General features: G+C 71.2%; 112 protein-coding genes and 2 pseudogenes (2 of these 114 cut by a window edge). 53 read left to right on the forward strand and 61 right to left on the reverse strand.

What is annotated here, in order from left to right; translation table 11 throughout:
* From ACGFYV_RS15700 to ACGFYV_RS15805, 22 genes and pseudogenes are all read right to left on the reverse strand, one after another.
* Positions 1-425, reverse strand: partial view of a hypothetical protein gene (locus tag ACGFYV_RS15700; RefSeq protein ID WP_393878923.1) — the 5' portion only. 52 nt of this gene lie to the left of the window's left edge; only the first 425 of its 477 coding nucleotides appear in the window; its start codon is at positions 423-425; the stop codon falls past the left edge of the window.
* Entirely contained in the window at positions 422-1,201 is a 780-nt protein-coding gene (locus ACGFYV_RS15705) for a glycosyl hydrolase (protein ID WP_361219948.1), read from the reverse strand. The genes ACGFYV_RS15700 and ACGFYV_RS15705 overlap by 4 nt, the downstream gene beginning before the upstream one ends.
* Positions 1,198-1,797 (reverse strand): DUF4913 domain-containing protein, encoded by a 600-nt coding sequence (locus ACGFYV_RS15710; RefSeq protein WP_393878924.1) that lies wholly within the window; start codon positions 1,795-1,797, stop codon positions 1,198-1,200. The genes ACGFYV_RS15705 and ACGFYV_RS15710 overlap by 4 nt, the downstream gene beginning before the upstream one ends.
* A gap of 93 nt (positions 1,798-1,890) precedes the next feature.
* Complete coding sequence (locus tag ACGFYV_RS15715) at positions 1,891-2,865, reverse strand: DNA cytosine methyltransferase (protein ID WP_393879032.1); 975 nt, start codon at positions 2,863-2,865, stop codon at positions 1,891-1,893.
* A 43-nt stretch (positions 2,866-2,908) separates the two neighbouring features.
* A pseudogene (locus ACGFYV_RS15720) lies at positions 2,909-3,175 on the reverse strand (hypothetical protein); the annotation flags it as partial.
* On the reverse strand, positions 3,172-4,344 hold the full coding sequence (locus tag ACGFYV_RS15725; RefSeq protein WP_393878925.1) for a DnaB-like helicase N-terminal domain-containing protein: 1,173 nt from the start codon (positions 4,342-4,344) through the stop codon (positions 3,172-3,174). The gene ACGFYV_RS15725 and the pseudogene ACGFYV_RS15720, both read right to left, overlap by 4 nt.
* Entirely contained in the window at positions 4,341-4,571 is a 231-nt protein-coding gene (locus ACGFYV_RS15730; protein WP_393878926.1) for a hypothetical protein, read from the reverse strand. The genes ACGFYV_RS15725 and ACGFYV_RS15730 overlap by 4 nt, the downstream gene beginning before the upstream one ends.
* Positions 4,568-5,836, reverse strand: a complete 1,269-nt coding sequence (locus ACGFYV_RS15735) for a type IV secretory system conjugative DNA transfer family protein (RefSeq protein ID WP_393878927.1) — start codon at positions 5,834-5,836, stop codon at positions 4,568-4,570. Before ACGFYV_RS15735 ends, ACGFYV_RS15730 begins: the two co-directional genes overlap by 4 nt.
* Before the next feature lie 79 nt (positions 5,837-5,915).
* Entirely contained in the window at positions 5,916-6,356 is a 441-nt protein-coding gene (locus ACGFYV_RS15740) for a hypothetical protein (RefSeq protein WP_393878928.1), read from the reverse strand.
* 95 nt (positions 6,357-6,451) lie between these two features.
* Positions 6,452-7,117 (reverse strand): hypothetical protein, encoded by a 666-nt coding sequence (locus ACGFYV_RS15745; protein WP_393878929.1) that lies wholly within the window; start codon positions 7,115-7,117, stop codon positions 6,452-6,454.
* Positions 7,118-7,208: 91 nt separating this feature from the next.
* Positions 7,209-7,934: a hypothetical protein gene (locus tag ACGFYV_RS15750; RefSeq protein ID WP_393878930.1), complete on the reverse strand. Its 726-nt coding sequence runs from the start codon at positions 7,932-7,934 to the stop codon at positions 7,209-7,211.
* A gap of 158 nt (positions 7,935-8,092) precedes the next feature.
* Positions 8,093-8,590 carry a hypothetical protein gene (locus ACGFYV_RS15755; protein ID WP_200717982.1) on the reverse strand — a complete coding sequence of 166 codons (498 nt, stop codon included), beginning with the start codon at positions 8,588-8,590 and terminating at the stop codon, positions 8,093-8,095.
* Between the two features lie 25 nt (positions 8,591-8,615).
* Positions 8,616-9,380, reverse strand: a complete 765-nt coding sequence (locus ACGFYV_RS15760; protein ID WP_393878931.1) for a hypothetical protein — start codon at positions 9,378-9,380, stop codon at positions 8,616-8,618.
* Between the two features lie 97 nt (positions 9,381-9,477).
* Positions 9,478-10,041 (reverse strand): hypothetical protein, encoded by a 564-nt coding sequence (locus ACGFYV_RS15765; RefSeq protein ID WP_393878932.1) that lies wholly within the window; start codon positions 10,039-10,041, stop codon positions 9,478-9,480.
* A 129-nt stretch (positions 10,042-10,170) separates the two neighbouring features.
* Positions 10,171-10,866: a hypothetical protein gene (locus ACGFYV_RS15770; RefSeq protein ID WP_393878933.1), complete on the reverse strand. Its 696-nt coding sequence runs from the start codon at positions 10,864-10,866 to the stop codon at positions 10,171-10,173.
* 32 nt (positions 10,867-10,898) lie between these two features.
* Complete coding sequence (locus tag ACGFYV_RS15775; protein ID WP_393878934.1) at positions 10,899-12,404, reverse strand: ATP-binding protein; 1,506 nt, start codon at positions 12,402-12,404, stop codon at positions 10,899-10,901.
* Positions 12,405-12,430: 26 nt separating this feature from the next.
* Positions 12,431-12,883: a DUF6238 family protein gene (locus ACGFYV_RS15780; protein ID WP_030804523.1), complete on the reverse strand. Its 453-nt coding sequence runs from the start codon at positions 12,881-12,883 to the stop codon at positions 12,431-12,433.
* Between the two features lie 25 nt (positions 12,884-12,908).
* Entirely contained in the window at positions 12,909-14,375 is a 1,467-nt protein-coding gene (locus ACGFYV_RS15785) for an SCO6880 family protein (protein WP_393878935.1), read from the reverse strand.
* A 132-nt stretch (positions 14,376-14,507) separates the two neighbouring features.
* Positions 14,508-15,917, reverse strand: a complete 1,410-nt coding sequence (locus tag ACGFYV_RS15790; RefSeq protein ID WP_388189678.1) for an ATP-binding protein — start codon at positions 15,915-15,917, stop codon at positions 14,508-14,510.
* Between the two features lie 28 nt (positions 15,918-15,945).
* Positions 15,946-16,626 (reverse strand): hypothetical protein, encoded by a 681-nt coding sequence (locus tag ACGFYV_RS15795; protein WP_393878936.1) that lies wholly within the window; start codon positions 16,624-16,626, stop codon positions 15,946-15,948.
* Positions 16,626-16,934: a DUF6112 family protein gene (locus ACGFYV_RS15800; RefSeq protein ID WP_351283592.1), complete on the reverse strand. Its 309-nt coding sequence runs from the start codon at positions 16,932-16,934 to the stop codon at positions 16,626-16,628. Before ACGFYV_RS15800 ends, ACGFYV_RS15795 begins: the two co-directional genes overlap by 1 nt.
* 88 nt (positions 16,935-17,022) lie before the next feature.
* On the reverse strand, positions 17,023-18,168 hold the full coding sequence (locus ACGFYV_RS15805) for a C40 family peptidase (protein WP_393878937.1): 1,146 nt from the start codon (positions 18,166-18,168) through the stop codon (positions 17,023-17,025).
* 580 nt (positions 18,169-18,748) lie between these two features.
* Between ACGFYV_RS15805 and ACGFYV_RS15810 the strand changes: the two genes are divergently transcribed.
* Entirely contained in the window at positions 18,749-19,495 is a 747-nt protein-coding gene (locus ACGFYV_RS15810; RefSeq protein WP_047471334.1) for a site-specific DNA-methyltransferase, read from the forward strand.
* 99 nt (positions 19,496-19,594) lie between these two features.
* On the opposite strand, the gene ACGFYV_RS15815 is transcribed toward ACGFYV_RS15810, so the two are convergent.
* The gene (locus ACGFYV_RS15815) at positions 19,595-20,281 is read right to left on the reverse strand and encodes a DUF5655 domain-containing protein (protein ID WP_393878938.1); all 687 of its coding nucleotides are present in this window, start codon (positions 20,279-20,281) and stop codon (positions 19,595-19,597) included.
* A 426-nt stretch (positions 20,282-20,707) separates the two neighbouring features.
* Between ACGFYV_RS15815 and ACGFYV_RS15820 the strand changes: the two genes are divergently transcribed.
* The gene (locus tag ACGFYV_RS15820; RefSeq protein ID WP_393878939.1) at positions 20,708-22,051 is read left to right on the forward strand and encodes an endonuclease domain-containing protein; all 1,344 of its coding nucleotides are present in this window, start codon (positions 20,708-20,710) and stop codon (positions 22,049-22,051) included.
* A 258-nt stretch (positions 22,052-22,309) separates the two neighbouring features.
* Complete coding sequence (locus tag ACGFYV_RS15825) at positions 22,310-22,954, forward strand: hypothetical protein (RefSeq protein WP_393878940.1); 645 nt, start codon at positions 22,310-22,312, stop codon at positions 22,952-22,954.
* Between the two features lie 104 nt (positions 22,955-23,058).
* On the opposite strand, the gene ACGFYV_RS15830 is transcribed toward ACGFYV_RS15825, so the two are convergent.
* From ACGFYV_RS15830 to ACGFYV_RS15845, 4 genes are all read right to left on the reverse strand, one after another.
* On the reverse strand, positions 23,059-23,634 hold the full coding sequence (locus ACGFYV_RS15830) for a DUF6262 family protein (protein ID WP_393878941.1): 576 nt from the start codon (positions 23,632-23,634) through the stop codon (positions 23,059-23,061).
* A complete protein-coding gene (locus ACGFYV_RS15835) occupies positions 23,631-26,261 on the reverse strand; it encodes a tyrosine-type recombinase/integrase (RefSeq protein WP_393878942.1) in 2,631 nt (876 codons plus the stop codon). Before ACGFYV_RS15835 ends, ACGFYV_RS15830 begins: the two co-directional genes overlap by 4 nt.
* Positions 26,258-27,424 carry a tyrosine-type recombinase/integrase gene (locus ACGFYV_RS15840; RefSeq protein ID WP_393878943.1) on the reverse strand — a complete coding sequence of 389 codons (1,167 nt, stop codon included), beginning with the start codon at positions 27,422-27,424 and terminating at the stop codon, positions 26,258-26,260. The genes ACGFYV_RS15835 and ACGFYV_RS15840 overlap by 4 nt, the downstream gene beginning before the upstream one ends.
* 117 nt (positions 27,425-27,541) lie before the next feature.
* Entirely contained in the window at positions 27,542-27,784 is a 243-nt protein-coding gene (locus ACGFYV_RS15845; protein ID WP_393878944.1) for a hypothetical protein, read from the reverse strand.
* A 98-nt stretch (positions 27,785-27,882) separates the two neighbouring features.
* Here ACGFYV_RS15845 and ACGFYV_RS15850 point away from each other — a divergent pair, with 98 nt between their 5' ends.
* Positions 27,883-28,443, forward strand: a complete 561-nt coding sequence (locus tag ACGFYV_RS15850) for a hypothetical protein (RefSeq protein ID WP_393878945.1) — start codon at positions 27,883-27,885, stop codon at positions 28,441-28,443.
* 630 nt (positions 28,444-29,073) lie between these two features.
* On the opposite strand, the pseudogene ACGFYV_RS15855 reads toward ACGFYV_RS15850, so the two are convergent.
* Positions 29,074-29,214 (reverse strand): annotated as a pseudogene (locus ACGFYV_RS15855) (integrase); the annotation flags it as partial.
* Between the two features lie 294 nt (positions 29,215-29,508).
* On the opposite strand from ACGFYV_RS15855, the gene ACGFYV_RS15860 reads away from it, so the two are divergent.
* The 6 genes from ACGFYV_RS15860 (at position 29,509) to ACGFYV_RS15885 (ending at position 35,240) form a co-directional block, all read left to right on the forward strand.
* Positions 29,509-29,985 (forward strand): hypothetical protein, encoded by a 477-nt coding sequence (locus tag ACGFYV_RS15860; RefSeq protein WP_393878946.1) that lies wholly within the window; start codon positions 29,509-29,511, stop codon positions 29,983-29,985.
* Between the two features lie 164 nt (positions 29,986-30,149).
* Entirely contained in the window at positions 30,150-32,195 is a 2,046-nt protein-coding gene (locus ACGFYV_RS15865; protein WP_393878947.1) for a tetratricopeptide repeat protein, read from the forward strand.
* 469 nt (positions 32,196-32,664) lie between these two features.
* Positions 32,665-33,078, forward strand: a complete 414-nt coding sequence (locus ACGFYV_RS15870) for a GNAT family N-acetyltransferase (RefSeq protein WP_393879033.1) — start codon at positions 32,665-32,667, stop codon at positions 33,076-33,078.
* A 261-nt stretch (positions 33,079-33,339) separates the two neighbouring features.
* On the forward strand, positions 33,340-34,233 hold the full coding sequence (locus ACGFYV_RS15875; RefSeq protein WP_393878948.1) for a glycosyltransferase family 2 protein: 894 nt from the start codon (positions 33,340-33,342) through the stop codon (positions 34,231-34,233).
* A 24-nt stretch (positions 34,234-34,257) separates the two neighbouring features.
* A complete protein-coding gene (locus ACGFYV_RS15880; protein ID WP_393878949.1) occupies positions 34,258-34,641 on the forward strand; it encodes a hypothetical protein in 384 nt (127 codons plus the stop codon).
* An 11-nt stretch (positions 34,642-34,652) separates the two neighbouring features.
* Positions 34,653-35,240: a hypothetical protein gene (locus ACGFYV_RS15885; RefSeq protein ID WP_393878950.1), complete on the forward strand. Its 588-nt coding sequence runs from the start codon at positions 34,653-34,655 to the stop codon at positions 35,238-35,240.
* A gap of 96 nt (positions 35,241-35,336) precedes the next feature.
* Here ACGFYV_RS15885 and ACGFYV_RS15890 read toward each other — a convergent pair whose 3' ends face one another.
* Complete coding sequence (locus ACGFYV_RS15890; RefSeq protein WP_393878951.1) at positions 35,337-37,082, reverse strand: bifunctional 3'-5' exonuclease/DNA polymerase; 1,746 nt, start codon at positions 37,080-37,082, stop codon at positions 35,337-35,339.
* 218 nt (positions 37,083-37,300) lie between these two features.
* Positions 37,301-38,086 (reverse strand): Clp protease N-terminal domain-containing protein, encoded by a 786-nt coding sequence (locus ACGFYV_RS15895; protein ID WP_393878952.1) that lies wholly within the window; start codon positions 38,084-38,086, stop codon positions 37,301-37,303.
* Between the two features lie 163 nt (positions 38,087-38,249).
* On the opposite strand from ACGFYV_RS15895, the gene ACGFYV_RS15900 reads away from it, so the two are divergent.
* On the forward strand, positions 38,250-39,362 hold the full coding sequence (locus ACGFYV_RS15900; protein ID WP_393878953.1) for a DUF2786 domain-containing protein: 1,113 nt from the start codon (positions 38,250-38,252) through the stop codon (positions 39,360-39,362).
* 3 nt (positions 39,363-39,365) lie between these two features.
* On the opposite strand, the gene ACGFYV_RS15905 is transcribed toward ACGFYV_RS15900, so the two are convergent.
* The 4 genes from ACGFYV_RS15905 to rpmB form a co-directional block, all read right to left on the reverse strand.
* Positions 39,366-39,881: a DUF4232 domain-containing protein gene (locus ACGFYV_RS15905; RefSeq protein ID WP_393878954.1), complete on the reverse strand. Its 516-nt coding sequence runs from the start codon at positions 39,879-39,881 to the stop codon at positions 39,366-39,368.
* Positions 39,882-40,300: 419 nt separating this feature from the next.
* Positions 40,301-40,807: a hypothetical protein gene (locus ACGFYV_RS15910; protein ID WP_393878955.1), complete on the reverse strand. Its 507-nt coding sequence runs from the start codon at positions 40,805-40,807 to the stop codon at positions 40,301-40,303.
* A gap of 63 nt (positions 40,808-40,870) precedes the next feature.
* On the reverse strand, positions 40,871-41,176 hold the full coding sequence (gene rpsN, locus ACGFYV_RS15915; RefSeq protein WP_393878956.1) for a 30S ribosomal protein S14: 306 nt from the start codon (positions 41,174-41,176) through the stop codon (positions 40,871-40,873).
* Positions 41,176-41,412 carry a 50S ribosomal protein L28 gene (gene rpmB / locus ACGFYV_RS15920; protein ID WP_393878957.1) on the reverse strand — a complete coding sequence of 79 codons (237 nt, stop codon included), beginning with the start codon at positions 41,410-41,412 and terminating at the stop codon, positions 41,176-41,178. The genes rpsN and rpmB overlap by 1 nt, the downstream gene beginning before the upstream one ends.
* Before the next feature lie 61 nt (positions 41,413-41,473).
* Between rpmB and rpmG the strand changes: the two genes are divergently transcribed.
* The 8 genes from rpmG to ACGFYV_RS15960 all read left to right on the forward strand — a co-directional run bounded on the left by rpmG (position 41,474) and on the right by ACGFYV_RS15960 (position 45,183).
* Positions 41,474-41,638, forward strand: coding sequence for a 50S ribosomal protein L33 (gene rpmG / locus ACGFYV_RS15925; protein WP_393878958.1), 165 nt, complete (start codon positions 41,474-41,476; stop codon positions 41,636-41,638).
* Positions 41,639-41,647: 9 nt separating this feature from the next.
* Entirely contained in the window at positions 41,648-41,902 is a 255-nt protein-coding gene (locus ACGFYV_RS15930; protein ID WP_393878959.1) for a type B 50S ribosomal protein L31, read from the forward strand.
* A 2-nt stretch (positions 41,903-41,904) separates the two neighbouring features.
* Positions 41,905-43,206, forward strand: a complete 1,302-nt coding sequence (locus tag ACGFYV_RS15935) for a GTP-binding protein (protein ID WP_393879034.1) — start codon at positions 41,905-41,907, stop codon at positions 43,204-43,206.
* Entirely contained in the window at positions 43,206-43,487 is a 282-nt protein-coding gene (rpsR, locus tag ACGFYV_RS15940) for a 30S ribosomal protein S18 (RefSeq protein WP_393878960.1), read from the forward strand. Before ACGFYV_RS15935 ends, rpsR begins: the two co-directional genes overlap by 1 nt.
* A 64-nt stretch (positions 43,488-43,551) precedes the next feature.
* A complete protein-coding gene (locus ACGFYV_RS15945; protein WP_393878961.1) occupies positions 43,552-43,926 on the forward strand; it encodes a VOC family protein in 375 nt (124 codons plus the stop codon).
* A 7-nt stretch (positions 43,927-43,933) separates the two neighbouring features.
* Positions 43,934-44,293, forward strand: a complete 360-nt coding sequence (locus tag ACGFYV_RS15950; protein ID WP_393878962.1) for an ArsR/SmtB family transcription factor — start codon at positions 43,934-43,936, stop codon at positions 44,291-44,293.
* Positions 44,290-44,769 (forward strand): SRPBCC domain-containing protein, encoded by a 480-nt coding sequence (locus ACGFYV_RS15955; RefSeq protein WP_393878963.1) that lies wholly within the window; start codon positions 44,290-44,292, stop codon positions 44,767-44,769. Before ACGFYV_RS15950 ends, ACGFYV_RS15955 begins: the two co-directional genes overlap by 4 nt.
* Before the next feature lie 195 nt (positions 44,770-44,964).
* Positions 44,965-45,183: a DUF397 domain-containing protein gene (locus ACGFYV_RS15960; protein WP_225824967.1), complete on the forward strand. Its 219-nt coding sequence runs from the start codon at positions 44,965-44,967 to the stop codon at positions 45,181-45,183.
* A 108-nt stretch (positions 45,184-45,291) separates the two neighbouring features.
* Here the strand turns inward: ACGFYV_RS15960 and ACGFYV_RS15965 are convergent, their stop codons facing one another.
* The gene (locus tag ACGFYV_RS15965; RefSeq protein ID WP_393878964.1) at positions 45,292-45,789 is read right to left on the reverse strand and encodes an ATP-binding protein; all 498 of its coding nucleotides are present in this window, start codon (positions 45,787-45,789) and stop codon (positions 45,292-45,294) included.
* A 336-nt stretch (positions 45,790-46,125) separates the two neighbouring features.
* Between ACGFYV_RS15965 and ACGFYV_RS15970 the strand changes: the two genes are divergently transcribed.
* The 4 genes from ACGFYV_RS15970 to ACGFYV_RS15985 all read left to right on the forward strand — a co-directional run bounded on the left by ACGFYV_RS15970 (position 46,126) and on the right by ACGFYV_RS15985 (position 49,871).
* Positions 46,126-46,950, forward strand: a complete 825-nt coding sequence (locus ACGFYV_RS15970) for a helix-turn-helix domain-containing protein (protein ID WP_393879035.1) — start codon at positions 46,126-46,128, stop codon at positions 46,948-46,950.
* Positions 46,951-47,019: 69 nt separating this feature from the next.
* On the forward strand, positions 47,020-48,480 hold the full coding sequence (locus ACGFYV_RS15975; protein WP_393878965.1) for an aldehyde dehydrogenase family protein: 1,461 nt from the start codon (positions 47,020-47,022) through the stop codon (positions 48,478-48,480).
* A gap of 167 nt (positions 48,481-48,647) precedes the next feature.
* Entirely contained in the window at positions 48,648-49,205 is a 558-nt protein-coding gene (locus tag ACGFYV_RS15980) for a DinB family protein (protein WP_393878966.1), read from the forward strand.
* 24 nt (positions 49,206-49,229) lie between these two features.
* Positions 49,230-49,871 carry a PadR family transcriptional regulator gene (locus ACGFYV_RS15985; protein ID WP_393878967.1) on the forward strand — a complete coding sequence of 214 codons (642 nt, stop codon included), beginning with the start codon at positions 49,230-49,232 and terminating at the stop codon, positions 49,869-49,871.
* A 94-nt stretch (positions 49,872-49,965) separates the two neighbouring features.
* Here the strand turns inward: ACGFYV_RS15985 and ACGFYV_RS15990 are convergent, their stop codons facing one another.
* Both ACGFYV_RS15990 and ACGFYV_RS15995 read right to left on the reverse strand, forming a co-directional pair.
* Positions 49,966-51,372: a glutamate decarboxylase gene (locus tag ACGFYV_RS15990; protein ID WP_393878968.1), complete on the reverse strand. Its 1,407-nt coding sequence runs from the start codon at positions 51,370-51,372 to the stop codon at positions 49,966-49,968.
* 66 nt (positions 51,373-51,438) lie between these two features.
* On the reverse strand, positions 51,439-52,713 hold the full coding sequence (locus ACGFYV_RS15995; protein ID WP_393879036.1) for an ion channel protein: 1,275 nt from the start codon (positions 52,711-52,713) through the stop codon (positions 51,439-51,441).
* Between the two features lie 178 nt (positions 52,714-52,891).
* Between ACGFYV_RS15995 and ACGFYV_RS16000 the strand changes: the two genes are divergently transcribed.
* The gene (locus tag ACGFYV_RS16000; protein ID WP_393878969.1) at positions 52,892-53,662 is read left to right on the forward strand and encodes a MerR family transcriptional regulator; all 771 of its coding nucleotides are present in this window, start codon (positions 52,892-52,894) and stop codon (positions 53,660-53,662) included.
* A 168-nt stretch (positions 53,663-53,830) separates the two neighbouring features.
* Positions 53,831-54,775 (forward strand): DedA family protein, encoded by a 945-nt coding sequence (locus tag ACGFYV_RS16005; RefSeq protein ID WP_393878970.1) that lies wholly within the window; start codon positions 53,831-53,833, stop codon positions 54,773-54,775.
* Positions 54,776-54,817: 42 nt separating this feature from the next.
* Here the strand turns inward: ACGFYV_RS16005 and ACGFYV_RS16010 are convergent, their stop codons facing one another.
* The gene (locus ACGFYV_RS16010) at positions 54,818-56,473 is read right to left on the reverse strand and encodes a threonine/serine exporter ThrE family protein (RefSeq protein WP_393878971.1); all 1,656 of its coding nucleotides are present in this window, start codon (positions 56,471-56,473) and stop codon (positions 54,818-54,820) included.
* Between the two features lie 138 nt (positions 56,474-56,611).
* Positions 56,612-57,103: an inorganic diphosphatase gene (locus ACGFYV_RS16015; RefSeq protein ID WP_184975399.1), complete on the reverse strand. Its 492-nt coding sequence runs from the start codon at positions 57,101-57,103 to the stop codon at positions 56,612-56,614.
* Positions 57,104-57,230: 127 nt separating this feature from the next.
* Between ACGFYV_RS16015 and dacB the strand changes: the two genes are divergently transcribed.
* From dacB to folE, 6 genes are all read left to right on the forward strand, one after another.
* Entirely contained in the window at positions 57,231-58,826 is a 1,596-nt protein-coding gene (dacB, locus tag ACGFYV_RS16020; RefSeq protein ID WP_393879037.1) for a D-alanyl-D-alanine carboxypeptidase/D-alanyl-D-alanine-endopeptidase, read from the forward strand.
* 116 nt (positions 58,827-58,942) lie between these two features.
* Positions 58,943-60,091, forward strand: a complete 1,149-nt coding sequence (locus ACGFYV_RS16025) for a zinc-dependent metalloprotease (protein ID WP_393878972.1) — start codon at positions 58,943-58,945, stop codon at positions 60,089-60,091.
* 192 nt (positions 60,092-60,283) lie between these two features.
* Positions 60,284-61,351 (forward strand): tRNA lysidine(34) synthetase TilS, encoded by a 1,068-nt coding sequence (tilS, locus tag ACGFYV_RS16030; RefSeq protein ID WP_393878973.1) that lies wholly within the window; start codon positions 60,284-60,286, stop codon positions 61,349-61,351.
* A 77-nt stretch (positions 61,352-61,428) separates the two neighbouring features.
* Positions 61,429-61,989 carry a hypoxanthine phosphoribosyltransferase gene (gene hpt / locus ACGFYV_RS16035; protein ID WP_393878974.1) on the forward strand — a complete coding sequence of 187 codons (561 nt, stop codon included), beginning with the start codon at positions 61,429-61,431 and terminating at the stop codon, positions 61,987-61,989.
* 251 nt (positions 61,990-62,240) lie between these two features.
* Positions 62,241-64,280, forward strand: coding sequence for an ATP-dependent zinc metalloprotease FtsH (gene ftsH, locus ACGFYV_RS16040; protein WP_393878975.1), 2,040 nt, complete (start codon positions 62,241-62,243; stop codon positions 64,278-64,280).
* Positions 64,281-64,414: 134 nt separating this feature from the next.
* Entirely contained in the window at positions 64,415-65,020 is a 606-nt protein-coding gene (folE, locus tag ACGFYV_RS16045) for a GTP cyclohydrolase I FolE (RefSeq protein WP_393878976.1), read from the forward strand.
* Between the two features lie 22 nt (positions 65,021-65,042).
* On the opposite strand, the gene ACGFYV_RS16050 is transcribed toward folE, so the two are convergent.
* The 6 genes from ACGFYV_RS16050 to ACGFYV_RS16075 all read right to left on the reverse strand — a co-directional run bounded on the left by ACGFYV_RS16050 (position 65,043) and on the right by ACGFYV_RS16075 (position 70,325).
* Entirely contained in the window at positions 65,043-65,534 is a 492-nt protein-coding gene (locus ACGFYV_RS16050) for a DUF3180 domain-containing protein (RefSeq protein WP_393878977.1), read from the reverse strand.
* A 58-nt stretch (positions 65,535-65,592) separates the two neighbouring features.
* Positions 65,593-66,204 (reverse strand): 2-amino-4-hydroxy-6-hydroxymethyldihydropteridine diphosphokinase, encoded by a 612-nt coding sequence (gene folK / locus ACGFYV_RS16055; RefSeq protein WP_393878978.1) that lies wholly within the window; start codon positions 66,202-66,204, stop codon positions 65,593-65,595.
* Entirely contained in the window at positions 66,201-66,560 is a 360-nt protein-coding gene (folB, locus tag ACGFYV_RS16060) for a dihydroneopterin aldolase (RefSeq protein ID WP_393878979.1), read from the reverse strand. Before folB ends, folK begins: the two co-directional genes overlap by 4 nt.
* 315 nt (positions 66,561-66,875) lie before the next feature.
* Positions 66,876-67,430 carry a nuclear transport factor 2 family protein gene (locus ACGFYV_RS16065; RefSeq protein WP_393878980.1) on the reverse strand — a complete coding sequence of 185 codons (555 nt, stop codon included), beginning with the start codon at positions 67,428-67,430 and terminating at the stop codon, positions 66,876-66,878.
* Positions 67,427-68,332: a dihydropteroate synthase gene (folP, locus tag ACGFYV_RS16070; protein ID WP_393878981.1), complete on the reverse strand. Its 906-nt coding sequence runs from the start codon at positions 68,330-68,332 to the stop codon at positions 67,427-67,429. The genes ACGFYV_RS16065 and folP overlap by 4 nt, the downstream gene beginning before the upstream one ends.
* A 175-nt stretch (positions 68,333-68,507) precedes the next feature.
* Positions 68,508-70,325 (reverse strand): phosphatidylglycerol lysyltransferase domain-containing protein, encoded by a 1,818-nt coding sequence (locus tag ACGFYV_RS16075; RefSeq protein WP_393878982.1) that lies wholly within the window; start codon positions 70,323-70,325, stop codon positions 68,508-68,510.
* 229 nt (positions 70,326-70,554) lie between these two features.
* Between ACGFYV_RS16075 and ACGFYV_RS16080 the strand changes: the two genes are divergently transcribed.
* Both ACGFYV_RS16080 and ACGFYV_RS16085 read left to right on the forward strand, forming a co-directional pair.
* The gene (locus tag ACGFYV_RS16080) at positions 70,555-71,682 is read left to right on the forward strand and encodes an alpha/beta hydrolase (protein WP_393878983.1); all 1,128 of its coding nucleotides are present in this window, start codon (positions 70,555-70,557) and stop codon (positions 71,680-71,682) included.
* Between the two features lie 203 nt (positions 71,683-71,885).
* On the forward strand, positions 71,886-73,310 hold the full coding sequence (locus tag ACGFYV_RS16085) for a hypothetical protein (RefSeq protein ID WP_393878984.1): 1,425 nt from the start codon (positions 71,886-71,888) through the stop codon (positions 73,308-73,310).
* Between the two features lie 111 nt (positions 73,311-73,421).
* Here ACGFYV_RS16085 and ACGFYV_RS16090 read toward each other — a convergent pair whose 3' ends face one another.
* Together ACGFYV_RS16090 and ACGFYV_RS16095 are read right to left on the reverse strand one after the other, a co-directional pair.
* Entirely contained in the window at positions 73,422-74,696 is a 1,275-nt protein-coding gene (locus ACGFYV_RS16090) for a PH domain-containing protein (RefSeq protein WP_393879038.1), read from the reverse strand.
* A 143-nt stretch (positions 74,697-74,839) separates the two neighbouring features.
* Positions 74,840-75,343, reverse strand: coding sequence for a PH domain-containing protein (locus tag ACGFYV_RS16095; protein ID WP_393878985.1), 504 nt, complete (start codon positions 75,341-75,343; stop codon positions 74,840-74,842).
* Between the two features lie 31 nt (positions 75,344-75,374).
* Between ACGFYV_RS16095 and ACGFYV_RS16100 the strand changes: the two genes are divergently transcribed.
* Entirely contained in the window at positions 75,375-76,523 is a 1,149-nt protein-coding gene (locus ACGFYV_RS16100) for an NADH-quinone oxidoreductase subunit D (RefSeq protein ID WP_393878986.1), read from the forward strand.
* Between the two features lie 38 nt (positions 76,524-76,561).
* On the opposite strand, the gene ACGFYV_RS16105 is transcribed toward ACGFYV_RS16100, so the two are convergent.
* Positions 76,562-77,587 (reverse strand): SAM-dependent methyltransferase, encoded by a 1,026-nt coding sequence (locus tag ACGFYV_RS16105; RefSeq protein ID WP_393878987.1) that lies wholly within the window; start codon positions 77,585-77,587, stop codon positions 76,562-76,564.
* 118 nt (positions 77,588-77,705) lie between these two features.
* Here ACGFYV_RS16105 and ACGFYV_RS16110 point away from each other — a divergent pair, with 118 nt between their 5' ends.
* Both ACGFYV_RS16110 and ACGFYV_RS16115 read left to right on the forward strand, forming a co-directional pair.
* Positions 77,706-78,911 carry a sensor histidine kinase gene (locus ACGFYV_RS16110; protein ID WP_393878988.1) on the forward strand — a complete coding sequence of 402 codons (1,206 nt, stop codon included), beginning with the start codon at positions 77,706-77,708 and terminating at the stop codon, positions 78,909-78,911.
* Between the two features lie 109 nt (positions 78,912-79,020).
* Positions 79,021-79,692 (forward strand): response regulator, encoded by a 672-nt coding sequence (locus tag ACGFYV_RS16115; protein WP_393878989.1) that lies wholly within the window; start codon positions 79,021-79,023, stop codon positions 79,690-79,692.
* 63 nt (positions 79,693-79,755) lie between these two features.
* On the opposite strand, the gene ACGFYV_RS16120 is transcribed toward ACGFYV_RS16115, so the two are convergent.
* The gene (locus ACGFYV_RS16120) at positions 79,756-80,859 is read right to left on the reverse strand and encodes a DUF5937 family protein (RefSeq protein WP_393878990.1); all 1,104 of its coding nucleotides are present in this window, start codon (positions 80,857-80,859) and stop codon (positions 79,756-79,758) included.
* A 234-nt stretch (positions 80,860-81,093) separates the two neighbouring features.
* Here ACGFYV_RS16120 and ACGFYV_RS16125 point away from each other — a divergent pair, with 234 nt between their 5' ends.
* Positions 81,094-81,300 (forward strand): hypothetical protein, encoded by a 207-nt coding sequence (locus ACGFYV_RS16125; RefSeq protein ID WP_393878991.1) that lies wholly within the window; start codon positions 81,094-81,096, stop codon positions 81,298-81,300.
* 32 nt (positions 81,301-81,332) lie between these two features.
* On the opposite strand, the gene ACGFYV_RS16130 is transcribed toward ACGFYV_RS16125, so the two are convergent.
* Complete coding sequence (locus tag ACGFYV_RS16130) at positions 81,333-82,613, reverse strand: threonine aldolase family protein (protein ID WP_393878992.1); 1,281 nt, start codon at positions 82,611-82,613, stop codon at positions 81,333-81,335.
* 279 nt (positions 82,614-82,892) lie between these two features.
* Here ACGFYV_RS16130 and ACGFYV_RS16135 point away from each other — a divergent pair, with 279 nt between their 5' ends.
* From ACGFYV_RS16135 to ACGFYV_RS16180, 10 genes are all read left to right on the forward strand, one after another.
* Positions 82,893-83,885: a Rossmann-like and DUF2520 domain-containing protein gene (locus tag ACGFYV_RS16135; protein WP_393878993.1), complete on the forward strand. Its 993-nt coding sequence runs from the start codon at positions 82,893-82,895 to the stop codon at positions 83,883-83,885.
* Positions 83,882-84,883: a pantoate--beta-alanine ligase gene (gene panC / locus ACGFYV_RS16140; RefSeq protein ID WP_393878994.1), complete on the forward strand. Its 1,002-nt coding sequence runs from the start codon at positions 83,882-83,884 to the stop codon at positions 84,881-84,883. The genes ACGFYV_RS16135 and panC overlap by 4 nt, the downstream gene beginning before the upstream one ends.
* Positions 84,880-86,595 carry an L-aspartate oxidase gene (locus ACGFYV_RS16145; protein WP_393878995.1) on the forward strand — a complete coding sequence of 572 codons (1,716 nt, stop codon included), beginning with the start codon at positions 84,880-84,882 and terminating at the stop codon, positions 86,593-86,595. Before panC ends, ACGFYV_RS16145 begins: the two co-directional genes overlap by 4 nt.
* A 95-nt stretch (positions 86,596-86,690) precedes the next feature.
* Positions 86,691-87,668 carry a carboxylating nicotinate-nucleotide diphosphorylase gene (gene nadC, locus ACGFYV_RS16150; protein ID WP_393878996.1) on the forward strand — a complete coding sequence of 326 codons (978 nt, stop codon included), beginning with the start codon at positions 86,691-86,693 and terminating at the stop codon, positions 87,666-87,668.
* Positions 87,669-87,673: 5 nt separating this feature from the next.
* On the forward strand, positions 87,674-88,471 hold the full coding sequence (locus ACGFYV_RS16155) for a type III pantothenate kinase (RefSeq protein ID WP_393878997.1): 798 nt from the start codon (positions 87,674-87,676) through the stop codon (positions 88,469-88,471).
* Positions 88,472-88,691: 220 nt separating this feature from the next.
* Positions 88,692-89,342 (forward strand): hypothetical protein, encoded by a 651-nt coding sequence (locus ACGFYV_RS16160; RefSeq protein WP_393879039.1) that lies wholly within the window; start codon positions 88,692-88,694, stop codon positions 89,340-89,342.
* 723 nt (positions 89,343-90,065) lie between these two features.
* Complete coding sequence (locus ACGFYV_RS16165; protein ID WP_393878998.1) at positions 90,066-90,242, forward strand: hypothetical protein; 177 nt, start codon at positions 90,066-90,068, stop codon at positions 90,240-90,242.
* Between the two features lie 175 nt (positions 90,243-90,417).
* Positions 90,418-90,837, forward strand: coding sequence for a BlaI/MecI/CopY family transcriptional regulator (locus tag ACGFYV_RS16170; RefSeq protein ID WP_393878999.1), 420 nt, complete (start codon positions 90,418-90,420; stop codon positions 90,835-90,837).
* Between the two features lie 9 nt (positions 90,838-90,846).
* A complete protein-coding gene (locus tag ACGFYV_RS16175; RefSeq protein ID WP_393879000.1) occupies positions 90,847-91,380 on the forward strand; it encodes an amino-acid N-acetyltransferase in 534 nt (177 codons plus the stop codon).
* Between the two features lie 202 nt (positions 91,381-91,582).
* Positions 91,583-91,918, forward strand: coding sequence for an Lsr2 family protein (locus ACGFYV_RS16180; RefSeq protein WP_393879001.1), 336 nt, complete (start codon positions 91,583-91,585; stop codon positions 91,916-91,918).
* On the opposite strand, the gene ACGFYV_RS16185 is transcribed toward ACGFYV_RS16180, so the two are convergent.
* Positions 91,897-92,709, reverse strand: a complete 813-nt coding sequence (locus ACGFYV_RS16185) for an SCO3374 family protein (RefSeq protein WP_393879002.1) — start codon at positions 92,707-92,709, stop codon at positions 91,897-91,899. The genes ACGFYV_RS16180 and ACGFYV_RS16185 overlap by 22 nt on opposite strands.
* Positions 92,710-93,139: 430 nt before the next feature.
* Here ACGFYV_RS16185 and ACGFYV_RS16190 point away from each other — a divergent pair, with 430 nt between their 5' ends.
* Complete coding sequence (locus ACGFYV_RS16190; protein WP_393879003.1) at positions 93,140-95,665, forward strand: ATP-dependent Clp protease ATP-binding subunit; 2,526 nt, start codon at positions 93,140-93,142, stop codon at positions 95,663-95,665.
* Positions 95,666-95,826: 161 nt separating this feature from the next.
* Here ACGFYV_RS16190 and ACGFYV_RS16195 read toward each other — a convergent pair whose 3' ends face one another.
* Positions 95,827-96,453 (reverse strand): HAD family acid phosphatase, encoded by a 627-nt coding sequence (locus ACGFYV_RS16195; RefSeq protein WP_393879004.1) that lies wholly within the window; start codon positions 96,451-96,453, stop codon positions 95,827-95,829.
* Positions 96,454-96,912: 459 nt separating this feature from the next.
* On the opposite strand from ACGFYV_RS16195, the gene ACGFYV_RS16200 reads away from it, so the two are divergent.
* Positions 96,913-97,464, forward strand: coding sequence for a M23 family metallopeptidase (locus tag ACGFYV_RS16200; RefSeq protein WP_393879005.1), 552 nt, complete (start codon positions 96,913-96,915; stop codon positions 97,462-97,464).
* 11 nt (positions 97,465-97,475) lie between these two features.
* On the opposite strand, the gene ACGFYV_RS16205 is transcribed toward ACGFYV_RS16200, so the two are convergent.
* The gene (locus ACGFYV_RS16205) at positions 97,476-98,075 is read right to left on the reverse strand and encodes a TetR/AcrR family transcriptional regulator (protein WP_393879006.1); all 600 of its coding nucleotides are present in this window, start codon (positions 98,073-98,075) and stop codon (positions 97,476-97,478) included.
* 125 nt (positions 98,076-98,200) lie between these two features.
* On the opposite strand from ACGFYV_RS16205, the gene ACGFYV_RS16210 reads away from it, so the two are divergent.
* The gene (locus ACGFYV_RS16210; RefSeq protein ID WP_393879007.1) at positions 98,201-99,883 is read left to right on the forward strand and encodes an MDR family MFS transporter; all 1,683 of its coding nucleotides are present in this window, start codon (positions 98,201-98,203) and stop codon (positions 99,881-99,883) included.
* Between the two features lie 199 nt (positions 99,884-100,082).
* On the opposite strand, the gene cseC is transcribed toward ACGFYV_RS16210, so the two are convergent.
* From cseC to ACGFYV_RS16235, 5 genes are all read right to left on the reverse strand, one after another.
* A complete protein-coding gene (gene cseC, locus ACGFYV_RS16215; RefSeq protein ID WP_393879040.1) occupies positions 100,083-101,480 on the reverse strand; it encodes a two-component system sensor histidine kinase CseC in 1,398 nt (465 codons plus the stop codon).
* A 49-nt stretch (positions 101,481-101,529) separates the two neighbouring features.
* On the reverse strand, positions 101,530-102,234 hold the full coding sequence (cseB, locus tag ACGFYV_RS16220; RefSeq protein ID WP_393879008.1) for a two-component system response regulator CseB: 705 nt from the start codon (positions 102,232-102,234) through the stop codon (positions 101,530-101,532).
* A 135-nt stretch (positions 102,235-102,369) separates the two neighbouring features.
* Positions 102,370-102,978, reverse strand: coding sequence for a hypothetical protein (locus tag ACGFYV_RS16225; protein ID WP_393879009.1), 609 nt, complete (start codon positions 102,976-102,978; stop codon positions 102,370-102,372).
* Between the two features lie 41 nt (positions 102,979-103,019).
* On the reverse strand, positions 103,020-103,559 hold the full coding sequence (locus tag ACGFYV_RS16230) for a SigE family RNA polymerase sigma factor (protein WP_393879010.1): 540 nt from the start codon (positions 103,557-103,559) through the stop codon (positions 103,020-103,022).
* Positions 103,560-103,871: 312 nt separating this feature from the next.
* On the reverse strand, positions 103,872-104,747 hold the full coding sequence (locus ACGFYV_RS16235) for an A/G-specific adenine glycosylase (RefSeq protein WP_393879011.1): 876 nt from the start codon (positions 104,745-104,747) through the stop codon (positions 103,872-103,874).
* 218 nt (positions 104,748-104,965) lie between these two features.
* On the opposite strand from ACGFYV_RS16235, the gene ACGFYV_RS16240 reads away from it, so the two are divergent.
* The gene (locus tag ACGFYV_RS16240; RefSeq protein ID WP_393879012.1) at positions 104,966-105,817 is read left to right on the forward strand and encodes a hypothetical protein; all 852 of its coding nucleotides are present in this window, start codon (positions 104,966-104,968) and stop codon (positions 105,815-105,817) included.
* A gap of 304 nt (positions 105,818-106,121) precedes the next feature.
* On the opposite strand, the gene disA is transcribed toward ACGFYV_RS16240, so the two are convergent.
* Together disA and radA are read right to left on the reverse strand one after the other, a co-directional pair.
* Positions 106,122-107,246 (reverse strand): DNA integrity scanning diadenylate cyclase DisA, encoded by a 1,125-nt coding sequence (gene disA / locus ACGFYV_RS16245; protein WP_393879013.1) that lies wholly within the window; start codon positions 107,244-107,246, stop codon positions 106,122-106,124.
* A 79-nt stretch (positions 107,247-107,325) separates the two neighbouring features.
* On the reverse strand, positions 107,326-108,735 hold the full coding sequence (gene radA, locus ACGFYV_RS16250) for a DNA repair protein RadA (RefSeq protein ID WP_393879014.1): 1,410 nt from the start codon (positions 108,733-108,735) through the stop codon (positions 107,326-107,328).
* 207 nt (positions 108,736-108,942) lie between these two features.
* Between radA and ACGFYV_RS16255 the strand changes: the two genes are divergently transcribed.
* Positions 108,943-110,757, forward strand: a complete 1,815-nt coding sequence (locus tag ACGFYV_RS16255) for a hypothetical protein (protein WP_393879015.1) — start codon at positions 108,943-108,945, stop codon at positions 110,755-110,757.
* Positions 110,758-110,815: 58 nt separating this feature from the next.
* On the opposite strand, the gene ACGFYV_RS16260 is transcribed toward ACGFYV_RS16255, so the two are convergent.
* A complete protein-coding gene (locus ACGFYV_RS16260; RefSeq protein ID WP_393879016.1) occupies positions 110,816-111,766 on the reverse strand; it encodes a hypothetical protein in 951 nt (316 codons plus the stop codon).
* A 71-nt stretch (positions 111,767-111,837) separates the two neighbouring features.
* On the opposite strand from ACGFYV_RS16260, the gene ACGFYV_RS16265 reads away from it, so the two are divergent.
* Positions 111,838-112,611, forward strand: partial view of a Ppx/GppA family phosphatase gene (locus ACGFYV_RS16265; protein WP_393879017.1) — the 5' portion only. It continues 159 nt past the right edge of the window; only the first 774 of its 933 coding nucleotides appear in the window; its start codon is at positions 111,838-111,840; its stop codon lies beyond the right edge, outside the window.

A 112,611-nucleotide genomic window follows, 5' to 3' on the forward strand; every position in this document is an offset into this window, starting at 1 on the left:
GGGGCAGCCGCGCGGCCCGTTGTCGGCCGTTCGGTGGTGAGCGTCGAGCGAGACCGGGCGGCCTGCACGCGGGCCTCCGTGGCGGAGTCCGGGCCGACCCCTTGCTGGGGCTCGGTCCGCAGGTGGGCCGCGCGGTAGACCGCGTAGTCCTTCCGGCTGCCAGCCGCCACGAGGTAGACCTCGCGCTTGTGGGTCGAGGTCGGTGGCGCTTGGCGGAACTGGATGACCAGCCGGTAAGAGACCGCCGGGTCGACGTACACCTTGTGGAAGCCGGCGAGACGGCCCTTCAACGGCAAGCAGTCGTCGCTTCCGTGGACCAGGTTCTGCAGCTCCAGCAAGGCCAAATCGCGCATCTCAGACGGGAGTTCCCGCAGGTCGGCGATGGCGTCAGGGTGCGCGGCGAAGGCGAAGCGGGCGCGGCTCACAGCAGCCTCCCCTGGACCGCGCGCTGGACCGGTACCGCCGCTGACGCGCGGGGCGCGTCGAGCCCGGTCTGCGGTGTCGGAGAGGTTCCGGCGGACCGGGAAAGGGCGATCCGGGCGATGCGGGCCCGGACGACAGCACCGTTGTGGTCGCTGTACTCCGGAGGCTCGGGCAGCGGTTCACTGCGCTCGTCCAGCCAGGTCTGGGCGACGCCGACGTCGGGGAAGGCGCCCTCGCGCATCGTGTACGTGCCGGCACCGTGGTTCCACTCCTCGTAGAAGAGGCGAACCGGTGCCTGGGTGGCCTGGGAGTCGTTGACGAGTGTCCACGCCTCGCTGGGGTTGTCGTCAGAGGTGTAGGTGTCGAGGACCTCGTAGCGGGTGCCCGATTTCTGGATCTGCTGTTCCACCTGGAGGGTGAGGTCGTCGGCGGGCTTGATGTAGTCGCCACCGTGCAGTGCGATCCGTTCGAGCGGGCAGCCGCGTTCTGCCAGCCAGTTCTGTGCGAAGGACGCCGTGGCGTGGTGACTCGTTTCGAACGTGAACGTGGACTGCCGCAGATCCCGAGCGACCGCGATCGCAACGAGCTGTGGCTCGCCGGGTATCCCCCAGGTGACCGATCGGTCGTGGGCGAGGACGAAGCTGTGCGAACCGTTGGGTGTGGTGTGGTGCTGGGACAGCACCGTCAGGTCGCCAGCCCAGAGAGCCTCCATCGCCTCCTCGGAGTCGTCGTCGACCGGCGATAGATCGGCGAGGCCGAAGTCGAGAATGTCGTTCACGCCGCCACCCCCGCCTGCTCGGGCGCCGGGGTGGCCAGCACCCGGTGATTGGGGCGAGTTGCGCTGGTCGTGCAGGCCGCGAAGGGTCCGTCGGGCGCACGCAGGTGTGCCAGGGTCTGGTCCAGGTGGTCGCGGTGCCAGGTCGAGGGGCCGGACAGGCCGGCCTCCGTGTCGGTGAACTGCTGCCAGGCGAGCCAGAGTGCGTGGAGCCGGGCGACGGCCTCGGGGTGTTCGTGCCAGTGCGCGCACCAGGGACGGCTCGTGCTGATCTCCCGGCCGTACACCGGCAGGAAGAGGTAGTTCACCCAGTCGCTGAGGGCAGCGAGTTCGACGGCGTACTCCTTGCTGCCCAGGGCGAGGATGAACACCGAGGCGGGGCCGTCGGGCTTCTTCCCGTCAGCCGCCTCGGCTTCCGGAGCGCCGTCCGGCGGCTGGACGGCGCCGGGGTCGGGCTCGGAGCCGAGGCGGTCGAGGATGACGCCGTGCTGCCTGACCTCGGCCATGGTCTTGGCGAGGGTGCTGGCGAGGTCGTCGAGGTCTGCGTCGGGGACGCGGTACGGCTCGGGGCCGGGGGAGGTCGGGCTGGTGTCGGCCATGGGGGTGTGCTCCATCTGTGAGACGGCGACATGCCCGAGAGGATCCGGAGAATCAGCGGTTTGGTCCGGCCGGAAAAACGCGGTAGTGGAGCGCTATCGGTCGGCGCGGCGGGGACAGCAGGGGAAGGGTGGCGCCAGCAACTGCAAGGCGCGCGAAGCCTGTTGTGGGACGACGCCGTTGCCGAGCGCGGTGAGTTGCGCTGGACGGCCGAGCCCCGGAGTCGCGGTGACCCAGCCGGCGTCGAGGCCCTGCATCCACTCCACGAAGTCCGCGCGGAGCCGACCGGCGCCGTCCGTGGGGGCCGGGGCCGGGCGGGTGAGGCTCTCCCATCGGGTGATGGCGGATCCGTACGCTCCCCATCGCCGGTCCGCGCCCCCGCCTCCGGCGTCTCCTCCGCCCAGAGGGGCAGGACCACCGCCGACAAGGGAGGCCGCCATCCCTCCCCGGGGCGGCGGCCCGGGGTGCCCGTGTCGCTGGCCCTCGGCGTCGGCAACAGAGACGCAGCCGCACTGGGCAGGGTCATGTCGCCATTGCCGTGCCGCTGGTTCGGCGAACCCTTGATTCCGTCCGTCGCCTTCGGGGTCGGCAGCAGCAGCCACTCGACCTCGTCGGCCAGGTTCGGACCGTGCCCCCCGCTCTTCCGCTTCGATGGAGGCTGGCTGCCGCCGTTCTTCCCGATGTTGCTGGTCGGCGTCTTCAGCAGGGTGCCCGGCGGGCCATGCGGCGAGGAAGGTCCGCTCGCGGCGGTGCGGGGCCCCGACGTCGGAGGCGCGAAGCACGAGCCACTTCGCGTCGTACCGAAGGTCGGCCAGGGATCCGAGTACGGCACCGAGTGCCCGCAGAGCAGGCTGACCTGCGGTGTCTCCCAGACACCACGGGCAGGGTTCCACGTCGCCAGGGGAACCGGCGGGGGAGGTGAGGAGGCCGCGCACATTCTCGATCACAACCAGGCAGGGTCGGAGGGCTGCGACCGCACGGGCGACGTGCAGCCAGAGCCCGGAGCGGGTCTGGGCGTTGAGTCCGGCCCGGCGGCCGGCGACCGAGACGTCTTTGACAGGGGAAGCCAGCCGTCAGGACGCACACCCGGGGGACGGTGGACCAGTCGACGGCGGTGATATCGCCCAGGTTCGGGACGCCGGGCCAGTGGCGGGCCAGGATGCGTGAGGCGTTCGGGTCGACCTCGGCATGCCAGGCGAGCGTGCCGCCGAGCGCGGACTGCACACCCAGGTCGAGGCCGCCGTACCCCGAGCAGAGAGACCCGATCAACGGGGTGGCGAGGCTCGGGGTCGTGGCACGTAGGTCCGGCGCGGCTGCGGAGATGGGGTAGATCAAGGCGAGTTCCAGGGGCAGAAGAGGCTGGTGGGGAGGGGGCCTCACGGGTGGCCGCGCGAGGGTGGTCGGGCTGCTGACAGCGTGGGGAGACGGCTGGCCGGGGCTGGGGGTGACGCGCCTGGGCGGGGTGTGCTGCGGGCGCGGGCGGCCTTCACTCGGTCGGGCGGCGGCTCGGCCGCCGACGGAGCGGATGCCGTGGTCTTCGGAGCCGGACTGCTGTTCGCGGTGGCCCAGCGGGCACGTACCTCGTCGAGCGGACCCAGTTCGTGCAGGGCGTGGTTGATCAGCCGGCCGGGCCCCAGAGCCTCGTCCTGGGCCAGGGTCCGGATGGCTCGCGCGGAGGCGGCGGCGGTGCGGGTGACGGAGGAGCGCATCACCCGCTGTCCGAACCAGTCAGCGCTGCCGGGGACCATGCCTTCGCAGACGGCGGTCAGCTGCTCGCTCGACACAGTGCCGTCGGCCAGCAGACCGCGTCGCTGGGCCTCCCAGAGCAGGGTGATCCGGTCGATGGGTTCGCCTCGGTGGTGCAGCGCGCCAAGGCACCGGTAGAGCTGCCCATGGGTCGGGTCGGCGAAGTCTCCCGGCCGCAGCCAGGCCACCACCTCGCCCATGGCCCCCGGCTGTTCGGCGAGGACGGCCAAGAGGAACCGCTCGTCCTCGGCGACCTGGCCGCTCTGCGCCGGAGGCGGGATGTGCGTGGCGGCAGAGGGCCCAGCGGTGGGTGGGACCGGTCGAGGGTCGGTTCCCCAGCGTCGTGCAAGGTCGGTGAGTACGCCGGTCAGGACGTCCGCCGTGCGCAAGGCTCCCTCGACCTCGCCCTGGACGGCGTCGGCTCGAGCCGCCTGGTGGAGACGGATCGCGTGCTGGGCGACGGTGCGGTGAATCGCCCCCTCCAGCACCATGCGTCCGTACACGGGGGCGTGCTCTGTTCGGGGACACGCCTGGATCAGGGTGTGGGCGTACGCCGCGGTCAGCCCGCGCACGTGCTGTCCGGCCTCCTCGACCGCGTCGGTCACCCACGACAGCGGCAACGGACCATCGGCCGAGAGCGCGGGATGCCCGTCGTTGTGCAGCTTGCGGAGGGCGTCGAACAGCGCCTGGTGGACGGGCCGATAGAAGTGGTCCGCAGCGAGCCACTCCAGGTGCGTGAGCTGCTCGGGGTTGAGGAGTGCGGCACCGAGGACCGCCTGCTCGGCGCTCATCAGCGGGTTCACCGCCGGCCTCCGGGATCAACGCAGGGCGCCTCGTCCTGCCGGATGAGGAGGTTGGCGACTGCCTGGTCGGCAGCGGCCATCGACAGCGCGAGGTCGTCCAAGACGGCGGTGAAGGCGGGATCGGAGGCGGGAACCGAGCCTGCCCCGCCGTCAAGCCACCACCGGCCACCGCGCAGGACGACCGGAGCGTGGGCCAACCGCCCCTGCTGTGGTGTGGGCGCGCTCATGCCGACAGTCCAAGATCGTCCTGGCCGATGCTCTTCGCGAGGGCACGCTCGGTGATGGCCTTCGTGGCGCGAGCGGAAGCCGGGCCGACCACCTTGGCGGAGGGCTCCTTGTACCAGGGCTTGAGGTTGAGCATGGCGACCCGGATGCCGGTGGCCAGCAGCAGAACCTTGCCCTTGGGCAGGGCGCGGATGGCGTCCGGCGGAAGGATCCGTTCCGTGCGCATGCTCACCGAGGTGGACTTGCCGCCCTCGCTGGTCGACACCGAGGTGGTCTGGACGTCGTGATCGCCGACCTGACGGCTGAGCCGGTCGGCGAAGTCCGCGTCGTCGATGCCAGATCCGATGATCTTGATGGTGGCGGCGGAGTACAGGGCGTCCATACCGGCCTCGCCCCAGCACCGCTGGCCCTGACGGTAGGACTGCAGGATCGTCATCGGGATGACGCCTCGGCTGCCCAGGTGGCTGTAGAGATCAGGGAGGTCCGAGATGCGGCAGACGTTCGCTGCCTCGTCGAGGACGCACAGGGCGGGCGGGTCGAGTCGCCCGCCGGAGCGCTCGGCCACGATCACGGCCGCGCGCATCACGGCGTCGGCCGCTGCAGCGATGATCGCGGACGCGCTGCCGCCGCCGTCCTTGCTCAGCAGGTACAAGGTGTCGCGGGACGTGGCGAAGGCGAACGGCTGGAACTCGGGAAGGTCGTCGTTGGGGGTGACCCAGGCGGCGACGTCCGGGTCGAGCAGGCAGCTCGCGTACTGCCTCGCGGTCTCATAGATGCCGTCGCGCGTTTCGGTCGCGCCGGAGACGGTGCCTTGGAGCTGGGCGGCGACCGCATGGTGGCCGGCGTCGGTGAGCAGGTCCACCGGGGTGCGGTCGGCCGGCATCGCGAGCCAGGCCAGGACGTCGGTGATCGGCCGCCGGTGGGACGCGGCGGCGAGGAAGAGGGCACCGAGGGTGTTGCTCGCGGCGGTGGACCAGAAGTCGGAGCCGCTGGACTCGTCCACGCTCGCGGTCACGAAGTGCCCCGCCAACCTCTTAGCCCCGGCGAGATCGCGGGCGTCAGCGAGGATGTCCCACCACATCTCGCGCGGGTGGTGGGCGATCTGCTGCGGATCGAGGGTCCAGATCGTGCCGACCTCGGAACGGGCGTCCACCGTGGTGGTGAAGGCGTCGTTCGCGGCTTTGTTACTGGTGAGCAGGACCGGGCCCGGTGCCGAGAGGATCGCGGGGATCGCCAGCCCGGACGTCTTGCCGGAACGCGGGGCCATGATCGCGACAATCACGTCCTCCCAGGACGCGCGGACCTCCGCACGACCGGGATCGAGGGTGCCGAGCAGGATGCCGCGGTCAGCGGGCAGGACCTCTTTTACTCTCCCGGCCGCCCAGGCTCGGGCGCAGGCTCTTCGCCTTGGCGACGATCTCCTTGTCCAGCAGCGGCGCCAGGTCCGCCTTCCGGGCGAGGCCGGACTTGGACCCGGCACGCCACCGCATCCACAGCACGGCAGCGGTGACGACCAGGGCAACGGTGAACAGGGCGGGGACGACGCGGGCGCCGACCATCAGCATGCTGGTGCTCAGGGCTGGCCACAGCACCTCCGGGTGCAGCAGCGCGTCCGCTATGCGGAAGGGGGCCCATGTCCCGCTTCCGACGAAGGTGTTGGTGAGATTTCCGGTCAGCCAGGCCAGGGAGCCGAAGGCCATGGCGGCGCCGAGGATGCCGAACAGGAGGTAGAGGAGCGCGTCCGACCCGGTGGTGGTCGAGGGCGCGCTGGTGCGCGAGGAAGGCACGGCGGTTCCTTGGGTGTGCGAGCGGGCGGGGGCGGGGCGCGCTCGGCTCTCGTGCAGCTCATGGGGATACTCCTGGACGTCTGAGGCGGAACGTTTCAGCGGGATCGGCCTGCAGAACGAGGCGCGGGCGGAGGTGCTGCGGTGGCCGGCGGACTGCCGGTCGACGGCGATGTTCCGGCGCGCGGCGAGGAGGCGCGGGCCGCCCGCTGCCGGTCTGAATCGACGTTCCGGGCAGCGGACGGCACAGGAGCAGCCTCGGCACCGAGGACATCGTCGAGCAACTCCCGGCTGCGCAAGACGTTGACCATCTGGTGGTGCCGAGGGTCCGTGCGCTCTGCGGGACAGGCAGCGAGACCGTCTTCGGCGACTTCCAACTGCTCACGGACGTCCTGGAGCATCCCGTACGCGGCTGCCAGTCGGGTCCACGTCTCGAAAGTCGGATGGTGATGCGGGTCGTCGAAGTCGAGACGGGCGCGAGTCCAGTCGGCGGCAGAGGCGACGAGTTCGGTCAGCTCGGGCAGAGCCCCGACCAGTGCGCCGTTGACCTCCTCGATGATGCCCGCCACCTCATCGGGCGAGGCGTCCTCTTGGAGGCGAGAGATCATCCCGCGGACCGAGTACGGATCGGCGGAAGCGCTGGGCAGGTGCCTGGCCTGCAGCGGCTTGTCGGAGGCCGGTGCCGTGCTGCGGTGGGCGAGCCGGATGTTGTGCTGCATGGCCGCACCGACGGCCTCGCCAATGCTGGAGTAGTACTCGGGCACGTTTGCCTCTTCGGGTGAGTGGTCTTTGACAGGTGGGTCGAGCGGTGGCGCGCGACGTGCTGGTGGCCGACGGCGAAGAGAGCCGCCGGGGTCACCGTCGGGGCGTTGCGGCGCGCGGCGGGTGACCCGTCGGAGTGAGCGGCGCCGTCTGGGAACCGGACGCCGACGAGACCTTGGCCTGGTTCGCCGCAGGAGAAGTGGCGAGAGCGGCACCACGGTGATCACGGACGGTCCGTGCTGGGGAGTAGCTCGTCGAAGCGTCGCCGACGCGGCGTAGCTCGGCCTCGGAGTCGACGAGTTCGGACTGGGCCGAGCTGACGAACTCCGAGGCGAAGCCGAACCGGTCGGCGAGCGCATACGCGTCGTCGTCCAGGTCGTTGACCTGTTCTCCCGCTGCTTCCAGCGCCTCCCGGACACGCTCCAGCGCACCGTGCTCGGGGTGAAGGAGGTGGTCGACTGCCCGCTGAAGGCTGGCTCCGTCTTCGGCCGCACGGATCTGGTCCGTGATGCTGAGGAGTTCAGCTCCGGCGGCGTGGGGCCCCAGCGCATGCACCGGAGGGCTCATCCGGGCCGTGTCGAGGGACGGCGGAAGGGTGACGTCATAGCGAGCGGCTCGAAGCATCTCGGCCGCATGGCTGGCGATGGCGACCTGGTCGGCGAGCGGAGTGGTGGTGGGCAGGCGATGGCGTCGGCCGTGCCAGTCGTCGATCTGCTTGAAACCGGCGTGACGGAGGAGCTGCGCGGAGAGGTCATCAGTAGCGCCCTTGGCAACGACGCTGCCGCTGAACTCGGACGTGATGGTGATCGAGGTAGGCACGGAAGTCTCCGGGGCAGAGGGAGCGAAGGACCCGTTGGAGGTGGGCCAGTGGGCAGAGCGTCCGGCAAATCCGGGGTTTGGTCCGGCCGAGAATCGCTGGTAGAAGCCGCACAGTGGCGGCCAGCCGGGTGCCCCGCCGCAGTAGGGCACCCGGTCGGTCAAAAGAAGGGATTCTCCGTCGGCCGGTCGGCCCCGGTGGCGGCTCGGAGCAGTTCGGTGAGGTCTTCAGGCTCGGACGACCTCTGGTCTATCCACCACCCGGCACGGGTCACCGTACGAGCGTTCTCCTCGATCTCCGCCCACTCCGCTTCGCTGGTCGTGCCTTCGGTGACCAGTGCGGTGTAGGCGTTGGTCAGGATCTGGTGACGACAGCGCACGCCCCAGGGAACGGCCCGCTCGGTCCCCTCCAGGGGAGGCATCCGGTACTGCTCGGACCAGGCTTCGGACGCCGTCTGCTCCTCGGCGCGCTTCGCCTTGAGCCAGGCGGCCTTGTCCTGCTCGTCGCCCTCGTTCGAGGCGCGCCAGCAGTCCGTGCACTCCTGCCTGGCGAGCCACTCGGCGAAGCCGGCGCGGCGGTCGGCCGGTCGGTCGGACAAGTCGCGGTCGGCATGGTGACCGCAGGTGTGGTCGATAGGCCAGATCGTCTTCACGGCCATGGAAGGGCCTCCTTGAGGAGTTGGATCAGCGTTCGCGGGAGTACGCGATGCAAGGGTCAACCGGCCGGACCGCCGGTGTGGTGACGGCGGCGGCGGGTACCGGTGCCCTGCCCGGGATACCGGCACGGGCCGGGCTGGCGGCGAGCGCGGCGGCGCTCAACGGAGACGCGCGAGCGGGACCACGGCCGCGCTCACGTCCGGCGGTCGGCGTGGCAGCAGGGCGCGGCCGAGCCGGCACCTCTTGAGCGAGGCGGGGCTGCACTGCGACCTGGAGCCCCGAACGGTGCAGGGCCACCGTGGCGTCGGCGACTTTCCCCAACGCCTCGACGCGATTGGTGGTCGCGGGGAGCGTGTAGATGTCCAGGCTCGAGTTGTGCCGCCAGCCGTCCTCCACCAGCGCCAGCCCGCTGAGGCCGGAGACACGGTCATCGAGGGCTGCGACGATGCCGAGCTGCGGGTGATCGGCGAAGGCGACGTCTGGTTCACCGAGCGGACCGCGGTCGCGTCCCTGTGCCGTTTCGGACGCCAGCGCAGGGTCAAGTGCGGCGTCCACATCGACCTGGTAGCCGGCCTTGCGCAGCAGCTCGATGGCCCGGCTCGTACGGCCGTGCCCGTCACGGTTCTGGTCGGCCAGCGCGTACAACGTCGGCTGGTCGGGGACGGGATGGAAGTCGAATCCCTTGAGCATCCAGGTGCTGGCCGCGAGGTTCTTCGGGTTCGCGGCGACGATGCCGTGGACGGGGTGGTGGCCGAAGGCCAGGTCGGGCAGCACGTCGTAGTGGCTGGGCATGGCAGATCCATCCGAGGCGGGTGCGGTTGCAGGTGCGGGCGACGGGCGGATCAGTTCTGAGGGTGCGGTGCACGGAGAACTCCTGGATCGCGGTCGGTCAGAGCCGGGGAGCGGATGAGGAACTGGCCGACGGCGGCCCGGCCCGCGTGGAAGATTCCGGCGGCGGACCGGTCGGGAGCACGCGCTGGCCGACCGACGGCGAAGAGGCGAGAGCGACACTCGCCCGGGATGGAGCGGAGTTGGGCGGGAGCACGGTGGCGGCGCGCGCCTTGCCGGAACGTTCCTGCTCCTGGCGTGGTGGTACGCCAAGCTGGTCCAGGCGGGCGTCGACAGCGGAGAGGACGTCCGGCACGCTGCCGCCGTGGCGCGCATGCGGACCGTCCGGCTCGGAGTCGTAGATCACCTCGTAGACGGCGGGCTCGGCGGACCGGTGGCGGGTGACCATCCAGCTTTCCGGGGACTCGGGGTGCTCGGAGGGTGGCTCCTGCGGCGGCGAGATGATCAATGAACTGCCGTCGGGAAGCTCGGCGTGGACGATGTAGTCGCTGAGGCCGTACTCGACGGTGCCCTCCAGGCCGCGCTGACCGAGCGCGGAACAGAGAGCAGCCTGAAGGCGACGCGGATCGGACGTGGCGGTCGGGGGCGAGGTTTCGTGGTGCATGGAGTTCTCCGTTGCGAACACCCCGCCGCACGGCGGGAGCCGACGGGGTGTGGAGCTTGAAGGAGTGCGGTGGTCCATGAGGATCCGGTGATCGGGCAGTTTGGCGCTGCCGTGACTGCGTGCTAGGGATCACCGCGAGCGACCGGGAGCCGGCGGATGCGATGCCGGCGGGACCTGGGGCGAAGCAGGTGCTACGGCAGGAGCGTTGTGCGTCGAGCGGGTCAGCGCGACGCGAGCCCGCTCGGTCTGCGCCGGCCGTTCGGTGTCTGCCCGGTGAACTAGGTATTCACCGACACGCACCAACGCCGGTCCCTTGGAACCCAGTTCATGTGAGTAGTGCCAGCCCTCGGTGTTGCGGTGCTCCTCGGCACGCTCCTTGTAGAGGTGGAGCACGCTCGGCTGCGAACCGTCCATAAGCGCCATGACGCCGTCCCATTCGTGTCGCAGCTCCTCCGCCCGGAACAGGATGGTGTCGATCCCGCGTATCCGACGGAGGTCGTCACTGATCGGCCCCTCGACGTAGTCGGGGCCGTCGGCGGCGGCGCGGACCCCGGCCAGCACCTCGGGTCCGTGGTCGAGGAACACCTCGGCGTGCTTCCACGCTTCGGCGTCCCGCTTGACCTTCCCGTCCCCGTAGATCTTGTCGTCCAGCGGCCAGCCGTCCGCGTCGCAGAGCGAGTCCGAAACCGCGTCCCAGGCGTCGCACGCCTCGTTGATCCCGGCGGCGGCCGAGGCCAGTGCCGGGAGGTGCCGTCGCCACGCCAAAGGGTCGGTGGCCTGCGACGGCTGGTTGTCACCGGAGGAAGGAGTGGAAGAAGCAGACATGATCGATTCCCGTTGCTGTGCTGGTCGTTGGGCTAGGCGGCCATGCGGGCGTCTGTGTCGAACAGCTCCCGCTCAGCCGGGTGGAGGATGTGCTGGGTGATGAACGAGCGGCCGGCGACCTTCCACAGACCTCGGCCCTTAGTCAGGGCGGACACCGCCTGGGTCTCGACGCCGGTCAGGCCGAGCAGAGAGGCAGCGGCGGCGAGCTGGTCGGGCTCCTGGCGGTAGATGATGCGCGTGCTGCAGTCCGCGAGGAGCCCCTCGGCCAGGACTCGGCCGCGTGAACCGGCGTCGCCCGCCGAGAGCAAGTCGCTGAGCCGGTGGATCACCATGAGGTTCGCGATGCCCAGCCCTCGGGAGAGCTTCCACTGGCTCTGCATCCGCTCCAGCAGCCCGACGTGCCGCATCAGCCGCCACGCCTCGTCGTAGATCACCCAGCGCCGACCGCCATCGGGATCACTGAGGGCTGACTCCATCCACGCGCTCGCGCACGTCATCGCGAGCACCAGTGCCGTGTCGTCACCGGAGCCGCCGAGACGGGAGAGGTCGATGGACAGCATCGGTGTGGTCGGGTCGAACGACACGGTGCTCGGCGCGTCGAACATGCCGCTCAAGTCGCCGTGCACGAGACGTCGCAGGGCGTGGGCGAGGTCCTGGGCGGCCGAACCGAGGTGCCCCGCCTGGTGGCCGAGGGCGTGGTCGAGGCGTTCGGGGGAGCCGAGTACGTGCGCGATCTCGCCGAGCAGCGGCACCGTGCCCCGGGCGGCGGCGTCAGCGACGACCAGATCCAGGGCCAGGTCGAGGGCGGTGTGCTCCATCGGCAGCAGGTCGCGCTTCAGCACGGTGCGGGCGAGGCTGGCCAGCAGCAGCAGACGGCGCTTGCGAACCTCCGTAAACCAGTCCTCCTCGCTCACGGAGGCGGGCCGGGCCGGGGCGTCCAGCGGATTCAACCGTCCAGGGAGCCCCGGGCCCAGGGCGATGCTGTATCCGCCGAGGGCCTGCGAGACACCGGTCCACTCCCCCTTGGGATCGCAGGGAATGTAGATCCGGTAGCCGTGGGCGATCGACCGGGTGGCGATCGACTTCGCCAGCGCCGACTTGCCCATGCCGATGATCCCGGCCAGGACCGCGTTGGGGTTGGTGAAGCCCTCCACCCTGCCGCTGTTGTAGAGCGAGAACGGGTCGAAGCAGAAGGCCGCCTCCGCGTGCACATCGCGGCCGATGAACACCCCTTCGGCGCCCAGGCCGCCCTCGGCCACGAACGGGTAGGCGCCGCTGGCTGTCGCGGTGGTCATCCGATGGGCGGGAAGGGCGAGCTTGCCGCCGCGGGCGGAGGCCGGACCGGGGCGACCGGCGAGCGGGTAGGTGGGCCGCAGATCCGGGTCGAGGGTTTGCTCGGCCCGGTGCTTGGGCGGGTTTCCGGCGAGGCGCGCCTGGCGGCGGGCTTCGGTGAAACCGGCTCGGGCGGCCCGCTGTTCGGCGCGTGTCGTCTTACGGGGCACGAACAGAGGGGAGGCGCTGGCGCGGGTACGGGGCATGAGCGTTTCTCCAGATGAGGGGTGGGTCAGCGGCGGACGAGGCCGGTGAACGGGGCGTGCAGGTCGGCTGGGGTGGTGCGCCGCCGGACGAGATGAGCGGTGCGCTGGTGGCGCTGGCAGATGGTCAGTTCCGGTGCTCCCTCCGGAAGGCCGGCCTGGCACGCCTCCGGTGCGGGGATCTCGCCGGAGTCCGGCCGGGGCGCCGCGTGGTAGGCGGCGTGGAGGTGCTCGGCGGCCTGCCAGATGCGAGTGCGGGCGGTACGGAGCTGGTCGCCCTCGACCGCGACGAGCTGCCCGGTGCGACCGGTGTGGGCGTCGAGCAGCCCGTACAGCGAGACGAGGTGGGCGTGCAGGGCGTCCAGCTCGGCCCGGGTGGTGACCAGCGGGCCGCCCGGGATGTTGAGAGCCCGGTGGAAGTCGAGCGCGGCGGTGGCGAAGGGCACGAAGTCCTGCGCGGTCGGGCTGGCGGTGCGGGACATGAGGGTGCTCTTTCGAAGGGAAGGGTCAGGCAGCGAGCGCGAGCGGCAGGGCGGCGGCGGTGAACGCCTCGGCCTGCTGCCAGGTCAGCGGCCGGAGATCGAGCTGGGCGCCGACAGCGGCGGTCTCCACGACGGCGCAGGCGGTGCGCAGCTCGTCCTCGGTGTCGGCAGAGACGGTCAGCAGACCGGTCAGGGCGACGTCGGCGTGCCCGGCGATGAGCTGGCGTTCGCGGGACTTGATGTCCTGGTATTCGATCGAGTCCGCCTCGGAGTCGACCTGGCCGCGCCGGGCCCGTTCGGCGGCGTCGGCGATCACGCTGGACTTCTTGCGCTGCACGTCGCGCAGGGCGGCGTCGAGGTTCTTCGGCTCGTAGGAGAGCGACAGCGTGCGCCGGACGCCGCCGGTGAACAGGAGCTGGTGCAGGAAGCCGGCGCTGGTCTCGGTGCGCGGCCAGTTCTCCACCCAGTAGGTGGCGTGCACGGCGGAGTCGGTGGCGATGTGGTCCGCCTTCTCGACGACCACGACGGGGCCGGCAGCGGCGGGTTCGGCCTCGGGGCGACCGGCCGTGGACCAGCGGTCGAGTGTTGCCAGCGCCTTCGGGTCGTAGGAGGTGCGCACCACGGCGGCGATCTCGCGGGCGGTGAGCCAGCCCGTCGGGGTGAGACCGGCGGTCCGCGCCGCCTGGTCGAACGTGGAGGTGAGCTGGGCGAGGACGCTGAAGGCACCGGTGAGACCGCCGCCGGCCTGGTTGATCAGCCGACGGGCCGCCTTGGTGTCCAGGGACACCGCGACGTACGCCTCGTGCGGGGCGGCTGCGGGACCGGCGCTCTGGATCAGCTCGTTGTAGATCGCGCCGGCCATCGGGGTGTCGGGGCGGCCGTGCTCTTCCCAGTAGCGGCGCAGCGCGTCGCCGGAGTCGGGGATGGTGCGCTCGATCACCTGGATGCGGGCGATCTGCGCGGTACGGGCGAGAGCTGCCAGCGCGCGTCCCCAGCCGCCGACGTTGGCCTGCTGGGTGCCGGGGTCGAGCAGGGCGTAGGCGCGGGAGGAGACCTTGACCACCGCGGTCAGCGTCCCGGTGTGCGGGTTGTGGACGGCGCCGTACTTGCCGTCGGGAGCAGTGGTCACGCGCAGGCTGGCAGCGGTGCCGGGAAGGTGGAGCAGTCCCTCGCGGGTCGGCCGGCGGGAGGGCCGGGTGAGCCAGACGAGCTGGCCTCGCATCCGGCGCAGCGCGTACCGGACGACGATCGGGGCGCAGTCCGCCAGAGCACGGCCTCGGTGGCGGACGAAGACGAGCAGGGCGATCACGGCCCACAGCGGGATGAGCTGGAGGGCGCCGACCACACCGCGGGCGAGGATCACGGCGAGAAGGAGAAGGCCGGTGAGCCCGGCGACGACCAACTGCGGGACGGACAGGCCGAGCAGGACGCCGCGCCTGCTGCGGTGCGGGAACTTCACGGTGGGCGTAGAGGACTGGTGCTTGCCGGACATGGTGGTTCCAGACGGTGGGAGCGGGCGGAGGACGGGGCGCGCGGCGCTCTTCTGGACGTCATGGCGAAACCTTCCTGCTGTTGGGGAGGCGGGGGCGGGCCGTGGAGTGCGGCCCGCCCCCGGGGATGTGGGTCAGGAACCCGACGGCGGCTGGGTGGGATACACCCAGTTCGTCGGCGTCGCGGAGCCGGTGGCCGACGGACCGGACCCGGACGCCGGAGTGCCCGAGGCCGAGGGTCCGGGGTCGGCTGGCGGCATGGAGGTCATGTCGCCGCCCGGAGCCGATGCGGCTGCGAGGTGACCGGAGCCGCCCGCAACGCCTTGGGCAGTCGGCTCGGAACCTTCCGGTTCGTCCTCGCCAGGACGTGTGATCAGCGGCGGGATCCCGGGGCGCTGGATCAGAGCCCGGCCCTTGTCGCCGCTCGCGTCCTGGTCTTCGCCGTACCGGAAGCGGGTCTGCTGCTTGGGCGGCCCGGCGTCGATGCCCTCCTTGCTGAGGTTGCCGCCGGAGGGGTTGATGCCGGAGGCGACGCCATCGGTGCCCGCGCCCGGGACCTGGTTCGGACCCTGCGGAGCGGGGGCGCCGGTACCGGCCCGCAGCGCGAGGCTGCCTGCGGTCTTCGCGGCTCCTGCGGCGACCGCCATGCCGGCGACACCGGTGCGGTGCATGTCGTCGTGGCCGCCGCCGTCGCTGGCCCAGTGGACGAACTTGTACGTCGCGTAGGGGCAGAGCAACACCAAGACCATCACGACGATGCCGGCCATCGCGTCGGACAGGGCCGCCATTCCGTCGCTGGCGTCGGTCTTGCCCATGGCGGAGACGCCGATCAGGAAGACCACGGTCATCAACAGCTTGGAGACGATCAGGGTGCCGGTGGCCTCGATCCAGCCGCGCCGCCACCGTTTGGCGACTTCCCAGCCGCCGCCCGCCCCGGCGAACACCGCGAGCGCGACCATGATCAGGACGCCGACCTTGCGGGCCACCATCACGCCCCAGTAGAGGAAGGCACCGATCGCACAGCCGAAGGCCACCAGCGCGGGCACACCCCAGCCGAGGCCGTACATGGCCCCCATCTGATCAACCTTGATCACACGACGGATCGCGTCGTCGATCGAGGTGTTGGCGGCTTTGAAGAGGCCGTCGGACAGTGCGTCCACCACGGTGATGGCGACGGTCGTGAAAGCGATGGCGGAGAAGCTGAAGAGGACTCCGGTCATGGTGCCGAACGCCGCCTTGGCGAGGGCACGTTCGTCTCGGCGCCAGGCCGCGGTCATGAGCTGGATGCAGAAGATGCCGACGGTCAGGGCGAGGCCGATGGGCAGCAGCAGCTCGTAGTTGTCGCGGAACCATCCGGCGTTGAGGTCGATGGCCGTCGTCTTGTTGACGGCCTTGGCGGCCAGGTCGGCCGCGCTGGACGCCAGCTCGCCCGCCGACTTCGCGATCCACGCGCCGAGGCCGTCGGTGACGGTGCCGGCGGGGTTGGTGGCGAAGTCGACAGCGCCGCACACCTTGTCCATCAGCGGGAAGTCGCAGACTCCCATGGGTCGTACCTCCGTTCTGGGGCGAGGGTCAGGGCGCAACGGACGGCATGACGCCGACCAGGGCGCAGGGGTGGTTGGGTCGGCACTGGACCGCGAGGGTGGTGGAGCGGCTCTCCGCGCCGCCGGCGGCCGAGCCCTTCCAGCGAATCGACTGCTTGCCGGAGACCGTGACGGCGTAGACGTACGCCTGGGTGATCGCCCCGGGGTCGTCCTGGAGAGCCTGGGTGAAGGCGTGCGGGAAGTGCCCCTCGTTGATCTTGGCGGTGGCGACCTGCTTGTTGGCCGCCATCTCCTTCCACAGCACGGCCGAGGGGACCGCCTGGTCGACGGAGGCCGGGTCGGCGTACTTCGACTCCGTGGTCAGCCAGCCGCGCAGCGCCTTGCGCAGCTCGGGCTGCGAGTACGCACGGGTGTCGTACGACCACAGCGCTGCGGCGGCGGCCTTCCCGTACGTGATCGGGTCGTGGGTTTTCGGCGGAATGGGCAGAGCGCGGGGCCGGGTGTGCGGCCCGGACGGCGCCGCGGTCGACGAGGACGCGGTGGGCGAACTCGGCGGTGGGGAAGCAGGATCGGAGGGGCTTCGGCCCTCGCGGGTGAGGTAGGCGGCCAGGCCGGCGAGGGCGACGAGCACCGCCAGGACGGCGGTGCCGAGCAGCGCCCGGCGGCGCACGCGAGATGCGCCGCCGGGGTGGGTGGAGTGCTGAGCCATCAGTGGACCTGCGTCCCGAGCGTCGAGAAGAACGCCACTACACCGTTGGCCGCACCGAGAAGAAGGGCCGCGCCCGCGCTTACCAGCACGCCCTTCTTCCCGTTCGCCTCGGCCTGGTGACCACCGGAGTGGTGCCCCCAGGCCCACACGCCCGCACTGACGGCGAGGGCTCCGACCACGGCGATGAGTCCGAACAAGTTGATCGAGCCCATCACCTGCTTGAGGACGTTGAGGCCAGGGAGCCCGCCCTCGTTGGGCTTGATTCCGGGGTCGTAGGCGAGCTGTATGACCTTGTCGGCGAGATACACGGGAACTCCAGTTCGAATGAGTGCACGCCAAAGCCCGGTGGGGCGGACCAGCGGTGCGAGGGGAGGTGAGGAGGGGGAGGAGCGCCGGTCAGACGACTCGGCGGGCCGCGAGAATCCGCGATTTCCAGGACGCGACGGTGGTGATCCGTACAACGTCACCGGTGTGCGGGGCGTGGACGATCAGGCCCTGCCCGATCGCCATCCCGACGTGTTCCGGTACGGCGGCCGTCCCCTCGGTGAAGAGGAGGTCGCCCGGCTTGAGGGCATCGACCGAGACGGCCTTGCCGTCCTTGACCTGCGTATACGTGGTCCGCGTCAGGGTGACCCCGGCGGCCTTGTACGCGCCCTGCATCAGGGAGGAGCAGTCGCAGCGGCCCATCGGGTTTTTGCCGTGGGAGTCGGTGCACGTGCCGCCCCACTGATACGGGGTGCCGAGCTGGCCGAGCGCCCACCGGATTGCCGTCTGTACCTTCGGCGGCGCGGAGGCGGGAATCTTGTACTCCTTCGGCAGGGCGCCCGCCGGGATGGTGCCGAAGTCCGTTCCGTCGCCGTCCGCCGAACAACCCCCCGCGGAATCGGGAGAGGGGCTGCCGGTGTCGGCAGAGCCGGACGGCGACGGGCTCGGCGATGCGCCGCCGGCCTTCTGCAGCAGGGGCTCGATGGCCTTCTGCAGGGCGGTGGCCAGCGGCTCCCATTTGGCGTACGCCTCCGGGAAGCCCGACTTCTGTACCGCCTGGGCGGCCTGGGTGACAGAGAGGGACTGCCAGCCGGAGACCTTCTTGAGCCCCTCGTAGAACTTCGTCGAGGCGTGCACCGGGTCGAGGATCTGGCTGGCCGTACCCCAGCCCATCGACGGCCGCTGCTGGAAGAGACCCAGCGAATCGCGGTCGCCGTAGGTCAGGTTCCGCAGGCCGCTCTCCTGCAGCGCGGTCGCCAGGGCGACGACCTGCCCTCGGGCGGGGATGTTCATCGCGACGCCGGTGGCCTGGATCGTCTTGGCGTTGGGCACTTGGTCGGCAGGCGCGTCCAGCCCCGGCACGGAGACCGAGCCCTTGTCGCCGCCGTCCAGGATGGCCTTCACCTGCTTGGCGACGGCGGAGGCGTCCACACTCTGTGCACCGTCGGTCGAGCACGAAGCCGAGGCGGTCCCGGCCCCGATGCCAAGGATCGGCAGTGCCAGCAGGAGTGGTCCGGTGGCGCACAGACCGACGAGGGCTCCCGTCGTCTTCTTCACGGCCGCCGCCGTTCAGCGCGACGGCGGTGCGGACCGGTCGAGGGAGGTGGGTCGGGGCGCGGGTGTGTCAGGGCATGCTGCATCGCAGCGGCTCCTCGGTGTTCGAAGGAGACGCGGTGCCGACTTCTCGTGCAAAGCCGTCGGCACCGCGCCGATGTGCATCCGCCTCTCGGCGGGCCCGGGTCAGAGGAGTTGGTAGCTCCAGGACGCCGGTTTCAGGTCACGCGCGGCAGCCAGCCGCGCTCGTAATCTCAGGCAGTGCACAGGGGCCTCCTCACGGCGCTCGCGGGCAGATGGGCAACATGCCTCCGACGCTGCTCGATTGGACGAGACAGCACGGATAAGCACAGCTCAACGGGGGTGGAGCAGTGCTCCTTCCCGGTGGTACGGCGAGACAGTAGACCGGGATTCCGGCCGCGCCAAACGACTGCCATCCAGGGGCCCGAAGCAGGGAGCCACCTCGTTGGGCGCGGCCGGAATTCGCCGTTAACCTCCGCTGCAACCTCGCACCGGATGCACGCCGTTGAGCGCTGTCCGGAGCAGGTCCAGACTCCGCCGCGCCCGAAGAGAGGCCCTCCCCATGAGCTACACGCTGCACCGAGGCGACGCCCTGACCGTCCTGAAGTCCCTCCCGGACGAGAGCGTCCAGGCGGTGATCACCGATCCGCCGTACAACTCCGGGGGCCGCACCAGCTCCGACCGGACCGGCCGTACCGCACGTGCCAAGTACGTCACGAGCAACTCGGCGCACGACCTCGCCAACTTCCCGGGCGAGAACCGCGACCAGCGCTCCTACCGCTCCTGGCTCACCGAACTGCTCACCGAGGCGTACCGGGCCTCGACCGAGCACGCGGTCGCCATGGTCTTCACCGACTGGCGGCAGGAGCCGACCACCTCCGACGCCCTTCAGATGGCGGGATGGACCTGGAGCGGCACGATCCCGTGGATCAAGCCGTCCAGCCGCCCCCGCAAGGGCGGGCCGAAGCAGGACTCGGAGTTCATCATCTGGGGCGTCAAGGGCTCCCTCGACAACACCCGCGACCTCTACCTGCCGGGGCACTACATCGCCTCCCAGCCCCGCAAGGGCCGAGTTCACATCACCCAGAAGCCCGTCGAGGTCATGCAGCAGCTCGTCCAGGTCTGCCCCGAGGGCGGCACCGTCCTCGACCCGTTCACCGGCAGCGGCTCCACCGGGGTCGCGGCCCTGCGCGAGGGACGCCGCTTCGTAGGCGTCGAGCTGTCCGCGCACTACGCCGACGTCGCCGAGGAGCGGCTGCGGGCCGAACTGACGAAGGACGACTTCGAGCTGGCCGGACCGGAGGCATGATCGTGAGAGCGAAGAGAGACCAGGGCCGGCGGCCCACAGACGCCAGAGGGGCGGCTGGAGCATCGACTAACCGATGCACCAGCCGCCCTTCCTGTTACGTCAGGCCGCCTCGAACGCCCGCCGGATCAGCGGCGCCGCCTTCTCCAAGTCGGCTGCCGAGACGACGCGGACCTCCAGGTCGCCGGTCCCGAGGTGTCCGATACCGCGCATGTCCCGGGTGAAGCCCTCCTCCAGCTCGACCGTGTCCGGGTCGAGTCTGAGGTACACCAGGATCGCCTCGTGCTTCGGACGGAAGATCACCGACGCCACGTTCACCAACCGCCGGTAGGCGATGTAGTGCCGCAGGGACGCCACCTCCACCTCGCCCCATGCCGTGAGCGCCTCGTCCAGTTCCGCGTACAGGTCCCGCAGGCACTCCGGCACCACTCCTCCGCCCGCAGGCGGAGAGACCGCCGAAGCCGTCGGCACGCTGTCCGCCACGGGTGCCCGCTCCCGGCCCCGGCGAGACGAGGCAGCGCTCGGGAAGCCGGTCGCGGAGTCCACGAGCAGCAGCCCCAGCAGGCCACCGTCGAAGATCCGGTAGCGCACCAGGTCGATCCGCTCGGGCAACCTCTGCACCGCCACCCGGTCGTGGTGCGAGAAGCCCGCCGCGATGCAGATCATCCGCGGACGACGCCAGTCGACGGACTCGGCGGCCTCCGCCCCCAGCACCTTCCGCACGAGCGCCTCGAACTCGTGGTGCGCCGACTCCAGCCAGGACAGGTAGGAGACAGCCTGGGACATCACCCCGCTGTCCGAGCCCTTCTTGAACTCGACATTACCGACCGCAGGAGCTCGTGCACCGGCTCTGAACTGCGACTTCTCATAGACTACATGTCCGACGGGGAGTTGGGGGCATTGCTGTAACTCGTCGAGCGATCTCGGTGTTGGTGGTGGTCCTGCAAGTCTCCTGCAGTGTCCTTCGAGGATCTGCCGGTGACGCTGTCCTGCCACTTTGGCTCGCCGCGGGACTCTGTTGCTCAATTCGTCTGGGCTCGGAGACCGCTGATGTACGAGGGCGACTTGCCTGGTTCTTGACGTTCTGGTGGTAAGGCTACTGGCACGGGAGCTGCTGACGAACCAGATGCTCAGGAATACGGAGTTGCGGGCGGCGGCCCGGCTGACCGAAGCGCTTGGACCCGTTGCCGCGTTGCAGGCCGTTAGCCTGTCGGTATGTCAGAGCGTGTCATGCCCGGTCGCACGCACGGCCTGATCACCCTGGGTGCCGCGGACGCTCTGTGGGTCGATTTGACGGCCGACAGTGCTGTGCCGACGGCTTCTGGGGCATTCACCTGCTCTCCTGCCCGTGCCCGGGTGGGGTACGTCCTGCTCGGCGGCCATGTGGTGGCAACGGTGAGGGCGAGCGGCGGGCAGTGGAGTGTTCCGGAGGCTGAGGTGCGCCGGGCGGCCGCGGAACTGAACGCGGTTGGGATGGATCGGCAGGACCTGGTCCGTATCGGTCCGTTCCGTGGGGCGCCGAGGCAGGAGTGCAACGAGGAAACGCCGCTGCGTTGGCGCCGACGCATCACGGGGGAACTGCAGGAGCTGGGCGGCCGCGAGCCGGCAGCACGACGTGAAGTCGGCTGGCCGTACCATCTGGCGGGGATCGACTGGCGACAGATACTCGTGGAGCAGATCCGCAACGGGACGCAGCGCACTTGGTGGCTGCCGCGCGCTGCGGTCAGGCTGCTGGACGCGGCCGAGCACGCCGAAACGCATTGGGTGCAAGCCGCGCGAACCCGCCTGGCAAGCGCAGCCGTCACCGAGCCGCCCTCCCACCCCCGGCAGGCCCGAGACGCCGGCGGTCGGCAGGAGACGAGCCCTGAGGTTCCCACCGCCTCACTGCGTTCGTACGACAAAGAGCTGGAAGGCCAGCTGTATTCGGTGCTCAGCAGGAAGCCCGGTACCTCCCGCAGGGTGGCCGGGTGGGCGTGCGCCGTCTGCCGCACTGCGCCCGCCACCGTGCTCGACCACTGCCACGAACACGGCTACGTCCGCGCCCCCGTTTGTCAGTCCTGCAACACACAGGAACGCCCCGACCACCTGTACAGCAACGACATCCGCGTGGCGAACCGCTACACACGCCTCTTCCACACCGACACCGACGACTGGCTCCGCCACTGGCACCGCTGCCCCGGCTGCCGCGCACGCACCACCCTGCCCCTGCCGCACCTCGCCGCATGGACCGCCCACATAGCCTGCCGATCGCTGCGCCCGACCCACCGTGCCGCCCGCGGGCGCAGGCCCTGCGGTGTCCTGCGCGTGTCCTGGACGGGCAGTCAGAACGCGCCACGTTCCTGCCTGCTCACTGTCGCCGTCGACTTCTGCCCCTCCGGCGAGCACCGTGTCCTGGCGCGAGTCCCCTACCGCGAGGCCACCGAGCGGTTTCGTGCTTGGTTGGCCGAGACGGCCCCTGCCGTGGCCGCCGCGGCCGGTCCTGACCGCCTGGACGGCCTCCCTGCCGAGTTCCGGCCGGTCATCGCGGACACCAGCGGCAAGGACCTGGAACTGTTTTGAGCGGGCACGGGAGACCTGACACCCGACCGTCACCTCGCAGCTCCTGGCTCCCGACACGGTCACCTCGCACGCCCAGCGAAATGCGCGGCAGAGTTCCGCGGCGCAGTGTGCGTTACGAGATCGGCGCGCTGCTTGTCACCAAGGGTGCCGGGAACGGGTCACTGCAACGGACCGTCGCGTTCTGTCCGATCAGCCTTCGCTGTCGGTTTGTTGATCGATACGGTGAGAGGTGATTGTCGTCTCGGGGACGGGGAGCTGATGGATCTCGCAGACAGATATCAGGCTTTGGCGCGTGGTGCGCTGTTGGTTGCTGAGTCTGCCGAGGACGCCTACCGGCTGGTTGCCCTTGATCGCTTCCTCAAGCCATGGGTCCGGGGCAGACTGCACTCACTGGCCGGTCTGCTCGACAGTTGCGACACCAGACGTCAGCTGGCCGAGGACACAAGAGCGTTGGCCCAGACGGCCGCTGAGTACTCGGAGCTGCGGGACCAGCTCTTTTCGGACGTTCACCACACGCGCCCGGAGCCACCATGGCGGATCGTGGGACAGAAGACGATGGCAATCCGGGCGCAGTCCGGAGTACTGCTGCGACAGCCGACGTTCGTCCTGCGGCGCCTGGATGCTGGCTCGGACGTCCCCGGCGCAGCAACCTGGGACTTCACGGTGATCGCTAATCCATCTGACCCAGCAGACGAGGGCACGTCGTTCGTCGTCATGGTGTCGACCGGCGACCACACCGGCGGAGTACCCATTCAGGTGTCCAAGGAGCTTGAGAGCGAACGAGCGTGGTACCAGCAACTGGAGTACGGCTTCTATGCCCTGGGAATCACGCCGTTTCTCACCGCGATCTACGACCCTGATCGTCACCGGAAGCAGGCGACCGATGACGGCTACGGCGGCTGACCTGTCAGGCGTCACAAATGCGCGGAGTCTGCCATGATGTCCGGCCCGAGACCACGGTATCCCCGTGGCCACCGGGCCGGACGTAGTGGCCCTGCACCGGGTCGTCAGGTGCCCGTGATTTGGGCTTCGAGGTCGGCGACCCGCCGGTCCTGGAAGCGGAGGTTGGACCGGGCGGCCTTCAGCCGCTCGTCGAGGTTGCGGTTGTCGGCCGTGAGCTGGCGGACGCGCTGCTTGAGGGCGGTGTTCTCGGCGGTGATCCGTTGGATGGTCTCCTCGGTCCATTCGGCTTCCAAGCCACGGACCTGGCCGAGGAGTTCACCGATGCGGGTCCGCTGAGCGAGTATCTCGGTGTGCGCTGCCTTGAGGCCCTCCTCGGCGTTCAGCGCGCGTTCGCGCCAGGTTGCCTCGCGTTCGTCGTCCTGCTCGACGAGCATCCCCGTTCGTCGTTCGCCGGCCTCTGTCATCGCCGCAGCGATGGCCGCCCGGGCATCGGGGTTGTCATAGAGGAAGGTACGCGAGACGTCCGCGCGGCGGGCGACGGCGGCGACGCTGACCTGGGCCTTCTCACGCCGCAGTCGGGCGATGGCCTGGTGGACGCGCTGGAGGGCGGCTTCGGTCTTCTGACGGCGGGCCGCCAGGGCCGCGGCCGTGCGCGGTGCGGGAACCGTGGCGATGGTCATGCGACGTCCTGTTCCGGCTCGGTGTCGTCGGTTGTGCACGTATCGTTGTACTCGCCCTCCTCGTCGCTGCCCGCGTCGGCGAGGTCGGCGGCTCGGAAGGCGGTGGACCACACGCGGTGGAAGTAGTCCTGGGGTTTGCGCAGGTCCAGGGCGAGGGCGTCGTCGAGGAGGCCGAGGCCCGCCAGGGCCTTTTCCAGGCCGTCGATGGCACGGGCGGTGGGCTCGAAGTAGCGGTGGAGGTAGTCGGCGGTGGCGTCATCGGGGGCGCCTTCGGCCAGTAGCCGCCACTGCTCGCGCTTGCGCCGCCAATAGAGCAGGTCGGCGCCGGACAGGACGAACTTGTCGCAGTTGTGGCAGTCGAGGCTCCAGGGGCAGGCGCCGCCGTCGACGACGGGCTGGAAGGTGCAGAACCCGCCCTCGGCGGGGGTGCTGCGGCGTGACAGGTCGATGGCCAGGACCTGGGCCTGCTCGCGGGTGAGCGGGGTGGTGTCACTGGCGAGGAGGTCGCCGGGGTTGGCGGTGCCCGGTCCGGTGACCCACACGTGCTGGAGGACGTTCTCCAGGTCCGACTGGGTCAGGTGGACGTAGTGCTCGGCCATGCGGTCGGAGACCTGGCCGAGGTAGCGGCGGATGTGGGTCAGGGTCGCACCATGTCGCAGCAGCCGGGTGGCCAGCGTGTGCCGGGCCTGGTGGGCGACGTAGTGACCGCCGAGGTCGAGGTCGGTGAGCCAGCTGCGGAAGCCGGTGTGGAACCAAGTGTAGGACAGGGCGCGGCGGCCGTCGGGGTTGAGGATGTCGGTGGGGAAGAGCGCCAGGTGGGCGCGCTCGGCGGGAGTGGGCTGGCGGCCGGCGTGGCGGTCGGCGAAGTGGGCCAGGGTCTTGCGGCGGCGTTCTTCGAGCCGGTCCAGGAGCTGGTCGGGAATGCGGACGGCCGCGTTCAGGTTGCCGACCTTGGTCTGGTCGTGCCAGAGCAGGGGCAGCCCGCCGTAGCGGCCGATGCAGTCCAGGCGGAGCTGGATGACCTCGCTGGCGCGCCGGCCGGTGACGATGATGGTCTCCCACATATCCCTCAGGCCCCGGTCGTGCGGGTCGTAGCAGTCTGCGAGCTGCTGCAGGTTGGCCTCGTCCGCAAGCGCCCGGGCGACTTCGTCGGGGAAGGGGTTGCGGCTGCGGGGCGTGCCCGGGCCGCCGACCGGCATGGCGGCGATGAAGGTGCGGTCCAGGCCGATTCTCTCGGCGCTGCCCCTGTCCAGCGCGCCGCGCAGAAGGGCTCGGCCGTAGTTGAACACCATGCGGCGCGAGTTCTCGGTGACCTTCGCCCTTTTGCGGTCCAGGCGGGCCTGGCCGCGGAAGGCGAGGCCGAGGCGTTCGCGGTTGCGCAGGTCCGCGACGAAGCGGTGGACGTGCTCGCCGCGCAGCACGGTGGGGTCGTGGCCGCCGCCCGGCGCCTCCGCCTCCAAAAACGCGGACAGTTCGGCGCCGGCGCGGCGCACGAAGTCCACCGGCTGCGCGCTGCGCGGGCAGGTGGGCGAGCGCAGCACGTCGGCGATGTGATCCCACAGCATGTTGCGCAGCCACCGCTGGGAGACGCAGGTCAGGTCGACGTAGCTGGAGCGGCCCGGGAACCGCACCCCGAAGTGCTCGGTCTCGATGTAGCCGGCATCCCGGGTCTCGGAGGGGGTGAAGTAGATCTTCCGCAGGGCCTGTTGTATCTCCTGGACCATGCGCTGGTGGTAGGCGCGGCGGAAAGTGGACGGCTCCAGGCCGGCCAGGGACGCCACGTCGCGGCGCTGGCACTCGTCCGCGAGTGACTGCACCCACGTCAGGTGCCACACGGCGACGGGCTGCAGGCCGTGGACATACATGCCCCACTGGAACTCGGCCCTCAGCAGGGGCCGCAGTCCGCGCAGGTTAACCGTTCCGGTGCGGTGCACCGGCAGCTGTGCGCGGCACCAGGCACGGAAGGCTACTTCGTCCTCGCAGGTCACTGGGACAGGGCGATCACGGCGCTCGTAGGTAGCGAAGAAGTTCTTCGGCGGCTTCGCCCCGCCCGGCCGCCCGTCCCGGATGTAGCCGCGCTCGTGCGCGCCGCACAACCCCAGCGGCGAGGCGGCCAGTTCGTCGCACACGTCCGCGCGGCACTCACCGTAGCCCGGCAGCGACGGCTGGTCGGCCAGCCACCGCTCGAACTCCCCCTCGTTCACACGTCCTTCGGGGTGCCGCTTCAGGTGGCTCAGCCACCGGTTGCGGTGCCGGAAGCACAGCACCAGTTGCAGGCTGAACGCCGGACGCTCGGGGCAGATCCGGCACATCATCGCCTCCGGCATCTCCGTGGCCGGCAGCGGCTCCGCGGTCCGTAGGAACTGAGCCCGGCTCATGCCGCGCGCCTCCGCCTCCTGCCACTGCCCGGCGTGCACCGAGCACATCGCGTAGCGCCGCCAGCGGGGCCGCTCGCAGTCGACGACCGTGCAGCTCCACGGATAGACCGGGTGCGTCGGCGGGATCTTCAGCACCCCGCCGCGCAGCACCGGGTCGAACTCGGGCCCGTTGATCAGCGCGGTGAGCACCTCCAGCCGGTCCCGTCGCGTGCGCGCATCCTGCTGCGGCAGCAGCGACGGCGCTGTCACTTCGTCTCACCCCAGACCGTGCGCAGCGCGGCGTCGAAGACCGGGTCGTGGACATCGACGTGTCCGTAGACCTCATCCACCATCGCGGCCGAGGCCCAGCCGCCGGCGTCCCGGGCTATGAGCAGGTTGCCGTCGGCGGCGTCGAGAACCGCGGAGGTAAACGAGTGCCGGAAGGCATGGGGTTTCACGATCCCGAGTCCGGCTCGCTTCCCGGCCCGGCCGAGCATCCGACGGGCGCCGACCGGCGCCCACGGCTGTCCGGTAGCGGCGCCGTGCAGCTGGACCAGGAGCATGCCGTGCCCGGCGCCGCGCGGGTACTCGGTGGTGAGGTACTCGAAGTAGGTGTGCACCATCGCGGGGCTGACCCGTTTGATCAGCCCGCCGGTCACGATGCCGTGCTCGACCCGCCAGGGGTGCTTGCTCTTGGCCTCGGCGCGGTTCGGATTGCCGGGCCGGTGGCAGACGTGCAGGTGAGGGGTACGGCACTCGCCGCATGCAGCGTTCTCGCGAAGGTGCAGGTCGACCAGGTGAAGTCCGCAGAGCTCTCCGATGCGCAGCCCGCCGTCGGCGAGCCAGGTGACCACCAGCCGGTCCCGGGCGGCGTTCACCGTCTCCAGCAGCCTCTCCCGGGCGCCGTCCGGAAGCATCTTCGGGTGCCGGCGGTGCGGTCCCTTCGGCGCCAGCGGGTTTGTGGGCAGCGACGGCTTCACATGCCCGAGGAACGAACGGCGTCGGTCTACCCGCGACGGCAGCCGCGACCTATCGAGTTTCTTGCCGAGTTCGCCGTTGATGCCGAGGGAGTACTGATGCAGGTAGAAGCCCTTCAGACAAGCAGCCGCAGTCGACAGCGCGGAGCGGCCGTAGGGGCGTTTTCCGACCCGCCACGGCTCGCCGAGCGGCATACGGACCTCGGCACCGACCATGCCCATGTACCGTTCCAGATCCCGCAGTTGGACTGCGGCGAAGGCCAGGCACTCCCGCTCCAGCCACCGCAGATGGTCCACCAGCAGATACGCGTACGTCCTCTGCGTTCCCGAACCATCATGCAGACGCAGGAACCGGTCCGCCTCCGTGTGCACCGTCCCCTCGGGCCACACGATCGTCCACGACCGCCGCCCGTCCTTCCGCTCGATCTGCTGGACCCGCAAGTCCCCGACCACCACGTGCCGTACCACTCGTCCTCCGTACCGACTCCAGAACATGACAGACGTCCCGGACACGGTCGGTAAACAAGCCTGGGACGTGCTGGTCACAGTCCCAGACGGACATCACGGGCAGGACTACCTGCGGTCGGTAAACTCGATCACCACCGGGCTGCCGTTCTCATCGAGTCCCAGGGTGTCGATCCGCCCCCGGTGCCAAGGCCCGGTCGGATACTCCGAGGCCAGGAAACGGACGCCCAGCATCTGCTCCAGGCCGGCCTCGACCCGCCGCTGCAGCTCCACCTCCAGCGCAACCGTCGAGCCGGCCAGCTCGACGTCCCGTCCGTTCGCGTCCTGCCGGAACATCATCAGCTCGGCCACCAGCGCCCCCTCCCGCGATCTCTGCAAGGAAGCCAATCGAACGAACGCCCTGGTTATTCCTCGGTCATCGCGGCGACTCCTAGTCCATCATTGCCGTCATGGACCTAGCTGGAATCGCCGCGATCCTCGCCCTCGCGGGAATACCGGTGAGTGTGCTTCTGGGGCGATGGCAGATGCGTACAGCCCTGGCCCAGGCGAGAGAGAACCACCGCACAGCTATGGAAGTAGCGGAGGCGAACCACCGGAGCGCGTTGGAGCTGGCTCGCCGCGGGCTCGCGGTTGAACGCGATCGGTGGCTGCTGGAAGCCCGACGCGCTGAGTACCGGTATTTTCAGAACGCGTTGGGGCAACTTCGACGGGTCCTGGCCACGCAAGCCACGACCGAAGCGGAACTGCGGACGGCTTACGAGGACGTCCACGACAGCAGTCATCGCATCGCGGAGGTCGGTCCGGACGAGGTCCACTCCATCGCCACCGTCATTCGTGACCAGTGCTACACGATTCCAACCTCATGGCCGGCGTCGGTAGCGCAGCGGATGGATCTGTGGACCGAGACCATCACACCCCTGCGTGTCGAACTCGATACGGCCATACGCACCTCCGTGGGCAACCCGACCTTGCTGGTCCAGCGGGACAGCTTGCACCTACCTCGCTCTTGATCCGGGCGCGGAGCGTCTCGGCGGCGGGTGGCCGACGAGTCACGGTTCACCGCCGAGGCCGTGACGAGATCCTGTCCGCCCAACGGGCGCTGATTCGGTTGCGTACGAGGGCACCGTCGACGGGGGGCTCGCGTGCCACACCACCCCCACCGGCTGAGGCCCGTCATCGGGCGAGGTGGTCGCCGGGAGCGCGTGCAGCAGTTGTGAGACCTTGACAACGCGTCGGACGGAGGGCCCCATGTCGGTCCTGGTCGGCCCACGCGCACGACTGAATGGTCACTGGAAACCGCCCGGAAGGGCGCTCCGGTGGACAGCCGGTGGACAGACGCCTTTGGACGAGCCAGAACGAGGCCGCACGGGGAAGCCTGGCGCACGTGGTCTGATCTGGGAAAACGTCATCAGGAAGCATGGTGCGGCACCACCCGGCACGATCGCTCTCGGTCTCGTAATGCGTAGGTCTCGGGTTCGAATCCCGAAAGCGGCTCCACTGAAACCCAGCTCGGACAGCGTCTGAGCTGGGCTTTTTTGTGTCAGCGGGCGCGGCGACGGCGCTTGGCGCGGGCGGCGCGACTGTCGACGGTCTCAGTTCTGGTCTCAGTCGGGGGTTCCGGATCTTCTTGGCCTTGGGGCGGGTGAAGACGGCCCGAACCGGTGGAACTTCGCCCCGCACGTGTGGGGGGCCTTGCAGCCGTGCCGCCACGTGAGCCGTTGAAGCTGCCACCGGGGACGGAACAGCTCGTTGTCGAAGTCGACGTAGGGCCACCTCAGGCCAGAGCGCGTGGATGCCCTTGCCCTTCGGTATCCCGCTGCATGAGAGTCGGATCCCCTCGCTCCGTTGCCGCGGGGCTTCCGTTCGCCGCCCCTCTTTCGCCATTCTGCTGGCCAAGAGGTGGCGACTGAACAGCTTTCAGCGAGACCAAGGAGCAGGTTAGAGGCCAACTGCCCGACTGAATCCGACTGGTTTTGAAAAACGTTGTGGCTCACGTCGCCGGGGGTTTGAATGACGAGTTCGGTGCCTGCGGTGGTCTCTGTCTCGCTACGCTCGCTGTATACGGAGGGGGCGGTATGACGGGTGTGGAGATCGCGGTCGGGTATGTGTTCGCGTGGGCGGTGCGTAAGGCCCGCCGGGTGGCGGGGCGGGCGGATGCCGAGGTGGATCTGGCTCTCGACGGGGCGATGGACCGTGTGCATGGCGTGGTGGCCCGCCGGCTGGGCAATGATCCGGAGCTGGAGCGGCTGGAGGCTGAGGCGGAGGCCGGTCAGGATGAGCCGAGTCCTCTGACCCGGCAGCGTGTCGAGGCCGCTGTTTCCCAGGCTGTGGAAGAGGACGCTGGTTTCGCGCGGGAGCTGGATGAGGCGGTGTCCGCGGTGCAGGACGCGGCGCGGGCTGCCGGCGGTGCGGTGGCCGGGGCCTACGGGCTGGCTGTGAGCGGTGATCTGTCGGTGAAGGCGGAGGGGGGCTCCTTCGCGGCGGGTGTGGCCAACATCCGCGACGGGGTGCGGCTGGGAAACCCTCAGCAGCCGGGTACGGACCGGCCCTGACCGAACCCGGCGAACCAGACGCCTCCCAGCCGGGCGTACGGGCGAACAACGGATCACTCGCCGCGCGCGAATTTCGAGCTGCCAACGTCTACTTCGGCGCTGCCCTGCCTGCGCCTGTGCCTGCGCCTGCGCCTGCGCCTGTCGCGGTCACTGTGGCGCCGCCGTTGGGTCTGCGCGATCAACGGCGTCCCGTACGGGGCCGCGATGCGCTGTTCGGGCGGGTGGAGACGGCGCTGTCCGCTCCGGGAACCCGACTGGTGCAGGTGCTGTGCGGGCTGGGGGGCTCGGGGAAGACCACGGTCGCTCTGGAGCTGGTTTCCCGGCGCCTCGCCCACGCGGAGCAGGTGTGGTGGGTCGATGCACGGCATGAGACCACCCTTGAGGCGGGTCTGCGGGCCGTCGCCAGGCAGGCCGGTGCTCCCGAGGAACAGTTGCGGGGCGGGGACACGGCGGATGTGCTGTGGTCGTATCTGGCCCAGTACGAGCGGCCCTGGCTGTTGGTGGTGGACAACGCGGACGATCCAGCACTGCTGGACGGTCCTGGGAAGCTGAGCGAAGGTACCGGCTGGATCCGGCTCCCTGCCGACAGCCGTGGCGGCGTCCTGGTCACCACCCGCGACAGCGCCCCACAGACATGGGGTGGCGTCTGTGCCCTGCATCCGGTGCGACCCCTGACCGGCGACGACATCACGGACGCCGTACAGATCCTGCGCGACCATGCGGGCGAAATGGCAGGATCCTCGGACGACGCGCGGCTGCTGGCCCGACGCCTGGGCGGTCTTCCCCTGGCCCTGAGCCTTGCCGGCACCTACCTCGCTGACGCCAACACCGTGCCGGCCCCCTACCGCGAGCCGGACACGCCCGTGGATTTCCGCTCCTACCAGGCCGCGCTGGACCGAGGCCTTGAGCATGTGGACCGGGACAACGTCATCACCCAGACCTGGGCCATGTCCTTGAAGCTGCTGGATCAGCGAGGTCTGCCCCTTGCGCGGCCTCTGCTACGGCTGATCGCCACCTTCGCTGACGCGCCACTGCCGTACACCCTGCTCCTGACCCCCCACGCGCTGGCCGCCGCCGGGGAACTCGCTCATCTCGACGGGCCTGCCGTGTGGAGGTTGCTCACGGCCTTGGCCGGCCTCGGCCTGATCGACCTCCAACCTGCCGACTCTGGTGCGCTGCCCACATTGCGCGTCCATCCGCTGGTCCGCGACGCAAGCATCGACGAAGCGACACTCGGCACAGCCGTCAGCGCACTGCACAACGCGGCGTTCGCGGACGAAACAGGAGTGCCTGAAGAGCCGGACTACTGGGATCACTGGCGGCTCCTGCAGCCCCATGTCGTGGACCTCTTTCACCGCGCCGCAGCCTCTGAACTGCCCGTTCAAAGAATCGACGATGCCGCGAGCGCAGCCCATTTCGCAGCCCGGTATTTACGGGTCAAGGGCCTGTATGGGCAGGCCCGCAGCCTGTTCGAGGCGGTCCTCGCCCACGAACGTGCCCTCCTCGGCGACACCCACCCGGAGACTCTCGCCACCCGGCACACCCTCGCCCGGGTTGTGCACGACTTGGGGGAGTTGGAGCAGGCTCGCAGTGAGTTCGAGGCGGTCCTCGCCCACGAGCGTGCCATCTACGGCGACACCCACCCGGACACTCTCACCACCCGGCACCAACTCGCCCGGGTTGTGCACGACTTGGGGGAGTTGGAGCAGGCTCGCGGTGAGTTCGAGGCGGTCCTCGCCCACGAGCGTGCCCTCCTCGGTGAAACTCACCCGGAGACGCTCGCCACGCGGCATGAACTCGCCGGGGTTCTGCGCGACTTGGGGGAGTTGGAGCAGGCTCGCGGTGAGTACGAGGCGGTCCTCGCCCACGAGCGTGCCATCCTCGGCGACACCCACCCGGAGACCCTCGCCACGTGGCACAACCTTGCCGGTGTTGTGCGCGACTTGGGGGAGTTGGAGCAGGCTCGCGGTGAGTACGAGGCGGTCCTCGCCCACGAGCGTGCCATCCTCGGCGACACCCACCCGCACACCCTCGCCACGTGGCACAACCTTGCCGGTGTTGTGCGCGACTTGGGGGAGCTGGAGCAGGCTCGCGGTGAGTTCGAGGCGGTCCTCGCCCACGAGCGTGCCATCCTCGGCGACACTCACCCGTACACCCTCGCCACCCAGCACGAACTCGCCAACCTTCGACAGCCTCGTGCAGTCGACTGAAAGGGTCAGTTCGGCTGTCCGATCGAGGCTTGTGGTTAGGAGGGGGACGGGGATTCCGGCGAGTTGAGGAGGAGTCCCCATTCCCTCAGTGGCGTCGAGCGGGTAGAGAACCGCAGGCTATGGATGGTGGATGAAGCCCGCTGGGAATCTGCCGACTCACTCAAGGATCAGTCACGCCGGGCGGTGGCGCGCTGCGCTTCCGGCCGGTAGCCCGTGATCCTAGAATCGAACACATGGCCGAACTGTCTTCCGTTGACCGTCTGGCCAAGTTGCGTGTCCTTGAAGAGTGTCGGCTGCCTGCGGCGCCATGAGGCGCCGGACGATCTGCACCGGGCGAAGCTGGCCTTCGTGGAGGAGGCGTAGCGGGCCGCCCACAGCGGCACGGTGGCCGACTGACGGCCGGGCCGGCCGGTGGGAACCACGGCCGGGGAGCGAGCGGGGCTGAGCAGGATTGAGCGGGGCCGTCTTCATGCTGCGCGACGGCGACGCCACCGCCGCGACGATCACGCTGACCCCGGAAGCGGAGGACGGGCTGTGGTCCGAGCGGGAACTCGGCGAGCCGTCCCTCTTCGTCAACAAACTCACCGTGGCACGCACCCACGCCGGCCGGAACCTCGGCGGCCGGCTCCTGGACTGGGCCGGGGACCGGGCCTTCCACGGCGGCGCGAAGTGGCTCCGCCTGGACGCCTGGACGACCAACGAGGGTCTGCAGGAGTACTACCGGCGCCAGGGATTCGAGCATGTGCGGACCGTACGGGAGGGCACCGCGGTCAACGGCGGCCCGCGCGTCTCGGGGTGGCTCGCCCAGCGGGCGACACGGATGGCGTGGCCCGCCGAGCACGGCTTCATCGACGAGGCGCCGGCGCCACAGCCTGTTCTGTGAGGCGTGAGGCGTGAGGCGTCAGACGTGAATCGTCAGGTGTGAGGCGTGGTTCCCCATGAGCGCCGCGTCCTCCCCTGGCCTCCAGTAGTTCTGGACCTTTCCCGCGCCCCGCAAGGAATGGCGCGGACAAAACCTCAGCAAAGGGGCGCCCAAGTGAATGGGCGTCAGATGAATCGGCGCACTTGAGGCAACATCTTGGTGAACGGTGGGCGCCTCGCGGTCAGGGCGGGATGCCGCCGTCGGCCGGATGGGGTGAGGGGTGTGGCACAGCCGAGGATCGCCGTCGCCGTGGTGACCATGGGCAACCGTCCCGACGAGGTCGACGCCCTGCTGGAGTCCGTGGCCAAACAGGACGTGGCCCCCGCCCGGATCGTGATCGTCGGCAACGGCTGCCGCCTGCCCGAGTTCGCGCGGCGGCTCTCCCTGCCCGGCGAGGTCACCACCGTCGACGTCGAGGAGAACCTGGGCTGTCCCGGCGGCCGGAACGTCGCCCTGGCCCGGCTTCGCGCGTACGGCGACATCGACGTCGTCGTGGAACTGGACGACGACGGACTGCTCGTCGACGCCGACGTGCTGCGCCGGGTGGCCGAGCTGTACGCGGCCGATCCGCGCCTCGGCATCGTCGGCTTCCGCATCGCCGACGAGCACGGCGAGACCCAGCGGCGGCACGTGCCGAGGGTGGGCAGGTCCGACCCACTGCGCGGTGGCTACGTCACCGGGTTCCTCGGCGGCGGGCACGCCTTCCGCATGGAGATGCTGGCCGAGACCGGGGACTGGCCCGAGGCGTTCTTCTTCGCGCACGAGGAGACCGACCTCGCCTGGCGCGCCGCCGACGCCGGCTGGAAGATCCGCTACGCCCCCGAGCTGCTCCTCCAGCACCCCAAGACCTCGCCGGCCCGGCACGCCATCTACTACCGCGTCAACGCCCGCAACCGCGTCTGGCTCGTCCGGCGCCGGCTGCCTCTGCCGCTCGTCCCGGTCCACCTCGCGGTGTGGATCCTGCTCACCCTCGCCCGTACCCGGTCCGTGGCGGGGCTGCGCGCATGGTTCGGCGGATTCGCGGAAGGGCTGCGGGAACCGGCCGGCGAACGCCGCCCCATGCGCTGGCGGACGGTGTGGCACCTCACTCGCCTGGGACGCCCGCCTGTCATCTGACGGGCGAAGGGCGAAGGGCGAACGGTGAGGCGGGCATGGGACGGGGTGGAGTACGACGACCTGAGCGTCCGCCGCTCCCTCGCCGCCGCCCATGACGACCTCGCCGCCGCCGCACGCGAGGCCGACCGGGACGCCGCCCTCGCCCTGCGCCACATCGGCGCGCTCGACCTGCCGACCTACGGCGCACCGCTGGTCGCCCGCCTCACCGGCACCGACGACCGCCGCGCCGAGGCCGCCCTGGACCGCCTGGTCGACGTGGCCCTGCTGGAGGAAACGGCGTACGGCCGCTACACCCCCCCACGACCTGGTCCGCGACTTCGCCCGCGAACTGCCCGCCACCACCCCGAAACCCCCACCACCCCGAAACCCCCACCACCCCGAAGCCTCCCACCGCCACCTCCACCCTGACGCTCTCCACCATGGCAACCGCCATCAACTTGCCCACTACCTCACCCTCACCCACACCCACACCCACGTCCGACCCCGACCCCGACCCCGAACTGGCCGCCCTCCGCTGGTTCGCCGCCGTTGCCGAGCGCGCCCTGGTCGCCCTCCTGGAACCCGGCCTCGACCTGGACGACCGCCGCCGTCCCACCTCCGCCCAGTTGCCCGAGCCCGCCGTGGACGTGGCCGCCACCGAGCAGCACCGGCGTTCGCTGGCGATCGGGGACGTGATCGGCGCGGTCATCGTGCAGCACTCGGCGTGCCGCGACATCGGCTACGCCCACCTCACCCTCGGCGAACCGGCCGCCGCCGCCCGGCACTTCGAGGAGAGCCTGCGCATCCTCGGCGGCCACGGCGACTGGCACGGCGAGTCCCAGACCCGGCTCGGCCTGGTCCGCGCGCTGCGGCGGCTGGGCGAGGCGGAGCGGGCCGCCCGCGAGTGCGCCGAACCGCTGCGCCGGGCCGACGCCCGCGCCGACCGCTACATGGGCGGTCTCGCCCGCCACCAGCACGGTCTTCTGCTGTGCGAGCAGGGCCGCCGGACGGACGCGTGCGACGCCTGACGCGCGGCCCTCGCCGCGCTGGACGGCACGGACGAGCAGGCTTTCCAGGAGGAACTGCGCGCCCTCCTGGACAGCTGAACTCCACACGACCGAACCTCACTTGGCGTCTGCATAACACTCCACCACCGCCGTCGTGAACGGAAACCGCACCGGCGTCTCACCGAACGTCAGCCGCCCGGCGAGTTCGGCGGCCTCCTTTATGGCCCGTACGACCGTGTCGGCCTCCTCGGCCGGGCAGTGCACGATCACCTCGTCGTGCTGGAAGAAGACCAGCTCGGCCGCGAGATCCGCGCAGGCCCGGCGCAGCGCGGCGAGCACGAGCAGGGCCCAGTCGGCGGCGCTGCCCTGCACGACGAAGTTCCGCGTGAAGCGGCCCCGCGCGCGGGAGTTGGTGGACGCGTAACCCGGGACCCACGCCTGTCCGTCCCCTTGCCCGTCTCCCTGTCTCTCCCCTCCCTGCGCGTCCCCGTGTCCGGCCCGGCCGTCCGAGTCGTCCATGCCGACGGGGATGCCCGCCTCCTCCGCCGCGTCCTCGCCCGCCCCGGCGGCGGGCGGGCAGGTCCGGCCCAGCCAGGTGCGCACCAGCCGGCCCTCCTCGCCGGCGCGCGCGGCCTCGTCCACGTAGGCCACCGCTCTGGGGAAGCGGCGGCGCAGCGCGGCGAGGTTCTTCAGACCGTCGCCCGAGGTCTGGCCGTAGACCGCGCTGAGCACGGCGATCTTCGCCTGGTCGCGGTCGCCGGAGAAGGCGCGCTCGGAGACGGACTGGTAGAGGTCGCTCTCGCGGCCCGCGACCTCCATCAGACCGGGGTCGCGGGAGATCGCCGCCAGGACGCGCGGTTCCATCTGGTCCGCGTCGGCCACCACCAGCCGCCAGCCGGGGTCGGCGACCACGGCCCGCCGGATCACCTTGGGGATCTGCAGCGCGCCCCCGCCGTTGGTCACCCAGCGGCCGGTGACCGTGCCGCCGGCGAGGAACTCCGGCCGGAAGCGGCCGTCGCGCACCCAGTCCTGCAGCCAGGACCAGCCGTGCGCCACCCAGATGCGGTACAGCGTCTTGTACTCCAGCAGCGGTGCGACCGCCGGATGGTCGACCGACTGGATCTCCCAGCGGCGGGTGGACCTGACCTTGATCCCGGCCTGCGCGAAGGCCTTGATCACGTCGGCGGGCAGGTCGGGCCGCACGCGCCGGCCGAAGGCCGCCGAGACCTCGTCCGCCAGCTCGGCCAGGCGGCGCGGCTCGCCACCGCCCGCGTACCGCTCGCCGAGCAGGTCGCGCAGTACCTCGCGGTGGACCTCGGCGCTCCAGGGCAGTCCCGCGCGGTTCATCTCGGCGGCCACCAGCATGCCCGCCGACTCGGTCGCGGTGAGCAGCCGCATCCGGTCGGGGTGGGCCGTCTTCTCGTGCCGCCGCATCTGGTCGGCGTAGACCGCGAGGAGGTCCTCCAGGGGCAGGCGGGTGCCGGTCGGTTCGAACAGCGGGGACTGGGCGCCCGGTTCGGCCGAGCGCTGTGGCGGGTCGGGCGGTACGGGGCCGCCGCGGAGGCGGGCCAGGGCGGCGGCGGCCGAGCGCGGCTCGCCGTGCCGGCCCTCGTGGCCCAGCAGGAGTGTCTCGGCGTCCTCGATGTCGTAGCACCGCTCCACTCGCACCCCCGTGGCGAGCAGACGCGGGTAGACGTCGGCGGTCGACCGCCACACCCAGCGCGTCACCTCCGGACGGCTCCGCACCGCCCCGGCGAGATCGCTCTCCCGCCGCACCGGACCGGCGGGCAGCCCGTCCGGACCGAGGGGGGCGACGTCCACGCCACCGTCCTCGGCCGGAGCGAGTGCCCATCGGTCGGCCATGTCTGCGAGTGTCGCAGGCCCCACTGACAACGCATCCGACCTGCGGTTTCACCGCCCCGACCGCCCCGACCGCCCCGACCGCCCCGACCGCCCCGACCGCCCCGACCGCCCCGACCGCCCGACCGCCCCGACCGCCCGACCGCCCGTCCGCCCGTCCGCAACTCCCAACCGCGACCCGCGCCCCCCCCAAGCGCGACCCGCGACTCGGGACCTGCGCCCTACTTCGCCTCCCCTTCCCCTTCCTCGTCCCCCTCCGCATCCCCTTCCGCCCCCGCGCCCGCGTTCTTCTGCTCCAGCAGCAGCGCCAGCACCTTGCCGAGGTACTCCTCGGTCGCCGCCTTGGAGATGCCGAGGCCGTTGAGGACGCCCTCGCCGTTCTCGTGCTCCAGCAGGGCCAGCAGCAGGTGCTCGGTGCCGATGTAGTTGTGGCCGAGCCGGAGCGCCTCGCGGAAGGTGAGTTCCAGGACCTTCTTGGCCTCGGGCCCGTAAGGGACCAGTTCGGGGACGTCCTCGGCGGCCGGCGGAAGGGCGGCGGTCGCGGCCTGGCGTACGGAGTCCAGCGGGACGCCCTGCGCGGTGACCGCCTTCGCGGCCAGGCCCTCCGGCTCGGCGAGCAGTCCGAGGACCAGGTGCTCGGGGCGGCCCTCCGGGTTGCGGGCGGCCAGGGCCTCGTTGTGCGCGGCCATGACCACGTTCCGCGCGCGGGGGGTGTAGCGGCTGAAGCCCTGGCTGGGATCGAGGTCGGCCGACTCCTTCGGCACGAACCGCTTCTGCGCCGCCTGCCGGGTCACGCCCATGCTCTTGCCGATCTCGGTCCAGGACGCGCCCGAGCGACGGGCCTGGTCGACGAAGTGGCCGATCAGGTGGTCGGCCACGTCACCGAGGTGATCGCCGGCGATCACCGCGTCCTGGAGCTGTTCGAGGGGCTCGGAGTGGGCCTTCTTGATGGCCTCGATGAGGTCGTCGAGGCGTACGGATGCCGTGATGTTCGGGTTGGTCGCCATGTGTCAACCGTAAGTTGACACCCCGCTAGTGTCAACCCGTGGTTGACAGTCCAGTTCTCCCGCTTCAGCCCCGATCCCGCGCGCCCAGCCGCCCAGGCCCGTTATCCACAGCCTGTGGACACCGCCTCCGGGCTTGTCAGTACCCCATGGCACGATCGACGACGTGACCAGCACTGCCAGCACCGTCGCGCGCGCCTTCCGGGCCGCCCTCTACGACGACACCGACTCCGGACTCGACACCGGCGCGTCCCTGCTCGCCGCGGACCTTGGCACGGACGCCGAACTCACCCGGCGCGGCGAGGAGTTCGTGGCGACGGCGTGGCAGCGCGGCTGGCAGCCCGCCGATGTCGTGCGGCTGGTGCGGCGGGAGCTGGACGACGTCCACGTGGGTCTGTCCGCCGTGCTGATCCGCGCGCAGGCGGGCCGGGACCGTCCGCGTGGGCACCGCTGGGCCGCTCAGATCGAGGCCCTGGAGGAGTACGCGGCGCACGCACGCGTGGGCGACCGGTTCTCCTACGCCACCGCCGTCCTGGAGCTGTACCGCCTGCTGCTGCGCCTTCCCGGCCTCGAACCCCTGGAGGAGACCCGCAAGGCCCCCGGTGCCGGAGCCTCCCGCATGCTCACGCGCATCCGCGCGCTGCTCGCCAAGGCGGAGGCCACCGGTTACCCGGAGGAGGCCGAGGCTCTCACCGCCAAGGCGCAGGAACTGATGGCCCGGCACAGCGTGGACGAGGCGCTGCTCGCGGCGTCGGCCCCCGCACCGGACGCGCCCGGTGCCTGCCGGATCGGTGTCGAGCCGCCGTACGAGCAGGCCAAGGCCGTGCTGCTGGACGCGGTCGCCCGCGCCAACCACTGCCGCGCGGTGTGGAACGAACCGCTGGCCTTCTCCACGGTCGTCGGCTTCGAGGCCGACCTGGAGGCCGTCGAGCTGCTCTACACCTCACTGCTGGTGCAGGCCACGCACGCGATGACCAAGGCCGAGGCCGCCCAGAGAGCAGGCGGCCGCAAGCGCACCAAGACCTTCCGCCAGTCGTTCCTCGCGGCCTACGCCCACCGCGTCGGCGACCGGCTCGCAGTCGCCGCAGAGACCCAGGTGACCCAGGACCTGCTGCCGGTGCTGGCCACGCGCGAGATAGCCGTCACCGACCGGCTGGAGGAGATGTTCCCGCAGACCACCACGACCCGGCTGCGCGGTGTGAGCGACGCGGCCGGCTGGACCGAGGGGGCAAGGGCGGCGGACGAGGCCCAGGTCAGGGCCCGGCCCAGGCTGCCGTGAGGATCAGTCCCCGACCTGCTGGAAGGCGGTGACGGAGGCGTCCGGGGTCTGCCCGCCGCCCTTGGTGGCGACGGGTCCGTACGACCACGGGAAGCTGCGGGTGGCCGTGGAGCCCGGCAGGGCGATCTTCACGGACTTCGCCTCCAGGCTGCTCTTGTCACCCGCCTTGCCGCGCACGTAGCCGATGGTGAAGGTCGCCGAGTCGCCCTTGGCGAGCTTCAGCTTCTGGGCCTTCGCGCCCGGCAGTACGGGCACCTCGGCCTCGGTGCCGCCCGCGCCCAACCGTGCGCTCGGGAACTTGTCCAGGGTGCAGGGGGTGCTCTGGTTGGTGATGCTGACGGGCACCTCGCCCGTGTCGCCGGCGGCAGGGGCCACGCTCGCCGACCCGATCTGTACCGACACCCCGCCGATCTCGCAGGCGGAGTCGTTCTTTCCGTTCTTGGCACCGCCGCCGTCGTTGCAGGCGGTCAGCACCAGGGCGGCGGCAAGAGCGGTGACGGTGAGCGGAATGGCGCGCATGAGCAGGTCCCATCGAGGTCGTGACGATCTCCCCGCATCATGGCGCCTGCACCCGGGACCCGATCACGCGCCCCTCCCGAATCACCGGTTCGGATGTGCGGCGTCTCGGAGAGCTGACCGCCTCCGGCGCACCGGCACCCCACCGACCTCACCGGGCCGACCGCCCCCGGCGTACCGGCGCCTCACCGACCCGACCGCCCCACGCGCACCGGCACCTCACCGGCCCGACCGCTCCCGGCGCGCGCCGGCCCCACCGATTCACTGCTTCAGTTCGCTGCTGAGTTCACTGCGCGGGGGATCGTCCCCGCACTGCGCGGGGGATCGTCCCCGCACTGCGCGGGGGATCGTCGCCGCACTGCGCGGGGGACCGTCGCCTCACTGCGCCGGGATCGTCGCCGCACTGCACGGGGACCCTCCCCTCACTGCGCCGGGATCGTCGCCAGCCCGGACGGCAGCTTCCCGCCCTCCGCCTTCGTGTACGTCTCCTCGCCGAGCCCGCCCGACCAGATCACCTTCAGGTCCTTCGCGGTGACCGACTCGACCATGCCGCCGGCCCGGTCCTTGTTGCCGTCCGTGCAGTTCAGATGGATCATCCGCATGCCCGACTCCTCGCCCGCGGTACCGCTGCACACGGTCCCGCCGGTGGCGAAGAGCCCGGCCTGCTTCTCGGTGATCACCAGGGCGACGATCTTGCCGCCGCTGGTGGTGACCCAGCTGCCCTGGAGCTTGTCGGAGGCGCCCGTCACGGTGCCGGACGCGTCGCCCGGACCCGCGGTCGACGTCGGGGTCGCGGAGGGCGAGGAGCCCTTCTCGGCGTCACTGCCACTGCCACCGTCACCGCCACCACTGCACGCGGTCAGCGTCAGCACGCCCACCAGACCCGCGGCCGCGGCAGCGGTCCGCACCCTTGCAGTCGCCGTCGTCACGTCACGCTCCCAAGCTGTAGCCGTTCCCCCTGGGGCGGAGGATCCGCAGCAAGCTACCAGCCGTCACCAGGAGGACTTTCGAACTCCTGGCAGGAAACCGGCGTGAGCCTGTTCGCGCAGGTTCACCCGGGACAGCCCGAAGGTGCGCAGATAACCGCGCGGGCGGCCGTCGACCTGGTCGCGGTTGCGGACCCGCGTGGCGCTGGCGTCGCGCGGCTGCCTGCGCAACTCCCGCTGGGCGGCGAGCCGTTCGGCCTCCGTGGAGGAGGGGCGGCGGATGATCTCCTTCAGTTCGGCGCGGCGCTCGGCGTACCGGGCGACGATCTCCTTGCGCTGCTCGTTCTTCGCGATGCTGCTCTTCTTGGCCATCAGATCTTCACTCCTCGGGCGCGGATGCGCGCCACGGCCGCCTCGACGCCGATCGTGTCCACGGTCTTGATCGCCTTCGCGCTCAGCCGCAGCCGTACGTGCCGGCCCTCGCCGGGCAGCCAGTAGCGCCTGGTCTGGATGTTCGGGTCGAAGCGGCGGGACGTGCGCCGGTGGGAGTGGGAGATGCGGTTGCCGAAGCCGGGCCGGGCTCCGGTGAGCATGCAGTGGGCGGACATGGTGACGTACCTCTCGTACTCAGGGCTTGGTAATGGGATTCATTTTCAGTAAGATAGCAGCATGGCACGCAACGAACTCCGCCCGGTCACCAAGCTCCGGTCCACGGCCGGAACCGGCTTCACCTACGTGACCCGCAAGAACCGCCGTAACGACCCCGACCGCATGACCCTGCGCAAGTACGACCCGGTCGCCGGTCGGCACGTCGACTTCCGAGAGGAGCGCTGAGGTATCGCCATGCGCAACGCAATCCACCCCGAGTACCGGCCCGTCGTGTTCCGTGACCGTGCCGCGAACTACACCTTCCTCACCCGCTCCACCATGACGAGCGCCAAGACGATCGCGTGGGAGGACGGCAACACCTACCCCGTCGTGGACGTCGAGATCTCCGACGCGAGTCACCCCTTCTACACCGGCACCGCGCGCGTCCTGGACACGGCCGGGCGCGTGGAGCGCTTCGAGCGCCGGTACGGGAAGCGGGGCGCCGCGTGAGCATGGCCGTGGCCGTCGTCGGCGGGCTTCATGCCGAGGCCCGCGCGGCGGCCGTGGCACGGCTGCTCACCGACGTGCCCGGAAGCGTCGTACTCCACCACGACCTGGCGACGGCCGCCGACGGCACGGTCGTGCGCACGGTCCGGGACCGCCACGGTGTCCTGTCGACCGCGCGGACGCCCCTGGTCAACGACTGCGCGTGCTGCGCCCTGCGCGAGGACCTGGTGCCCGAGCTGCGCCGCCTCGCCGGTGACGGCACGACCCGGCTCGCGATCGTCGAGCTGTGGGACTCCGTCGAGCCCAAGGCCATGACCGAGGTGATCACGGCCGGCGGCCTCGCCGTCACGGGCGTGATCACCGCCGTCGACCCCGCTCTGGTGCTGCCGTACCTCGGCAACGGCGACGACCTCGCCGACGTCGGGCTCGCCGCGGCGGCCACCGACCAGCGCACGGTCGCCGACACCTTCGCCCGGCAGCTGGAGTACGCCCCCGTCCTCGCCGTCGCCGACTCCCCGGACGCCGACGACGAGGACCGCGAGCTGCTCGCGCAACTCCATCCGACAGCCCGCCGGGTCCCGATCGGCCACGGCGACCCGGCGGGCGCCACACCCGCACCCGCGCCCGGTGCCACACCCGCACCCGCGCCCGGTGCCACACCCGCGCCCGGTGCCACACCCGCACCCGGTGCCACACCCGCACCCGCGCCCCCGGCCGGTGCCGCACCCGCACCCGCACCCGAGGCGGGCGCCGCATCCGCACGCGCCCGCAGCCCCCTCGCCGCAGCCGCGCTCGCCGGCTTCGACGTGGAGGCCGCCGCGGCCGCCCAGCACCCGGCCTGCGCCCTGCTGCCCGCCGAGGCCGACGACCACGGCGTCACCACGCTGGTCTGGCACCGGCGCCGCCCCTTCCACCCGGAGCGGCTGTACGAGGCCCTGGAGAACCTGACCTGTGCCGCGGCCCGCAGCCGGGGGCGGTTCTGGCTCGCCGACAAGCCCGATGTGCTGCTCCACTGGGACGCGGCCGGCGGCGCGCTGTGCGTCGAGAGCGCCGGGCCCTGGCTCGCCGCCCTGCCCGACGCCGCCTGGGAGATGGTCCCGCCGGTCCGCCGGGCCGCCGCCGCGCTGGACTGGCACCCGGAGCACGGTGACCGCGGCACCCACCTCGTGTTCACCTCGCCGGGCCTGGACCGCGACGGACTCGCGCACCTGCTGGAGTCCTGCCTGCTCACCGACGCCGAGTACGCCGGCGGGCGCGACGCCTGGCAGAAGCTGCCGCCCGCCTTCGACACCCTCTTGGAGGTCTGATGCCCCGCAACAGCGATCGCAACAGTGACCGCGACAGCGACCGCACCAGAGGCCGCAAGGGCGACCGCAAGCCCGACCGGAACCGCCCCAACCCGCTCGACCAGGCAGGGGTGACCTTCATCGACTACAAGGACACCGACCTGCTGCGGAAGTTCATCTCCGACCGCGGCAAGATCCGCAGCCGCCGGGTCACCCGGGTCACCGCCCAGCAGCAGCGACTGCTGGCGCGGGCCGTCAAGAACGCGCGGGAGATGGCACTGCTGCCGTACTCCAGCAGGTGAACGCCTATGGGTAGGCGATCCCCTACGGTTGACTCGTAGGGGATCGCCTACCTATTTTTGGGGCATGACCATCACGCACGCCTCATTCGTCACGCTTCCCGTCTCCGACCAGGACCGCGCCCTGCGCTTCTACCGGGACGTCCTGGGCATGGAGGTCACCGCGGACCGGGACATGCCCCAGGGCCGCTGGCTCCAGGTGGCCCCGGCGGGGGCCCGGACCGTCTTCACGCTCTCCGGGCCCGGCATGGGGGATTTCGAGCCGGGTTCGGCTCGGGGGATCATGTTGGTGACGACCGATGTCGACGCGGACTGCGCGCGGCTCGCCGAGGCGGGCGCCGAGGTGCGCGGGCCGGACGACCTCCCCTGGGGGCGGATGGCCTCCTTCACGGACCCCGACGGCAACGGTCTGATGCTGCTGACCCAGAAGGAAGGCTTCTGACCGCTCCATGAACGGAACGGGTACGGGTACGGGTACCGCCGCCGAGGACCGCGTCTTCGCCGCGCTCGCCAACGCCACCCGGCGCGAGGTGCTGCGGTTGCTGCGCGAGCGCGGGCCGCAGCCCGTACAGGCACTCGCCGACCACTTCGACATACGCCGCCCGAGCCTCTCGGAACACCTCAAGGTGCTCCGGGAGGCCGCTCTCGTCTCCGAGCGGCGCTCCGGCCGGCAGCGGATCTACCAGCTGGAGGCGGCCCCGCTCGCCGAGGTGCAGGACTGGCTCCATCCGTACGAGCGGTTCTGGCGCGGCCGGCTGAAGGGGCTCGGCGCCCTGCTGGACGCCATGCCCGACGATGAAGGGCCATGAGCACACCACCGCGGCCCGGGGCGGACGGCGACGACCTGACCACCGTCCGCGTCGACCAGTTCTTCCCGCACCCTCCCGCCAAGGTCTGGCGCGCCCTGACCGAGCCCGGACTGCTCGCCCAATGGCAGATGCCCGGGTCCGAGGACTTCCGGCTCGAGGTCGGGCACACGTACCGGATGACCTCGCTCCCGCGCCCCAGCTCCCGCTTCTCGGGCGTCGTCGAGGTCCGCGTCCTCGCGTACGACACCGGGCGGATGCTGTCGCTGCGGTGGGCCGACGCCGATCCGGCCGGTCCCACGGAATGGACCATCACGTGGACGCTGGAACAGGAAGGGCGCGGAACGCGTCTCTTCCTGGTACACGAAGGATTCGATCCGGACGATCCGGCGCAGATGATGGCGCGGAAGATCATGAACGGGGGATGGCGGGGGCATGTGCTCCCTGCTCTGGGGCAGACGCTGGAAGGGCTCCGCTAGACGGCCGTCCCGGCTGTAACCGCAGGATAACCCCCCGTGCACGTGCATCTGCTCATGCATCTGCACATGAACAAGGTTATGATCCGCTTCAGTTGTCCAGAGCATCCATGGCCACATCAGCCAGTGCACACCGGGGAGCGACCTGTGAACCGCGACGTTGACAGCGTGTACGGGGGGTTCGACGTGTACAACGGCATGGCTGCCACGCAGCTGGACGGAGTGGCCTGGCAGAAGAGCCGGCACAGCAACTCGCAGGGCTCCTGCGTGGAGTTCGCGCGGCTGCCCGGCGGCGAGGTGGCCGTACGCAACTCGCGCTTCCCGGACGGACCCGCGCTCGTGTACACGCGCGCGGAGATCGAGGCCATGCTCCTCGGCGTCAAGGACGGCGAGTTCGACCACCTGATAGTGAGCTGACGCCCGCGAGCGAGCCGACGCCCGCGCGGCGGCGGTGACATCCACGTGACGGGTGGACCGACGGATCGACGCGCGTAGAAACAGCGCGTGCGCGTGTGCCGTACGTCCTCAGTCGGCCGGCCCGATCCGGAACAGCGCCCAGACGACCTTGCCGCTGAGGGTCCCCGCGAGCGGGTGCCAGCCCCAGCTGTCGGCGAAGGAGTCGACCAGGAACAGGCCGCGCCCGGACTCGGCGGAGAAGTCGTCGGAGTCGCGCGGTACCGGCGTCTCGTTGCTGGGGTCGCGCACCGCGCACACCAGCCGCCCGGTCCAGCGCATCAGATGCAGTCGCACGCGGGGCGGATCCTCGGCGCCGCGCGCCGTGCCGTCGGGCAGCGCGTGCCGCAGGGCGTTGGTGACGAGCTCGGAGACGACCAGGCATATGTCGTCGAAGTGGTCGCCGACGTCCCATCGTTCCAGGGTGTCCCGGGTGAAGCGCCGTGCGTCGCCCACCGCCTCGTAGCGGGCGGGCAGGGCGCAGGAGGCGGCATCGGAGACGGCCGAGGGGTCCAGCGGCGGAAGGCCCTGCCGTAACGGCTTGAGCATGGTCGATCCATTCGTTCCCATGCGAGGCACTCCCCCGGGAATTCGCGGTCGTTGCGATGCAGCGGTGGCGCCGGACCATGGTTTCGGATGCGCAGGGCAGATGCAAGGGCAGATGCACGTGCACGAGACCGAATTGGACCCTCCCGTACCGCTTGTTGGCCATTTTTTCCGCCATCTGCGGGGTGTTCCCCGTCAGTGGTCAGGACCTCTCGCAGGCAGAACCGGCCGTCCTCTTTCCGTTTCCGTAACCGGACGAGTACTGCTTGAAGTGTTTTAGTGGCAGACTTCGGGCCCTGAAGACGGTTGGGGAGGCTGGCGAACGTGAGCGCGGGAGAGCCCGGATCGGTGGTGCGGCGCATGCTGCTCGGCTCGCAACTCAGGCGACTGCGCGAGGCGCGCGGCATCACGCGTGAGGCGGCGGGGTACTCCATCCGCGCCTCGGAGTCGAAGATCAGCCGGATGGAGCTGGGCCGGGTGAGCTTCAAGACCAGGGATGTGGAAGACCTGCTGACGCTGTACGGCATCACCGACGAGGCCGAGCGCGAGTCCCTGCTCTCCCTCGCGCGCGAGGCCAACGTGGCGGGCTGGTGGCACAGTTACACGGACGTCCTGCCCAGCTGGTTCCCCACCTATGTGGGCCTGGAGGGCGCCGCCTCCCTGATCCGCGCCTACGAGGTGCAGTTCGTGCACGGCCTGCTCCAGACGGCGGACTACGCGCGCGCGGTGGTCAAGCGCGGCATGAAGGGCGCGAGCGCGGACGACGTGGAGCGGCGGGTGGCGCTGCGCATGGAGCGGCAGAAGCACCTGCTCGCCTCCGACGCGCCGGAGTTCCACATCGTCCTCGACGAGGCCGCCCTGCGCCGCCCCTACGGCGACCGCGAGGTGATGCGCGGTCAGCTCCAGCATCTGATCGACGTCTCCGAGCGGCCGAACGTACGGCTGCAGATCATGCCGTTCGGCTTCGGCGGGCACTCCGGCGAGAGCGGCGCCTTCACCCTCCTCAGCTTCCCCGAGTCCGACCTGTCCGACGTCGTCTACGTGGAACAACTGACGAGCGCGCTCTATCTGGACAAGCGCGAGGACGTCGCCCAGTACGAGCAGGCGCTGAAGGAGCTCCAGCAGGACAGCCCGGGGCCCGGCGAGAGCCGCGATCTCCTCCGGGGTCTCCTCCAACTCTCCTGAAACACAAGTACGATGACGCGTGATCAGCACTGGCGTGGATCTGGTGTCCGCTAGCGATTGAGGGATCACATGTCGTCCTACTTCAGCGACCTGGCCCAGCAGTACATCGACGGTGAGTGGCGTCCGGGCACCGGTTCCTGGGACGTCATCGACTTCAATCCGTACGACGACGAGAAGCTGGCCTCGATCACGGTCGCCACGGTCGACGAGGTCGACCAGGCCTACCGGGCAGCCGCCCGCGCGCAGAAGCAGTGGGCCGCGACCAACCCCTACGCCCGGCGCGCCGTCTTCGAGAAGGCCCTCAGGCTGATCGAGGACCGCGAGCAGGAGATAGCCGACCTGATCATCGCGGAGCTGGGCGGCACGCGCGTGAAGGCGGGCTTCGAGCTGCACCTCGCCAAGGAGTTCCTGCGTGAGGCGGTCCACCTGGCGCTGCGCCCCGAGGGCAGGATCCTGCCCTCCCCGATCGACGGCAAGGAGAACCGCGTCTACCGCCTGCCGGTCGGCGTCGTGGGCGTGATCAGCCCGTTCAACTTCCCGTTCCTGCTGTCGATCAAGTCGGTGGCCCCGGCGCTGGCCCTCGGCAACGCCGTGGTCCTCAAGCCGCACCAGAACACCCCCATCGCCGGCGGCACCCTGGTCGCGAAGATCTTCGAGGAGGCCGGCCTGCCCGGCGGCCTGCTCAACGTCGTCGTCACCGACATAGCCGAGATCGGTGACGCCTTCATCGAGCACCCGGTCCCCAAGGTCATCTCCTTCACCGGGTCCGACAAGGTCGGCCGACACGTGGCCACCGTGTGCGCCAGGAACTTCAAACGCTCGGTGCTGGAACTGGGCGGCAACAGCGCGCTGGTCGTCCTGGACGACGCCGACGTCGACTACGCGGTCGACGCGGCGGTCTTCAGCCGGTACGTCCACCAGGGCCAGGTGTGCATGGCCGCCAACCGGGTGCTCGTGGACCGCTCGGTCGCCGACGAGTTCACCGAGAAGTTCGTCGCCAAGGTCAGGTCCCTCAAGGTCGGCGACCCGCGCGACCCGGAGACCGTCATCGGCCCGGTGATCAACTCCCAGCAGGCGAACGCGATCTCGGGCACGGTCGAGCAGGCGCTCGCCGAGGGCGCCACGGCACTGCTGCGCGGCGCCACCGAGGGCAACCTGGTCGGGCCCAGCGTGCTCACCGGCATCCCCGCCGGCTCCCCCCTGCTCGAACAGGAGGTCTTCGGCCCGGTCGTCTTCCTCGTCCCGTTCGACGGCGAGGAGGAGGCGGTGCGGATCGTCAACGGCACCCCGTACGGCCTCAGCGGCGCCGTCCACACGGGCGACGTCGAGCGCGGCGTGGAGTTCGCCAAGCGGATCGAGACCGGCATGTTCCACGTGAACGACGGGACCGTGCACGACGAGCCGATCGTCCCCTTCGGCGGTGAGAAGCACTCCGGTCTCGGCCGCCTGAACGGCGAGACGACCATGGAGGCCTTCACCACGATCAAGTGGATCTCGGTGCAGCACGGCCGCAGCCGCTTCCCGTTCTAGGGGTTCCGGCCCGGAGTTCCGGGTTCCACGGACCATGTGTTCCAGGGACTCTTTCGGGGGTTCCTTCGCGTGCCGGGCCCATGCGGACAGAATCTGACCTCATGGGCTCGTAGCGTCGTCGAAGTCAGGGGAAAGCCCCTGGAAGATCCGACGAAAGGCGGCCGACCGTGGTGACGCACGTGGCGGCAGAGGAACAGCGCGAAGAATGTGAAGAACGCGAAGAACACGGAGCGCTGCTGGCGTTCCTGGAGGAGGAGCGGGGCGGCGTCCGCCGCGCGGTACTGGGTCTGACGGACGCGCAGGCGTCCGCCCGGACCACCGCGAGCGAGCTGTCCCTGGCAGGACTGATCAAGCACGTCGCGGAGGTCGAGCAGGGCTGGATCGCCCGCGCCCGGCACGAGCCGCCGGCGCACAAGCGCGACCCATCGAACTGGCACGAGTCGTTCGTCCTCGTCGGGGACGAGACCGTGGCCGGACAGCTCGCGTACTGGGAGCAGGTCGCCGCCGAGACGGAGAAGTTCATCCGCTCCGCGCCCGATCTGAATGAGACCTTCCCGCTGCCGCCCGACCCCTGGTTCCCGCCGGAGGGCCGCGCCTCCCTGCGCTGGCTGTGCCTGCACCTGATCCGCGAGACGGCCCGGCACGCCGGACACGCCGACATCATCCGCGAGTCCCTCGACGGGAAGAAGTCGTACGAGCTGATGGCCCTGGAACACGCGGGCTAGAAGCGCGGCCATAATCTGGACCGCATGTCAACCATCCGCCTCCTCGTGCTGGGCGCGGTCCGCCAGCACGGGAGGGCCCACGGTTACCAGGTCCGCGGCGACCTGGAGTACTGGGGCGCGCACGAGTGGTCCAACGCCAAGCCGGGCTCGATCTACCACGCCCTGAAGCAGATGGCGAAGCAGGGACTGCTCCACGCGCACGAGATCGCTCCGTCCACGGCCGGGGGGCCGCCGCGCACCGAGTACGAGATGACGGACCGGGGGACCGAGGAGTACTTCCGGCTGCTGCGCGAGGCCCTCGTCTCCTACGACCAGAAGACGGACGCGACGTCGGCCGCCATCGGCTTCATGGTCGACCTGCCGCGCGCCGAGGCGGTGACGCTCCTGAAGGAGCGGATCCGGCGGTCCGAGCGGTGGCGCTCCGCCGTCACCGAGCACTACGTGCCCGAGGACGGCCCGGAGCGGCTCGGACACATCGGCGAGATCATGAACCTCTGGGTCCACACGGCCGACGCCGAGGCCGAGTGGACCCAGAGTCTGATCGGGCGGATCGAGGGCGGGGCGTACACCTTCGCGGGCGAGGGCGAGCCGTTCGTCGGCGTGCTGCGCGAGGGCGAGGAGAACCCGTACGCGACGGGGGAGCGGCACCCGCAGGACGACCACTGACCGCGTTCGCCCCGGCACCCCTCACACGCCCCGGCACCCTCATGCGCCCCAGCACTCTCATGCGCCCCGGCACCCTCATACGACCGGGCACCCCTCAGTGGTGGAACCCGGTGGCCGCTTCCTTGTCGCGGGTCAGCGGGTGCGGCTGGCGGCGCAGTTCCGGCAGCAGCCGGGCGAGGTCCTCGACGAACAGGGCGGCCAGGTCGTGCGTGAAGCCGTTGCGGCACACCACACGCAGCACGGAGAGGTCCTCCCGGTTGGGCGGGAAGGTGTACGCCGGGATCAGCCAGCCGTGCTCGCGCATGCGCCGGGAGACGTCGAAGACGTCGTACGACGACACGTGGTCGGCCGTGGTGAAGGCGAACACGGGGAGTTCGTCGCCCCGGGTGAGCAGCTTGAAGTCGCCGAGCGCCTCGACCTGCCGCGCGAGGGACATCGCCACGTCCCGGGTCGACTGCTGCACCGCGCGGTAGCCCTCGCGGCCCAGGCGCAGGAACGTATAGTACTGGGCGACCACCTGCGCCCCGGGGCGGGAGAAGTTGAGCGCGAAGGTCGGCATGTCGCCGCCCAGGTAGTTGACCCGGAAGACCAGTTCCTCGGGCAGCGCCTCGGTGTTCCGCCACAGCGCCCAGCCCACGCCGGGGTAGACCAGCCCGTACTTGTGCCCCGAGGTGTTGATGGACGCGACCCTCGGCAGCCGGAAGTCCCACACCAGGTCCTCGTCCAGGAAGGGCGCGATCATCGCCCCGGAGGCGCCGTCGACGTGGACGGGGATGTCGAGGCCGGTGCGCTCCTGGAGGGCGTCCAGGGCCGCGCACAGCTCCGCTATCGGCTCGTAGGAGCCGTCGAAGGTGGAGCCCAGGATGCCGACGACCCCGATGGTGTTCTCGTCGCACAGCTCGGCGGCGGCCTGCGGGTCGAGGTGGTAGCGCTCGCCCTCCATCGGGACCAGCCGGGCCTCCACCTCCCAGAAGTTGCAGAACTTCTCCCAGCAGACCTGGACGTTGACGCCCATGACCAGGTTCGGGCGGGCCCCCGGGTAGCGGTCGGCGTTGCGCTTGGTCCAGCGCCGCTTGAGCGCCATGCCGGCGAGCATGCAGGCCTCGCTCGACCCGGTCGTCGAACAGCCCACCGTGGTGGCGGGATCGGGCGCGTTCCACAGGTCGGCGAGCATCGCCACACAGCGCCGCTCCAGCTCGGCGGTGCGCGGGTACTCGTCCTTGTCGATCATGTTCTTGTCGCGGCACTCCGACAGCAGCACCCCGGCCTGCGGTTCCATCCAGGTGGTGACGAAGGTGGCGAGGTTCAGCCGCGCGTTGCCGTCCAGCATCAGCTCGTCGTGCACCAGCTGGTACGCCGTCGACGGCGGCAGCGGCGCGTCCGGGAGCCGGTGGGTGGGCGGGGCCTCGGTCATCCCGCCGACCGGGTTCGCCTCACCGAAGAACGGGTTGACGGACATCGTTCGCTCGTCGGTCTTCGAGGGGCCTTTGTGCAATGCCATGTACGTGCCTCCAGAGAGATGTCAGTTGACAGGATGTCAGCGGACAGGGTGTCAGCGGACAGGGTGTCAGCGGACCGGGGTGCCGTCCGCGCGCAACTGCATCTGAGGCCGCCCGGTCACCAGCAGCCAGGCCGGCAGCGAGCCGATGCACAGCAGTGCCAGGACGGCGGGCGAGGAGACCAGGACGGCGGCGGTGAACAGACTCACCCAGCCCTGCCGGGTGATCGCCAGGAGCATGCCCAGGACTCCTGTCGACACGCCCACCGCGGGGTGGACGCCGGGCACCAGCGCGTGGGCGCACAGGCCCAGCGCGGCACCGACGAACACGGCCGGGAAGATACGCCCGCCCCGGAAGCCGCAGGAGGCCGCGACGAGCAGTGCCGCGAGCTTCACCACCGCCAGCGCGGCGAAGCCGCCCGCCGACCGGCCCTCGGGGGCACGGGCCAGCTCCGCGACCTCGTCCAGCCCCTTGAACAGCGTCAGCTGACCGCCGGCAGCCGCCAGCGCGCCGAGGACGACCCCGCCCGCCGGAAGCATCAGCATCGGGTGCCGCAGCCGCCGGAAGGCCGCGTGGACGTACGGGAAGCCGTACACGGCGCACATGCCGAGCAGCGCGGACGCCGGGGCGATCACCAGGGCCGCCGCCACGTCGCCCCAGCGGGGGTGGCCGAAGGGCGGCAGGCCCAGGTCGAACGACGGTCGGGAGACCAGGGTGGTCGTGAGGGCGCCGCACGCGCCGGCCGTCAGCGAGGCGAACAGGTTGTCCCACAGCCGTCCCCGCATCGGCCGCCCGGCCAGCGCCTCGGAGATGACCAGCGCCGCCGCCACCGGCGTCCCGAACATCGCCCCGATCGTGCCCGCCTCGGCCAGCGCGGGCCACATGCCGTCCTCCGCGCGGGGAACCAGCCGCCCGCCCAGCCAGGCCGCGAGGGCGATGTTCACGGCGATGATCGGGTTCTCCGGGCCCAGGCTCGGCCCGCCGGCCAGCATCAGCCCGACCGCCAGCACCAGACCCGGCAGCACGAACGGCGCCAGGACCGGCGCGTCGAGCCCGAGGGTGGCCGGTTCGGGTCCGGCGTGCCCCGGCGCTTTCCAGACCACCAGGCCGACGGCCAGGCCGGTCGCGGTCAGCATCACGAACATCCACGGCACGGAGTACCGGCCGACGCCCAGCGCGTCCGGCAGGGGCCCCCACAGCACGTGCTGGAGTTGTTCCGCGGCCCGGCTCACCCCGACGAAGACCAGGGCGGCAGCCACCCCCACGACGGCGGCGGGCAGGATCAGCGGGAGCAGCGCCCGCGCCGGGGCCGGGGGAGCGGTCGGGGGCGGCTGCCGCACCATGTCGTGGGCCACGGGCTCACCATAAGCGGACAAAAGGATCTCAACATCCGGGACGAAACGACCGTCCGGCCGGGAAAGCCGCTTGCACCTCACGTGACGTGAGGCTGCAGCGTGGAGCCCGTACGGACGACGAATCCGCATGGACGACGAAACCTGACGGACGACGAAGGAGCGGGAAGTGAGCTACTCCGTGGGACAGGTCGCGGGGTTCGCCGGGGTCACGGTGCGCACCCTGCACCACTACGACGAGATCGGGCTGCTCGTGCCCAGCGAGCGCACCCGCGCCGGCCACCGGCGCTACGCCGACGCCGACCTCGACAGGCTCCAGCAGATCCTGTTCTACCGGGAGCTCGGCTTTCCGCTCGACGAGGTCGCGGCCCTGCTCGACGACCAGGCCACCGGAAAGGCGGACGCGCGCGTACACCTGCGCCGCCAGCACGAACTGCTGACCGCCCGGATCGAGAAGCTGCAGAAGATGGCCGCGGCCGTGGAGCACGCCATGGAGGCACGCACGATGGGTATCAACCTCACCCCCGAGGAGCGGTTCGAGGTCTTCGGGGACAAGGATCCCGAGCAGTACGCCGAGGAGGCGGAGCAGCGCTGGGGCGGCACCGAGGCCTACGCGGAGTCGCAGCGCCGGGCCGCCCGCTACACCAAGGAGGACTGGAAGCGCCTCCAGGCCGAGGTCGACGACTGGACCGAGCGCTACGTCGCCCTCATGGACGAGGGCGGGGAGCCGACCGGCGAGGCGGCCATGGCCCTGGCCGAGGAGCACCGCCTGCACATCAGCACGTGGTTCTACGAGTGCCCGCACGGCATGCACCGCTGCCTGGGTGCGATGTACGTGGCCGACGAGCGCTTCAAGGCGTTCTACGACTCCATGCGGCCCGGTCTCGCCGACCACCTGAGCGAGGCGATCACCGCGAACGCCGACCGGCACACCGCCTGAGCCCCGGCCCCCGGGAGCAGTCCCGGGGCTCACCGGTGCGCCCCGGTTGTCGCGCGGTGCATCCTGGAGCCACCGGTGGAACCCGGAGCGGTCACCTGGCGTTGATAGCTTTGTGCGCCCGCACATGCGCGCGACACCGCCGCCCTCGTCCCTCAGGAGCCCGGACCCGTGATGACACTCGCCCTCGGCCCGAGCTGGCTGGATCCCAACTACCTGCTCGACACGTACAGCATCTGGGGTCTGCTGCTCATAGTCTTCGCCGAGTCCGGCCTGCTCATCGGGTTCTTCCTGCCGGGCGACTCGCTGCTGTTCACGTGCGGCCTGCTGATCACGTCCCACCAGCTCGACTTCCCGCTCTGGGGCGCGATCGGCCTGATCTGCCTCGCCGCGGTCCTCGGCGACCAGGCGGGCTACATGTTCGGCAAGAAGGTCGGCCCGTCGCTCTTCAACCGCCCGGACTCCCGCCTCTTCAAGCAGGAGAACGTCACCAAGGCGCACGAGTTCTTCGAGAAGTACGGCCCGAAGTCCCTGATCCTGGCCCGCTTCGTGCCGGTCGTGCGCACGTTCACGCCGATCATCGCGGGCGTCAGCGGCATGAAGTACCGCTCGTTCCTGATCTTCAACGTCATCGGCGGCTGCCTGTGGGGCGCGGGCGTCACCCTGCTCGGCTCCTGGCTCGGCAACATCGAGTTCGTCACGAAGAACATCGAGGCGATCCTCATCCTGATCGTCCTCGTCTCGGTGATCCCGATCGCCATCGAGTTCCTCCGCGCGCGCGGCAAGAACAAGCGGGCTGCCCAGGAGGCGCCCCTGCCCGCCGACCCGGAGCCCACCTACCAGCGGCTGGACGACCCGACGACCCAGCTGCGCCGCTTCGACCTGGACCAGCAGCAGCACCAGAACCAGCCCCAGCCCCAGCAGTACGACCCGTCGGGCCGGCAGCAGCACCGGCACCAGCCGCAGCCGTACCAGCAGGAGGAGCAGCACTGGAACCAGGGGAACCAGGGCTCCGCCAACCAGTACTACGACCACCCGCAGAACCCGCAGCACCCGCAGAGCCCGCAGCACCCGCAGCAGCCGTACGACCAGGGCGGGTACCCCCAGGGTTACTGAGAGGCGGCGCAGTCCGGGAGCTTTCCGGGAGCGCCGGCCGGCTCAGAAGCCCCTGGTCCGCTTGGCGGCCCGGCGCTTGCCGGCGGAGCCGACCCGCAGGAACAGCCGGGAGATCTCCGACCCCAGGTTCACCCCGATGGCGATGGCCATGGCCAGTGACGCGGCCTTGGCCAGCGACACCAGCCCCTTGTCCACGTCGTTCTGGGCGATGGACAGCAGCCCGAAGTACGTCGCCGAACCGGGCAGCAGCGGCCCGATCGCGGCGGTCGTGTACGGCAGCGCCGACGCGAACCGGTACCGCGACAGCAGCTGCCCGAACAGCCCCACCAGCCCCGCGGCCACCGCCGTGGACGCCACCGGCGAGAAGTCGGCCGCGTAGTGCATCGCGCCGTACACCGACCAGGCGACGCCGCCGTTGAGCGTCACCCACAGCACGGTCGACCGCTCCTGCTGCAGCAGCACCGCGAAGGTCAGCGACAGCACCATGGAGGCCGCGATCTGCACCAGTGGCCGCTCGTTGATGACCATCGAGGCGTCCGGGTTCAGCTGGCCGCCGATCTGCACGCCGAAGTACAGGACGACCAGCACGCCGATGACGATGCCGACGAAGAAGTACATGACCTCCAGCAGGCGCGCCGCCGCGGTGATGTAGAACCCCGTCAGCCCGTCCTGCACGCCCGCCACCAGCGCCCGTCCGGGCAGCAGCGCGAACAGCCCACCGGTGATCACGGCGGACGCCTTCACGTCGACCTGGGCCAGCGCGAACGCCACGCCGATCGCCGCGGGCGGCATCGCGGCCACCGTGAACTGGTAGAACTCCGGCAGCCCCCGCCCCGCGCACAGCCACGCCAGCCGGTCGCCGAGCATCGCGCCCAACGCCGCCGCCACGAACACCACCAGGTCACCGCCGACCAGCACCGAGGCGGCACCGGCCAGCAGGCCGTTCGCCAGGGTCAGGGCCCAGCCGGGGTAGGGGTGCCGGTTTCGCCGCATCTCCGCGAGGCGCCGGTAGGCCTCCTCCAAGGAGACGTGCGTCTCGGGGTCCGTCAGGTCGTCCACCAGCCGGAACACGGCCGCCAGACGCGTGTAGTCGGTGCCGCGCCGGCGCACCGTGCGCGAGGCCGTCACCGGGTCGTCCACCAGCGACGGCTGGTAGGAGATCGACAGCAGCGTGAACGTGGCGGTCGGCTCGCAGCGGTCCAGGCCGTAGGAGCGGCACACCGCGAACATCGCGGCCTCCACGTCCTCGGCACCCTCACCGCCCGCCAGCAGCAGTTCCCCGATACGCAGCGTCAGGTCGAGGACGCGCGGGACCGCCGGGCCGCCCTCCTCCGCGCGCTGTGCGGGCTCCACCGTCGGCCGCTCGGACACCGGCATGCGCAGCATCGTGCGCATCCGGTCCTGCCAGGGCGCGTCCTTGACCAGGCTGACCGCGGGCACACCCAGCGCCGGGGTGAACCCGGGCAGGGTGTCATGGGCGCTGTAGGCGCTCGGCACGCTGAACGCCGAGCCCTCGGGCTCGGCGGTCGTCGGCTGCGGCGCCGCGAGACCGTCCGGAACGGCGAACTCGGACGTGGTCTCCGGCTCGGCGCCGCTCTCGGGGACCTCGATGCCCTCGGGGATCGCGAACTCGGAGGTGATCTCCGGGTCGTAGCGCGCCTCGTCCGACCGGGGCTTCTTGTCCGCCGCCTCCGCCACTTCGTACCGCTCCCTGAACGCGACCTTCCGTAAGCCTCAGTATGCGCACAGACAGCCGAACGGCCGCACAGTCTCCGCGGAGACCGCACGGCCGTTCACGTTCCAGGCGCGAGAAGAGGCTCAGTGACCGCCCTGTGCTCAGTGGCCGCCCTGCTCCTTGAAGCGCTTGTAGGACCGCTCGATCTCCACCTCGGCGTCCTGGCGGCCCACCCAGTTGGCGCCCTCGACCGACTTGCCGGGCTCCAGGTCCTTGTACACCTCGAAGAAGTGCTGGATCTCCAGGCGGTCGAACTCGGACACGTGGTGGATGTCGCGCAGGTGCTCGACACGCGGGTCGGTGGCCGGAACGCACAGCAGCTTGTCGTCGCCGCCCGCCTCGTCCGTCATCCGGAACATGCCGATCGCGCGGCACTTGATCAGGCAACCCGGGAAGGTCGGCTCGTCAAGAATGACCAGCGCGTCCAGCGGGTCGCCGTCCTCGCCGAGAGTGTTCTCGACGAAGCCGTAGTCGGTCGGGTAGGCGGTCGAGGTGAAGAGACGACGGTCCAGGCGGATCCGACCGGTCTCGTGGTCCACCTCGTACTTGTTCCGCGAACCCTTCGGGATCTCGATCGTGACGTCGAACTCCACCGGTGGCTCCTCCATGATCAACACATAGTTCTGGTGGTTAAGTGTCCCTCACGCAGGTGTGTGATCGCGAAAGGGGCTGGTGGTCGTGCCGGAGCTGAGGCCTTGGCGGGCCGCGAGACCGCTGGTGATGCGGGTCGCGAGCGCCGTACGACCGCGTCTGGCGCGTGCCGCGGCGGTCGTGGGACCGCAGCTCGCACGGGTTCCCAGGACCCCGGCCGCCCGGACCTGGCAGTACGCCGCGGGCGCCGCCACCGCCGGGCTGGCACTGGCCGCCGGCGTGGTGACCGTCGCCGGTCCCTGGGACGCCACCGGTCAGCGTACGGCCGAGCGGGAGCGGGCGGTCGCCCTGGAGCGGCCAGGTGGCGCAGATCACGGCGGCACTGGTGGCTCCGGTGACTCCGATGGCTCTGGTGACTTGGGCGGCTCGGGCGGCTCAGGCACAGAGGCCGGGGCGCCCCGCCCGGCCCCGAGCGCCCCGTCCGTCCTGGCGGGCCTGGGGGGCACCACGGACACGGTGAGCGCCGGCAAGACCCCGCCCGGCGGACAGGCCCTCGCGGACGTCCTGGAGCCCCTCCTGGGCGCCCCCGCGCTCGGCGGGACCCGCACCGCGGCCGTCGTCGACATGAGCACCGGCAAGCGGCTCTACGGCACCGGGACCGGCAAGGCCCTCACCCCCGCCTCCACCACCAAGATCGCCACCGCGGTCGCCGCGCTGTCCGCCCTCGGCGCCGACCACCGCCTCACCACCCGCGCCGCGCTCGAAGCGGACACCGGCGAACTGATCCTGGTCGGCGGCGGCGACCCGACCCTCACCGCGCGCCCCGAGTTCGGTGGCGACTGGGCGAGCCTGCGCGTGCTGGCCGACGACACCGCCGCCGCCCTGAAGAAGCGCGGCATCGACAAGATCATCCTCTCCTACGACAACACGCTCTTCGCCGGTCCCGCCCTGCACCCCGTCGGCGTCAACGAGAACCTCGCCCCCGTCAGCGCCCTCAGCGCCGACGAGGGCCGCACCGACAAGTCCGTCAGCGGGCCCGCCACGCGCGTCGGCGACCCGGCGGCGGCCGCGGCCCGCACGTTCGCGGACCTCCTCAAGAAGGCCGGCATCAGGACCACGGCCCCCGGCCCCTCCAAGGCCACCAGCCGCGCCGAGACCCTCGCCACGGTCACCTCGCCCCCGCTGTCCGCCCTGGTCGAGCGCATGCTCACCAACAGCGACAACGACATCGCCGAGGCCCTGGCCCGCCAGACCGCCCTCGCCTCCGGCCGGCCGGCGAGCTTCGACGGCGGCGCCAAGGCCATCGCCGCCCAGCTGACCAGGCTCGGGCTGCCGATGTCCGGCGCCTCCTTCCACGACGGCAGCGGCCTCGACCGCAACGACCGGCTCACCGCGAACCTCCTCACGGCCCTCCTGGTCAAGGCCGCCGACCCCGCCAGGCCCGGCCTGCGCCCCGTCCTCACCGGCCTCCCGGTGGCCGGTTTCACCGGCACCCTCGCCACCCGCTACACCGACGGCGGCGGCGGAGCCGACAGCGCCGCCGGTGTCGTCCGGGCCAAGACCGGCACCCTGACCGGCGTCAACACCCTCGCCGGCACCGTCGTGGACGCCGACGGCCACCTCCTGGCCTTCGCCTTCCTGGCCTCGGGCACGACGGACCCCCTCCAGGCCCAGGCGGCCCTGGACAGAACGGCGACGGCCCTGGCGGGGTGCGGCTGCGGGTAGGCACCCCCCGCTGACCGCTGACCGCTGACCGCTGACCGCTGACCGCTGACCGCTGACCGCTGACCGCCGATCCCCACAGCCTGCCCCGCAGGGCCCAGCTCACGTACCGTTGACGCATGACGAGCTTCGGTGGCACCGCATCTCCCGGGATGGTCGACTGGAACCTCGCGGTGGCGACCGCGACTCGGCTCGTGCGACCGGGCCCCGAAGTCAGCCGCGACGAGGCGAGGGCCGTCGTCACGGAGCTGCGCCGGCACGCGAAAGCCTCGGAGGAACACGTCCGGGGCTTCACTCGTATGGCCACCGAACAGACCCACGACACCCCTGTCCTGGTCGTCGACCGCCCCGGCTGGGTCCGCGCGAACGTCGCGGGCTTCCGCGAGATCCTCAAGCCCCTCCTGGAGAAGATGCAGGAACGCCGGGCCGGCAGTCCGGGCAGCACCGTCCTCGGCGCCGTCGGCGGCAAGGTGACCGGCGTCGAACTCGGCATGCTGCTGTCGTTCCTGTCCTCCCGCGTTCTCGGCCAGTACGAGACCTTCGCCCCCGCCACCCGCGACCTGCCGGCCGGCGGCGCGCCCGACGCGCCGTCAGGCGGCGGCCGGCTGCTGCTCGTCGCGCCCAACATCGTCCACGTGGAGCGCGAACTCGACGTCCAGCCGCACGACTTCCGGATGTGGGTGTGCCTGCACGAGGAGACGCACCGCACCCAGTTCACCGCCGTCCCCTGGCTGCGTGACCACCTTGAGGGCGAAATCCAGTCGTTCTTGGCGGAGACCGACGTGGACCCGATGACCTTCCTGGAGCGCATCAGGGAAGCCGCCCAGTCCCTCGCCGGGGGCCGCCCCGAGGGCGAGGAGGACGACGGGGGACGCTCGTTCGTCGAACTCGTGCAGAGCCCGGCCCAGCGCGAGATCCTCGGCCGCCTCACCGCCGTCATGTCCCTGCTGGAGGGGCACGCCGACTACGTCATGGACGGGGTGGGCCCGGAGGTCGTACCGACCGTCGCCGAGATCCGCGAGAAGTTCCAGCAGCGCCGCGCCAAGGGCGCTTCCCGGCTCGACCTCGCCCTGCGCAAGCTGCTGGGTCTGGACGCCAAACTGAAGCAGTACCGGGACGGCGAACGCTTCGTGCGCGCCGTCGTCGAGCAGGTCGGCATGGACGGCTTCAACCGTGTGTGGACCTCCCCCAACACCCTGCCCACCAAGGCGGAGATCGCCAAACCGGCGGACTGGGTCGCGCGGGTGCACCGCAGGACCGATTCGTGAACACCGCGGCGAAGTCGTGAACCGGATCCGGCCGACGGCAGGCGAACGCCCCTTCAATCACCCGTCCGAGGGACCGTGAGCCAAGGGTAGGCGTGCAATGCTCGGGGAACGGCCCGCTTCTGTCACCATCGTCACACTCTGAGTGACCGACCTCGGGCTCACCCCCCGAAAACTTCATGAAGGGAACCGGACATGGGTCCCCATCCTGCGGTCGCGGCGATACGCCTGGCGGTCCGCCACGTCCTCCACGACATCATCAGCGAACACAGCCGCGGTGCCGAAGCGATGGCCGCCGCCGCGGCGCCCGTGGGCAACGCCCGCGCACACGGCCGGACCGAGCGCCCGCCGGCCCCGCTCGTGCTCGTCGCGTGCTCCGGCGGCGCCGACTCCATGGCGCTCGCCTCCGCCCTCGCCTTCGAGGCCCCCCGGCTCGGCGTCCGCGCCGGCGGCATCACCGTCGACCACGGCCTCCAGCCCGGCTCGGGCCTGCGCGCCGACGAGGTCGTCCTCAGGCTGCGCGAACTCGGCCTCACCCCCGCCGAGTCCATCGCCGTGACCGTCGGCCGCGAGGGAGGGCCCGAGGCCGCCGCCCGCGACGCCCGCTACGCCGCCCTCGACGCCGCCGCCGTGCGCCACGGCGCCGCCGCGATCCTGCTCGGACACACCCGCGACGACCAGGCCGAAACCGTCCTGCTCGGCCTCGCCCGCGGCTCCGGCATCCGCTCCCTGTCCGGAATGGCCGCGGTCTCGGGGGCCGACGGCCGTTACCGGCGCCCGTTCCTGCGCCTGGACCGGCAGACCGCCCGCAAGGCCTGCATGGTCCAGTCGCTGCCCGTCTGGGACGACCCGCACAACGCCGACCCCGCCTACACCCGCTCCCGGCTGCGTCACGAAGGCCTGCCCGCCCTGGAGAAGGCCCTCGGCAAGGGCGTCGTGGAGGCCCTCGCCCGCACGGCCCAGCTCTCCCGCGACGACGCCGACGCCCTCGACGCGTGGGCCAGCCAGGCCGAGGCCTCCGTGCGCGACGCCACAGGACTGCTGGAGTGCGCCAAGCTCTACGCCCTGCCGCCCGCCGTGCGCCGCCGCATCCTGCGCCGCGCCGCCATCGAGGCCGGCGCCCCGGCCGGTTCCCTCTTCGCCCGCCACATCGAGGAGGTCGACCGGCTGATCACCGGCTGGCGCGGCCAGGGGGCCATCAATCTCCCGGGCAAAGTCGTCGCCCAGCGCCAGGGTGGCAGACTGGTGATTCGGCAAGGCTGAAACCCGACGCCCGGAGCGACCCTCCGGCAGCGCCGGGAGGCCGGCCGCAGGCCGTAAGTGCGGGACGACCGAAAGTGATGCGGGTGGACGCGAAAGACATGGGTGCCGACCTCCAGCAGGTGCTCATCACCAAGGAAGAGATCGACGCCAAGCTCGTGGAGCTGGCCTCGAAGATCGATGCCGAGTACGCGGGCAAGGACCTGCTGATCGTCGGCGTCCTCAAGGGCGCCGTCATGGTCATGGCGGACCTGGCCCGAGCGCTGTCCACCCCCGTCGTCATGGACTGGATGGCCGTGTCCTCGTACGGCGCGGGCACCCAGTCCTCCGGCGTCGTGCGGATCCTCAAGGACCTGGACACCGACATCAAGGGCAAGCACGTCCTGATCGTCGAGGACATCATCGACTCCGGCCTGACCCTGTCCTGGCTGATCAACAACCTCGGCTCCCGCGAGCCCGCCTCGCTGAAGGTGTGCACGCTGCTGCGCAAGCCGGACGCGGCCAAGGTCGCCATCGACGTGGAGTGGGTCGGCTTCGACATCCCCAACGAGTTCGTCGTGGGCTACGGCCTCGACTACGCCGAGAAGTACCGCAACCTCCCGTTCGTGGGTACGCTCGCGCCTCACGTCTACGGCGGCTGAGCAGCCTCTTCGAGACGGCTGAACAGCTTCCGCGAGACGGCTGAGCAGCTTCTCTCGGACGGCTGAGCAGCTTATGTAAGACGATCGGGAACCCCAGCGGGTTTCACGGCGTTGGAGCTGGCAGAGACGGGATCGCCGGCCGTCGAAGCCGCTCCGTGCGGCTTCGGGCAACAATGCTGGGGTACCGTCAGAAGAACTGTCTTATCAAACTCACTATGGCAGGAGGGACGGGGCGACACCGCTCCGTATGGATGGACGTGAAGCGATACTTCCGTGGGCCGGTCATGTGGATCGTGCTGGCCGTCCTTGCCGTGGTCGTGTTGATGCAGGTCGTCGGCTCGTCCGGCGGCTACAAGACGGTGGACACAGGCCAGGTCGTGGCGGCGATCAACGCCAACAAGGTCGAGTCGGCCAAACTCACCACCGGTGACGAGCAGAGCATCAAGGTCACCCTCAAGGACGGCCAGAAGGTCGAGGGCAGCTCGAAGATCCAGGCGAGCTACATCGGCGACCAGGGCGTGAGCCTGGCCAATACGCTGCAGACCAAGTTCCAGAACAAGCAGATCCCGGACGGCTACACGGTGTCGCCGTCCAAGCAGAACCCGTTCCTCGGCGTCCTGCTCTCGCTGCTCCCCTTCGTTCTGATCGTGGTCGTCTTCCTGTTCCTGATGAATCAGATGCAGGGCGGCGGCTCCCGGGTCATGAACTTCGGCAAGTCCAAGGCGAAGCTCATCACCAAGGACACCCCGAAGACGACCTTCTCCGACGTCGCCGGCTGCGACGAGGCCGTCGAGGAACTCCACGAGATCAAGGAGTTCCTGCAGGAACCGGCCAAGTTCCAGGCCGTCGGCGCCAAGATCCCCAAGGGCGTGCTGCTGTACGGCCGCCCCGGTACGGGCAAGACCCTCCTCGCGCGCGCCGTCGCCGGCGAGGCCGGGGTGCCCTTCTACTCGATCTCCGGTTCCGACTTCGTCGAGATGTTCGTCGGTGTCGGTGCCTCCCGGGTCCGTGACCTGTTCGAGCAGGCCAAGGCGAACGCCCCGGCGATCGTCTTCGTCGACGAGATCGACGCGGTCGGCCGCCACCGCGGCGCCGGCCTCGGCGGCGGTCACGACGAGCGCGAGCAGACCCTGAACCAGCTGCTCGTCGAGATGGACGGCTTCGACGTGAAGGGCGGCGTCATCCTGATCGCCGCCACCAACCGGCCCGACATCCTCGACCCGGCGCTGCTGCGCCCCGGCCGCTTCGACCGGCAGATCGCGGTCGACCCGCCGGACCTGCAGGGCCGTCTGGAGATCCTCAAGGTCCACCAGAAGGGCAAGCCGGTCGCGCCCGACGTCGACCTGGCCGCCGTCGCCCGCCGTACCCCCGGCATGACCGGCGCCGACCTCGCCAACGTGCTCAACGAGGCCGCGCTGCTCACCGCGCGCAGCGACCAGAAGCTGATCGACAACAAGGCGCTGGACGAGGCGATCGACCGTGTGGTCGCGGGCCCGCAGAAGCGGACCCGGATCATGTCGGACAAGGAGAAGAAGATCACCGCGTACCACGAGGGCGGTCACGCCCTGGTCGCGGCGGCCTCGCCGAACTCCGACCCGGTCCACAAGATCACGATCCTGTCCCGCGGCCGGGCCCTCGGTTACACGATGGTGCTCCCGGACGAGGACAAGTACTCGACCACGCGCAATGAGATGCTCGACCAGCTCGCCTACATGCTGGGCGGCCGGGCGGCCGAGGAACTGGTCTTCCACGACCCGACCACCGGTGCCGCCAACGACATCGAGAAGGCCACCAACCTGGCCCGCGCGATGGTCACCCAGTACGGCATGACCGAGCGGCTCGGCGCCATCAAGTTCGGCGGCGACAACAGCGAGCCCTTCCTCGGCCGTGAGATGGCGCACCAGCGCGACTACTCGGAAGAGGTCGCCGCGCTGGTCGACGAAGAGGTCAAGAAGCTCATCGAGACCGCGCACAACGAGGCGTGGGAGATCCTGGTCGAGAACCGCGACGTGCTCGACAACCTCGTCCTGGCCCTCCTGGAGAAGGAGACCCTGGGCAAGGAGGAGATCGCCGAGGTCTTCGCCTCGATCGTCAAGCGCCCGCCGCGCCCCGCCTGGACCGGCTCCTCCCGCCGCACCCCGTCCACCCGTCCGCCGGTGCTCTCCCCCAAGGAGCTGGCCCTGACGAACGGTGCGAACGGCGCGACGGCGGCGATCAGCACGGCCAAGTCCACGGCTTCGGAGTCCGCCCCCCTGACGGAGCAGACCCCGGAGGACCGCACCGAAAGCTGACGGTTTTCGGCCACAGCGGCCCGGAATGAATGCCGCGCCCCCCAGGTTCTAGCCTGGGGGGCGCGGCATTTCGGCATGTCCGCGAAGAGCACGCGTGGCCGCCGCGCGTGACAGGCACAGGAACGAGGAACCAGATGACCGACCCCGTGACCCTGGACGGAGAGGGCCCCATCGGCGAGTTCGACGAGAAGCGCGCCGAGAACGCTGTGCGGGAACTGCTGATCGCGATCGGCGAGGACCCGGACCGTGAGGGCCTCAGGGAGACGCCGGCCCGGGTGGCGCGGGCGTACCAGGAGATCTTCGCGGGCCTGTGGCAGAAGGCCGAGGACGTCCTGACGACGACCTTCGACCTGGGGCACGACGAGATGGTCCTCGTGAAGGACATCGAGGTCTACAGCACCTGTGAACATCATCTGGTGCCGTTCCGGGGCGTCGCTCACGTCGGCTACATCCCGTCCGAGACGGGGAAGATCACCGGGCTGTCCAAGCTGGCCCGGCTGGTGGACGTCTACGCCCGCCGCCCGCAGGTGCAGGAACGTCTCACCACGCAGATCGCGGACTCCCTGATGGAGATACTCGAGCCCCGGGGCGTGATCGTGGTCGTCGAGTGCGAGCACATGTGCATGTCGATGCGGGGCATCCGCAAGCCGGGGGCGAAGACGATCACCTCGGCGGTGCGCGGTCAGCTGCGGGACGCGGCGACGCGCAACGAGGCGATGAGCCTCATCATGGCGCGCTGATCCACCCGGACCGGGCCGGCGGTCAGGCCGCCGGCTCCGCGCCCCGGTCGCGGTTCTGGTCCTCGTCCTCCGGGAGCTTGCAGACGCGTTCCAGGAAGAGGGCGGACGCTATGACGGCGATGCCCGCGAGGACGGAGAAGCCGGCGTAGAGGGCCTGGTCGCGGCGGGCCGGGATGTCGAGGAGTTCCAGCAGGAAGACGCCCGTGCCGCCGTACATGCCGGAGACGAGGGCGGCGACCAGGGCGCTGGCCTGGGCGAAGACGACCGCGCGGGCGGCCATCAGCGGGTCGACGCCCTTCGCGTCGGGCCGGCGCTCGCGCTGGGCCTTGAGGCGGGCGCGCAGCGAGAGCGCCGTGGACAGCAGGACCACCGCGATCAGGGCCAGGACGACAGGGGCGGCCAGGGGGACGCTGGGAAGGGTCCCGATCGAGTTCCAGAGGCGGGCTCCCGCCCAGGACAGAACTCCGGCGACGACGAACACGCCGATCAGCACCCTGATGCGCAGCTGTTTCACGGTGTCCCTTCAGCTCCCCCGGACCGGTCCCGGAATGTGGTCGTGTCGACCTTAACGACTACTCGGGCAGTCGGAGTTCCAGGTCCGCGCGGGGCGCGATGCCGCCGCGCGTGACGGCCGACAGCAGTTCGGCCACCGCGCCGCGGCCGGGCAGCGTGGCCTGCGGGTCCACGTCGTGCCAGGGGGCGAGGACGAAGGCGCGTTCGTGGGCGCGCGGGTGGGGGAGGGTGAGCTGCGGGTCGTCGGAGGTGACGTTCGCGTAGGCCACGATGTCGACGTCCAGCGTGCGCGGGGCCCAGCGCTCCTCGCGGACCCGGTTGAAGGCCTCCTCGACGGCGTGCGCCCGCTCCAGCAGGGAGGACGGCGGCAGGGTGGTCTTCAGGAGCACGACCGCGTTGAAGTACGAGGGCTGGCTGCCGGGCGCGACGCCCCACGGCTCGGTCTCGTACACCGGGGAGACGGCCTTGATGCGCACGCCCGGGGTGTCCTCGAAGGCGTCGACGGCGCCCTGGATGGTCTCCAGGCGGTTGCCCAGGTTGGAGCCGAGGGAGAGGACGGCCCACTGGGGGTTCTGCAGGGTCGTGTCGGCGTCGTCGACCTTCTGGACGACGGAGGCCGGCACCGGCTGGACGGTCGGGTCGCTCTGACCCTGGGCGAAAGGTCGGGTCATACTCGGCTCCGGGTGATGGTGACGGTCACGTCGTCGAAGGCGACGGTGATCGGCGCGTCCGGCTTGTGCACGCACACCTCGACCTCCTGGACACCTTCGTGCTTGAGGCAGGTCTGGGCGATCCGCTCGGCGAGCGTCTCGATCAGGTTCACGGGCTCGCCCTCGACCACGGCCACGACCTCCTCGGCCACGACGCCGTAGTGCACGGTCCTCGCCAGGTCGTCGTCGGCCGCGGCCGGCCGGGTGTCCAGGCCGAGGACCAGGTCGACGATGAAGGTCTGGCCCTCCTCGCGCTCCCTGGGGAACACACCGTGGTGCCCACGGGCCTTCAGGCCGCGCAGCGCGACACGATCCACGCGAATCACTCCTGCAATCGTCGGGAACGGCCGGTCGGTGCCGTGTGCGGGCGGCACACCGGCCACAGACGAATCTACCTGCGGGCACTGACACGGAGGGGTCACCGAGGTGTGGACAGGGGCCGGGACGTCGAGGGTTCACCGTCTGTTTCCCCGGGGGAACCCGGCCGTGCCATGGCCGGAAGCCGCTCCTACCCCCGGTTCGTGATTCCAACCACTTCCCTCGCTTCTCGCCCCCGCGGGCGGCCGAAGGGGCCGTGAGCGGGCCGTAAGGGGGCTGCCAGGGGGCCGTAAGGGGGCCCCGTCAGTGGCCCGTCAGAAGGGGCCGTCGTCGGGGTCGACGCCGTTCACGCCGGGTTCGCCGTTCTCGCCGTTCGCCCCGTCCTCGTCGGTGTCGGCGGTCTCGGCGAGGACGGGGGAGGCGTGGTGGGACCACATCTTCCAGCCGTCGGGGGTGCGCCGGAACACGTTCGTGGCGACGACGATCTGCCCGACCAGGGGGCCGAGCTCCGCGCCGTCCGCGGGTGCGGGACCGCCGCTGAGGATGTTCTCGGTGCAGGTCACCAGGGCCGTGTCGCCGGTGACGGAGACATGCAGGTCGGTGAGGAAGAACTGGATGTAGTCGGTGTTCGCCATGATCAGGGCGTACGACCGCAGGACCTCGCCGCGGCCGGTGAGCACCGGCCAGCCGGGGTGGACGCAGGAGACGACACCGGTGTCCGCCGGGTCGTGGTACTCCTCGTCGACGCCCAGGTCGGCGGGGGTGAGCCAGAGGGAGGACAGTTCCTCGAAGTCGCCGCGTTCCATCGCCTCGTAGAAGGCGGTGTTGGCGGCCTCCACCTGCTCGACATCGGTGTGGGGGGCGCTCACCGGGCTCCTTCCGCGCCGGATGCCTGCGCGGGGGAGTCCGCCGTGCGCGCCTCTTCGACGGCCCGTGCGACGCGTACCGCGTCGGCCGTGGCGCGCACCTCGTGCACACGCACCGCCCACGCGCCCGCGTGCGCGGCGAGCGCGGAGACGGCGGCGGTGGCGGCGTCGCGCTCGCGGGCGGGCGGGGGCGCGCCCTGCGGGCCGGCGAGGACGCGGCCGAGGAACCGCTTGCGGGAGGCGGCGACGAGCAGGGGGTGGCCGAGCACGCGCAGCCGGTCGAGGTGGGCGAGCAGGACGAGGTCGTGCTCGGCCTCCTTGGAGAAGCCGAGGCCGGGGTCGACGACGATCCGGTCGGGGGCGATGCCGCCCGCCAGGACGGCGTCCACGCGCGCGTGCAGTTCGTCCACGACCTCGGTGACGACGTCCTCGTAGGTGCCCTTGACGTTGCCGTCCTGGAGGAGGCCGCGCCAGTGCATGACGACGAAGGGGGCGCCCGCGGCGGCGACCACGGGGATCATGGCGGGGTCGGCGAGGCCGCCGCTGACGTCGTTGACGAGGGCGGCGCCCGCCGCGAGGGACTGCTCGGCGACGGAGGCGCGCATGGTGTCGACGGAGACGACCACGCCCTCGGAGGCGAGGCCGCGCACGACGGGGATGACGCGCCGCAGTTCCTCGGCCTCGTCGACGCGGGTGGCGCCGGGGCGGGTGGACTCGCCGCCGACGTCGACCAGGTCCGCGCCCTCGGCGACCAGGTCGAGGCCGTGTTTGACGGCGACCGTGGTGTCGAACCAGCGGCCGCCGTCGGAGAAGGAGTCGGGGGTCACGTTGACGACGCCCATGACCGCGCACCGGTCCCATTCCGGAAGGCCCGCCACTCGGCGGCGCCCGCTGAGGTTGTTCATACGTTCAGCGTAGGCCCCGGGGGTGCCGTGAACGTGCCACGGCCCGGACGGAGGGCCCTGTGGGGGAAGGGCCGGCTTCCGTCCGGGCCGCCGGGACGAGCCCCGGAGAGGGCGGTCTGGGTGGGGCCGGGGTGCGGTCTCTGGTTGGGCGGGGGGAGTTGGGGGTGGGGCGGGGTCAGGCCGCGCGGACGTCGTGCTCCGGGACGGCGTGCGCGCAGGGGCGCCCGGCGGAGGCCGCCCTGCGCCGGCGCAGGGCGCGCGGCAGCGGGAGGGCGAGGTTGACGAAGCCTTCGGCCTGCATGGCGGCGAAGCCGATGCGGGGCAGGTCGGCGGAGGCGCGGTAGACGACGAAGCGCGGTTCCCAGCGGGGCTGGAACTTGGCGTTGAACTTGTACAGCGACTCGATCTGGAACCAGCGGGACAGGAACACCAGCAGCCCGCGCCAGGCCCGCAGCACCGGGCCCGCGCCGATCTTCTCCCCGCGCGCGAGGGCGGAGCGGAACATCGCGAAGTTGAGCGAGATCCGGGTGATGCCGAGCTTCGGGGCGGCCTGGAGGGCGGCGACGATCAGCAGCTCGTTCATGCCGGGGTCGGCGCCGCGGTCGCGGCGCATGAGGTCGAGGGAGACGCCGTCGGTGCCCCAGGGCACGAAGTGCAGGATCGCCTTCAGGTCGCCGTACTCGCCTACCTCGTCGTCCTGCTTGTGGGCGGTGGCGATCAGGCAGTCGCCGTCGGCGGGGTCGCCGACGCGGCCGAGTGCCATGGAGAAGCCGCGCTCGGTGTCGGTGCCGCGCCAGTCCTCCGCGGCCAGGCGTATGCGCTCCAGTTCCGCTTCGCCGACGTCACGGACACGCCGTACCCGGGTTTCGTAGCCGGCTCGCTCGATGCGCTTGACCATCTGGCGCACGTTGCGCATCGCGCGTCCGGCGAGCGAGAAATCCGCCACGTCGACCACCGCCTCGTCGCCCAGTTCCAGGGCGTCGAGGCCGGTCTCGCGGGCCCAGACCTCGCCGCCCGTCTCCGAGCAGCCCATGACCGCGGGCGTCCAGGAGTGGGCCTTGGCCTCGTCCATGAAGCGCTCGATGGCGCCCGGCCAGGCCTCGACGTCACCGATCGGGTCGCCGCTGGCGAGCATCACACCGGAGACGACGCGGTAGGTGACGGCGGCCTTGCCGCTGGGGGAGAAGACGACCGCCTTGTCGCGGCGCAGCGCGAAGTGGCCGAGGGAGTCGCGCCGGCCGTGCTTGTCGAGCAGGACGCGCAGTTTCGCCTCGTCCTCCTCGGTGAGCCGGGCGGCCGGGTGTTCGGGGCGGAAGGCCAGGTAGATGGTGGTGACCGCGGTCAGCCAGCCGAGGGCGCCGAGGGAGAAGGCGACCGTCCAGGAGGTGTAGCCGTCGTAGTCCAGCGGGCCCTCGAAGCCGACCAGGCCGTAGACGACGTGCGTCAGCCGGTCGGCCAGACTCGGGTCGCCGACCATGCGGTTCGGGTGCGCGCTGACGATGACCAGCCCGAGGGCGATCGAACCGGCGCTCATCAGGACGAAGTTGGCGAGGGCCCGCCAGCGGCTGCGCGGGTCGGGCAGGGCCGCGAACTCGTCGCGATGGCGCAGCAGCAGCATCAGCAGCGCCAGCGAGATGAGCACGCCGGCGAGCGAGTGCCGGTACACGAACTGGGCGACGGCGCCGGCCGGGAGCAGCACGGCGGCGGCGCGCCACGCCCGGCGCTTGCGCCGCCTGAGCCCGTGCGCGAGCAGCAGCAACAGCACACCGTCGGCGAGCGACACGGCCGCGGCGAAGGGCCCGAACGAACCGGGCAGCACCTCGACGAGGGCGTGCATACGGCTGTGTCGGAAGCGCGGGAAGACGCCCCCGGCGATGTCCAGGACGCCCACGACGGCGCACGCCCTGGCGATGAGGGTGGGAACGGCCTCGGGGCGCGGGCCGCGCAGTACGCGCCGCGCCCGGCTTGATCGGCTCGGAACCTCGCCCGACATTTCCCCATCTATCCTGACAGACATCGCATCCCGTAGTTCTGCGAGAGACCTTGGACCCGGTGCCGATCGGGGCATCCGGCGACATTGCGCCCTCTAGGACGGTGTCTCGGGGGACGAGGTTCATCCCCCTCCGGAAAGTCGGGCCAAAGGCCAAGGAAAGCCTCGGGCAAGCCCTTGCGACGAATGTGTGGGCGGGCGACAGGCAGAAAGCGCAGGCGGGAAAGAGCCCATGGGTCTCACGAGCAACAAAGTGCTGGTGCTGGCGGTCCTGTTCGCCGTGGTGCTGTTCGTCGCCACGGTGTGGTGGTGGCCACGGCTGGCCCGGCCGACCTGGCGGGCCGTCAGCGGACGGGTCGCCCTTCTTCTCGCCGCCCAGTCGGCGCTCTTCGCGACCACGGGGATCGCCGTCAACCAGGCCTTCGGCTTCTACGCCAGCTGGGCCGACCTGCTGGGCGAGGAGACCGACCAGGGCGTCGTCGTCGACCACACGGGCACCCACGGCGCCGGCGGCCCGCTCCAAGTGGTGTCCACCTCCCTGGTGGAGGGCGTGAACGGCTCCGGGCCGCGGACGACCGGGCAGATCCAGAAGGTCGACATCGTGGGCCGCCGCACCCACCTCGCCACACCGGCGTACGTCTATCTGCCGCCGGAGTACTTCCAGGCCCGCTACCGCACGCGGACCTTCCCCGCCGCCGTCGTGCTGACCGGATACCCCGGTACGGCGCGGGCGCTGGTGGACAAGCTGCGCTACCCGCGTACGGCGCAGGACCTGGCCAAGAACGGGCGGATGCAGCCGATGATCCTGGTGATGCTGCGGCCGACCGTGGCACCGCCCCGGGACACCGAGTGCGTGGACGTCCCGGGCGGGCCGCAGAGCGAGACGTTCTTCGCCAAGGATCTGCCCGACGCCGTCCTCGCCCACTACCGGGTGGGCAGACGGCCCGGCGGCTGGGGCATCGTCGGCGACTCCACCGGCGGCTACTGCGCGCTGAAGCTCGCGATGCACCATCCGGCCGTCTACGCCGCCGGGGCGGGTCTCTCGCCGTACTACAAGGCGCCGATCGACCCCACGACCGGTGACCTCTTCCAGCGCGACAGCACCCTGCGCAACCGTGCCGACCTGTGGTGGCTCCTCCAGCACGAGGCCGCGCCCGACACCTCGTTGCTCGTCACCAGCAGCAAGGTCGGCGAGCACAACTACAAGGACACGCTCAGGTTCATAGAGCGTGTGCGGGCCACGAACCTGACCCGTATCTCGTCGATCATCCTGGACAGCGGCGGACACAACTTCAACACCTGGCGACGGGAGATCCCGGCGACCCTGCAGTGGCTCAGCGGGCGGCTGTCCGACCGCTGAGAGGTGGCGCTCCTTTCGCTGGGGGTGGCGCTCCCTCCGCTCGGCGGTGGCTGTCCTTTCGCTCAGCGGTGGCTCTCCTTCCGTCGAGCGGTGGCTCTCCTTCCGTCGGCAAAGGGCGACGGGGAGCCGCGAGAATCCCGGTGTGGCCGTGTTTTTAAGGTGTGGGCGCCCACGATTCGCCTACGCGCGGTAAGTTTCTGGCCATGCCACGTGGACGCCACCGCCATTCCCCGCCTTTGCACCGGCTCCTGCCGCCCTCGGCGATCGCCGGTGTCTCCGTCGTCTGCGCGCTGGCCCCCTGGGTGTTCTCCGAGGCCATGGTGCTGCGTGCGGCGGCCGCGGCCGCCGCGCTGACGGCGGTCGGCGGCGCGATCGTGATGCGCCGCTGGGACGCGCAGGCCGGCAGGCAGGTCGCCGACCTCACGCGCGCGCGTGCCAGCGACGAGTGGCGCTTCGAGGAACGGGTCGCCGAACTGGAGACCGACCTGGAGGAGTCGCGCGAACTGCGCATCAAGCTGGAGCAGCGGCTGCGCGCCAAGCGCGCGGAGCTGGCCGGCCTGCGCAACGAGCACGCGGCCCTGCTGCGCCGGTACGCCACGGCGGAGACCGAGCGCGCGAGCGCCCTGGAGGGACGCCGGCTGCTGGAACTCGAGGCGGCCCCGTCGTCGACCGTGCCCGCGTTGCCGCCTGCGCGCCGTGCAGAACCAGAGCCGGAGCCGCAGTCGCAGGTGCCGGCGGCTTCGGTCGAGGCCGTGGTCCCGCAGGCCGCCGCCGAGGAGACGCCGGAGCGTCGTGTCGTCTTCTCGGCGGAGGGCGCGCTGCTGTACCGGCGGGCGGCGGAGGCGCTGGCGCGGTTCGGCCGCGAGGCGTCCGTGAAGGACGGGTCCCCGGAGGACGAGGCCGCTGATGGCGAGGCCGCGGGGGCTGCGGTGGACGGGGCTGTGAAGCACGAGTCGGTGGAGACCGAGTCCGTGGAGCCCGAGGCTGTCGAGGCGGAGTCCGTCGAGGCGGAGTCGGGGGCTCAGGAGCCCGGGGCGGCCGAGTCCGAGACTGAGCCTGTGTCCGAGGCCGAGCCCGAGGCCGTGTCGGACCCCGTGTCCGAGACGGAGTCGTCCGTGGCGGAGGCCGATGACGCCGATGCCGTTGCCAAAGGAGAAGGCGCCGCGGAGGGCGTGACGGAAGCGGTCGCCGCTGCCTCGGACGAGGCGCAGGGGCCGGGGCAGGGGCCGGTCGGGGACAGCGACGTGCACGCGCGCGCGGCCGTCGTTTCGGAGGCGTCGGAGCTTCCCGCCAAGCACCAGGGGTCGCAGCCCGCCGGGCACTTCACGGTGCCGACCGCGGTGGCCGTCGTACCGGCCGCGCCCGCTCGGCGCCCGATGGTCGAGGGCGGCTTCGACTTCTTCGGCACCCAGAAGCAGACGTCGTCCGCCGCGCTGGACTCCGTGCAGAACGAGGACCTCGCGGACGTCGTCGGCCAGGAGGCGCTCGCCCTGCACAAGGCCGAGACCGAGGCCGAGTTCAAGGCCGCCGACACGCGGTCGCGCGGCGTCGGGCAGGTCATCGACCTCACCGCGCACGACGAGACCGAGCAGATCGACCTCCAGGGCCTGCGCAGCGCGGCGTCCTGACCCGGCGACACCGGCGGCACCGACCCGACCGGTTCGACCGGCCCGATCGACCCAAGAGCCCGGCTCCCCTGCGGGGGTGAGCCGGGCTCAGCTGTTCCCGGGCGGGGGCGGTCAGGCCATCCAGCGGTCCGGGCGGGCCGTCCTGCGGCCGGTGCGGGAGCGGGCCGCCTGCTCCCGCAGCAGGCGGGCGGCCTCCTCCGCGCCGCGCAGACGGGCCGTCACGGTCTTGTCGGCGCCGGTGTCCACGTGGACGTCGGCGAGCCGCCACAGGCGCTTCCAGGGGCCCTGGGTGAGCCGTACGCTCTGCACCTTCGCGTGCGGAACCAGGGACAGGCGGCGGCTCAGCAGGCCGTGCCGTGCGGCGAAGACCGACTCGGTGACGGCGAGGCCGTGCCCGCGCCACCACACCGGCACGCACCGGCCCGCCCGCCGCGGCGGGCGGGACAGGGACGCGGGGGCGGGGACGGTCACGCCGGGCAGTACGCGTGCGACGACCGACTCGGCCACCGCGCGCGGAGCGACCGGTACCAGCACGGAGTTGGCCGACCCGGCCACGTTCAACTCCACCCGCACCCAGCCGAGCCGCCGCCACAGCAGCGGTTCCACGATCCGTACGGTCTGCACCCGCCCCGGCGGCACGGTCTCGTGCGTGCGGTCGAGCAGCCCGTGGTCGATGCGCAGCCCGTCCGGGGACTCGCCCACCGACCAGTCGTACTCGGTGACGAACCGCCCCGCGCTGCGCCCCACCGCGCCGCCGAACAGCGGGAGAGCGGTGGCGAGGACGGTCCACACGCTGTGCAGGAGGAGCCACAGCACGGGCGGTACGACGAGGGCCGCGGCCAGGGAGACCCATGTGGCGCCCGTCAGGGCCACGGAGAGCGCCAGCTCGCGCGGCGGCACCCGCAACAGCTCCTGCGCGGGCGCCTCGCCGACCTCGCGCGCCGTGCCGGGCGCGAAGCCCGCCGCGCGCGCGAGCAGCTCCGCGCGCAGGTCGCGCGCCTCCCGCTCGCCCAGGAAGGCGAGTTCGTCCTTCTTGTCGGTCCCGACGACATCGATGCGCAGCTTGGCGACGCCCGCCACGCGCGCGAGGAGCGGACGCGTGACGTCGACCGCCTGGACGCGTTCCAGCCGGATGTGCGCGGTGCGCCGGAACAGCAGCCCGGTACGTATGCGCAGTTCGGTGTCGGTGACCGCGAAGCGCGTGAACCACCAGGACAGGAAGCCGTACAGGCCGGCCGCCGGGACCAGCACGGCGGCCCCGATCAGGAGCATGGTGCCGGTCAGCCGCGTCAGCTGCTCCTGCGCGGCGTTCGGGTCGTGCACGCCCCACCCGGCGAGCACGGCGACCGGCGCCCACGCCCGCCGGAACGGCGTGACGGGATGCAACCGCCGCTCGGCGACCGCCGCCCCGCCCTCGGCGACCGCCGCCCCGCCCTCGGCGACCGCCGCCCCGCCGTCGGCGACCGCCGCGCCGCTCCCGGCCACCGCCTCCCCGCCCTCAGGTGCGCCGGGCCCTGTCTCCGGCGTCGTCACAGGCCCGCCGATCGGGCCTCGCCCAGCTCGGTGAGCCGGTCGCGCAGCCGTTCCGCCTCGGCCGGGTCGAGGCCGGGGATGACGGCGTCGGTCGCGGCGGCCGCGGTGTGCAGCTGCACGCTGGCCAGCCCGAAGTGCCGCTCGACGGGCCCGGACGTGACCTCCACGAGCTGCATCCGCCCGTACGGCACCACGGTCTCCTCCCGCCACAGCACGCCCCGGCTGATCAGCAGGTCGTCGGCGCGCTCGGCGTACCGCCAGGAGCGCCAGTTGCGGCCGAGCAGCCGCCGGCACCAGGCGCCGGCCGCCAGGGGCACCAGCGCGAGGGCCGCCCACCCGGGTCCGGCGAGCACGCCCGGCAGCAGCCCCACCAGCAGGGCGATCAGCCCCGTCCACAGCGCCAGCAGCAGCCGGCGCATCCGCAGCAGACCGGGCGGCAGCCCGCGCCACTCCGGCTCGTCCCTGGTCCCCCCGGAGGTTTCCGGGCTCCCCGTCTCCATGGGGCCAGCGTACGTAGGGGAAACTGGTGCCATGACTGCGACGGAGACCACGGTCGGCATCGGCGGTGCCGCCGAGAGCACCGACATGGTGCTCAACATCGGCCCCCAGCACCCGTCCACGCACGGGGTGCTGCGGCTGCGGCTCGTGCTGGACGGCGAGCGCATCAGGCACGCGGAGCCGGTGATCGGCTACATGCACCGGGGCGCCGAGAAGCTCTTCGAGGCCCGCGACTACCGGCAGATCATCATGCTCGCCAACCGCCACGACTGGCTGTCGGCGTTCTCCAACGAGCTGGGCGTGGTCCTCGCCGTCGAGCGGATGCTCGGCATGGAGGTCCCCGAGCGCGCGGTGTGGACGCGCACGCTGCTGGCCGAGCTGAACCGGGTGCTGAACCACCTGATGTTCCTCGGGTCCTACCCGCTGGAGCTGGGCGGGATCACGCCGGTCTTCTACGCGTTCCGGGAGCGCGAGGTGCTCCAGAACGTCATGGAGGAGGTCTCCGGCGGGCGCATGCACTACATGTTCAACCGCGTCGGCGGCCTCAAGGAGGACCTGCCGGCCGGATGGACCGCACGCGCGCGTGCCGCCGTCGCCGCCGTCCGCTCCCGCATGGACGTCTTCGACGACCTGGTGCTCGGCAACGAGATCTTCCGGGGGCGCACGCGGGGCGTGGGGGCGCTGACGCCGGAGGCCGCGCACGCCTACGGCGTGAGCGGACCCATCGCGCGTGCCTCGGGCGTCGACTTCGACCTGCGCCGCGACGAGCCGTACCTGGCGTACGGCGAACTGCGGGACACGCTGAAGGTCGTCACCCGTGAGGAGGGCGACTGCCTCGCCCGCTTCGAGTGCCTGCTGGCGCAGACCCACAACGCCCTCGACCTCGCCGACGCCTGCCTGGACCGGATCACCGAGCTGCCGCCGGGCCCGATCAACCAGAGGCTGCCCAAGGTGCTGAAGGCGCCCGAGGGGCACACGTACGCGTGGACCGAGAACCCGCTCGGGATCAACGGCTACTACCTGGTCAGCAAGGGCGAGAAGACGCCGTACCGGCTGAAGCTGCGCTCCGCCTCGTACAACAACATCCAGGTTCTGACCGAGCTGCTCCCGGGGACGCTGGTGGCGGACATGGTGGCGATCCTGGGGTCGATGTTCTTCGTGGTCGGCGACATCGACAAGTAGTCACCGCGGGGCAAACAGTCACGCCGTAGGACACGTGGTCACCCCAGGAGCGGGTCCGGAATTCCGACCGGCTGGAGCAGCCAGCCGAAGTCGCCGAGGCCGCCCGGCGCGGTGAGCTCGGCGGCCTCGCCCGCGCTCGCCAGGGCGCGCACGTAGGCCGAGGGGTCCGTGGAGGCGAGCGCGAGCGGGGGGCGTGCGCCGGTGACGTCCAGGGCGCGCAGCGCGTCGCGCTGGCTGTGGAGCCGCGCGGCGGGGAGCGTGCGCGCCGTGCCGGCCGCCGCGCAGGCGTCCAGCGCGACGTGTGCCGTGATGTCGCACGACCCGTCCGGCACGGGGACCGTCCCGCGTCCCTCCCGGAAGCCGGTGAGGGTGCCGTACGGAGGGCGCGCGCCGGCGGCGTGCGCGTAGTCCACGGCGACCGCGAGCCCGCGGACCAACCGGTCCACGGCGCCCGCCCACGCCAGGTCCCTGGGCAGCCCGATCTCCGCCCGCAGCCCCTCCTCGGGCGGCAGCGGCCACCACCGCGCCAGCCAGTCCGCGGCATCGCCCGTCACCGGGTCCCCGAGCCGCTCGGAGCCGTCCGCAGCGACCAGCACCAGCCGGGGTACGCCCGCCGGGTCCACCTCGGCGACGTCCACGGGCACGTTGTCCAGCCACTCGTTGGCGAACAACAGCCCGGTCACCGCCTGAGGGGGCTGCGTCAGCCAGGTGATCCGCTCGTCCAGTCCCGGCGGACGGCCGGCGATCTCGACGGCGTACCCGCGCGCGCGGGCGGCCACGTCGGCCGGCAGGGCGGCGAGGACGCCGGTGACCAGCTCGCCCCGCCCGGCCCCCAGGTCGACGAAGTCCAGTGCCCCGGGCCGGCCCAGCGCCTCGTCGACCCGGCACAGCAGCCGGGCCACGGCGCCGGCGAACAGCGGCGAGGCGTGCACGGACGTACGGAAGTGCCCGGCCGGGCCCTCGGGGCGCCGGTAGAACCCGTCGGGGCCGTACAGCGCCGCCTCGGTCGCCGCCCGCCAGCCGCGTACGCCCCCGGTCGCCCCGGTCGCCGTCTCATCCGTCACCGCAACAGACTAGGCGCACGGGTGACCACTGCCTCCACCTTGCGGAGTACACGCGCGGGGCGCGGATCGGTCCTCCGGTTGACCCCTGCACGCATTCGGTTTCCCTACTCTGGGTTACGTGCAGCGCCTCTATGACTTCCTCCGCCGGCACCCGACCTGGGTCGACAGCTTCTGGGCTGTCGTCCTGTTCGGGCTCTCCGGCGTGAGCGTGATGAACGTCAACGGGGCACACGACCACCACGGGACCGTCGCCGCGGGGATGGCCGTGTCCGCCGTCCTGTGTGTCGTCGTCGCGCTGCGGCGCCGCTTCCCGGAGGCGATGCTGCTGCTGGCCATCGCGACCGGGCTCCTCCAGCTGGTCCTGGACGTCGAGACGCTGCTCGCCGACTTCGCGATGCTGGTGATCACGTACACGGTCGCCACGATGAGTGCCCGCTGGGCCTCCCGGCTCGCCCTCGGCGTCAGCCTGGGCGCGGCGACGCTGGCGCAGATCCGCTGGCCCGCCCAGCACAGCAGCTTCCTCGGACAGGTCGCGATAGCCGCGTTCCAGACCGTCCCGTTCGCGCTCGCCTGGGTCCTCGGCGACTCCGTGCGCACCCGCCGGGCCTACTTCGCCCAGCTGGAGGAGCGCGCCGCCCGCCTGGAGAAGGAGCGCGAGGCGCAGGCCAAGGTCGCGGTGGCCGCCGAGCGCGCCCGGATCGCGCGCGAGCTGCACGACGTGGTCGCGCACAACGTGTCGGTGATGGTCGTCCAGGCCGACGGCGCCGCCTACGTCCTCGACGCCGCCCCCGACCAGGCGAAGACGGCCCTGGAGACGATCTCCTCCACCGGCCGTCAGGCCCTCGCCGAGATGCGCCGTCTGCTGGGCGTGCTGCGCACCGGGGAGCACCAGGAGAGCGGGGAGTACGTCCCCCAGCCCGACGTCGAGCAGATCGACGAGCTGGTCGAGAAGTGCCGCAGCTCCGGTCTGCCCGTCGACTTCAAGGTCGAGGGCACCCCGCGCCCGCTGCCCAGCGGGGTGGAGCTGACCGCGTACCGGATCGTCCAGGAGGCGCTCACCAACACCCGCAAGCACGGCGGGCCCAACACGGGCGCGAGCGTGCGGCTGGTCTACTTCGACGACGGGCTCGGCCTGCTCGTCGAGGACGACGGCCAGGGCGCACCGCACGAGCTGTACGAGGAGGGCGGCGCCGACGGCCAGGGGCACGGCCTGATCGGCATGCGCGAGCGGGTCGGCATGGTCGGCGGCACCCTGGACGCCGGTCCGCGCCCCGGCGGAGGATTCCGCATCAGTGCGCTGCTCCCGCTCAAACCAGCGCACTGACACCGACGCACGCCCTTTGTTGACACCTGTCACACCTGTCATACCTGTCACACCGGTCGCACGCCGGCGGCGACCGAAGACACGGAACACGGAAACGGAAGAGGACCCGATGGCGATCCGCGTGATGCTCGTCGACGACCAGGTGCTGCTGCGCACCGGGTTCCGGATGGTGCTCGCCGCCCAGCCGGACATGGAGGTCGTCGCCGAGGCGGGCGACGGCGTGGAGGCCCTCCAGGCGGTGCGCTCCACCGACGTCGACGTCGTCCTGATGGACGTCCGCATGCCGAAGCTGGACGGCGTCGAGGCCACCCGGCGGATCTGCGCGGAGCCGAATCCGCCGAAGGTGCTCATCCTGACCACGTTCGACCTGGACGAGTACGCCTTCTCCGGGCTGAAGGCGGGCGCCTCCGGCTTCATGCTCAAGGACGTGCCGCCCGGCGAGCTGCTGTCCGCGATCCGCGCGGTGCACAGCGGCGACGCGGTCGTGGCGCCCTCCACCACCCGGCGCCTGCTGGACCGGTTCGCGCCGATGCTGCCCGCCGCCGGCAAGGAGCCCCGGCACAAGGAGCTGGAGCGGCTGACCGACCGCGAGCGCGAGGTCATGGTGCTGGTCGCACAGGGCCTGTCGAACGGCGAGATCGCCGCCCGGCTGGTGCTGTCCGAGGCGACCGTGAAGACCCATGTGGGCCGCATCCTGACCAAGCTCGGGCTGCGGGACCGGGTGCAGGTGGTGGTGCTGGCGTACGAGACGGGGCTGGTCCGGGCCGGCGGCCACGGCTGAGCGGACCGCTGAGCAGACCGCCGAGTGGACCACTGAGCAGACCGCTGAGCGGACCCCCGCGCGTCAGCGCAGCACGCCCTCGATGAAGTCGCTGCCCAGGCGGGACACCGCGGACAGGTTCAGCTGGTGCTGCACGTACCGGCCCCGGCGGTAGTTGGTGATCAGGCCCGCCTTCTTCAGCACCGCCAGGTGCCGGGATATCTCGGGCGCCGACATGCCGTGCGCGTCGGCCAGTTCGCTCGTGGTGTACGGGGCGCGGGCCAGGTGCCGGCACAGCCGGATCCGCACCGGGTGGGCCAGTGCCTCCAGACGGCGCGTGAGCTGCTCGACGGACGGGGCCTCCGGGCGGGAGCCGCTGACCGGGTAGGTGATCGACGGCTGCCAGCCGTACCGGTGCAGGACCATCAGATGCGGCCGGCCCAGGCTGGTCGGCACCAGCACCAGGCCGCCGTCCCCGGTGGCGGTGCGGCCCACCACGAGCTTGTCGACCGTGACGAGCCCGGCCTCCTCGTCCAGCGAGACGGCACCGGAGAGCGACGCCATGGCCTCGCCGAGCCCCTTGCGGCGCAGCAGCTCGGTCTTGTGCCGGGCGTCGGCGGCGAGCTGGGGCTGGATCCGGGCCCAGGTGTCGGCGAAGAAGGCCTCGTCGCAGTCGAGCATCAGTTTGCGGAACCAGGCGCGCACGGCCGGCGGGTCGTCCAGCAGCTGCCGGGCGATCCGCTCCTGCACGGTGCCGCGCGCGGCGGCCAGTTCCAGGGCGCGCCGGCGCAGCCGCGGATCGTCCAGCGGCGCGACGTCCTGGACGTCGTAGCGCAGCTGGCAGCTGAACTCCAGCGCGGCGTTGACGAACTGCTCGTCCGTCAGCTTGTCCAGCAGGTCCAGCTCCTCGGCGAGCGTGGCGCCCGGGAGCGTACGCCGGCCGGGTATCCCGGCGAACGGGGCGAAGACGTCGGAGAACGTCGTACGCCACAGGAACTCCGCCTCGCACAGCCGGTCGGCCAGGCACGGGTCCAGCCGGGACGAGACGGCGGTCGCCCAGCCCTGCAGTTGCGGGTGGTGGCCGGGCTCGCTGAGCGCGTGCAGCGCCATCCCCAGCTCCGCCAGCGGAGAGGGCACGACGCAGACCCGCTCCGGCGGCAGCCCGGTGATGTCGATGGTCACGCTCATGCCCCCATCGTGCACCGTGCCACTGACAGTGCCCGCGCCGATTGACGACAGCCGTCAATCCACGGGACATCCGCACCGGTCAGGAGCAGTCTGAGGACACCGGGGCAGCCGCGGAGCCCGACCGGCCGGCGATCCGTCAGCGATCAGCCAGCGACCCGTCTCAGTGACCCGTCACAGTGACCCGTCACAGTGATCAGCCAGTGATCCGTCCACGTCCCGAGAGGGCGATCCGCCATGAGCATCACCCAGCAGTACCTCCTCGACGTCCACCGGGCCCGTATGCGCGGCGAGCCCGAGCCGCCCGCGCCGGGCCGCCACGACCTCGACCTGGTGCGCGAACTGCGTGAATACCGGCGCTTTCGCGCGGTCCTCGCCGAGCGTCCGGCCCGGGGCCGGATCCGCCGCGCGCTGAGCCGCCGGCCGCGGCCCGGCGCGCCGTAGCCGCACGACCCGCGCCGGCCGCTTCCTGCCGGCTACTTCCTGCCGGGCAGCCGGCTCACGAAGTCCCGGGCCGCGGCCCGGACGTCGTCCGCCGTCCACTCCAGGCCCGCGGCGCGGACGGTGACCTCGGTGAACGCGAGGCCGGGCCCGCCCGTGTCCCAGGGGTTCGCGAAGAGCATCACCGAGGTCTCCTCGGCCTGGCCGAGGGCCGCCTCCGTCAGCACCTCGGGGTCGTACGGCAGCCAGACCTGGAACTCGTGGGTGTGCGGCGGATCCGGGTACACGCGCGCCCAGGGCAGCCCGGCGTCCGCGAACCCCTCGCTCAGCGCGGCGGCCACCACGCGTGCGTGGCGCACGTACTCGGGCAGCCGGGGCAGCTCCCGATCCAGCCCGGCGAGCGCCGACAGCGCGGTCGGGAACTGCTGGAAGACCGTCCCGCCGTACCGGTGCCGCCAGGTCTTCGCCTCCTCGACCAGGGTCTTCGGGCCGGCGAGCGCGGCGCCGCCGAAGCCGTCGAGGGACTTGTAGAACGACACGTAGACGCTGTCCGCCAGGCTCGCGATCTCGTCCACCGGGCGGCCGAAGTGGACGGTGGACTCCCACAGGCGCGCCCCGTCGAAGTGGACCACCGCGTCGCGCTCCCGCGCCGCCTCGACGACCGCCGTCAGCTCCTCCCAGGTGGGCAGCACGAAACCGGCGTCCCGGAGAGGCAGTTCGAGCATCAGCGCCCCGAAGGGCTCCGGGAAGTCGCGGACCTCGGCGGCCGTGGGCAGCCGGGGCTCGCCGCTCACGATCACCGGGCGCAACCCGCTGACCTGGCTGAACGCATACCGTTCGTGCATCTCGGGGTGGGCCTTCGCGTGCAGGGCGACGGTGGGGTCGCCGGTGCGGCCCGCCCAGCAGCGCAGGGCGACCTGCTGGGCCATGGTGCCGGTCGGGAAGAACGCGGCCGCCTCGGTGCCGAGCAGTGCGGCGACCCGTTCCTCCAGGGCCTCCACGACCCCGTTGCCGTAGATGTCGGCCGGCTCGTCCAGGTCGTACACGCCCGGCGCCTCGTCCTGCAGCCGCGCGAGCCGCTCGCGGATCGTGCCGCCCCAGCCCGCGCGGGACAGGGTGCGCCGTGCGGCCCGCTGCGCGGCCCTGCGCCGCTTCCATATCCGCTCCCGCTCCGAGCGCTCGTCGCCCTGCCCGGCGGACCGCTCCTCACCCTCCTGTGAACTTCGCTCCGCACCCCGCTCTGGACCCCGCTCCGCACCCCGCTCCGCACCCTGCTCCGGCAACCGCTCTTCGTCCCGCTCAGCCGTATCCGTCATGGCGGGGATGATGCCGCGCACGGCCGTCCGGGGCACCGGAATTTCGCGGCACCCGGATTTCGCGGCACCGGGATTCCGAGGCGGCCGGGTCCTCGCGCGCGTGGCGTGACCCACGGGCTCGCGTGGCGTGACCCACGGGTTCGCGTGGCGTGACGCACAGACTCGCGTGGCGTGACCCACAGCCTGTGGACAGCCGGATGCCCCCGAAGCGGATAGCGTTAACATGACGAGAAATCGTCCGGTACCCAGAGCGGACTGGAACGGGAAGGCCGCCGTCGCGTGAGTACAGTCCACCAGTCAGATCCCCAGGACCGCCCCGCGCGGCTCACCGTCGGCGTCGTCGGCGCCGGACGGGTGGGCCCCGCCCTGGCCGCGTCCCTCCAGCTCGCCGGACACCGTCCGGTGGCCGTCTCCGGCGTCTCCGACGCCTCCCGCAGGCGCGCCGAGACGATGCTCCCCGACGTCCCGCTGGTGCCGCCCGCCGAGGTCATGGAGCGCGCCGACCTCGTCCTGCTGACCGTCCCCGACGACGCCCTGCCCGGCCTGGTCGCCGGGCTCGCCGAGACCGGCGCGGTCCGGCCGGGCCAGCTGCTCGTGCACACCTCCGGCCGGTACGGCACCGCCGTGCTCGACCCCGCCCGGCGCGCGGGCGCGCTGCCGCTCGCGCTGCACCCGGCGATGACCTTCACCGGCACCCCCGTGGACGTCCAGCGCCTGGCCGGCTGTTCCTTCGGCGTCACCGCGCCCGAGGAGCTGCGGCTGGCCGCCGAGGCGCTGGTCATCGAGATGGGTGGCGAGCCCGAGTGGATCAGCGAGGAGAACCGTCCGCTCTACCACGCGGCCCTCGCCCTCGGCGCCAACCACCTGGTGACCCTGGTCGCGCAGTCCATGGAGCTGCTGCGCGCGGCCGGCGTGGAGGCCCCCGACCGGATGCTCGGCCCGCTGCTCGGCGCCGCCCTGGACAACGCCCTGCGCTCTGGTGACGCGGCGCTCACCGGGCCCGTCGCGCGCGGCGACGCCGGCACGGTCGCCGCGCACGTCACCGAGCTGCGCAGGCACGCCCCGCAGACCGTCGCCGGCTATCTGGCGATGGCCCGCGCGACCGCCGACCGCGCCCTCGCCCACGGCCTGCTGAAGCCGGAGCTGGCCGAGGACCTGCTCGGGGTACTCGCCGAGGGACAGCACGGAACCGACGGCACGAACGGCACTCACGGCACGAACGGCACCGACGGCACCGACGGCACGAACGGCACCGAGGGGAACTCCCGATGACCACCGCCCTGCTGAGCACCGCCGACGAGCTGCACGCGCGCGTGCGCCACGGCCGCCGTGCCGTCGTGATGACCATGGGCGCCCTGCACGAGGGCCACGCCACGCTGATCCGCAGTGCGCGCCGGATCGCGGGAGCGGACGGCGAGGTCGTCGTCACCGTCTTCGTCAACCCGCTCCAGTTCGGCGCCGGCGAGGACCTGGACCGCTACCCGCGCACCCTGGACGCCGATCTGTCGCTCGCCGCTCAGGCGGGCGCCGACGCCGTGTTCGCGCCCTCCGTGGACGAGGTCTACCCGGGCGGCGAGCCCCAGGTCCGCATCTCCGCGGGCCCCATGGGCGAGCGCCTGGAGGGTGCCTCGCGCCCCGGCCACTTCGACGGGGTGCTGACCGTCGTCGCCAAGCTGCTGCACCTGACCCGGCCCGACGTGGCCCTGTTCGGGCAGAAGGACGCCCAGCAGCTGGCGCTGATCCGGCGCATGGTGCGCGATCTCAACTTCGGCATGGAGATCGTCGGCGTCCCCACGGTGCGCGAGGAGGACGGCCTCGCCCTCTCCAGCCGCAACCGCTACCTCTCCCCGCGCGAGCGCCACACCGCACTCGCCCTGTCCCGCGCCCTGTTCGCGGGCGGCGACCGGCACGCCGCGCAGGAGGCGCTGCGCGCGCGGGCCCTCGAAGTGCCCTCCACGCACGCGCGTGCCGAGGCGCTCAGCGCCATAGGGGAGTCCCGCGCGGCAGCCGACGCGCACGCCGTGGCCACGGTCGCGCCCGGCGCCCCGGCCGCCGTCCGCGCGGCCGCCCGCCAGGTCCTGGACGAGGCCGCCCGCCTCGACCCGCCGCTGCGCCTCGACTACCTCGCGCTGGTCGACCCGTCCGACTTCACCGAGATCGGTGACGACTTCACCGGCGAGGCCGTCCTCGCCGTCGCCGCCCGGGTCGGCTCGACCCGGCTGATCGACAACCTGCCCCTCACCTTCGGATCCCTCGGAGCCGCCTCGTGACCAGCACAGGTATACGACTGCACGCGCCCGCACCTGGGTGGTCCATCGCCGCGGACGTGGTCGTCGTCGGATCCGGGGTGGCCGGCCTGACCGCCGCCCTGCGCTGCGAGGCCGCGGGCCTGACGACGGTCGTCGTCACCAAGGCCCGGCTGGACGACGGCTCGACGCGCTGGGCGCAGGGCGGCATCGCCGTCGCCCTCGGCGAGGGCGACACCCCCGAGCAGCACCTCGAGGACACCCTGGTGGCGGGCGCGGGCCTGTGCGACGAGGACGCTGTACGCATCCTCGTCACCGAGGGCCCCGACGCCGTACGGCGGCTGATCTCGACCGGTGCCCACTTCGACACCGACGACGAGGGTGGCATCCAGCTCACCCGCGAGGGCGGCCACCACCGGCGCCGGATCGTGCACGCGGGCGGCGACGCCACGGGCGCGGAGGTCTCCCGGGCGCTCGTGGAGGCCGCCCACGCGCGCGGGGTGCGCACGATCGAGAACGCGCTCGTGCTGGACCTGCTGACCGACGCCGAGGGCCGCACGGCCGGCGTCACCCTGCACGTGATGGGCGAGGGCCAGCACGACGGCGTGGGCGCCGTGCACGCCCCCGCGGTCGTCCTCGCGACCGGCGGCATGGGCCAGGTGTTCGCCGCGACCACCAACCCGTCCGTCTCCACCGGCGACGGCGTGGCGCTGGCGCTGCGCGCGGGCGCGGAGGTCAGCGACCTGGAGTTCGTGCAGTTCCACCCGACCGTGCTGTTCCTCGGCGCCGACGCCGAGGGCCAGCAGCCGCTGGTCTCCGAGGCCGTGCGCGGCGAGGGCGCCCACCTGGTCGACGCCGACGGCGTGCGCTTCATGGTGGGGCAGCACGAACTGGCCGAGCTCGCACCCCGGGACATCGTCGCCAAGGGCATCATGCGGCGGATGCAGGAACGGGACGCCGAGCACATGTACCTCGACGCCCGGCACTTCGGCGCCGACATGTGGGAGCACCGTTTCCCGACGATCCTGGCCGCCTGCCGCGCCAACGGCATCGACCCGGTCACCGAGCCCATCCCGATCGCCCCGGCCGCCCACTACGCCTCCGGAGGCGTGCGCACCGACGCCCGCGGGCGTACGACGGTGCCCGGCCTGTACGCGTGCGGGGAGGTCGCCTGCACGGGCGTGCACGGCGCCAACCGGCTCGCCTCCAACTCCCTGCTCGAAGGCCTCGTCTACGCCGAGCGCATCGCCGCCGACATCGCCGCGGCCCACGCGGACGACGGCCTCCACGCGCGCGTGCCCGTACCGGTCCCCGACCCCGACAAGCCCGCGCACCCCCTGCTCGCCCCCGAGGCCCGCTTCGCCATCCAGCGGATCATGACCGAGGGCGCGGGCGTCCTGCGCTCGCGGGAGTCCCTGGCGAGGGCCGCCGACCAGCTCCAGAGGCTGCACAGCGAGGCGCGCGACGCCCTCGACGAGAACGGCAAGACCGCCGAGCCCGGCGTCGACACCTGGGAGGCCACCAACCTCCTGTGCGTGGCCCGCGTCCTGGTCGCCGCCGCCCTGCTGCGCGAGGAGACCCGCGGCTGCCACTGGCGCGAGGACCGCGCCGAGCGCGACGACGCGCGATGGCGGCGGCACATCGTGGTACGGATCAACCCCGACCGGTCCCTGGCCGTGCACACCACGGACACCGCGGACTTCCCCCCGACCCGGCCCACGCGGACTTCGCCATGACCCGGTCCACGCCGACTTCCCCCGACCCGGTCCACGCCGACCTCCCCCCGACCCGGCCCACCCGGCACCACCCGCGCCCCCAGGAGCACTGAACTGTGAGCACCGACGACCTTCCCCTCGCCCCGACCGGCGGCTGCGGTGACGACTGCGCCTGCGGCGCCGAGGGCGACGAGGAGTACCTGGAGTGCGGGCTCGACCCCGCGCTCGCCGAGCTGCTGGCCGAGGCCGGGCTCGACCCCATCGAGGTCGAGGACATCGCCAACGTCGCCATCCAGGAGGACCTGGACGGCGGTGTGGACGTGACGACGGTCGCCACCATCCCCGAGGACGCGGTGGCCACCGGCGACTTCACCGCGCGCGAGGCGGGCGTCGTGGCCGGCCTGCGGGTCGCCGAGGCCGTGCTCTCGATGGTGTGCACGGACGAGTTCGAGGTCGAGCGGCACGTCGAGGACGGCGACCGCGTCGAGGCCGGGCAGAAGCTGCTGTCGGTCACCGCGCGCACGCGCGACCTGCTCACCGCCGAGCGCAGCGCGCTGAACATCCTGTGCCGGCTGTCCGGCATCGCGACCGCCACGCGCGCGTGGGCGGACGCCCTGGAGGGCAGCCGCACCCGGGTCCGCGACACCCGCAAGACCACCCCGGGCCTGCGGTCCCTGGAGAAGTTCGCGGTGCGCTGCGGCGGGGGCGTCAACCACCGCATGTCGCTGTCCGACGCCGCCCTGGTCAAGGACAACCACGTGGTCGCCGCCGGCGGTGTGTCCCAGGCCTTCAAGGCCGTACGGGAGGCCTTCCCGGAGCTGCCGATCGAGGTCGAGGTCGACACCCTGCACCAGCTGCGCGAGGTCGTGGACGCGGGCGCCGACCTGATCCTGCTGGACAACTTCACGCCCGGCGAGTGCGAGGAGGCCGTCGGCATTGTGGCCGGGCGGGCGCTGCTGGAGGCCTCCGGCCGGCTCACGCTGGACAACGCGCGCGCGTATGCCGAGACCGGTGTGGACTTCCTGGCCGTCGGCGCCCTCACCCACTCCTCGCCGATCCTGGACATCGGCCTGGACCTGCGCGAGGCGGAGTAACGGCCATGCTGCTCACGATCGACGTCGGCAACACGCACACCGTTCTCGGCCTGTTCGACGGCGAGGACATCGTCGAGCACTGGCGTATCTCCACGGACTCGCGCCGCACGGCGGACGAGCTGGCAGTGCTGCTGCAGGGCCTGATGGGCATGCACCCGCTGCTCGGCGAGGAGCTGGGCGACGGCATCGACGGCATCGCGATCTGCGCGACCGTGCCGTCCGTGCTGCACGAGCTGCGCGAGGTCACCCGGCGCTACTACGGCGACGTGCCCGCGGTCCTGGTCGAGCCGGGCGTGAAGACGGGCGTGCCGATCCTCACCGACAACCCCAAGGAGGTCGGCGCCGACCGGATCATCAACGCGGTCGCGGCCGTGGACATGTACGGCGGCCCGGCGATCGTCGTCGACTTCGGTACGGCCACGACCTTCGACGCGGTCTCCGCGCGCGGGGAGTACGTCGGCGGGGTCATCGCGCCCGGCATCGAGATCTCCGTGGAGGCGCTCGGCGTCAAGGGCGCGCAGCTGCGGAAGATCGAGGTGGCCCGGCCGCGGAGCGTGATCGGCAAGAACACCGTGGAGGCCATGCAGGCGGGCATTGTGTACGGGTTCGCCGGGCAGGTCGACGGCGTGGTGAGCCGGATGGCCCGGGAACTGGCCGAGGACCCGGACGACGTCACGGTGATCGCCACGGGCGGTCTGGCGCCGATGGTGCTGGGGGAGTCCTCGGTGATCGACGAGCACCAGCCGTGGCTGACGCTCATCGGACTGCGCCTGGTGTACGAGCGGAACGTGTCCCGCATGTGACCCGCGGAACGTGTCCCGTGCGTGACCCGTGGGTGAGGTGAGGTGACCCGCGGGCGAGGTGACCGGCAGGTGAGGTGACCGGCGCCCGGCTGGTGCCGTTCGGGCGCCGGCCGGGGGAAACCGGGAGCGACACGCGGCGACACAACAGTCCGATCCGTCACTTTTGTCCGATTAGCGGTAGCGTCGCCGCATGCCCACGCCATACGGATCCCGCGGCGGCATGGCGTTCGGCGTGGAGGAGCTGCGTGTGCTCCGCCGCGCCCTCGCCCTCGCCCTTCAGCCCGGCCACGCGTCCACTGAGGATGTGCAGGACTGCTTCCACCTCGCCGAGTCGCTCGACGAGGCGATGTGTGAGGGGGTCAGGCTGCGCGCCTTCCTGGTAACCGATCTCGGCCGGTACCGATCCGCCCTGCCGGGCACCGCCGCCGGGTACCTCACGCTCCTGGAGGAGGCGCTGGGCGCCGGGCACCGGCCGACCCCGGACGACCTCGCCGCGCTCCGTGCGCTGCGCGGGAACCCGGTCGCCGCCGCCCTGCTCGACCGCTGCCAGATCCTCGCCGAGCAGGACGTACGGGCCCGCTTCGCCCGGGGTGCGCGCACGGTCCCCGCTCCCGCCGTACCGCCCTCCCGGAGCCGCCTGACGGCCCTCCCGGGCGGCGCGCGCGAGGCCGTGGCCGCAGAGGCCGGGGAGGCGGAGAAACAGCCCCAGAAGCCCGCACAGAAGCCCGGCCGCCCCCCGTCGGAGCGGCCCGCCCCCGAGCCCGAGAGCCCGAAGCGCCCCATCCCCACCCCCGGCGAGGTCTTCCCCCGCCGCAAACCCCCCACAGCCCCGGCCGACCCCCAAAACCCCCGCCAACTAGCCGCCGGCTGACCCACCCCACCGCCCCCCAGCCCAGCCGCCCCACCACCGGCTGGGCACCCCACCGCCCCGCCCCCATCGCAACCAGGCCGCCACCCCTCCGCCGGCCAACCCCTTCGCCACCACCGGCAGGTAGCCCCCGCCGACCCGCCACAGCCGTACGGCCCGTCGCAGGCCAACCCCTTTGCGGCCCCGGCCGGCCGCGGGCCGCCCCCTGGAGGCCCTGCCGATTCGCCGCTGTCAGGTAGCCGGTCGCCGGTCGCCCCTTCTGCCGTCCCGTCCGGGCCTGCGGCGGCCTCCCCGGCCAGTCGCCCGGCCACCCTCCCGCAACCAACCGACCTGCCGCCGTCCGGCCTCCCTGCCGTCCCGGCCCGGCCGCTGGCCGCCCGGCCCACCTGCCGAAGCCATGCGGCCCGTCGTGGGCGACCCCCCTTTGTCGTCCCAGCTCGGCCGCTGGCCACCCCCTGGCTGGCAGCCGTCGCCGCTTCACCGCTGTCGGGTAGCCGGTCTCTGGCCGACCTTCTGCCGTCCCGTCCCGTCCGGGCCCGCGCCGCCCTCCAGCCCCCGCCCGGCCGGGCTGCCGCAATCAGCCGGCCCGCCGCAGGTGGGGCCCCGGCAGCCCGTCCCCTGCCCATCCAGTAGCGGGCGACTTTGTGGGGTGGTGGGTGGTCGGCCCGGTGGGCGACACGCGTACCCCGGCCCCTTCGTCTTCGTGTGCCTGGCTACTCTGGAGGCATGGACTACGTCTCCGCGCTCGTGCCCCCCATCGTCATGGCCGCGTTCTTCATCGGTGTGGTCAGGGTGATCGTGAAGACCCAGGGCGGGGCCGCCAAGGCCAAGGAGGACGCGGCTGTCGACGCCGCCCTCGCGCGCGTGGAGGGCGTCGGCAAGGCGTCCACCGGCGACGCCTGATCCCACGGCTCACCCGGCGCCCGTTCCGCGTCGGCCGTTCCGGCGTACGACTCCCGCACGCAGCATCGTGCTTTCGAGTCGTACGCCCTTTTTGTTCGCATTTGCCGCCAAAGCGCACGTTAGGTGTGTCATTGGGCGTGATCTCCCACTATTGTTCTGAGCTGTGCCTCGCCCATTGGGAGAACTCGAAGACGCCGTGATGACCCGGGTGTGGAAGTGGAACCGCCCGGTAACTGTTCGAGAAGTCCTGGAAGACCTGCAGCGGGAACGGTCCATCGCGTACACCACCGTGATGACCGTTTTGGACAATCTCCATCAGAAGGGCTGGGTGCGACGCGAGGCGGAAGGGCGCGCCTATCGATATGAGGCCGTCTCGACCAGGGCCGCGTACGCCGCCGCCCTGATGAACGACGCATGGTCGCAGAGCGACAACCCGGCGGCGGCTCTCGTCGCCTTCTTCGGGATGATGAGCGACGAACAGCGCCAGGCCCTCAGGGACGCGTGGCGCATCGTCCAGGGACCGGAAACACGAGAGTCCCCACAAGACGCGCAAGGGCAGAACCCCGGCTCGGCGACGGAGGCCGACGAGCGATAGCGTCCGCTCATGTCAGCACAGCGCCCCGAACCCCCCGCAAAAGCCATCACCGTCCGGCGGGCCCGGACCAGCGATGTCCCTGCCGTGCGCCGTCTCCTCGACGACTACACCCGTGAGCGCATCCTGCTCGACAAAGCCACGGTCACCCTTTACGAGGACATCCAGGAGTTCTGGGTCGCGGAACGCGACGACAACGCCGAGGTGGTCGGCTGCGGTGCCCTGCACGTGATGTGGGAAGACCTCGCGGAGGTGCGCACTCTCGCGGTGAAGCCCGGCCTCAGGGGCGCCGGAGTCGGTCATCACTTGCTGGAGAAGTTGCTGCAGACCGCGCGCTGGCTCGGTGTTCGCCGCGTTTTCTGTCTGACCTTCGAAGTCGACTTCTTCGGGAAGCACGGCTTCGTGGAGATCGGTGAGACACCGGTCGACACCGATGTGTACGCGGAGCTCTTGCGTTCCTATGACGAGGGCGTCGCGGAGTTCCTCGGTCTCGAACGAGTGAAACCGAACACCTTGGGCAACAGCCGGATGCTTCTGCATCTGTGATCGCCATTGCCCCGGTTCCCTATGTCCGAAACGCGCATGTTTCCGGGCCGGGAGCGGCCCCTGGGTCTCTCCCAGGGGTTTGTGTTTTTCCGGCAAAAGCGGTTTGCTTTCCGACGTACTGCAGTACTGCATATAACAGGGGCGGCGAAACGGCGGACGCCGCTCACCCCTCACCCTGACGTTATCGATGAAAGGAAATCCGGTGGCACAGAAGGTTCAGGTCCTTCTTGTCGACGACCTCGACGGTGGCGAGGCCGACGAGACCGTGACGTTCGCGCTGGACGGCAAGACCTACGAGATCGACCTCACGACCGGCAATGCTGACAAGCTGCGCGGCCTTCTCGACCCCTATGTGAAGGGCGGCCGGCGCACCGGTGGCCGTGCCTCGGGCGGGCGTGGAAAGGCGCGTGCCGCTGCCGGTGGCAGCCAGGACACCGCGGCGATCCGCGCCTGGGCGAAGGAGAACGGTTACGAGGTCAACGACCGCGGCCGCGTCCCCGCGTCCATCCGCGAGGCCTACGAGAAGGCCAACGGCTGATCTCGCCGCAAGGCGGGCGGCCCGGCGCTCAGGCGCCGCAGCCGGACCCGGTGGCACTGTGCTGCCACCGTGTCCACCAGTCGTACGAGATCGGGAGCACCCCCGACGGCCGGCAGCGCCGGCAGCGAAGTCTCCAGCTCGCACCCCGGCTCAGGGGGCCGCAGCCATACGGCGGCCCCCTGCACGGAACCCGCACCCCGCACGGATCCCGCACTCTGCACGGCATCCGCACCCCGCACGGATCCCGCACCCTGCACGGCATCCGCACCCCGCACGGATCCCGCACCCTGCACGGCATCCGCACCCCGCACGGATCCCGCACCCTGCACGGACCCCGCACTCTCCCCGGCGGCCGAAGCCGCCCCCGTACGGTCGCGCACCGGCGGCGGACCCATGTCGCGGGACCGCTCGGGCCGCGCCGGCGCCTCCATCAGGCCCCCGGCGCCCATGGTCCGCAGATCCAGGTCCAGCGGCCCCCACTCCAGCCAGTCCAGCAGCTCCGGCAGCTGCTCCGCGCTGCCCGCGGCCACCAGTAGCCGCATCCGCTCGCCCCGCAGGGCCACCGGAGAGCCCGCCGCGAGATGCCGGAGCGCCGCGGCGCCCGCCTCGGCCGGCACGTCCAGGACGTCGAACCGCACCCCCGTGACCAGCCGCAGCGGCCGGCCGGGCACTGTCGCCCACCTCAGTTCGTTCTCGTACCAGTGCCGGGCCCCGGCGGTGGGGCCGGGGCCGGGGTCGGACGGACGACGGGGAGGGGGGACCGTGGAGATCAAGGGGACCGAGCCAGCCATGCCACGTGCAACCGCCGAAGCACACCGAGAGTTACGCTGGGCGTGCCAGTGATCGCGCAGAGTGCCCAAGAGGGGGGCATGTGGGGCCCTGGGGAGGCGCAAGGTTGTTCGCCCATAGCGGAGGGAACCGGGGCGCGCGGCATGGAGTGTCAGTCCCTGCGGGTAAGACATGCCTAGTGGGAGGGGGCGACCCGCGGATTCGGCGGTCTCACGTTCGCCATCGGCGTACTGGCGAGTGGGGTAACTGCCTGGCCTGCGGGAACATCGTCTCGCACCATCGGGTTGGAGCATATGTCGGCGTTCGGGGTCAGGAGGCCAAGGACGGTGTCGGCAGTTGGAATGAGCGGTCCCCGCTTGCGGGACTAAGCTGCGGAAGGACAGGGAGGGGAAGTTCCCCCCACTGCCTGACCGCTCTGAGGAGCGATTAACGATGTTCGAGAGGTTCACCGACCGCGCGCGGCGGGTTGTCGTCCTGGCTCAGGAAGAAGCCCGGATGCTCAACCACAACTACATCGGCACCGAGCACATCCTCCTGGGTCTCATCCACGAGGGTGAAGGTGTCGCCGCTAAGGCCCTGGAGAGCCTCGGCATTTCGCTCGAGGCGGTCCGCCAGCAGGTGGAGGAGATCATCGGTCAGGGCCAGCAAGCCCCGTCCGGGCACATTCCCTTCACCCCCCGTGCCAAGAAGGTCCTGGAGCTGTCGCTCCGCGAGGCTCTTCAGCTGGGTCACAACTACATCGGCACGGAGCACATCCTGCTCGGCCTGATCCGTGAGGGCGAGGGCGTCGCCGCCCAGGTCCTGGTCAAGCTGGGCGCAGACCTCAACCGGGTGCGGCAGCAGGTCATCCAGCTGCTCTCCGGCTACCAGGGCAAGGAGACCGCCACCGCCGGCGGCCCGGCCGAGGGCACCCCCTCGACCTCTCTCGTCCTGGACCAGTTCGGCCGGAACCTCACCCAGGCAGCTCGTGAGTCCAAGCTCGACCCGGTCATCGGGCGCGAGAAGGAGATCGAGCGGGTCATGCAGGTGCTGTCCCGCCGTACCAAGAACAACCCGGTCCTGATCGGTGAGCCCGGCGTCGGCAAGACCGCCGTCGTCGAGGGCCTCGCCCAGGCCATCGTCAAGGGCGAGGTGCCCGAGACCCTCAAGGACAAGCACCTCTACACCCTGGACCTCGGCGCCCTGGTCGCCGGCTCCCGCTACCGCGGTGACTTCGAGGAGCGCCTGAAGAAGGTCCTCAAGGAGATCCGCACCCGCGGCGACATCATCCTGTTCATCGACGAGCTGCACACGCTGGTCGGTGCGGGTGCCGCCGAGGGCGCCATCGACGCCGCCTCCATCCTGAAGCCGATGCTGGCCCGTGGTGAGCTGCAGACCATCGGTGCGACCACCCTGGACGAGTACCGCAAGCACCTGGAGAAGGACGCGGCCCTGGAGCGCCGTTTCCAGCCCATCCAGGTCGCCGAGCCGTCCCTGCCGCACACGATCGAGATCCTCAAGGGTCTGCGCGACCGGTACGAGGCCCACCACCGCGTCTCCATCACGGACGAGGCACTGGTCCAGGCCGCCACCCTGGCCGACCGCTACATCTCGGACCGCTTCCTGCCGGACAAGGCGATCGACCTGATCGACGAGGCCGGCTCCCGGATGCGCATCCGCCGGATGACCGCGCCGCCGGACCTGCGCGAGTTCGACGAGAAGATCGCCGCCGTCCGCCGGGACAAGGAGTCCGCGATCGACTCGCAGGACTTCGAGAAGGCCGCCTCCCTGCGCGACAAGGAGAAGCAGCTCCTGGCCGCCAAGGCCAAGCGGGAGAAGGAGTGGAAGGCCGGCGACATGGACGTCGTCGCCGAGGTCGACGGCGAGCTGATCGCCGAGGTCCTCGCCACGGCCACCGGTATCCCGGTCTTCAAGCTGACCGAGGAGGAGTCCAGCCGCCTGCTCCGCATGGAGGAGGAGCTGCACAAGCGGGTCATCGGCCAGGTCGACGCCGTCAAGGCGCTGTCCAAGGCGATCCGCCGTACGCGCGCCGGTCTGAAGGACCCGAAGCGTCCCGGTGGTTCGTTCATCTTCGCCGGCCCGTCCGGTGTCGGTAAGACCGAACTGTCCAAGGCGCTCGCCGAGTTCCTCTTCGGTGACGAGGATGCGCTGATCTCCCTCGACATGTCGGAGTTCAGCGAGAAGCACACCGTCTCGCGTCTCTTCGGTTCGCCCCCCGGCTACGTGGGCTACGAAGAGGGCGGTCAGCTGACGGAGAAGGTCCGCCGCAAGCCGTTCTCGGTCGTCCTCTTCGACGAGGTCGAGAAGGCCCACCCGGACATCTTCAACTCGCTGCTGCAGATCCTGGAGGACGGTCGCCTGACCGACTCCCAGGGCCGAGTCGTGGACTTCAAGAACACGGTCATCATCATGACGACCAACCTCGGCACCCGGGACATCTCCAAGGGCTTCAACCTGGGCTTCGCCGCCCAGGGCGACACGAAGTCCAACTACGAGCGCATGAAGAACAAGGTCTCGGACGAGCTGAAGCAGCACTTCCGGCCCGAATTCCTCAACCGCGTCGACGACGTGGTCGTCTTCCCGCAGCTGACGCAGGAGGACATCCTGCGGATCGTCGACCTGATGATCGGCAAGGTGGACGAGCGCCTGAAGGACCGGGACATGGGCATCGAGCTGTCCCAGTCCGCCAAGGAACTGCTGTCCAAGAAGGGTTACGACCCCGTGCTGGGCGCCCGGCCGCTGCGCCGCACCATCCAGCGCGAGATCGAGGACACGCTCTCCGAGAAGATCCTCTTCGGCGAGCTGCGCCCCGGTCACATCGTGGTCGTGGACACCGAGGGCGAGGGCGATTCCCAGACCTTCACCTTCCGCGGTGAGGAGAAGTCGGCACTGCCCGACGTCCCGCCGATCGAGCAGGCGGCCGGCGGAGCCGGGCCGAACCTGAGCAAGGACGCGTGATCCTTCGGTGATCCGCTGATCAGCCGAAAGGGGCCGGTGCTTTCCAGCACCGGCCCCTTTCGGCGTTTTCGGATCAGGGCGGCAATCGGGCCAGGACATTCGGCCAGGACATTCGCCCGGGGCGTTCGGTCAGGACAACTGACCTTCAGGACGACTGGCCATCAGGACAACTGACCGTTGTAGTCCGGCAGTTTGTACGTCTTCTCGGCGTGGCCGCCGGAGAGGTCGGTGGCGCTGTTGCCGACGTTCGCGATGATCGTGTAGCCCTGGTTCTCGATGTCGACGCGCTGGGCGGTCTTGTAGGCGGCGACGTCCTTGAACAGGTCGAACAGGCCGCGGACGTACAGCCCGGAGACGTCGTAGCCGTCGTGTTCGAGGTTGTACTCGGTGGGCCAGTAGATGATGCCCGGTCGCGCGGTGACGAAGAACAGCTTCACGCCGTGCTGCTGGGCGTACTGGGCGACGTTCAGGACGGGCTTGTTGGCCGGCTGCGGGTAGGAGAATCCGAAGTCGGTCTCCAGCGTGGTGTTGTCGATGTCGAAGACGATCGCCTGCTTCTCGCCCGGCTCGGCGTGGGCGATGCGGTGCTTGAGGTAGGGCAGGGCCTGGTCCATGACCGTCTGGCAGTCCTTCTGCCAGGTCGCGTAGTCGGTCTTGCCGGTGGCGGCCGGCGCGGCGGCGGCCGGGGCGGCGGAGTCGGCCGCCTGCGCGGGGACGGCCAGCGCGGCGAGCGCGGCCACGGAGACGGCGGTGACGGAAATCCGGCGCGCCCAGGGGCGTGTGGTCATCGGTGGGGGTCCTCTCGCGTCCGTACGCGCTGCACGGCCTGAAGGGTGAAGTGTCAGGGGCATGATCTTCTGCGTGGGTGTCGCGAGGGGAACCGTAAGGTTACTGATGGGTAGGTGGATAGAGGCCTGCGTCACATTTCCCCGGCTGATGGCCCAGGGAACCGGTGACATGGCACACAGCGAAATAGCCCGTACTAACCCTGGCCGTAGGATCATAAAAGGAACAAAAAGGGCTTTATGGGTGACGCTGGTGAGTGAAAGGGCACGTCAGGTGGGTGGTGTCCAAAATGGGTTAACTGTCAAGAAGTGGGTTAGTTTGATGTTGTCTACGGCTCTGAGTCGTAGATCGGGGGTATTGAGCGCTGATGGGGTGGCGGGTTACCAATGAATGGCCCACCCGCCGAGCGGAAGCATTCGTGCGACGGGTGGCTCTCTGTTCCCCGACTTGACGAGGTCTAGATGTTCCAGCGCTTCACGTCCCGTAACTCCCGTACGTCCTCGCTCCGCAACCGCGCGGCCGTCCTGGCCGTCGGAATGGGCGCCACGGCCGTACTGGGCAGCGGGATCGCGAGCGCCGCGACCCCCTCCGCGGCCTCCTGGGTCGACCCGGTGAAGAAGTACACCCTGTCGGCCAGCTTCATGCAGTCCGGCAGCCACTGGGTCGCCAAGCACAGCGGTCAGGACTTCGCCGTGCCGACCGGCACCGAGGTCATCGCGGCGCACGGCGGCACCGTCGTCAAGGCCGGCCCCAACGGCGCCGGTGACGGCCCCGCGTACGGCAACGCCGTCGTCATCAAGCACGGCAACGGGACCTACTCGCAGTACGCGCACCTGTCCCGGATCGACGTCAAGGTCGGCCAGGTCGTCAAGACCGCCCAGCACATCGCCCTCTCGGGCAGCACCGGCAACTCCACCGGCCCGCACCTGCACTTCGAGATCCGTACGACCCCGAACTACGGCTCCGCGGTCGACCCGGTCGCCTTCCTGCACTCCAAGGGCGTCAAGGTCTGACCTGACGTCGGCTAGTCACCCCGGTGGGCGCCCTCGTGCGCCTGGGTGACGAGATCCATGGCGACCTCGAGAACGGCTTCGCGCTTCTTCTCGGGGTCGCCTTCCAGGTCCTGCATCACGAACATCCCCGCGTGCATCGTGAAGAGCGCGCTGATGCAGCGGACCTGGTCCGCGAGCCGGGCCTCGGGATCGATGATGATGTCCCGCAGGCCGCGCATCCGGTCCTTGAAGGTGTCGCCGATGCGCAGATCCCGTACGGTCGCCTGGTTCTCCTGCATGAAGCGGAACAGCGGTTCCGCGCCGGCCAGGGCCTCGCTGTAGCGCCGTATGATCTCGTGCTTGTTCTCCAGGGTGTGCGGGCGGCTCCTGCCCCACTCGATCAGTTCCTCGATCGGCTGCGTCAGATCCTCGAAGAGGCTGACGATGATCTCTTCCTTCGTCTTGAAGTGGTAGTAGAGAGCCGCCTTCGTGACGTCGAGACGCTCGGCGATCTCCCGCAGAGAGGTCTTCTCGTAGCCCTGCTCCGCGAAGAGTTCGAGTGCCACGTCCTGGATGCGCTGGCGGGTGTTGCCGCGGCGCTGCTGCTTGGTGCCGTCCATGGTGACGCCCATCCTCGTACTCCTCGCGCTCCTGCGGAAACTTACTTGACGACCGGCTAGTTCGGCGTCTACTTTTCCCAGTGTAATGAACTAGCCGGGCGGCAAGTAAGTCGTAGCCGCCAGGGGGAGTGAGAGAGATGGCGGACACGCAGACGGCCGAGACCGGCCGGCCCATACCGGAAGAGCCGGGGAAGGCGAAACCCGAGCAGCCGCAGAACGCGGCACCGGAGCAGACCGGGCAGCCCGGGACGCCCGGAAAGCCCGAGAAGCAGCCGAAGAGCGTCCGGGTGGTCCTGCTCGCGCTCATGATCGCGATGATGCTCGCGATGCTCGACAACATGATCGTGGGCACCGCGATGCCGACGATCGTGGGCGAACTGGGCGGCCTGGAGCACCTGTCCTGGGTGGTCACCGGGTACACCCTCGCGACGGCGGCCTCGACCCCCATCTGGGGCAAGGTCGGCGACATGTACGGGCGCAAGGGCGCCTTCCTCAGCTCGATCGTGATCTTCCTGATCGGCTCCGCGCTGAGCGGCATGGCCCAGAACATGGGCGAACTGATCGGCTTCCGGGCCGTCCAGGGCCTCGGTGCCGGCGGTCTGATGGTCGGCGTCATGGCGATCATCGGTGACCTGATCCCGCCGCGCGAGCGCGGCAAGTACACCGGCATGATGGCCGGCGTCATGGCGCTGGCGATGATCGGCGGCCCGCTGGTCGGCGGCACCATCACCGACAACTGGGGCTGGCGCTGGTCCTTCTACATCAACCTGCCGCTGGGCGCCGTGGCCCTGGCGCTGGTCAGCGCCGTGCTGCACCTGCCGAAGAAGCGGGCGAAGGCGCGCATCGACTTCCTGGGCGTCACGCTGCTGACCGTCGGCATCACCTCGATCGTGCTGGTCACCACCTGGGGCGGCAGCCAGTACGCCTGGACGTCCGCGCGGATCATGGAGCTGACCGCCATCGGCGTCGTCTCGCTCATCGGGTTCGTGTGGTGGCAGACCAAGGCCGCCGAGCCGGTCGTCCCGCTGCACATGTTCCGCAGCCTCAACTTCACGCTGATGTCCGTCATCGGCTTCATCACCGGCTTCGTGATGTTCGGCGCCACGCTCTACCTGCCGCTGTACCAGCAGGCGGTGCAGGGTGCCTCCGCGACCAACTCCGGTCTGCTGCTCCTGCCGATGCTCGGCGCGATGCTCGTGACCTCGATGGTCGCCGGCCGGGTCACCACCAGCAGCGGACGCTACAAGATCTTCCCGATCGTCGGCGGCGCGCTGATGATCGTCGGGCTGTACCTGCTGTCCCTGATGGACACCGGTACGACCCGGACGACCTCCGGCATCTACATGGCCGTCCTCGGTCTGGGCATGGGCTGCCTGATGCAGATCACCATGCTGGTCGCGCAGAACAGCGTGGAGATGAAGGACATGGGCGTGGCCTCCTCGTCCACGACGCTGCTCCGTACGCTCGGCTCGTCGTTCGGTGTCGCCATCATGGGCGCGCTGTTCAACAACCGGGTCCAGCACGTCATGGCCGAGCGGGCCGGCGCACTCGGCAAGAACATCACCGAGAAGTCCGCCCAGCTGGACGCGAAGAGCCTGGCGAAGCTGCCCGAGGCGGCGCGGGAGGCCTACCAGCACGCGGTGTCCGCCGGTACACACTCGGCGTTCCTGCTCGGTGCGGTGATCGCCGTGCCGGTGCTGATCCTCGCGCTGTTCGTCAAGGAGGTGCCGCTGAAGGGCGGCCCCCAGAAGCAGGCCTCCTCGCAGGAGGGCGACGCACCGGCCACCCCGGCCGCGCCGCCTGTGGTCGACGCGGTCTGACGCGTCCCCGGGAAGCGCCCGGGGTGCCTGACGCCCAGCGTTCCTGACGCCCAGGGTGCCCGGCACCCAGCGTTCCTGGCACTCAGCGTTCCTGAACCGAAGGCCACCGTCCGGGTCTTGCGGATCTCGAACATCGCACCCCTTGAGCTGGGGTGTTGCGACGATCGCTAGAACTCAAGGTCCGCCCCGGGGGCCTTCGTCATGCCTGCAGCATCGGGTAGCTGCCCGTGTTGGTGGGGGCGTGTTCGGGGAGCCAGAGGACGGCCACCGCGCCTTCCGCCACGGGGCCGGGGGGTGCGTCGACCGGTCGTACGTCCGGGTGTGCGTCGGGGCGGGCGTCAGAGCGTGCGTTCGGGCGTGCGTTCGGGCTTACGTTGCGGAAGGTCAGCCGGGCGCCGAGGACCCGGGCCTGACCGGCGGCGATGGTCAGGCCCAGGCCGTGGCCCTGGCCGGCGCGGTCCGCCCTGCCGGTGCGGAACCGGAGCGGGCCCTCGGCGAGCAGTTCCTCGGGGAAGCCGGGGCCGTGGTCGCGGACCCGGATCACCCGGCCCTCGACGCTCACCTCGATCGGCGGCCTGCCGTGCCGGGCGGCGTTCGCGAGCAGGTTGAACAGGACGCGCTCCAGGCGGCGCGGGTCGGTGGTGACCTCCGACTCGTGCACCACGTGGACGACGATGTCCGGGTCCTTCGCGGCCACCCGCCGGGCGACGAACTCGCCCAGCATGATGTCCTGCAGCTCGGCCCGCTCGGAGGCGCCGTCGAGCCGGGCGACCTCCAGCACGTCCTCGACCAGCGTGCGCATGGCCTTCGCCCGGTCCAGGACCAGTTCGGTCGGACGGCCCGGGGGCAGCAGTTCGGCGGCCGTCAGCAGTCCGGTCACCGGGGTGCGCAGCTCGTGCGCGATGTCGGCGGTGACCCGGCGCTCGGCCTCCAGGCGCTGGCGCAGCGCGTCCGCCATGGCGTCCACCGCGCGCGCGAGATCGTCGGTCTCGTCCCGTACGACCCCGCCGATGGCCTCCCGCACCCGGACGTCGGTCTCACCGCCCGCGACCCGGTTCGCGGCGGCCGCCGCCTTGCGCAGCCGACCGGACAGCTGGCCGCCGATCAGGACGCCGAGCGCGCTGCCGCCGAAGACGACCGCGACCGAGCCGATGACCAGCGCCTGGTCCAGGTCCTTCAGCACGTCGGAGGAACGGTCCGGCATCGGGGTGTGCAGGGACAACACACGCCCGTCCTTGGTGGGCACGGCCGCCCAGATGTCCGGCACGCCCATGCTGTCGGTGACATCGCTGGCCCTGCGGCCCTGCTCCACCTTCTCGCGCAGCGCGGCCGGCAGCTCGGGGTCGTCGACCTTGATGCCGGGGAAGTTCGGTCGCCGGCTCAGTTCGTAGTTGCGCTGCGCGATCTGGACGCGCTGGTTGGCCAGGTCGCGCGCGTTGTCGAGCATCGAGACCCGGGCCGCGTTGTGCACGACCAGGCTCAGCGCGATCGCCACGAGCCCGGCCACCAGCGCGATCGCCGCGCTGAGCTTCCATCTGATCCCGGTGTGCAGGCCCGCGCGCTCCACGCGCCGGACCGGACGCCGCAGGAACCCCATCCCCCGCGTCACGGTGCTTCGCTCGATCCCCCGCATCACGGTGCTCCGCTCAGGCCTTCAGTTTGTAGCCGAAGCCACGGACGGTCTCGATCCGGTCCGGGCCGATCTTCTGCCGCAGCCGTTGCACATGCACGTCGACCACCCGGGTGTCCCCGCCCCAGCCGTAGTCCCACACGCGCTCCAGCAGTTTGTCGCGGGAGAGCACGGTGCCCGGCGCGGAGGAGAACTCCAGCAGCAGCCGCATCTCGGTCGGGGTGAGCGCGACCGGCTGCCCGGACCGGCGCACCTCCATGCCCTCGGTGTCGATCTCCAGGTCCCCGAAGGTGAGCACGCCGTCGTTCACCGCGTCCGCGGCGGCCTCGGCCTGCGCCCTGCCGCCCGCGTGCCCGAAGCGCCGCAGCACGGCCCGGATCCGCGCGACCAGTACGGCACCGTCGAACGGCTTGGTCACGTAGTCGTCGGCGCCCGCCTCCAGGCCGAGGACGACGTCGATGGAGTCGGCACGCGCCGACAGCATGATCACCGGAACGGTCGACTCGTCCCGGATACGACGGCACAGGCTCACGCCGTCCAGGCCCGGGACCATGACGTCCAGCAGCGCGATGTCGGGGCGGTCGGCCCGGAACGCCTCCAGGCCGGACAGCCCGTCGGGCATCGCGGTGACCGCGAAGCCGTCCCGCTCCAGGGCGAGCTGGGTGGCCTCACGGATGACGTCGTCGTCCTCGACGAACAGGACGTGGGTCTGCTCTGCCATCCCGGTGCTCTCAGTCCTCGTGGTGTGCGTGGTGTGCGTGCGGCGGTGAGGGTTCGTCTTTTGCGGGGCGGTCTGTGGGGGCGGTCGGTTGTCGGGGTCGGTCGGTTGTCGGAGGCGGTCAGTTGTCTGGGGCGGTCAGTTGTCGGGCACGGGCGTGGGCGTCGCCGTGTCGCCGCCGCCCGCCTTGCTGTAGTCGGTCTCGTGCGTGTGCACCTGCGTGAACCGGCCCGCTTTCCAGCTGTACGTGATCACGGTCTCCCGGGACGGGTTCGAGAGGGCGTCGTCCGTGGCGTACACCTGCTTGGTCACGGTCAGGTCGGCGCCATCGATCTCCGCGTAGACCGGGGACTCCTCCGTCCGGAACACGTTCTTGTACGTGCCGCCGACGTCCCGGTACACGTACGTGCCGAGCCCCACCCAGTCGCCGCAGGTCAGCACGTTGACGACGACGTCGTTGACGGAGCCGCCGGTCAGATCGCCGTAGGTGACGTCGACCGGGTAGTCGTCGCCGCCGCACGGCTGCAGGTCCCGTTTGATCGACTCCGAGACCTTCGGGTCCGCCCGCAGCAGCGCGACCGCGTCCACACGCTTGTACGTCTCGGAGGGGGCCGCCGACGGGGAGGTGACGGCGCCGGCCACCGCGGAGGCGTGCGCCGGGCCCTCGTCCCGCGCCCCCGTGCCGCCGCTGCTGCACGAGGCGACGAAAAGGGCGAGGGCGGCGACCGAGGCCGCAGCCGAGATCACCGCCAGAGAACTCCCTCGGGCCCTGCTGGGCCCGGCCCCGGTCAGGCCGCGCAACGCTCCCGCTCCTCACGCTCCAGCGCGCGTGCGTCCAGATCGCGCGCCTCCAGCTCCTCGCGGAGCCGGGCGAGCGCCCGGTGCAGCGTGCTCTTGACCGTACCGGCCGACATGCCGAGGGCGGCGGCCGTCTCCTCCGTGGACATCTGCTCCCAGTGTCGCAGCACCACGACACTGCGCTGCTTCGGTGCGAGCACCTTCATGATGTCCATCAGCAGGGCCCGGTCCGCGTGCTGCTCGGTGGAGTCGTCGACGGACGACTCCGGGAGCTGCTCGGTCGGGACCTCCTCCAGCTTGCGGGCCCGCCACCACTCGGTCCGCGTGTTGATCATGACGCGGCGCAGGTAGGCGTCGGCGAGGCGCTTGTCGGCGATGCCCTCCCAGCGGCCGTACGTCCGCACGAGCGCGGTCTGCAGCAGGTCCTGGGCGTCCACCGGGTCCGGGACCAGCCGGCGGGCGCTGCGCAACAGCGCGTCCTGCCGGGTGCGGACGTATTCCTCGAACTCGAGCACCTCGCCCTGCGCCATGATCAACCGCCTCCGTTCCCCGCGACTCCGGCTCGTGCCTGAAGTCCTGTCCGTCCCGCTGTTCCGCTGTCCTGCTGTTCTGCTGTCCCGGTGGTCCGCCGGGCACGACACAGAAACTACGGAGCAGTTGTCACGGGGTTGTGCGGTCCAGCCTGCGGCGGGCAATCGGCTGTCCGTCGGTTGTGTAACGGAAGTAGGGGCGGGGTAAGGGAGTTGGCCTCTATGTGCCATTATGGGGGGATTTGCCTGGCGGGGGCTGTCGTCACGGAAGCCCCCGCCCTGTGACGTGGCGGGCCCGGCCGGGCGTCGGCGTCAGCCGAGCGGCAGCCGGTACAGACCGTTCGCCAGCGGCTCCACCAGACCGTCGGCGACGAGTCCGTCGAGCGCGCGGGCGCGCTGCACCGGTTCGTGCCACACCCGGTCCAGCACCGCCTGCGGCACCGGCGTGTGCGCCTCCCGCAGCACGGCGAGCAGCTTGCCGCGGACCTGGCGGTCGGTGCCGGCGTACGTCTGCCCGCGCCGCGGCGGCCCCTCGTGCTCCGGCTTGCCGGCCAGCCGCCAGGCGCACTGTGCGGCGATGGGACACCGCTGGCAGCCCTCGTTCCTGGCCGTGCACACCAGCGCGCCCAGCTCCATGGAGGCGGCGGCCCAGCGCGCGGCCGTCTTCTCGTCCTCGGGCAGCAGCTCGCGGGCCAGCCGGCGTTCGGCAGCGGTGGTGGCGTTCGGCGGGTACTGCACCCCGGTCACCGCACGGGCGAAGACCCGGCGCACGTTCGTGTCCAGCACCGGATGCCGTTGCCCGTACGCGAAGGAGGCCACCGCGGCGGCCGTGTACTCGCCGATGCCGGGCAGTGCCAGCAGTTGCGCATGGTCGGTCGGTACGTCCCCGCCGTGCCGCTCCGTTATGGCCACGGCGGCGCCGTGCAGGCGCAGGGCGCGGCGCGGATAGCCGAGCCGGCCCCAGGCGCGCACGGCCTCGCCCGGGGGTTCCTTCGCGAGGTCGGCGGGGCGCGGCCAGCGGGTCAGCCACTGCTCGTAGACGGGCTGCACCCGGTTCACAGGGGTCTGCTGGAGCATGAACTCGCTGACCATCACGCCCCACGGGCCCGCTTCCGGGCGGCGCCAGGGTAGGTCGCGGGCGTTGATGTCGAACCAGTCGATCACGGGAGCGTGAAGCTTTTCAGTCATGGCCTTTCCGATCCTGCCACGCCGTGCGCGTACATGGCCGGTGGCGGCGCGGAACCGGAGCGTTGCGCCCGGTGAGGGGCGCTGCGCGCGGCGGGTCGGGCGGGGGGCGAAGGTGCCTGTTCGCGGCGGAAGTTGCCCGGGATGATGATCCGGAAAAGTTGGGGCCCGGACGGCGGGTGACGCAAGCAAGCGCGCCGATCTCTCGTACAGTTTGCGCCGTGGGATCTCTGCGCAATCCGATCGGGCCGCTTCCCTCCTCCATCTACTGGCGAAGGAGGGTCGTACTGCTGTCCCTGGTCGCCCTGTTGGCGCTGCTGATCACGTGGGTCGTCACGTCCGGCGCCGGGAGCGGCAGGAAGAACGCCGACGGATCCAACAGCAAGAATCCCGCGTCCACCATCACCCCGGGACCGTCCGGATCCGGCCCCGCGTACAGCCAACACCCGGGCGGGCGCGACGAGTCGGGCGGCGAATCCGCTGGCAGCGGCTCCGGCTCCGGCTCCGGCTCCGGCTCTGCGGGTGCGGGCGACTCCGGTGCGCCCGGTGCGCCCGGTGCCGACGGCGGCTCGGGCGGGGACTCCGGGTCCGGGGCCGGGTCCGGTGCGGGTTCGGGTACCGGCTCCGGTGCCGTCACGTCCGGCGACGTTCTCTCGGCCTCCTCCGACCTGCCCGCCTGCACCCCCGGCGCGGTCTCGCTGACCCTGCGCAGCGAGCACAACTCCTACTCGCCGGACCAGACGCCGACCTTCCAACTGGTCGCCAAGAATTCCTCGTCCACCGACTGCAAGGCCGATCTCGGCCCGAAGCACGCGGTGTTGACCGTCACTCCCGCCGACGGCGACAACACGTACTGGTCCTCCGCCGACTGCCCCAAGGGCGCCGGCAGCCTGTTCTTCCGCGTCGCCGCGGGCCAGAGCATCACCTACACCATCCACTGGGACCGCAAGCCGAGCGCCCCCCAGTGCGCAACGCCTCCGGCGGGCTCGGCCAAACCCAGCACCTACCTGCTCGAAGCCCAGACCCCGGGCTACCCCAAGTCCCAGACATCCTTCGTCCTGTCCGCCGACTAACAGCCCCCGACCGGAGCCGGCCGGCCACAGCGGGCCCGCACATGCGCACGAACCGCTCGAAATCCAGACGAGGGCCACGCTCTCAGCGGACGGCACTACAACTCCCTAGGGGCGCGGGGAACTGCGCGACCGGCCACAGCGGGCCCGCACATGCGCACGAACCGCTCGAAACCCGGACGAGGGCCACGCTCTCAGCGGACCGGGGCTGCATCTCCCTAGGGGCGCGGGGCTGTATTGATCTGCGGCTCCGCCGCGTGGGCGCGATCAGCCCCCACCGGCCCGCACTCGAAGACCGGTCAAAGAATCAGACGTACCGCTCCAGGATCGAAGACTCCGCCAACCGCGACAACCCCTCGCGCACACTCCTCGCCCGCGCCTCCCCGACCCCATCCACCGCCTGCAGATCATCGACGCTCGCAGCGAGCAGCTTCTGCAGACCGCCGAAGTGCTCCACCAGCCGATCGATGATCGCACCGGGCAGCCGCGGCACCTTCGCCAGGAGGCGGAAGCCCCGCGGGGACACCGCGGAGTCGAGGGTCTCGGGGGACCCCGTGTAGCCCAGCGCCCGCGCCACCGTGCCCAGTTCCAGCAGCTCCCCGTGCGTCAGCGCGTCCAGCTCGGACAGGGCCTCCTCGACCGTGCGGGACCGCTTGGCCGTCGGCTCGGGAACGTAGTCCCGTACGACCAGCTCACGGTCCGGCTCGACCCCCGCGATCAACTCCTCCAGCTGAAGCGCCAGAAGACGACCGTCCGTGCCCAGTTCGACCACATATTCGGCGATTTCGGTGGCGATGCGCCGCACCATCTCCAGCCGCTGCGCGACCGCCGACACATCGCGGACCGTCACCAGGTCCTCGATCTCCAGCGCCGACAGCGTGCCCGCGACCTCGTCCAGGCGGAGCTTGTACCGCTCCAGGGTCGCCAGCGCCTGGTTCGCGCGGGAGAGGATCGCCGCCGAGTCCTCCAGGACACGGCGCTGCCCGTCGACGTACAGGGCGATCAGCCGCATGGACTGGGAGACGGACACCACGGGGAAGCCGACCTGCTTGGAGACCCGGTCGGCCGTCCGGTGCCGCGTACCCGTCTCCTCCGTGGGGATCGTCGGGTCCGGCACCAGCTGCACGCCGGCCCGCAGGATCTTCGACAGGTCGGACGACAGCACGATGCCGCCGTCCAGCTTGCACAGCTCCCGAAGCCGGGTCGCGGTGAACTCGACGTCCAGGACGAAACCGCCCGTGCACATCGCCTCGACCGTCTTGTCGGAGCCGAGCACGATCAGACCGCCGGTGTTGCCGCGCAGGATCCGCTCCAGGCCGTCACGCATCGCCGTACCCGGAGCCACGGCGCTCAGCGAGGCGCGCATCAGGCCTTCGGAACCGGCACTCCCACCGGACTTTCCGGGAGCTGCTGCCCGGTCGTTGGCTGCCACTGCACTCCTCCGGTCGCAGGTTCTGACGCGCTCCCGTCCCGCACTCGGTTCGTACGGACGGGCGAGACCTGCGCAAAGTCTACCGGCGGTCCTCCGCCTCCCGTGGGGCCTCTCGGCGACGCGAGCGCGGCAGCACCCTGAGCGCGTCCCCTATGTCGGCGACTTCCAGGACCTTCATCCCGGGCGGGACCTTGCCCGGATCGCCCGGCACCAGCGCGTGCGTGAAGCCCAGCCGGTGCGCCTCGGAGAGCCTGCGCTGCACGCCCGTGACCCGTCTCACCTCGCCCGCGAGACCCACCTCGCCGATCGCGACGAGATTCTTCGGCAGTGGGGTGTCGCTGGCGGCCGAGGCGAGGGCGAGGGCGATCGCGAGGTCGGCGGCCGGCTCGGACAGCTTCACACCGCCCACCGTCGCCGAGTAGATGTCCCGCTTGCCGAGCGCGCTGATCCGCCCGCGCTGCTCCAGCACCGCGAGCATCATCGACACCCGGGAGGTCTCCAGGCCCGAGGTGGTCCGGCGGGGGGAGGGGATCTGGGTGTCCACGGTCAGCGCCTGCACCTCGGCGACCAGCGGGCGGCGGCCCTCCAGGGTGACGGTCAGGCAGGTGCCGGGGACGGGCTCGTCACGCCGGGTCAGGAAGAGCCCGCTGGGGTCGGTGAGTCCGGTGATGCCCTCGTCGTGCAGCTCGAAGCAGCCGACCTCGTCCGTGGCGCCGTAGCGGTTCTTCACGCCGCGCACCAGGCGCAGGCGCGCGTGCCGGTCGCCCTCGAAGTGCAGGACGACGTCGACCAGGTGCTCCAGCAGGCGGGGACCGGCGATCGCGCCGTCCTTGGTGACGTGGCCCACGAGGAGGGTGGACATGCCGCGTTCCTTGGAGGCACGGATGAGGGCCCCGGCGACCTCTCTGACCTGGGCCATGCCGCCGGGCGCGCCGTCGATCTCCGGGGAGGCGACGGTCTGCACCGAGTCGAGGATCAGCAGGGACGGCTTGACCGCGTCCAAGTGTCCGAGGACGGCGGCCAGATCGGTCTCGGCGGCCAGGTACAGGTTGTCGTCGAGGGCGCCGATGCGGTCGGCGCGCAGCCGCACCTGGCTCGCCGACTCCTCGCCGGTGACATAGAGGGTGCGGTGCTCCTCGCTCGCGGACTTGGCCGCCACGTCCAGCAGCAGGGTGGACTTGCCGACCCCGGGCTCGCCCGCGAGCAGGACGACCGCGCCGGGTACGAGACCGCCGCCGAGCACCCGGTCCAGCTCCGGCACGCCGGTCGTGCGGGCGGTGGCCTGGCTGCCGTCGACCTGGCCGATGGGCAGCGCGGAGCTGGTGACCCGGCCCGGCGCCGTCGTGCGCACCGCGGGCGCGCCGTACTCCTCGATCGTGCCCCAGGCCTGGCACTCGGGGCAGCGGCCGAGCCACTTGGCCGTCTGCCAGCCGCACTCGGTGCAGCGGTAGGACGGTCGGTCCTTGGTGGTCTTGGTACGGGCAGCCATGCGGAAACCGTAGCCCGGACCACTGACAACGCCCGCCCGGGGCGCATGCGCATAGCCCTGAGTGCTCCGGTACCGGCCATGACCCGTCGGGTTCGAGCCATGGATTGAAGGGTTCCTGTCCCCTTATGAGGGATCGTTTCACCCGTACGGATTAAAAGTGCTCAAGGTGCAGCAAGGGGCGCATCGCCGCCGCCTACGGTCGCACAGGTGATGAGCAGCAGTCCGGAGACCTCGACCCGCACCACCGGCGCGCACCGGGCGCACCGGGAGGCGCGCGACCGCGCCGCCGCACGCACCCTCGCCCAGCGGCCGTCGGCGCGCTACGAACCGTACCTGGACGGCCTGTTCACCTACTGCCTGTCGGTGCTGTGCGACCACGACGCCGCCACCGTCGCCCTCCGGGACGTCCTCGCGCTCGCCGAGCGGCGCGGGCAGCGCGTCCCGCAGGCCGCGGCCGACCGGAGGGCCTGGCTGTACGCGCTGGCCCGCTGGGCGTGCCTGCGCGGGCTCGCCCAGGCCAAGCAGAAACGTCAGGCCACCCATGCGGCGGGCCGTTCCGCGCCGGGCCGTTCCCTGGCGGGTCGCTCTGTGGAGGGCCGTTCCGCGGACGGTCGTTCCGCAGACGGTCGTTCCGCGGCGGCCCGTTCCACGGCCACGCGACAGGCGCCGGATCCGCCCGTCACCCCGGAGGTCCAGGAGGTCCAGGAGGTCCAGGAGGTCCAGGAGCGGCGGCGCCGCGAACTCGCCCTGCTCGCCTGGCCGGAGGCGGCCGGCACCACCCCCGAGCAGCGCGAGGCCCTGGAACTGGCCGTCCGCCACCACCTCGCGGCGGACGAGGTCGCCGCCGTGCTCGGCATGGAGCCGGCCGTCGCGCGCGAGCTGCTGGCCTCTGCCGCGTGCGAGGTCGAGCGCACCCGGGCCGCCCTCGCCGTCGTCGAGACCGGGGGCTGTCCGAGCGTGGCCCACCTCACCGGCGACAGTCGGCTGGTCCTCAGCGCGGCCCTGCGCCGCGAGCTGGTCCGGCACGTCGACGACTGCCCGCGCTGCCGCCGCACCGCCGAGCGCGCGGTGTCCGGCAGCTGGCCCGGTGCCACGGTCACCCCGGCCGAGCTGCCCGTCCTGGAGGCCCCGCGCGCGGCCCTGCACTCCGCCCTCGCGCACCACTCGCGCGCGCGGGGCGCCGCCGTGCCGCGTTTCGACCGGCGTGGTTTTCCGATGGACCCCAAGGACCGCGCGGCCCGGCGCGACCGGCTCCGCGCGCGTGCCGTCACCACGACCGTCGTGGCCACCGTCGTCGCCGCCCCCGTCCTCGCCCTCTGGGCCGCCTACCGGGGCGGACCCGTCACCGACGCGGACGGCCGTTCCGCCACCGCGCGCGAGGCGAAGAGCCCCGACGCACTCGGCGGCGACGCGGCGGGCGGCTACGAGAACGCGGGCAACGCCAGCGTGCGACCCGGCTCGCGCTTCAGCAGGAACGGCAAGGCGGACGTCTCCGTGGAGGTCGTCAGCGTCACCGGAACCGGCGCGAAGGGCGGGGGACAGCTCGACGTCGGCGCCGGCCACGACGGCGACACCACACTGATCACCCTCACCGCGTCCGGCTCCGCACCGGTGCGCTGGTCCGCGACCACCTCGGCGTCCTGGCTCTACCTCAGCCAGTCCTCGGGAACCCTCGCCCCCGGCGACACGTTGACGATCAAGGTGTACGTCGACCACCTGCGCGAGCCCGCCGGCCACTGGCACGCCCAGATCGCGCTCTCCCCGGCCGGCGCTGTCGTCACCATCGACGGCTACGGAACGGCGCCTGCCGGGCCACCGACCTCACCGACGACCCCACCGGCCTCCCCCTCCGGCACCCCCGACCCGACCCCCTCGACCACACCCCCCACCACCCCGCCGACCAGCGGATCCCCGTCCCCGACGGACCCGACCCCCAGCCCCTCGGAGTCGGCCCCGTCCGACCCGCCGAGTTCCTCTCAGCCTCCGAGCGACACCGACACCCCGAGCCCTTCGGACAGCTAGGAGAAGAGCTTTCGGGCAGCTGGGAGAAGAGCCAGGGGGAGGGCGGGCGGAGCCGACCTCAGCCGACCGACTCCGGGTCGACCGACTCCGCATCGGCCGGACGCGGATCAGCCGTAAGCAGATCAGCCGGACGCGGATCAGCCGGATGCGGAGCGAAAAGCGGCAGCTGCGACGCCAGTCGCGCCTCGCACAACTCGACCAGCCGGTCGTACCCCGCCTTGCCCATCAGCTCGGTCAGCTCCGCCCGGTAGGACACGTACACCGGATCGCCCGCGCCGTGCGCCGACGTCGCCGAGGTGCACCACCAGTGCAGGTCGTGGCCGCCCGGACCCCAGCCCCGGCGGTCGTACTCACCGATGGAGATCTGCAGGACGCGCGTGTCGTCGGGGCGGTCGATCCAGTCGTACGTCCGCCGGATCGGCAGCTGCCAGCACACGTCCGGCTTGGTCTCCAGCGGCTCGCGGCCCTCCTTGAGCGCCAGGATGTGCAGCGAGCAGCCCGCGCCCCCGGCGAAGCCGGGACGGTTCTGGAAGATGCAGGAGCCCTGGAAGGGGCGGGTCTGCCGGTCGCCGTCCTCGTCCTGCGAGATCCAGCCGCCGCGCGTGCCCTCGTCGTGGTGCTGCCAGATCTCCGGGGTGAGCCGTGCCACGTGCTCGGCCACCCGCTTCTCGTCGTCCTCGTCCGAGAAGTGCGCCCCCAGCGTGCAGCACCCGTCGTCCGCGCGGCCGGCCTGAATACCCTGGCAGCCGCTGCCGAAGATGCAGTTCCAGCGAGAGGTGAGCCATGTCAGATCGCAGCGGAAGACCTGCTCGTCGTCCGCCGGATCAGGGAACTCCACCCATGCCCGCGCGAAGTCGAGCCCCTTCTCGTCGCTCACCTTCGGGGCCTTCGTGGACGTCGACGCCTTCGCCTGCGAAGAATCCTTCGTCCCCTTGGAGGATCTGGTCGCCTTGTCCGACTTGCCAGCCTTGGCGTCCTTCTGGTCCTTCGCCTTTTTCGTCTTTGGCACGTGTCCAGGGTAAGTGGCCCGGCGCCGCTCCGGGGACCGAGCACGGAGGTTGTGGCAGTAGCGTTCCGTACATGAGACTCGGTGTCCTGGACGTGGGTTCCAACACGGTGCATCTGCTGGTGGTGGACGCCCACCCCGGCGCGCGCCCGCTGCCCGCGCATTCGCACAAGGCCGAACTACGGCTCGCCCAGCTCCTCGACGACAGCGGCGCCATCGACGACACGGGCATCCACAAGCTGATCGACGTCGTACGGGACGCGCTCCAGGCCGCCGAGGACAAGGGCGTCGAGGACCTGCTCCCGTTCGCCACCTCCGCCGTCCGCGAGGCCACCAACGCCGACGAGGTCCTCGCGTGCGTGGAGGCCGAGACCGGCGTACGGCTCCAGGTCCTCAGCGGGCCCGAGGAGGCCCGGCTCACCTTCCTCGCCGTCCGCCGCTGGTTCGGCTGGTCCGCCGGACGGCTGCTGGTCCTGGACATCGGCGGCGGCTCCCTGGAGATCGCCTACGGCATCGACGAGGAACCGGACGCCGCCGTCTCCCTCTCGCTCGGCGCGGGCCGGCTCACCGCCGGCTGGCTGCCCGGCGACCCGCCCGCCCCCGAGGACGTCCGCGCGCTGCGCCGTCACGTCCGCGCGGAGATCGCCCGCACGGTCGGCGAGTTCAAGCGCTTCGGCGCCCCCGACCACGTGGTCGCCACCTCCAAGACCTTCAAGCAGCTGGCCCGCATCGCCGGCGCCGCCCGCACCGCCGACGGCCTCTACGTGCAGCGCGAACTCAAGCGCGAGTCCCTGGAGGCCTGGGTCCCGCGCCTGTCCGGCATGACCGCCGACCAGCGCGCCGACCTC

Source organism: Streptomyces sp. NPDC048297, assembly GCF_043201585.1.
In the GTDB taxonomy this organism is placed as follows: Bacteria; Actinomycetota; Actinomycetes; order Streptomycetales; family Streptomycetaceae; genus Streptomyces.

Coding starts and splice junctions, on each gene's coding strand:
- ACGFYV_RS15770 (WP_393878933.1), bottom strand. CDS start 10,866: ATGTCTGCTTCTTCCACTCCTTCCTCCGGTGACAACCAGCCGTCGCAG.
- ACGFYV_RS15870 (WP_393879033.1), top strand. CDS start 32,665: ATGCTGCGCGACGGCGACGCCACCGCCGCGACGATCACGCTGACCCCG.
- ACGFYV_RS16205 (WP_393879006.1), bottom strand. CDS start 98,075: ATGGGCGTCACCATGGACGGCACCAAGCAGCAGCGCCGCGGCAACACC.
- ACGFYV_RS16195 (WP_393879004.1), bottom strand. CDS start 96,453: ATGACCACACGCCCCTGGGCGCGCCGGATTTCCGTCACCGCCGTCTCC.
- ACGFYV_RS16025 (WP_393878972.1), top strand. CDS start 58,943: ATGACGAGCTTCGGTGGCACCGCATCTCCCGGGATGGTCGACTGGAAC.
- cseB (WP_393879008.1), bottom strand. CDS start 102,234: ATGGCAGAGCAGACCCACGTCCTGTTCGTCGAGGACGACGACGTCATC.
- ACGFYV_RS15760 (WP_393878931.1), bottom strand. CDS start 9,380: ATGCCCAGCCACTACGACGTGCTGCCCGACCTGGCCTTCGGCCACCAC.
- ACGFYV_RS16085 (WP_393878984.1), top strand. CDS start 71,886: ATGCCACGTGGACGCCACCGCCATTCCCCGCCTTTGCACCGGCTCCTG.
- ACGFYV_RS16185 (WP_393879002.1), bottom strand. CDS start 92,709: ATGGCTGGCTCGGTCCCCTTGATCTCCACGGTCCCCCCTCCCCGTCGT.
- dacB (WP_393879037.1), top strand. CDS start 57,231: ATGCGGGTCGCGAGCGCCGTACGACCGCGTCTGGCGCGTGCCGCGGCG.
- ACGFYV_RS16080 (WP_393878983.1), top strand. CDS start 70,555: ATGGGTCTCACGAGCAACAAAGTGCTGGTGCTGGCGGTCCTGTTCGCC.
- folE (WP_393878976.1), top strand. CDS start 64,415: ATGACCGACCCCGTGACCCTGGACGGAGAGGGCCCCATCGGCGAGTTC.
- ACGFYV_RS16210 (WP_393879007.1), top strand. CDS start 98,201: ATGGCGGACACGCAGACGGCCGAGACCGGCCGGCCCATACCGGAAGAG.
- ACGFYV_RS15950 (WP_393878962.1), top strand. CDS start 43,934: ATGAACGGAACGGGTACGGGTACGGGTACCGCCGCCGAGGACCGCGTC.
- ACGFYV_RS16155 (WP_393878997.1), top strand. CDS start 87,674: ATGCTGCTCACGATCGACGTCGGCAACACGCACACCGTTCTCGGCCTG.
- ACGFYV_RS15775 (WP_393878934.1), bottom strand. CDS start 12,404: ATGCCCCGTACCCGCGCCAGCGCCTCCCCTCTGTTCGTGCCCCGTAAG.
- ACGFYV_RS15765 (WP_393878932.1), bottom strand. CDS start 10,041: ATGCACCACGAAACCTCGCCCCCGACCGCCACGTCCGATCCGCGTCGC.
- ACGFYV_RS16200 (WP_393879005.1), top strand. CDS start 96,913: ATGTTCCAGCGCTTCACGTCCCGTAACTCCCGTACGTCCTCGCTCCGC.
- ACGFYV_RS16190 (WP_393879003.1), top strand. CDS start 93,140: ATGTTCGAGAGGTTCACCGACCGCGCGCGGCGGGTTGTCGTCCTGGCT.
- ACGFYV_RS16175 (WP_393879000.1), top strand. CDS start 90,847: ATGTCAGCACAGCGCCCCGAACCCCCCGCAAAAGCCATCACCGTCCGG.
- ACGFYV_RS15785 (WP_393878935.1), bottom strand. CDS start 14,375: ATGTCCGGCAAGCACCAGTCCTCTACGCCCACCGTGAAGTTCCCGCAC.
- folP (WP_393878981.1), bottom strand. CDS start 68,332: ATGAACAACCTCAGCGGGCGCCGCCGAGTGGCGGGCCTTCCGGAATGG.
- ACGFYV_RS15930 (WP_393878959.1), top strand. CDS start 41,648: ATGCGCAACGCAATCCACCCCGAGTACCGGCCCGTCGTGTTCCGTGAC.
- ACGFYV_RS15955 (WP_393878963.1), top strand. CDS start 44,290: ATGAGCACACCACCGCGGCCCGGGGCGGACGGCGACGACCTGACCACC.
- ACGFYV_RS15820 (WP_393878939.1), top strand. CDS start 20,708: ATGTCAGAGCGTGTCATGCCCGGTCGCACGCACGGCCTGATCACCCTG.
- radA (WP_393879014.1), bottom strand. CDS start 108,735: ATGGCTGCCCGTACCAAGACCACCAAGGACCGACCGTCCTACCGCTGC.
- ACGFYV_RS15935 (WP_393879034.1), top strand. CDS start 41,905: ATGGCCGTGGCCGTCGTCGGCGGGCTTCATGCCGAGGCCCGCGCGGCG.
- ACGFYV_RS15885 (WP_393878950.1), top strand. CDS start 34,653: ATGGCAACCGCCATCAACTTGCCCACTACCTCACCCTCACCCACACCC.
- ACGFYV_RS15730 (WP_393878926.1), bottom strand. CDS start 4,571: ATGAGCGCGCCCACACCACAGCAGGGGCGGTTGGCCCACGCTCCGGTC.
- hpt (WP_393878974.1), top strand. CDS start 61,429: ATGCGGGTGGACGCGAAAGACATGGGTGCCGACCTCCAGCAGGTGCTC.
- ACGFYV_RS15975 (WP_393878965.1), top strand. CDS start 47,020: ATGTCGTCCTACTTCAGCGACCTGGCCCAGCAGTACATCGACGGTGAG.
- ACGFYV_RS15970 (WP_393879035.1), top strand. CDS start 46,126: ATGCTGCTCGGCTCGCAACTCAGGCGACTGCGCGAGGCGCGCGGCATC.
- folK (WP_393878978.1), bottom strand. CDS start 66,204: ATGACCCGACCTTTCGCCCAGGGTCAGAGCGACCCGACCGTCCAGCCG.
- panC (WP_393878994.1), top strand. CDS start 83,882: ATGACCACCGCCCTGCTGAGCACCGCCGACGAGCTGCACGCGCGCGTG.
- ACGFYV_RS15905 (WP_393878954.1), bottom strand. CDS start 39,881: ATGCGCGCCATTCCGCTCACCGTCACCGCTCTTGCCGCCGCCCTGGTG.
- ACGFYV_RS15710 (WP_393878924.1), bottom strand. CDS start 1,797: ATGGCCGACACCAGCCCGACCTCCCCCGGCCCCGAGCCGTACCGCGTC.
- ACGFYV_RS16160 (WP_393879039.1), top strand. CDS start 88,692: ATGGCGTTCGGCGTGGAGGAGCTGCGTGTGCTCCGCCGCGCCCTCGCC.
- ACGFYV_RS15860 (WP_393878946.1), top strand. CDS start 29,509: ATGACGGGTGTGGAGATCGCGGTCGGGTATGTGTTCGCGTGGGCGGTG.
- ACGFYV_RS15780 (WP_030804523.1), bottom strand. CDS start 12,883: ATGTCCCGCACCGCCAGCCCGACCGCGCAGGACTTCGTGCCCTTCGCC.
- ACGFYV_RS16115 (WP_393878989.1), top strand. CDS start 79,021: ATGGCGATCCGCGTGATGCTCGTCGACGACCAGGTGCTGCTGCGCACC.
- ftsH (WP_393878975.1), top strand. CDS start 62,241: ATGGACGTGAAGCGATACTTCCGTGGGCCGGTCATGTGGATCGTGCTG.
- ACGFYV_RS16100 (WP_393878986.1), top strand. CDS start 75,375: ATGACTGCGACGGAGACCACGGTCGGCATCGGCGGTGCCGCCGAGAGC.
- rpmB (WP_393878957.1), bottom strand. CDS start 41,412: ATGTCCGCCCACTGCATGCTCACCGGAGCCCGGCCCGGCTTCGGCAAC.
- ACGFYV_RS15830 (WP_393878941.1), bottom strand. CDS start 23,634: ATGACCATCGCCACGGTTCCCGCACCGCGCACGGCCGCGGCCCTGGCG.
- ACGFYV_RS15990 (WP_393878968.1), bottom strand. CDS start 51,372: ATGGCATTGCACAAAGGCCCCTCGAAGACCGACGAGCGAACGATGTCC.
- ACGFYV_RS15965 (WP_393878964.1), bottom strand. CDS start 45,789: ATGGGAACGAATGGATCGACCATGCTCAAGCCGTTACGGCAGGGCCTT.
- ACGFYV_RS15795 (WP_393878936.1), bottom strand. CDS start 16,626: ATGGCTCAGCACTCCACCCACCCCGGCGGCGCATCTCGCGTGCGCCGC.
- ACGFYV_RS15890 (WP_393878951.1), bottom strand. CDS start 37,082: ATGGCCGACCGATGGGCACTCGCTCCGGCCGAGGACGGTGGCGTGGAC.
- ACGFYV_RS16235 (WP_393879011.1), bottom strand. CDS start 104,747: ATGACTGAAAAGCTTCACGCTCCCGTGATCGACTGGTTCGACATCAAC.
- ACGFYV_RS15810 (WP_047471334.1), top strand. CDS start 18,749: ATGAGCTACACGCTGCACCGAGGCGACGCCCTGACCGTCCTGAAGTCC.
- cseC (WP_393879040.1), bottom strand. CDS start 101,480: ATGGGGTTCCTGCGGCGTCCGGTCCGGCGCGTGGAGCGCGCGGGCCTG.
- ACGFYV_RS16075 (WP_393878982.1), bottom strand. CDS start 70,325: ATGTCGGGCGAGGTTCCGAGCCGATCAAGCCGGGCGCGGCGCGTACTG.
- ACGFYV_RS16165 (WP_393878998.1), top strand. CDS start 90,066: ATGGACTACGTCTCCGCGCTCGTGCCCCCCATCGTCATGGCCGCGTTC.
- ACGFYV_RS16230 (WP_393879010.1), bottom strand. CDS start 103,559: ATGGCGCAGGGCGAGGTGCTCGAGTTCGAGGAATACGTCCGCACCCGG.
- ACGFYV_RS15945 (WP_393878961.1), top strand. CDS start 43,552: ATGACCATCACGCACGCCTCATTCGTCACGCTTCCCGTCTCCGACCAG.
- ACGFYV_RS16095 (WP_393878985.1), bottom strand. CDS start 75,343: ATGGAGACGGGGAGCCCGGAAACCTCCGGGGGGACCAGGGACGAGCCG.
- ACGFYV_RS15995 (WP_393879036.1), bottom strand. CDS start 52,713: ATGGTGCGGCAGCCGCCCCCGACCGCTCCCCCGGCCCCGGCGCGGGCG.
- ACGFYV_RS15895 (WP_393878952.1), bottom strand. CDS start 38,086: ATGGCGACCAACCCGAACATCACGGCATCCGTACGCCTCGACGACCTC.
- rpmG (WP_393878958.1), top strand. CDS start 41,474: ATGGCACGCAACGAACTCCGCCCGGTCACCAAGCTCCGGTCCACGGCC.
- tilS (WP_393878973.1), top strand. CDS start 60,284: ATGGGTCCCCATCCTGCGGTCGCGGCGATACGCCTGGCGGTCCGCCAC.
- rpsR (WP_393878960.1), top strand. CDS start 43,206: ATGCCCCGCAACAGCGATCGCAACAGTGACCGCGACAGCGACCGCACC.
- ACGFYV_RS15790 (WP_388189678.1), bottom strand. CDS start 15,917: ATGGGAGTCTGCGACTTCCCGCTGATGGACAAGGTGTGCGGCGCTGTC.
- ACGFYV_RS16120 (WP_393878990.1), bottom strand. CDS start 80,859: ATGAGCGTGACCATCGACATCACCGGGCTGCCGCCGGAGCGGGTCTGC.
- ACGFYV_RS15985 (WP_393878967.1), top strand. CDS start 49,230: ATGTCAACCATCCGCCTCCTCGTGCTGGGCGCGGTCCGCCAGCACGGG.
- ACGFYV_RS15755 (WP_200717982.1), bottom strand. CDS start 8,590: ATGGCCGTGAAGACGATCTGGCCTATCGACCACACCTGCGGTCACCAT.
- ACGFYV_RS15735 (WP_393878927.1), bottom strand. CDS start 5,836: ATGGCCCCGCGTTCCGGCAAGACGTCCGGGCTGGCGATCCCCGCGATC.
- ACGFYV_RS15825 (WP_393878940.1), top strand. CDS start 22,310: ATGGATCTCGCAGACAGATATCAGGCTTTGGCGCGTGGTGCGCTGTTG.
- ACGFYV_RS15850 (WP_393878945.1), top strand. CDS start 27,883: ATGGACCTAGCTGGAATCGCCGCGATCCTCGCCCTCGCGGGAATACCG.
- rpsN (WP_393878956.1), bottom strand. CDS start 41,176: ATGGCCAAGAAGAGCAGCATCGCGAAGAACGAGCAGCGCAAGGAGATC.
- ACGFYV_RS16125 (WP_393878991.1), top strand. CDS start 81,094: ATGAGCATCACCCAGCAGTACCTCCTCGACGTCCACCGGGCCCGTATG.
- ACGFYV_RS16130 (WP_393878992.1), bottom strand. CDS start 82,613: ATGACGGATACGGCTGAGCGGGACGAAGAGCGGTTGCCGGAGCAGGGT.
- ACGFYV_RS15960 (WP_225824967.1), top strand. CDS start 44,965: ATGGCTGCCACGCAGCTGGACGGAGTGGCCTGGCAGAAGAGCCGGCAC.